The sequence below is a fragment of the Pseudomonas sp. S9 genome (genome assembly GCF_000222125.1).
Taxonomy (GTDB): domain Bacteria; phylum Pseudomonadota; class Gammaproteobacteria; order Pseudomonadales; family Pseudomonadaceae; genus Aquipseudomonas; species Aquipseudomonas segetis.
This window is the reverse complement of the sequence record NZ_AFFX01000006.1, coordinates 173,015-285,906: the sequence shown is the minus strand read 5'-3', so window position 1 is coordinate 285,906 and position 112,892 is coordinate 173,015. Positions and strand designations below refer to the sequence as shown.

Genomic DNA, 112,892 nt, shown 5'->3' with positions numbered 1-112,892 from the left:
AGCGACCCATACCCTGGCTGGGCACCACCACCTTGACCGCCGCAAAGGGATCGCGCAGCGGCTGGGCAAGCAGCGTGGTCGCTAGCTCACCAAGGGTTTCCAGGTCTGGCGCGTGATACAGAGTCAGCATGGGTCACATCACATCCGGGCAATCTGGCTAGATTAACAGTTCAGCAAGGTGACAACAGACTCAGGGCCGCAATCTTTGGCGGGATACAGATCCAGTGAGGCGGATGAAAAGCAGTAGCGGGCAGAAAATGCGACAACGCGAAGCTTGTCCACCTTGGCTCAAACCCAAACCCCGGGCTTGAGCCAATCGTCTGCCCCAATTGCAACAGCGTTACTGGCGGGCGCCGCGCACACCTTCAGCCAGTTGGCTGCACAAATCGAGCACGCCTTTGACGGCCGCATCGCTGCTGTCGGCTTTTTCGATCTGATCGATCAGTGCCGAGCCCACCACCACACCCTCGGCCAAACGGGCGATGGTTGCGGCGTGTTCAGGGGTGCGGATACCAAAACCGATGCTGACTGGCAGGTCGGTATGGCGACGCAGGCGTGCAACCGCTTGCTCGACATGCTCAAGCGTAGCGGAACCCGCACCGGTCACGCCCGCAACCGAGACGTAGTAAACAAAACCCGACCTGCCATTGAGCACTTTCGGCAGACGCTTGTCGTCCGTGGTCGGGGTGGTAAGGCGGATGAAGTCGAGCCCCGCCGCTTGCGCCGGATCGCAGAGGTCGACGTTATGCTCTGGCGGCAGATCGACCACGATCAAGCCATCAACCCCAGATTCCTTGGCCTCGGCGATAAAGCGCTCAACCCCATATTTGTGGATCGGGTTGAAGTAACCCATCAACACCAGCGGCGTGCCTTGGTCATCCTGGCGAAACTCACGCACCATCTTCAGGGTCTTGGCCAGGTCCTGCTTGGCGGCCAAGGCACGAATATTGGCCAACTGAATCGCCGGGCCATCAGCCATCGGGTCGGTAAAGGGCATGCCCAGTTCGATCACATCGGCGCCCGCCTTCGGCAAACCCTTGAGGATCGCCAGTGAAGCGTCATAGCCAGGGTCGCCGGCGGTAACGAAGGTCACCAGCGCGGCGCGGTTTTGTTGCTTGAGTTCGGCAAAGCGAGCTTGCAGGCGGCTCATCAGTTGTTCTCCTGCTGGTTTACGGCACCCGCCATGTGATGCATAACGGTTTGCATGTCTTTATCACCACGGCCGGACAGGTTGATGACCATCAGGTGATCGCTTGGCAGGCTTGGTGCCCGCTTGAATACTTCAGCCAGTGCATGGGCGCTTTCCAGTGCAGGGATGATGCCTTCAAGGCGACAGCATTTGTGGAAGGCATCGAGCGCTTCGTTGTCGGTAACCGAGGTGTATTGCACGCGGCCAATCTCGTGCAACCAGGCGTGCTCGGGGCCGATGCCCGGATAATCAAGGCCGGCGGAGATCGAATGCGCATCGATAATCTGGCCGTCGTCATCTTGCAGCAAGAAGGTGCGATTGCCGTGCAGCACGCCGGGAACACCGCCGTTCAGGCTGGCGGCGTGCTTGCCGGTCTCGATACCGTGACCGGCCGCTTCCACACCGATGATTTCAACAGACTGGTCATCAAGAAACGGGTGGAACAGGCCCATGGCATTCGAGCCACCGCCGATACAGGCAACCAGGCTGTCCGGCAGGCGACCTGCTTGGGCCTGCATTTGCTCGGGGGTCTTTTTGCCGATGACCGCCTGGAAGTCACGCACCATGGCTGGATAGGGGTGCGGCCCGGCAACGGTACCGATCAGGTAGAAAGTGCTGTCGACGTTGGTCACCCAGTCGCGCAGCGCCTCGTTCATCGCGTCCTTGAGCGTGCCAGTGCCGGCAACCACCGGAATCACCTTGGCGCCGAGCAGCTTCATGCGAAAGACGTTGGCCTGCTGGCGGTCAATGTCGGTGGTGCCCATGTAGATCACGCATTCAAGGCCGAAACGCGCCGCGACCGTGGCAGTGGCCACCCCGTGCATGCCCGCGCCAGTCTCGGCGATGATGCGCTTTTTACCCATGCGGCGTGCCAGCAGGATCTGGCCGATGCAATTGTTAATCTTGTGCGCGCCAGTATGGTTGAGCTCTTCACGCTTGAAATAAATCTTCGCCCCGCCGCAATGTTCGGTCAGGCGCTCGGCGAAATAAAGCGGGCTTGGGCGGCCAACATAATCACGCTGGAAGTAAGCCAGCTCCTTGGCAAATTCAGGGTCTTGTTTGGCTTTTTCATATTCATCAGCCAGATCGTGGATCAACGGCATCAAGGTTTCTGCGACGTACTGACCACCGAACGCGCCAAACAGGCCGTTGGTATCAGGACCATTGCGAAATGAAGTCATGGTTTTCTCCTCAATCTAATCTAAACGGCTGGGTCACAAGCTTGGACGGGCAAATCCCCTATCCACTCGGACAATGGACACAGGATAAGGCTGGGTGCCTCAGGAAAAAAGCGATAAGATTGCGGCAACCTGTCAGGAAAACTCACACATGAACCAAGAGCTTCCGCCCTTAAATGCATTGCGTGCATTCGAAGCGGCTGCCCGCCTCACCAGCGTTAGTGCTGCAGCGGATGAGCTTAACGTAACCCATGGAGCCGTGAGCCGACAGATCAAGGTGCTCGAGGCTCACCTGGGCCTGACGCTGTTCAGTAAAGACGGTCGCGGGCTTAAACTCACAGATTCAGGCCTGCGTTTACCTGATAGCAGCTCAGAGGTGTTCGAACGGTTGCGGCAAACCTGTGCAGAGCTCAAGCAAGGTCAGGCTGAGTCGCCCTTTGTCCTGGCCTGCCCCGGCAGCTTACTGGCCCGCTGGTTTATCCCCCGGCTCGACCGACTCAACCGCGAACTGCCCGATTTGCGCTTGCAGCTGTCCGCCAGCGAAGGCGAGCTGGACCCGCGCGGAGCCGGTGTCGACGCCACCTTATGGTTTGCGGAGCCGCCCTGGCCTGCGGATATGCGTGTATTCGAGCTGGCAGTTGAGCGTATCGGCCCAGTGCTCAGCCCGCGCTACAACCACTTCGATGCGTTGGCACAAGGCTCTGCCGAAGGCCTGCTAAACGAACCATTGCTGCACACCACCTCGCGCCCGCAAGCCTGGCCAAGCTGGGCACAGAGTAATGCCATCGCTCCGGCCAAGTTGCGCCTGGGCCAGGGCTTCGAGCATTTGTACTACCTGCTGGAAGCCGCTGCCGCCGGGCTTGGTGTGGCCATCGCCCCGCAACAACTGGTTGCCGATGACTTGGCGGGCGGGCGCCTGCTGGCACCCTGGGGCTTTGTCGAAACCTCGGCGCGACTGGCACTATGGGTGCCGAAACGCCAGCTGGACAAGCGTGCAGAGCGCTTGGCGCAATGGCTGGAGCACGAATTATCGCGCTGAATGCTCGATCCTTGCCTAGGCTTAAAGTGAACGTTGCACGGATGGTGGCATCAGTATTGATAAGTGCCTGATCTAAATCAGCGCTACAGGCCACTATCCAAAAGTGATTTCACTGAGGAGCAGAAGATGTCAGACCACATCTACAAGAAAGTCGAAGTCGTTGGCTCGTCCAAAACCAGCATCGACGATGCAATCAATAACGCCATTGCCGAATGCGCCAAGTCGATTCGCAATCTCGATTGGTTTGAAGTGACAGAGACCCGCGGACACATCGAAAATGGCAAGGTTTGTCACTATCAAGTCACCCTCAAAGTGGGCTTTCGCCTAAGCAGCAGTTAAACCAGCCTAAAGGTGCGGGCGGGCCTCGTCTGCCCGGCCCTTAGGGCTAAATGCCTCTAGCACGGTACTTAGCAACGCGCTTGATTGCGCCTGATTAGTCAACGGTCCTCGGATTTGCGTCTAGAATTCAGGCAAACTGATTACTGACGGCGCAATCATGGCCACACTCGCTGCCCGCTTTACACTTCTTGTCCTTATTGCTGCCCCCACAGCCCATGCCGAACTGATGCTCGACCGGGATGATGTGGAGGATCGGGTTAATGGCGTGCTGTCCTTGATGTCCTACTCAATGACCCTTGATTTGGCTTCGAGCTCGCTGCAAATCAAGGATGGCAGCAGTGGCAACCCAAGCATCAAGATGACCCAGCTTGGCGGCGGCGCGACCATGAGCAAGTCATTCCCACTGTATCTCGAAGGTGCTGCAGCCTACAGCCGCTACGACCCGCGCTTCGTGGCCACGGACGGTGCCGAGCAACGCTCCATCCCGGTCAAGTGGAACTCTGTCTCGGCAACCGGCGGTGTCGGCTGGGATTTTCCCATCAGCGATGAAGTGGTGGTAAGCCCAATCCCCAGCGTTGGCCTGGGCTACATGACCAGCGACCTCAATGCGGCGCGGATATTCATCAACCGCAAGACCAATAAGCAAATCAAGTTTCTCGATGACGGTCAGATGAGTGCCTTGGGCCTGGGCGGCGCCATGATGCTCGACTGGGAACGTGTCCGCCCCGATTACGAAGCCGACATCGAACTGCGCTACACCTATATGAACTTGCAGCAGATCGGCGGGGATGAAGCCATTAACGGCGAGGTTACCGCCGAAACAGCCAACCTTTGGTCACGCTGGCGAGCCCCCACGGGCTGGGTGGTGATGCAGCGGCCGCTGCGTTATGTCCTGGAGTTCTCCCACTCTGAATACCTGGGCGACCAACGTGGCGCCCTGGGTTTTGACCGCTTGTCCACATTTGGCCTGGGCGTCGAGTTCGACTCCAGCGCTTACGACATATTCATCAGCCGCACCCGCCTGGTATTACGACAAATGGTCGGAGACAACGTATCGGGCTTGTCACTAGGCCTGGCGGTGAGTTTTTTGCCCCTGACCGTAGGCGCAAATTCAGCCAATTCGACTTCAGGGCTTGGAATCGACTGATTAATCCCCACTATTAAACTCAAGTATTGGCGCATTCATTAAGGCTTAAGACTGCGTCGCACATTTGAGCATTTAATAGGCCAAGCAGATGAGCGCTTTAGCAAAGACCAAGATTTCTATCCTCGACCTAGCCCCAATCCGCGATGACGGCGACGCCAAGCAGGCCCTGGGCAACTCCCTGGCGTTGGCACAGCATGCCGAACAATTAGGCTTTAACCGCTTCTGGGTGGCAGAACACCACAACATGGATGGCATCGCCAGCTCAGCCACCTCGGTTCTACTCGGCTATCTGGCGGCCAATACCCAAAGCATTCGCCTGGGCTCTGGCGGGGTGATGCTGCCCAACCATGCTCCGCTGGTCATTGCCGAACAGTTCGGCACACTGGCAACGCTCTATCCTGGGCGGATTGACCTGGGATTGGGCCGTGCGCCCGGCGCCGACCAATACACCGCACATGCCCTGCGTCGCGACCGCAGCGGTAGCGCCGATGACTTCCCGAGGGATGTAGAAGAACTACAGCGCTACCTGGGCCCACGCACACCCAATCAACGGGTTGTGGCCATGCCCGGCAGCGATACCAACGTGCCAATCTGGTTGCTCGGCTCAAGCCTGTTCAGCGCGCAGTTAGCGGGTCAGAAAGGCCTGCCCTATGCATTCGCCTCGCACTTTGCCCCGCGCATGATGCATGAGGCAATTCGGATCTACCGCGATCACTTCACGCCCTCCGATGTACTCGACAAACCTTATGTCATGCTCGGCGTCCCCCGGGTGGGGGCGGACACCGACGAACAAGCCGAATACCTGGCAACCTCGGCCTATCAGCGGATACTTTCGCTGATTCGCGGCCAGAGCCTGGTCCAGCGCCCTCCTGTCGCCAGCATGGACGGCCTGTGGCTGCCCCATGAACGCAATGCCGTGGGCGAGTTCTTTGGCTTGGCCATGATCGGCGGTCCGGAAAAAATCCGCGCTAAGCTTGAGGTATTGCTCGAACAAACCGGCGCAGATGAGTTGATATTCACCAGCGACCTGTACGATTTCAATGACCGCAAGCGCTCCTTCGAGATTCTCGCGGGCCTGCGCTGATTGGTTCTTGATCGACTGTAAAACCTGGCTGCCAACGAACTTGTTGGCAGCACCGGACTCTCAACTAAGTACCCTACAAAGCAGGAGATCTTTGATGAAGAAGACCGCATCAGCCCATTGGCAGGGCAGTATCAAACAGGGAAAAGGCACCATCTCGACCGAGAGCGCCGTGCTATCAAAATCACCTTACGGCTTCAATACCCGCTTTAAAAACGAGCCGGGAACCAACCCCGAAGAATTGATTGGCGCCGCGCATGCGGGCTGCTTCTCAATGGCGCTGTCGCTGCAACTGGGCGAAGCTGGGATGACCGCCGAGAGCATCGACACAAAGGCGGAAGTTACCCTGGATAAAGACGGCGATGGCTTCTCGATCACTGCCGTACACCTGACCTTGCACGCAAAAGTTCCTGGCGCCGATCGTGCCGCCTTCGAAAAAGCGGTACAGAACGCCAAGACCGGCTGCCCGGTTTCAAAAGTGCTGAATGCGACCATCACCCTTGAAGCCACGCTCGAAACCTGATTCACCCGCTGGCAAAGGCTAGCGCCTAGAATGTACCGCAGCGCATGACGTCTGCTTTGGCAACGACATTGCGCTGCTCATCATAGAGCCAGCCTTGCGCTTCACGCATCAAGGGGCGAGCCTGTATCTGATAGCGCTTGCCCGCTTCAAAATTGTCATAGCGGTAGCGCAACTCGCAGGTCATCTGCACCGGCTCAGACATTCCGCCCAGGCTGCCACCGCCAGGCACCTCAAACTGGAACCTTGCTTCAAGGTCATGGGCGCCGGGTGGCACCTGGAAGTAACGCCCGTCATCAAGGCGCTTTCCATCGAGCTTGTTGGCCATCAGCAGATAGCCGGCGCTGGCGTAGAGGTCAACCCAGGCCTGATCGGGTGACGGTTGAGGCAGCTCGGATGCGCAGGCGGTAAGTGCCAGCGCACAGGCAGTGAGTGCTATTCGGTGCATGACAACCTCGTCAATGCCTAGAGAAGAGAATTCAGCATAGCGCTGTTTCACTCATATTTGCCCACAACTGCCTTCGCGTGCCGTGGCCAGGAGCCGGTCATTTGTATCAAAGAGTTTGGCCCAGGGCCGAAAGCCCACGGAGCCAGCCTCCAGTCGATAGGTTTGTCCAGCGGCGAAGTCATTGTATTTGACCAGCATCTCGCAGGTGCGCGCCAAAGGCGCTTCATCGCCGCCCATGTTGGTCGCGTCCACCTCGAAGCGTATATGTGCATGCAACTCATGGATGCCGGGGCTGACTTGAAAGAAACGGTCGTCTTCCAACGCTTTGCTGTCGACCTCGCTGGCCAGCAGTTCGGTATCGTCGTCGGTTCGCAGGTCCACCCAGGCCATGTTTGGGTCATGGCTCGGCATAAGCAACGAACAACCACTGATAAGTGCCAAACTGGTGACAGCCAAAAATGCGCGCATGCAAGGGCGCCGACTTTAATTAGCAAACGCTGGCTAGCGCCGCTTTGTTTGAACAAAAAAGCCACTACCAAGGGGCTGGCGGATAAGCGGGCGGATGCAGTAGTGTCCTGCCATGCCGCCTACTTATCGCTCTCTACTCGACCGCATCCAGCTGAGCTGGGTTCCATTGCTGCTCATCGCCCTGCTGAGCGGTTGTTCAAGCCTTGATTACTACAGCCAACTACTCGATGGGCAGGTTGATCTATTACAGCGCCGCCAGACTATTTCGCAGCTGCTCAGCAACCCTCAGACCGATGCACAATTGCGCAGACGCCTGGCGCTGTCGCAACAGGCGCGCAGCTTTGCCAGCCAGCACCTGGCCCTGCCCGATAACCAGAGCTACCGGGTCTACGCGGATGTGCAGCGGCCATTTGTGCTCTGGAATGTGTTTGCCACCCCTGAGTTCTCGCTAAAACCCGAACTGCACTGCTTCCCCATCGCCGGTTGCGTGGCCTATCGCGGCTATTACCAGCTGGGACGTGCGCGCGGCGCGGCAGCCCTGCTCAAGCAGCAAGGGCTGGATGTCTACATGGGTGGTGTCGAGGCCTATTCGACCCTGGGCTGGTTTGATGACCCACTGCTCAACACCATGTTGCGCTGGAGTGACGAGCGCTTGGTCTCGGTGATTTTCCATGAGCTGGCCCATCAACAGTTTTATGTTGCGGGCGATACCGAGTTCAACGAATCCTTCGCCACCTTTGTCGAGCAACAGGGGCTGCGCCAGTGGCGAACCGAACGAGGCCAGCCCGCTGCAGAGCCGTCAGCCGACCAGCAACGCGAGCAGTTCACCCAGCTTGTGCTAAAAACGCGTGCGCGCCTGGAAACGCTGTACGCCAGTGGTCAATCCGCCGAGCAGATGCGCCAGGGCAAGCAAGCTGAATTTGATCGCTTGCGCGCCGAGTACCACGACCTGCGCCAGCGCAGCTGGGGCGGGGTCGGTCGTTATGATGGCTGGATCAACTCACCGATCAATAACGCCAAGCTGCTGCCCTTTGGCCTTTATGATCAATGGGTGCCTGCATTCGCCAAGCTGTTTGCCGAGGCCAACGGCGACTGGCCAGTGTTCTACCAAAAGGTCGCGAAACTGGGTGGATTACCGGCAGATCAACGCAAGGCAGCGCTTGAACAAAGGCTAATGGCAAATTAGCAGCATGACTGGCGAACTAGTTGCCATTGCTTGCGTCTAAATTAAACCCAATTGCTCACCAAGGGCGGAGCCTCATGTTTAGCACAATCAAACTCCACACATTCGTGGCATTTATTGCTCTCGGCGCTGGGTTACTGGGCAGTGCGGGCGCGCAGGCGGCGGTCAAACCTTGCGGAGAGCTCAAGCAAGAGATCGAGGTCAAGATCCAGGCATCAGGCGTGCAGAGCTACACCCTGGAAATCGTCCCCAACGCTGAGGTTGAAGACGAAAACATGGTGGTAGGCAGTTGCGATGGCGGCACCAAGAAGATCATCTACCAGCGTAACGACAGCTAAACCCGCACTCGCTTTGACTCAGCCCGCAAAGGCCTGATGCAGTTCACCTAGCGTCTGGAAGTGATAGCGCGGTTGCTCGCCCCTGAGTTCAGCGAAGCTACCAAACCCATAACCAACTGCGGCGGCGTCCAAGCCATTTTCGCGGGCGCCTATCAGGTCGTGCTTGCGGTCACCAATCATCAGGCAATCGCCTGGCGCCAAGCCTTCGCGCTCCAGCAGATGGGCAATCAGCTCGACCTTGTTGGTCCGCGTACCGTCCAACTCACTGCCGTAGATCACCTTGAACTGCTCGAAAAAACCGAAGTGCTGGGCGATCCTGGCAGCAAATACCTGTGGCTTGCTGGTCGCCACATACAGGCTGCGCTGCTGGCTATTGAGTAGGTCCAGCAACTGTGGAATGCCCGAGAACATCCGGTTCTCATACAAGCCGACATCGGCAAATCGCTCGCGATAAAAATTCACCGCCTGCCAGGCCGTCTCCTGATCCAGCGCATAGGTGCTCATAAAGCACTGCAACAGTGGCGGGCCAATAAAATGCTCGAGCGCTTGCAGCTCAGGTTCATCGATACCGAGCTTGCCCAGCGCATATTGCACCGAGCGAGTGATGCCTTCACGCGGGTCGGTGAGCGTGCCGTCGAGGTCGAACAAAATATTCTGATAATGCATCGCAATCGCCCGTCTGGCGCCATGAAAAGAGTGCGCCACCATACAAAAAACAGGCCGCCAAACAAAGCATAGGCACTCCGCTATTTTACCCCCACGCCCATCTGGACCGACCGCCGACCCCAAACTGGTCGTTGTGCATGGCGCCACGGCCAACTAGGGTCGAAGCACAACAATGGCGCCCGGCTTGATTGCGTGGCGCCGCCAACAACAGGCAAGGAGAGGCCAAGTATGTCTAAAGATCAACCTGGCATTCACGAGCTCTATGCAAAAGATCCGGTCGAAGCCGAAAAACTGCTCTGGGACCGCGAGGCCGAGCCAAGCCGTCGTGGCTTTTTTAAACGCAGCAGCCTGCTGGCAATGGCTTCTGCCCTGGGCGCCAGCATTCCATACGCCCGGTTCATGCCGCTGGGACTTATTCCTGCCGGGCTTGCCCATGCCGATGAGCCCTTCAGCATTGAAGGCAAGGACGGCCTCAAGGTACTCAACGACAGGCCCTTGAACGCTGAAACCCCTGCTCATTTGCTCGACGATGAAGTCACGCCTGCGCGCCATATGTTTGTGCGCAACAACGGCATTCCCCCAGCACTCGAAACCCTGGATGCGGCCAACTGGAAACTGGAAATCGCAGGCGAGTCGTGTGTCACGCCTATGACCTTCACCGTTGCCGAACTGAAATCGCGCTTCAAACACCATACCTATCAACTGGTGGTCGAATGCGGCGGCAATGGCCGCAGTGAATTCGTCCCGGCGGCAAGTGGCAACCAATGGTCGGTGGGCGCCGTCGCCTGCCCAACCTTCACCGGGGTGCGCCTGCGCGATGTGCTCGAAGCCTGCGGAATCAAGAAAGATGCCGTTTACATCGGCTATTACGGCGCAGATGCGCACCCAAGTGGCGATCCAAGCAAGCATGCGATCTCACGTGGCGTCCCCATGGCCAAGGCGCTGGAAGACCAGACGCTGATTGCCTGGGCCATGAATGACCAGCCAATTCCTTACCTCAATGGCCGGCCACTGCGCCTGGTTTGCGGCGGTTGGCCAGCCTCGACCTCTGGCAAATGGCTGAGCAAGATCGTGGTGCGCAACAAGGTCCATGACGGCAAAAAGATGGCGGCCCCGTCCTACAGCGTGCCCAAGTACCCGGTCGCGCCGGGTAGCGAGGTTCCCGTCGAAGACATGCAGATTATTGAATCAATGCCGGTAAAGTCACTGATCACCTTCCCCAAATCCGGTGTCAGCCTGCCACTTGCGCAAAGCGTGCAGGTGCGTGGTCATGCCTGGGCGGGCGATCTTGAGGTCAGCGAAGTGTATGTTTCAACCGACTTCGGCATCACCTGGCAACCGGCCAAGCTCAAGGCGCCGGTTAATCGCCTGGCATGGCAGCACTGGAGTGCAGAGCTGAATTTTAGCGAGAAGGGCTATTACGAGGTCTGGGCGCGCGCGGTCGATAATCAGGGTCGCTCACAGCCCATGTTGGTGCCGGGCTGGAATCCCAAGGGCTACCTGAACAACGCCTGCCATCGCATTGCTATTCAGATAGTCTAGGAGGACCCATGGCCCATTCAACTGCCCTGAGTCTGTTGCTGCTTGGCCTTTTCTCCATCTCGGTCCAGGCCGCTGAAACCGCTGCGCAGACCGACCCCGCCAGCGGCTTCATCATCGCGCCCGGCTGGGAAACCGTACGCAATAACTGCATGGCCTGTCACTCGGCCAAACTGGTTACGAAAACCGGCGGCAGCCGCGAACATTGGCTTTCATTGATCCGCTGGATGCAGGACAAGCAAGGTTTATGGCCCTTTGATGCAAAAACCGAAGACACCATACTCACCTACCTGAGCAGCAACTACGGCGCCAAAGTTGAAACCCGGCGCCCGGCCTTACTGGCCGAACAATTACCGGAAAACCCGCTCCGCAAACCCAAGCAGTCACCGCCCAAAGCAGATTGACGGCTTAGGGAGCCACTGAAAAAGGTCGCGAACAAAGATAGGACAAGGCATAACGACCAACGGGAGTAACAGCCGAAGGCTGGCCCGTAGGCCGAGCACCAGCGAGTAGAGCCTCGTTAGTGTCCGTAGCCCTCCATCAGATGCTGATCCTTGAGATTCACGTAGTTTTTCGAGCTGTAGCAGAAGTAACTGCGTTCCTTGTCACTCAAGGGACGCACCTGCCTGGCCGGGCTGCCGACATAGAGAAAGCCGCTTTCCAGGCGCTTGCCAGGCGGCACCAGGCTGCCAGCGCCCAGCACCACTTCATCCTCGATCACGGCGCCGTCCATGACAATGCTGCCCATGCCGACCAACACCCGGCTACCAATGCTGCAACCATGCAGGGTGACCTTGTGCGCGATGGTCACATCATCGCCAATATTCAGTGGATAACCGGCAGGGTTGAAGGGGCCGGCGTGAGTGATATGCAAAACGCAGCCATCCTGGATACTGGTGCGCTGGCCGATACGGATGCTGTGCATGTCGGCGCGAATCACGGTCAGCGGCCAAACCGAGCTGTCGTCGCCAATCTCGACGTCACCCAGCACCACTGCAGAGCTGTCGACAAATGCGCGCTCGCCCAATTGCGGAGTAAATTGCTGGTAAGTTCGAATCGACACGATAGATTCCTTTTGGCTGCTAATAATCACGATTCTAAATAGGATACCGAGGAAACGCTGAAAAAATACTGCGCTCGGCATTACTGCGTTGAAAACTGCTCACAGCCTTCAGGCTGAACGGACTTTAGTTGGACAGCCCTTGCTGCAGCCCCGAAAGGGTGGCAACGCGAATCAAATGCTCATTTAGAATACTAAACTGTGTTTTTTCACATTTTCTACTCGCTGGTGCTCGGCCTACGGGCCAGCCTTCGGCTGTTACTTCCTTGGGTCGCTACTTTTTTCAGATGCTCCCTAAGCCTATGGGTTGTTAATTGGCCTGTGTGACCCAATAACTGAACCAAGAGTTTTTTATTTTTGCCTTCAAATGACAGGTGCCTGCCCGTGACCGATAGCAATCCGCTGCTCCAGAACTTCGACTTGCCGCCCTACTCCAGCATTCGCCCCGAGCATGTTGAGCCAGCGGTAGACACCATTCTTGCTGAGAACCGTGCGGCTATCACCGAATTGCTCGAGCAACATGCTGAGGCACCAAGCTGGGCCGCACTGGTACTGGCGCTTGACGAGCTCAACGGACGCCTGGAACGGGCCTGGGGCCCGGTGAGCCATCTCAACGCCGTGCGCAACAACGCTGAATTGCGTCAGGCGTACGAAGCCTGCTTGCCGAAACTGTCCGAGTATTTCACCGAAATCGGCCAGAATCGGCGCTTATTCGAAGCCTACAAGGCACTGTCGAGCAGCCCTGAGTCAAAGGGCTACGATGTTGCGCAGCAAACGATCTTGCAGCACACCCTGCGAGATTTCCGCTTGTCCGGTATCGACCTGCCAGAAGCCGAACAGCAGCGCTATGGCGCGATTCAAATGCGCCTCTCAGAGCTGGCCAGCCACTTTTCCAACCAACTGCTGGACGCCACCCAGGCGTGGAGCAAGCACGTCACTGACGAAGCGCAGTTGCAGGGCATTACCGATTCAGCCAAGCAGCAAATGGCCGAAGCAGCCAAGGCCAAGGGACTTGAAGGCTGGTTGATCACCCTGGAGTTCCCCAGCTACTACGCGGTGATCACCTATGCCGACAACCGCGCGCTGCGTGAAGAAATCTATGCCGCCTACTGCACCCGCGCCTCGGATCAAGGCCCGAATGCCGGGCAAAATGACAACACCCCGGTGATGCAGGAAATCCTCGACCTGCGCCAGGAACTGGCCACGCTGCTTGGTTTCGCCAACTATTCGGAGCTGAGTCTGTCGAGCAAGATGGCGGAGGATAACGCGCAAGTGCTGAGCTTCCTGCGTGACCTGGCCGTGCGCAGCAAGCCCTTTGCCGAACAAGACCTCAAGGAACTGCAAGCCTTTGCCCGCGAGCAAGGCTGTGCTGACTTGCAAAGCTGGGACGCCGCCTACTACAGCGAGAAGCTTCGCGAGCAGCGCTACAGTATTTCGCAGGAAATCCTGCGCCCGTATTTTCCGATCGACAAAGTATTGACCGGCCTGTTCGCCATTGTCGAAAAACTCTATGGGATTCAAATCAGGGAGCTCAGCGACTTCGACACCTGGCACCCGGATGTGCGCCTGTTTGAAATCAGCGAAAACGGCGAGCATGTCGGCCGTTTCTTCTTCAACCTCTATGCCCGGGCCAACAAGCGTGGCGGCGCATGGATGGACGGTGCCCGTGACAAGCGTCGCAACGCAGCAGGCGAACTGATCAGCCCGGTGGCCAACCTGGTGTGTAACTTCACCCGGGCGGTTGGCGACAAACCTGCCTTGCTGACCCATGATGAAGTCACCACCCTGTTCCACGAATTTGGCCATGGCTTGCATCACCTGCTGACCCAGGTCGAGCACGCTGGGGCCTCGGGCATCAATGGCGTGGCCTGGGATGCGGTGGAGCTGCCGAGCCAATTCATGGAAAACTGGTGCTGGGAACCCGAAGGCCTCGCGTTGATTTCAGGCCACTACCAAAGCGGCGAAGCGCTGCCGCAAGACCTGCTGGACAAGATGCTTGCCGCGAAGAACTTCCAGTCGGGACTGATGATGGTTCGCCAGTTGGAGTTCTCCCTGTTCGACTTCGAACTGCACGCCACCCATGGTGACGGGCGCAGCGTGCTGGACGTGCTCGAAAGCATCCGCGCCGAAGTCTCGGTGATGCGTCCTCCGCAGTACAACCGCTTCCCGAACGGCTTCGCGCACATCTTTGCCGGCGGCTATGCCGCGGGTTACTACAGCTACAAGTGGGCGGAAGTACTGTCTGCCGATGCCTTCTCCAAGTTTGAAGAAGAAGGGGTGTTCAACAGCGAAACCGGCCGCGCCTTTCGCCAAGCCATTCTGGCACGCGGTGGATCGCAGGAGCCGATGGTACTCTTTGTTGATTTCCGTGGCCGCGAGCCGAGCATCGATGCGCTGCTGCGCCACCTGGGCTTGAGTCAGGAGGCCGCATGATAGACAGCAACACCCCAAAGAAGCGCTTTATCGCCGGCGCCGTATGCCCAGCGTGCAGCGCGACCGACACTGTAAAGATGTGGGACGAAGACGGCGTTCCACACCGTGAATGCGTGGCCTGCGGCTTTAGCGACTTGCTAAACGCCCAAGGCCAGTCGGTGCCTCGAGAGCTAGGCACGCGGGTTAACAAAGTCGAGGTCAAACCGGCTGAGACAAAAGTGCAAACCGTGCAGTTTTTTCCCAATCCCAAACTGAAAAAAACCGAGAAATAGCCCATGTGGCACCTGGTATGCGGTGACAACGCCGTGGCAGGCGTGACTCACTGCATAGGTGCCGAGACAGCCAGACAGTCGCTGCGAGTGATGCGCGATGATCTGGCTGTCGGCCCTTTGGCTGATATCGACACTCCGCCCTGCCAGATGCGCAGCGACTTCTGGCAGCAGCTGTTGCCCGCCTCGGTGCAGCTGCAACCTGATTTCGGCTCCGGCCTGAGCTCCGACGCGCTATGGCTAAAAGCCCGGGCCCACCAGCATTTTTTCCGATCCACTCACACCGCCCCAGACCTCCACCGCCTGCGGCTGGCGCGCCCGGTCTTTTAGCCATCGCGCGTCGGCGCCGACGCGCGATGGCTAAAAGACCGGGCGCGCCAGCCGCAGGCGGTGACGTTCTGGGACGGTGACATTGCATCGGAAAAACTGCTGCTGGCCCTGGTGGCAGCCGCACTCGAACACTCCAGGGTGAAATTATGGCGAGTGGCTTGTGGCACCGGCGACAGCCGTGTAGCCAGTCGCAAAGCCGTGGCCATGCATGCACCCGATACACTCGCGGCCCTGCATCACCCCAAGCTGCTCACCGCCCCACAGCGCCATCAGCTAGCCGCGCAATGGCACGCTGCCGTGGCTGAAAATGCAGATATCCGCCGCTGGCATGACGGCGCATTCCACGGTAAAAGCCATAAGCATATTCACCAGCGCCTGCTGCACTTTTGCACAGACCAATGGCAACCACTTGGCCACGTCATGGCCAGTGTCATGGCGGAGTGCGACGGCTTTTTCGCCACCGACTTTTTCCTCTGGTGGTGCGCCCGTGAGCTGGCCGCCAGCGCGCAACTGGTGTTTTCAGCCCCAGTGGACACCCACTATGCCGAACAAAGGGTGAAACGCGGCTAACGGAAAAACTCTCCCGGAGTGGCACCAAAGTGCAGCCTGAATGCGGCAATAAACGCGGAAACCGAATCATAGCCGCAGGCCAGGGCGACATCGGTGACGCGCTCCCCCTGCCCCAGCGGCGCCAATGCGCCAAGCAGGCGCAAGCGTTGGCGCCAGGCGCGAAAAGTCAGCCCGGTATCCTGCAAAAACAAGCGACTCAAGGTGCGTTCCGAAAGGTTAAGTTGCGCGCTCCACTGTGCCAGCGTGGCATGCTGTTCCGGATTTTCCTGCAGGCTCATGCACAGCGCTTGCAGACGCACATCGTGGGGCATTGGCAGCACCAGGTCGACCTCTGCCGCAACCCGTAACTGATCGAGCAGCACGCTGGCCAAGCGCCCGTCGGAACCTGCTTCGTCGTATTCGACCGGCACATCACTGAAACTATTGATCAACTCGCGCAGCAATGGGCTGACTGCAAGCACGCGGCAGCTTTGCGGAGCCCAGGCTACTGCCGAACACTCGATATACAGGCTGCGCATTTCCGTATGCGACGAACTGGAAACCTGATGCTCCAACCCCGCTGGCAGCCAGACAGCACGCTGTGGTGGCGCGACATAGCGGGCGTTGTCCGTTTGCACCTCGAGCACCCCGGCAATGGCGTAGGACAGCTGCACCCAGGGATGACTGTGACGATAGGTCAAGGCCCGGTTCGGCAGCGACTCGACCCGGCCATAAAGCGGGCGCGGCAAGGCCGGAAGCTCGGGCAGTGAGCGATGGATGATCGTCCCTTGTCTGTTTGGCGACATTCGCTGGCTCTTTGGCGTTAGTCGGAAAGCTGCGAACAGGGTAGTGTTTGCCTCAACCTGTCTGCAAGTACGAGATTCGAACATGTCACTCAAGCGCTTCATGCCCGATAATTTCACCTGCGCCTTGATCGCTTTTTTCGCAATCGCCAGCCTGTTGCCCGCAAGCGGTCAGACGGCGGTTGCCTTCGGCTGGATTACCAACCTGGCCATTGCCCTGTTGTTTTTCCTGCATGGCGCCAAGCTGTCTCGCCAGGCGATCCTGGCCGGAGCCAGCCATTGGCGCCTGCATCTGCTGGTGTTCGCCTGCACCTTTATCATGTTCCCGTTGCTGGGCCTGGCGCTGAAACCCGTGCTCTCGCCCCTGGTCGGCAACGAGTTGTACCTGGGCATGCTTTATCTCTGTGCACTACCGGCAACGGTGCAATCGGCCATTGCCTTTACTTCGCTGGCACGCGGCAATATTCCCGCCGCCATTTGCAGCGCCGCGGCATCAAGCCTGTTTGGCATCTTTCTCACCCCGTTGCTGGTCGCATTGCTGATGAACGTTCATGGTGATGGCGGCTCGACAGTTGATGCCATCGGCAAGATCACCTTGCAGTTGTTGGTGCCATTCGTGGCCGGCCAGGTAGCCAGACGCTGGATAGGTGACTGGGTGGGGCGCAATAAAAGCTGGCTCAAGTTTGTCGATCAAGGCTCTATTCTGCTGGTGGTCTATACCGCATTCGGGGCGGCGGTCACCGAGGGCTTGTGGCATCAGGTGCCGCTGGTCGAGCTCGCCTGGCTGGTATTTGCCTGCTGCGTACTGCTCACATTTTCGCTGCTCGGCACGCACTTGCTGGGCAAATGGTTTGGCTTCAACCAGGAAGACCGCATCACCATTGTGTTCTGCGGCTCGAAGAAAAGCCTGGCCACCGGCGTGCCAATGGCCCAAGTGTTGTTTGCCGGCAGCACCATTGGCTTGTTGATCCTGCCACTGATGATTTTCCACCAGATCCAGCTCATGGTCTGTGCCGTGCTCGCGCAACGCTATGCGCGGCGCCCGGAGGAAGTCGAAAGCCTGGACACAGAGCCACCTTTGGTGCGCTAGCCATATGCCCTGGCCCGAGGAACCGCTGACCAGCGCCGCATAAAGAGGCTTGGCTTGACTGCACTTTTAACTGTATAAATATACAGCTATCAGTGTAGTCAGCCCACTCTTGTGCATGGAACCTTGCGATGTCAGCCTCTCTACCTCCGCGCGGTCGTGGTACGGCCAGCAACCCGTTCAACCGTTTTGCACCAACGCAAGTCATCGCGACTGACGACGGCTGGTTCCAGGAAGTGCCGCCCAGCGCTGCAACCGAAGTGCGCCTGGAAACCGCCAAGAGCATCATCACCCGCAACCAGTCGCCGGACCTGCCTTTTGATCGTTCAATCAATCCCTATCGCGGCTGTGAGCACGGCTGTATTTATTGCTACGCCAGGCCCAGCCACGCCTATTGGGATATGTCGCCAGGCATCGATTTTGAAACCAAGCTCATCGCCAAGACCAATGCCGTGGCATTGCTTGAACAACAGCTGAGCAAGCCTGGGTATCGCTGTGCGCCAATCAACCTTGGCGCCAATACCGACCCCTACCAGCCGATCGAGCGCCAGCATATGCTCACGCGCAAAACCCTCGAAGTGCTGCTGCGCTATCGCCACCCGGTGACCATAGTCACCAAGGGCTCGATGATCCTGCGCGACCTGGACATTCTCACTGAGTTGGCCAAGCAACGCCTGGTCGCCGTAATGATCAGCCTGACCACGCTGGATAACCAGTTGAAGTGCATCATGGAACCCCGTGCGGCGTCCCCTGCGGCGCGCTTGCGGGCCATAGGCGTGTTGCGTGAGCAGGGTATCAAGGTCGGGGTGTTGTGCTCGCCGATGATCCCGATGATCAATGACATGGAGTTGGAAAGCCTGCTCGAGAAAGCCAAGCAAGCGGGCGCGCAAAGCGCATCCTATATGTTCGTGCGCTTGCCGCGCGAAGTCGCACCGCTGTTTGAAGAATGGCTGCACGCACATTACCCGCAGCGCGCTGAGCACGTATTGAGCCTGATCCGGCAAAGCCGCGACGGAGAGCTGTACGACAGCCGCTTTGGCCACCGCTTCCGTGGCGAAGGTGCTTTTGCCGAGCTGATCGCCAAGCGCTTTGCCTTGGCCATAAAGCGCTTTGGCTTGAACCAGCGAGGCGATTTCAAGCTGGACTGTTCTCAGTTTTGCCCTCCCGGCGGGCAATTGGCACTGCTGTAAAACTGCGCGGGGTAAACGCGGTCACACAGACTGTGCTACAAAAAGACCGACAACCCGCCAGGCCAGCGTTGGATAACCCAAGCAACCATGACTCGCATTGCCCGTGTTACAGACCCTTCCTATGAGCTGATGGACGACCATGGCGGTCATTCGCTGATCTACCGACAGCATGGTTTTCCAAGCCCGTTGGTGCGCTGGCACTTCCATAAGGAGTTCGAACTGCACCTGATTACCGCCAGCTCCGGCAAAGTGTTCATTGGCGACTACATCGGTAACTTTGGCCCCAATAGTTTGTTCCTGACCGGCCCGAACCTGCCGCACAACTGGATCAGCCAGCTCGACGAAACCGAGCAGGAGGTGCGGGATCGCGACATGCTGGTCAACTTCACCCATGAGGTGCTTGGCAGCGGAACCAGCGTGTTTTCCGAGCTGAAAACCCTGATGCCATTATTGGCGCGGGCTGAATATGGCATTGAGTTCCATCATCCGAAGGTGATTGCTCAAGCCAGGCAACTGATGGGCTGCATTGCCCAATCACAAGGCATCAAGCGGCTCGGGCCCTTTTTTATTTTGCTTGAGCTGCTGGCCGAGACCGAGGATTACCAGTTGTTATCCGGGGTTACTGCCTCGCAACTGGCGGATGAGAGCCATGTCGACAGGATCAGCCTTGCCGTGGATTACATCTTTGGCCATTACGCACAGGAAATAAGCCTGGACGATGTGGCGACCTCCCTCGGCATGACCCCAACCTACTTCTCGCGCTTTTTCAAACAGGCCACAGGCCGTGGCTTCGTTGAGTTCGTTAATCGTCTGCGGGTAAGTAAGTCGTGCGAACTGCTCAGCCGCAGTGACAAGCCCATCACCGACGTGTGCTTCGAATCGGGCTTTAGCAACATCTCCAACTTTAACCGCCGCTTCCAGCAGCTCAAGGGCATGACACCTTCGCGTTACAGAAAGCTGGTTGTGCATCGTCTTTCTGAACAAAACCTGTACTGATTTATACCCCGCAAAAACAGCAAACCCAACGCAACCTCCTTTAGGCACTGGCTTTCATTGACTTTTCTTTATTAAGCCAATGCACGGCAAGTGCAAAAAAGTATCAGTAACTGTGCAGACAAGGATTTGTTATACCGCCTTCGCAGCGGTGTAATCGGGACGAGCACGACAAAAATAATAGCGATCTTCTGTGGCCAGGACGGTGGCAGAAGCGGAGTCGATAAATGAATAAATTATCTCTGGCATTAGCTGCTACTGCTTGCCTTGCATTGCCTGGTTTAACCCAGGCAGCTGAAACGCTGACGATTGCCACGGTCAATAACAGCGACATGATCCGCATGCAGCGCCTGTCAAAAACCTTTGAGGCAGAACACCCCGACATCAAGCTCAAGTGGGTAGTGCTCGAAGAGAATGTTTTGCGCCAACGCCTGACCACTGATATCGCCACCCAGGGCGGCCAGTTTGATGTGTTGACCATCGGCATGTATGAAGCATCGCTGTGGGGGGCCAAAGGCTGGCTCGAACCCATGACCGACCTCAGCGCCGAGTATGACGTCGAGGATATATTTCCATCGGTTCGCGACGGCCTGTCAGTCAAGGGGCAGCTGTATGCCTTGCCGTTCTACGCTGAAAGCTCAATCACCTATTACCGCACAGACCTGTTCAAGGATGCAGGTTTGAAAATGCCCGAACACCCGACGTGGACGCAAATGGCAAATTTTGCCGCCAAGCTGCACGCCCCGGACAAAGACCAATACGGCATCTGCCTGCGCGGAAAAGCGGGTTGGGGTGAAAACATGGCGCTGATCAGCACGGTGGCCAACGCCTTTGGCGCGCGCTGGTTTGATGAGAACTGGAAACCTGAATTCACCGGCAGTGAATGGACAAGCGCACTGAATTTCTACGTCGACACCCTGGGCAAATACGGCCCTCCGGGCGCATCGAGCAATGGCTTCAACGAGAACCTTGCACTGTTCAACAGCGGCAAGTGCGCGATGTGGGTAGACGCCAGCGTGGCCGGTTCATTTTTTACCGACAAGAGCCAGAGCAAAGTGGCCGACCATGTGGGCTTTACCTTTGCGCCGATTCAAGCAACCAGCAAAGGTTCGTCCTGGTTGTATTCCTGGGCGTTGGCCATCCCGACCAGTTCCAAGGAAAAAGACGCCGCTAAAACCTTCAGCATGTGGGCAACGTCAAAAGCCTACTCCGAACTGGTTGCCAAGACCGACGGTATTGCCAATGTGCCGCCTGGCACGCGCGCATCAACCTACACAGATGCGTACATGGCAGCAGCGCCTTTTGCCAAGGGCACCCTTGAATCCTTGAAGTCGATTGACCCCAAAAAGCCAACACTCAAGCCGGTGCCCTATGTCGGCGTGCAGTTGGTGACCATTCCCGAGTTCCAGGCCATTGGCACACAGGTTGGCAAGCAGTTTGCCGCCGCCTTGACCGGAGGCATGAGCGTGCAGCAGGCACTGCAAGGCGCCCAGACCGCCACTGAACGGCAGATGAAACGCGCCGGCTACCTGAAGTAATTCCTCCTCGGCAGTACCCGCCCCGGCGCTCGCATGGCGCCGGGCCGGGCGTTGTTCACCCTGCTCACTTCTGGAGTTGCCATGACTACTTCGGCCCTCGATACCTCTCCACCAGCAACCCAAACCAAGCCCCGCAAGCGCGGCTTGAAAATTGGCTGGTTCCTGGTCAGCCCATCGGTGCTGCTGTTGCTGCTCTGGATGGTAGTGCCACTGGCCATGACCCTCTACTTTTCGACCATCCGCTACAACCTGCTGTACCCGGGCGAAGAGAGCTTTGTCGGGCTGGAAAACTTTGAATACTTTTTGACCGACCCAGGCTTTGTGCCGGGCGCCTTGAACACCCTGACGCTGGTCGGCAGCGTATTGCTGATCAGCGTAGTGTTCGGCGTATTGATTTCAGCACTGCTTGAGGCCTGCGAGTTCTGGGGACGCGGCATAGTCCGGGTGATGCTGATTTCACCCTTTTTCATCATGCCGACGGTGAGCGCGCTGCTGTGGAAAAACCTGATTTTCCATCCCGTCTCGGGAATCCTTGCGGCGGTGTGGAAGTTCTTCGGCGCCCAGCCCGTGGACTGGCTGGCCCAACACCCCTTGTTCTCGATCATCATGATTGTCTCGTGGCAATGGTTGCCCTTCGCGATCCTGCTGCTGATGACCGCCATGCAGTCGCTGGACCAGGAACAGAAGGAAGCAGCACGCCTGGAAGGCGCGGGTACAATTGCGATTTTCTGGCACCTGACACTGCCCCATCTGGCGCGTCCGATTGCGGTGGTGGTGATGATTGAAACCATCTTCCTGCTGTCGATCTTCGCCGAAATCTTCACCACGACCAGCGGTGGCCCAGGCTTTGAGTCGACCAACCTGGCGTACCTGATCTACAACCAGGCGTTGCTGCAATTCGATGTCGGCATGGCATCGGCGGGCGGCTTGATCGCGGTTGTGATCGCCAACATTGCGGCGCTAGTGCTGATCAGATTGATCGGCAAAAGCCTCACCGACAAACAGTGAGGACCAGACCATGCTGACCCTAAAACAAAAGCGTAGCCTGCAAAGCCTGCTGGTGGGCTGCGCCGCCTGGCTGATTGCCGGGCTGATCTTCTTCCCGATCTTCTGGATGGTGCAGACCAGCTTCAAGACCGAGTTGGCCGCGTTTGCCACGCCGCCGCAATTCATCTTCACCCCGACCCTGGAAAACTACCTGCACATCAATGATCGCAGCGACTATTTCAGCTATGCCTGGAACTCGGTGCTGATCTCGTTTGCCGCCACCGCCTTGTGCATGCTGGTTGCGGTGCCCGCGGCATACTCGATGGCCTTCTTCGAGACCAAGCGCACCAAGGGCACCCTGCTGTGGATGCTGTCGACCAAGATGCTCCCGCCGGTGGGTGTCCTGATGCCGATCTACTTGATCTGCAAAAGCCTGGGCATGCTGGACTCACGCCTGGCGCTGATTGTGATCTATACCCTGATCAACCTGCCGATCGTGATCTGGATGGTTTACACCTACTTCAAGGATATCCCGGTCGACATCCTTGAAGCCGCGCGCCTGGATGGCGCAACCACGCTGCAGGAAATCAGCCGTGTATTGCTGCCAATCGCCCGTGGCGGACTGGCTTCGACCATGTTGCTGTCACTGATCCTGTGCTGGAACGAGGCGTTCTGGTCACTCAACCTGACCTCTTCCGCAGCCGCGCCACTGACCGCCTTGGTCGCCTCTTACTCAAGCCCCGAGGGTTTGTTCTGGGCCAAGCTTTCAGCCGTTTCGACCCTGGCCTGTGCGCCAATCCTGATACTTGGCTGGATTAGCCAGAAACAACTGGTGCGTGGCCTGTCCTTCGGCGCCGTCAAATAACAAAAGGATTCTGTAATGGCTGATCTAAAAGTACGCAATCTGAAAAAAGCGTTTGAAGGGTTTTCGATCATCAAGGGCATTGACCTGGATATCCATGACCGTGAATTCGTGGTGTTTGTCGGGCCGTCGGGCTGCGGTAAGTCGACCCTGCTGCGCCTTATCGCCGGCCTGGAAGATGTCAGCAGCGGCAACATTGAGTTGGACGGCAAGGACATTACCGAAGTCGCCCCGGCCAAGCGCGACCTGGCCATGGTGTTCCAGACCTATGCCCTATACCCGCACATGACAGTACGTAAAAACCTGTCATTCGGCCTCGACCTGTCGGGTGCGCCCAAGCAGGAAGTTAAAGACAAAGTTGAAAACGCTGCGCGCATCCTCGAACTCGACCCCTTGCTGGAACGCAAGCCCAAGCAACTGTCAGGCGGACAGCGCCAACGCGTGGCCATTGGCCGGGCAATTGTGCGCAACCCGAAGATATTCCTATTCGATGAGCCGCTGTCCAACCTCGATGCGGCCCTGCGCGTGCAGATGCGCCTGGAACTGGCGCGCCTGCACCAGGACCTGCAAGCAACGATGATCTACGTCACCCACGATCAAGTCGAGGCCATGACCCTGGCAACCAAGGTGGTGGTGCTGAACAGCGGTCGCGTCGAGCAGGTCGGCTCACCGCTTGAGCTTTATCACATCCCGCCAACCTGTTCGTTGCTGGCTTCCTTGGCAGGCCAACCATGGGTTTTCTCACCGGAAGCCTGGGCAACACCACAGCCAATGCGTGTGAGGTCAAGCTTGACGCTCGAGCCAATATCAGCCTGCCACTGGCAACAGCGCTGGCCCCTGGCAGCAAAGTGACCCTGGGCATACGCCCCGAACACATAAATATCGTACCGGCTGGTGAAGGCCTGCTCAGCGTCACCGCCGATGTCAGCGAACGCCTTGGCAGCGACACCTACTGCCACGTCCGCAGCCAGTCGGGAGAAATGCTCACCGTGCGAGTACGGGGTGACTTCGCGCCTAAATTCGGCGAAACCCTGGATTTGAGCTTCGACACCGCGCATTGCCACCTGTTTGACGACAGCGGCAAGGCCATCGACAAACGCATTCAATCTGCAGCTTAAGCGGCTTTCTAAGGACCCCCGATGAAACTCAATCGCCAGAATTTATCAAGGCTTGCCGCTGATATTGGCCGTCCTAGCGAAGTTTGCCAGGTTGCCTCCGAAGGCATCGTCCATATCGGTGTCGGCGGCTTTCATCGGGCGCATCAGGCAGTCTACACCGATGCCCTGATCAACCAGGGCGAAGCTGCCCAGTGGGGTATTTGTGGCGTCGGCTTGCGCGCCGAAGACCGTGCAATGCGTGACGCCTTGGCCGCACAAGATCATCTCTACACCCTGGTCCAGCTGGCGGATGAACCTGGCGCCGAGATCCGCGTGATTGGTTCGATCCGCAACATGCTCTTGGCCGAGGACTCACCCCAGGCCTTGATCGACAAGCTCAGTGATCCACTGGTGAGGATTGTCTCGCTTACGATCACCGAAGGCGGCTATTGCATGGATGACAGCACGGGCGAATTCATGTCCGAACTGGCGGACATCCAGCATGACCTTGCCCACCCGCAATCACCGCGCAGCATTTTTGGCTTTCTCTGCGCGGCGCTGGCCAGGCGCCGTGCCGACAATACTCCTGCTTTCACCCTGATGTCGTGCGATAACCTGCCCCATAACGGCTCGGTTTCGCGCAAGGCGCTGCTCAGTTTTGCTCACCTGCTCGATCACGATCTGGCCAACTGGATTGATACCCACGTCAGCTTCCCCAACGCCATGGTCGACCGCATTACTCCCATGACCAAGACCAGCCACCGCCATCAACTCGCCGCTGAACACGGCATCGAAGATGGCTGGCCAGTGGTCTGCGAGCCTTTTGTGCAATGGGTGCTGGAAGATAAGTTCTGCAACGGTCGGCCAGCCTGGGAAAAAGTCGGCGTACAGTTCACCGACGATGTCACGCCTTATGAAGACACGAAGATCAAGCTGCTCAACGGCAGCCACCTGGCGCTGACCTACCTGGGCTTTCTCAAGGGCTATCGCTTCGTCCACCAGACCATGGACGACAGCTTGATACGCGACTACATTCGCCGCTTTATGGATGTCGATGTAACGCCACAGTTGGCGCCGGTGCCGGGCATCGACCTGAGTATCTACATAGACACCTTGATTGAGCGTTTTTCCAACCAGGCAATTGCCGACCAGCTTGAGCGCGTGTGCTCGGATGGCTCGTCAAAATTCTCGAAATTTATCGTGCCGACCCTTAACCAGCTGATCGCCGAAGACAAGCCACTGGACTCTGGCGCGCTGGTCGTGGCGGCGTGGGCGCTGTACCTGAAAGAGGTTGATGAACAGGGCGAACGCTACCGCATTATCGATCCGCGAGCCGACTATTGCCGCAGCCTGGTTAGCGATGATGCGTGCTTGACCGAACGCGTTCTAGGCGCCGAGAGCATTTTCGGTAAAAAGCTCGCTGCCTCGCCGGCATTTGTCCAGGCCTTTGAGCGCAACCTGCATCGCCTGCGCACACTGGGTGTGAGCGGCACCTTGCAAGCGCTGCTTGCAGATGCTCGGTAGACGAGGCGTTATGCCAAGCATGCTTGGGCACGCCAGCCATAGGCATCGTAAAACTTGCCGAAAGCACCCTGTCGCTCCGGCCGAGCAAGCCCAAGCGACTGCATAGACAAGAGGGACCGCCATGTATTTAGGTATCGATTGCGGCACCCAAGGTACCAAGGCACTGATCCTCAATCCTGACACGGGCGAGGTTTTGGGCCAGGGCAGTGCTGTACACCAGCTAATCAGTGGCGCCAACGGACGCCGCGAACAAGAGGTTGATCAGTGGCTGGCAGCGCTTGAGCAGGCCACCCATGGCGCATTGCAGCAAGCCGGTATCTCTGGCCAAGCCATCCGGGGCATGGCGGTTTCAGGCCAGCAGCATGGCTTGGTCTTGCTTGATGAGCAGGGCACAGTACTGCGACCTGCCAAGCTCTGGTGCGACACCGAGTCAACCGCCGAAAACCAGGAGCTGCTCGACATCCTGGGCGGCGAAGCCGGCTCCATCGAACGCCTGGGCGTAGCGATTGCGCCCGGTTACACCCTGTCCAAATTGCTTTGGACACAACGCAATCACCCCGAGCTCTTTGCCCGTATTGCACACATCCTGCTGCCCCACGACTATCTCAATTACTGGCTGACCGGGCGTTGCTGCAGCGAATATGGCGATGCCTCGGGCACCGGCTACTTCAACATCCGCACGCGAACATGGGACACCGAACTGCTGGAGCATATGGATCCGACAGGGCGCCTGGTCAAGGCATTGCCTGGGCTGATCGACTCCAACCAGCCGGTCGGCAGCTTGCGGGCAGAGGCAGCCAAGCGCCTGGGGTTGAGTCCCGGTATCGTGGTTGCCAGCGGTGGCGGTGACAACATGATGGGCGCAATCGGTACCGGCAATATCCGCCCAGGTGCAATCACCATGAGCCTCGGCACCTCGGGGACTTTATATGCCTATGACGACCAACCGGTAATCAGCCCACATCCCCAGGTGGCGGCTTTCTGTTCGTCATCGGGAGGCTGGCTGCCGTTGATCTGCACCATGAATCTCACCAGCGCCAGCGGCCTGATTCAAAACCTGCTGGAACTCAACCTGGATGAGTTTTCCGACCTGGTCGAGGCCGCTCCAATTGGTGCCCAGGGCATACGGATGATGCCGTACTTCAACGGTGAGCGTGTGCCTGCCCTGCCCCATGCAACAGCCAGCCTGAGCGGCATGACCAGCGAAAACCTGAACCGTGCCAACCTATGCCGGGCAGTGGTCGAGGGCACATTGTTCAGCTTGCGCTATGGCCTTGACCTGCTGCGTGACAGCGGTATTCAGAGCCAGGATATCCGCTTGATTGGCGGCGCCGCAAAAAGCCCCATGTGGCGCCAGGCCGTTGCCGACATCATGGCTACGCCGCTGGTGTGCCCTGAACACACCGAGGCGGCAGCACTTGGCGCGGCGATCCAGGCTGCCTGGTGCGTAGGAGGCGACGCGGTGTCCCTGGAACACCTTTGCAATGCCTGCGTACACCTTGACCAGCGCACCAGCACTCACCCGAATCCACTGCGCAGTGCCCAGTATGAAAAAGTCTATCAAGATTACCTCGCGCGGCTTGGCAGCCTCTGAAACCGAACTGGCCGTCAAACCAGGGGTTCCCTAGCGATCAAGGCGATTCGATAATTGTTTACCTGATCCATTTCAACCTGGTCGCTTGGTCACCAAATCCGCTGGCCAAGCACTTTATCTGCGTGTGGCACTGAGCTGCGCAACTGCGGGAGTCTTTTATGTATCTGGTGTGTGGCGAAGCCTTGTTCGATTTCTTTAGTGTTGAACCCAGCCCACGCAATGGCGAGGTCGCATTCAAGGCAGTCGCCGGTGGCTCACCCTTCAATGTGGCGATTGGCTTGCGCCGTCTTGGCGCCGAAGCAGCCTTGTTCACAGGTATCTCGACGGACTACCTTGGCCTGCGTTTGCGCAGGGTGCTGGCCGACGAGGGCGTGGTTGATCAGTATCTGGTGGGCTCGGACGCGCCCACTACACTGGCCATGGTGGGGCTTGATCAACAGGGTTCGCCACAGTATTCCTTTCGCGGTGAAGGCTGCGCCGACCGGCAGTTGTACAGCGAAAACCTGCCACAGCTCGACCCGCAGGTACGTGGCATTCACATCGGTTCCTATTCATTGGTGGTGTTGCCAGTGGCAGATACCCTGCTCGAGTTGATCAAGGACCAACCCGCGCAGCGCCTGATCAGCTACGACCCCAATGTTCGGCTTAATCCACAACCCGATAAGGCGCTGTGGCGACTCAGTGTTGAAACCTTCGTCAACTACGCACACATGATCAAGGTCAGCGATGAAGACCTCGACTTGCTGTACCCAGGCCAAGAGCCTCAAGCACTGGTCAACAGCTGGCTCAGCGAACGCTGCCAGTTGGTCTTTCTAACCCGCGGGCAACAAGGTGCAAGCGTATTCAGCTATCAACACGGTCACTGGAGCGTGCCGGCAGCTTCAGTACCCATCCGCGACACGGTGGGCGCCGGCGATACGTTTCAGGCCGCACTGCTCGCCTACCTGCAGCGTAACCAGCTGGACTCGCCCAGGGCCTTGGCCAATATCAGGCGCGAACAGATAGACGCCATGCTCAAGCTGGCCGTGCGCGCAGCTGCAATTACCTGCTCGCGTACAGGCCCGGACCTGCCCCTGCTGGCCGAAGTCGAGGGCCTCTAAATACTTGCCCAGGCCATTTGCGGAGCGCTAGCGAGGTTACAAAAAAGCATTTTTCTTGATGCAGTAGACCGCTAGACTCAGCTGTCAGAACATTCACCTGAAAGTTGTGACTTGAAGTCTTTTTTGGCTGTCCAGTAGTGGCCTGATAAACCGGCGGATGATGACCTGAGCCGGCGGGCTTCGATATTCCTGTGGTTTCCGAGGTTGGTAGCATGGATAAAAAACAAGTAGACGCCGCGCATACTGAAAGTGCTGATGAGGCGTTGCAGTATATTGTTGAAGGCTTCCGGCGCTTTCGTAAGGAAGTCTTTCCTCAACAAGAGGAACTGTTCAAGAAGCTTGCGCATGAGCAAACCCCACGCGCCATGTTCATCACCTGCGCCGACTCGCGCATCGTTCCAGAGCTAATTACCCAGACCAACCCGGGCGACCTGTTCGTCACACGCAACGTCGGCAACGTCGTACCGCCTTATGGGCAGATGATGGGCGGCGTTTCAACGGCGATCGAGTTTGCGGGGATGGCGCTCAATTTGCACCACATCATTGTTTGCGGCCATTCCGACTGCGGCGCAATGAAGGCAGTGCTCAACCCCGAATCCCTGGAGCGCATGCCAACGGTCAAGGCCTGGTTGCGTCATGCCGAAGTGGCGAAAACGGTAGTCACAGAAAATTGCGGCTGCGTTGACCACCACACCACGCTGGGCTTGTTGACCAAGGAAAACGTGTTGGCGCAACTCGATCACTTGCGCACTCACCCTTCAGTGGCAGCCAAAATCGCCAGTGGCCAAATCTTTGTCCATGGCTGGGTCTACGATATCGAGACCAGTGAGATCGTCGCCTATGACGCCGAGCTGGGCGAGTTCCGCTCGATTGATGAAGGCCCAATGCCCCTGGCAACACCGCGCGCCCGCTACCGTCACGACTGATCGACAAACCGTTGTTCTGTTGGCGAAAGAACGGCGATAACCCTTTAAACCAGGGTTATCGCCGACGTTCTATTGGGTAGTGCGCTGCCCATCGAGCACCAGTTCAACCCCTAGCTGCTCAGAGAAACACGGCCAGCGCTTCCAGGCGGCTTCGGTTGTCGGCGCACCCAAGCGCTCGCGATAAGCCACGACAGAGTCCTGCTTGAAGCTGTCTTTGTCGAGCATGCCCATGACCGTGCGATGCACAGCTTCATCCAGTTGATTGGCAAAGGGTTCGCCGATCAGTTGGTGGGCGACGAGGTTGGCAACCGTGGTATCCAGTGGAATCAGCGGCTGGCCAAGGTGCGCGATATACAGGTCGTTCACTTCCTCAACCAGGCGATGGGCCAAGTAGGCCTCGTCGAGCAAACCATCAAGTCCTTCATGTCCAGACATTAGTTCGGGCGGTTGTAGGAAAAACTGTTCGGCGACCTTGAGCACCGGCTTTATCCGGCCCTCTATACCAGCCTCGCGCGCAACCTGTGTCGCAGCATCGATGACTTGCGGCACCTCTTCGATATAAGCCGTCACAAAGCCGATAAGAACCGCCAGAGGATTGGCTTCAGGTAAGCGGATCGATGGGTGGATATCTTTGAGTTTCGCCTTCAACTGCGTGGCCAGTTGGCCGGTGTTCGCCTCATGTTCCAGCGCTTTGTTGATAAGTTCGCGTAAAGCAGGGGTGTTCATGGCAGCTCCTTCTAGCGAGGGCCTTAGTACTTATATTGGCAGCGAGCAGGCCAATAACTATCTGGCTCGGCAATCAACTGCTGATGGGTAGTCACTCCATAGACTAGAACGGATCCAAACGATTACAGATGCTTCGACATTCGCCGATTCCCAGGGCAAACAGACCCATGCAACCCTAGTTGCTGTCTGCTTTAGTCTAAGACGCGATTGTCATAAACCCAAAAATTTCTATACCAGCCCGCTATAACGATTGCCTGGTAGCTTTTGCAAAGCCGCGCCGTCCGTGGGGTTTGGGACCTGCCTTGCGAAGTCTCAACCATTTCAGCTTTCACATTGCGGGCTGCTAGTCGCCGACTATACTCCAGAGCGATAGGCACTGCTTGATGGAACCGGACGGGCTTCGGCACGGAGAGGGCTTGACAGTTGTTGCTACAGACCCAGGCCGTTGACACGCGCCTGGGCTTGGCAGTTGATCCCTTTGCCGCGGGCTTCGCCGGCGGGATAACAAGAATCATAAGGGGAACCCGCGATGTCGCGACATCCACGTGTTTGGATGGGGCTACTGCTGTGTTTGGCGTTCAGCACCGCTGAGGCGAGCTGGACGGTGAACATGACGCCAGGAGCCACCGAGGTAAGCCGCACTGTCTTCGATCTGCACATGACCATCTTCTGGATCTGCGTGGTCATCGGCGTCATCGTGTTTGGCGCGATGTTCTGGTCGATGTTTATTCACCGCCGCTCCACCGGCCAAGTACCCGCCAACTTCCATGAGAGCACCACGGTCGAGATTCTCTGGACAGTAGTGCCCTTGCTGATCCTGGTATTGATGGCGATCCCCGCCACAAAGACCCTGATCGACATCTACGACACCTCCGAATCAGATGTCGACATTCAGATCACCGGCTACCAGTGGAAATGGCACTACAAGTATCTTGGACAGGATGTTGAGTTCTTCAGCAACCTGGCGACACCTTCCGAGCAAATCCACAACCAGGCCGACAAGGGCGAGCATTACCTGCTTGAAGTCGACCAGCCACTGGTGGTGCCCGTGGGCGCAAAAATTCGCTTTCTGACCACCCCCGCCGACGTTATCCACGCCTGGTGGGTGCCCGCGCTGGCGGTGAAAAAGGATGCGATCCCCGGCTTTATCAATGAATCCTGGACACGCATTGAGCAGCCAGGAATCTACCGCGGCCAGTGCGCCGAACTGTGCGGCAAGGACCATGGCTTCATGCCGATTGTGGTCGAGGCCAAGTCGAAGACTGACTACGAAGACTGGCTGGCTAAAAAGAAAGCCGAGACAGCCAAGCTCAAAGAGCTGACCGAGAAAGACTGGACCCTGGAAGAGCTGGTAGCGCGCGGCGACAAGATCTACCACACCACATGCGCCTCCTGTCACCAGCCTGAAGGCCAAGGCTTGCCGCCTATGTTCCCGGCACTGGATGGCTCGAAAATCGCCACTGGGCCAAAAGAGAATCACCTCAGCACGGTTTTCCATGGCGTACCTGGTACGGCAATGGCCGCCTTCGGCAAACAACTGTCTGAAGTCGATATCGCTGCCGTCGTTACCTATGAGCGTAATGCTTGGGGCAACAAGGTGGGCGATATGGTCACCCCAAAAGAAGTGCTAGAGCTCAAGCAAGCCGAGGAGCAATGACATGAGTGCAGTGATCGACCACGGTCATGCAGGGCATGACCATCACCACGGCCCCGCTAAAGGCCTGATGCGTTGGGTACTGACCACCAACCACAAAGATATTGGCACCATGTACCTATGGTTCAGCTTCGCCATGTTCCTGCTTGGCGGTAGCTTTGCCATGGTCATTCGTGCGGAGTTGTTCCAGCCTGGCCTGCAAATCGTGCAGCCCGAATTCTTCAACCAAATGACCACCATGCACGGCCTGATCATGGTATTCGGCGCAGTAATGCCGGCGTTTGTCGGGCTGGCCAACTGGATGGTTCCGCTGATGATCGGCGCCCCAGACATGGCCCTGCCGCGCATGAACAACTTCAGCTTCTGGTTGCTGCCCGCAGCCTTTGCCTTGTTGGTCAGCACCTTGTTTATGCCGGGCGGCGGGCCAAACTTTGGCTGGACCTTCTATGCGCCATTGTCGACGACCTACGCGCCCGAAAGCGTAACCTTCTTCATCTTCGCCATTCACTTGATGGGGGTCAGCTCGATCGTGGGCGCGATCAACTTGATCGCGACCATCCTCAACCTGCGTGCACCGGGCATGACCCTGATGAAAATGCCGCTGTTCGTCTGGACGTGGCTGATCACCGCCTTCCTGCTGATCGCGGTGATGCCGGTATTGGCGGGTGTGGTGACCATGATGCTGATGGACATTCACTTCGGCACCAGCTTCTTCAGCGCAGCTGGCGGCGGTGACCCGGTGTTGTTCCAGCATGTGTTCTGGTTCTTTGGCCACCCCGAAGTGTACATCATGATCCTGCCGGCATTTGGCGCCGTCAGCTCGATCATCCCGGCCTTCGCGCGCAAGCCGCTGTTCGGCTATACCTCGATGGTTTACGTGACAGCCTCGATTGCCTTCCTGTCGTTTATCGTCTGGGGGCACCACATGTTCACCGTCGGTATTCCGCTGACCGGCGAACTGTTCTTCATGTATGCCACGATGCTGATCGCCGTGCCCACCGGGGTCAAGGTGTTCAACTGGGCGAGTACCATGTGGCAAGGCTCGATGACCTTCGAGACGCCGATGCTGTTCGCCGTGGCTTTCGTCATCCTGTTCACCATCGGCGGCTTTTCCGGGCTGATGCTGGCGATTGCACCGGCCGACTTCCAGTATCACGACACCTACTTCGTGGTGGCGCACTTCCACTATGTACTGGTGCCCGGCGCGATCTTCGGCATCTTTGCCTCGGCGTACTTCTGGCTGCCCAAGTGGACCGGACACATGTATGACGAAACCCTCGGCAAGCTGCATTTCTGGATGAGTTTCATCGGCATGAACATGGCGTTCTTCCCCATGCACTTCGTCGGCCTGGCCGGCATGCCACGGCGGATTCCGGACTACAACCTGATGTTCGCCAACTTCAACATGATCTCCTCCATTGGCGCATTCATGTTCGGCGCCACCCAGTTGTTGTTCCTGTTCATTGTGATCAAGTGCATTCGCGGCGGTAAGCCTGCACCAGCCAAGCCTTGGGATGGTGCGGATGGGCTGGAGTGGACCATTCCTTCGCCTGCGCCTTACCACACCTTCAGCACGCCACCTGAAGTCAAATAAGGAGCTCCCATGAACAGCCCAATGCCCAACCGCCGTCTTGTGCTTCGCCTGTTAGGCGTGGTGGTGGGCATGTTCGCCTTTGGTTTTGCCCTGGTCCCGATCTATGACGTGATGTGCCAGGCATTCGGCATCAATGGCAAAACCAGCGGCGCTGCCTATGAAGGCGCCCAAGTTGAAAACAGCGCGCGCGAAGTGCGGGTTCAGTTCCTGGCCACCAACAATATCGACATGCCTTGGGAATTCAAGCCCATGGCCGATGATCTCGTCGTGCATCCCGGCGGCACCAACCAGATGCTGTTCGTGGCCAGTAACCCAACGGATAAACCCATGACGGCTCAAGCCATTCCAAGCATTGCACCGTCCAATGCGGCCGCGTATTTCCACAAGACCGAATGCTTTTGTTTCAGCCAGCAAATACTCCAACCCGGCGAACGAATCGAAATGCCGGTGCGATTTATCGTTGATAAAGACCTACCCGCCGACGTGCATCACTTGACGCTGGCGTACACCTTGTTTGATGTCACTGACCGCGTACCACCCGTCGCGCAGGTCAGCCCCAAGCAATGAGCGTAGTTTCGCCTTAAATAAGGAGAACAAAGATGGCGTCTCACGAAACCTATTACGTCCCCTCGCAAAGCAAGTGGCCGATCATTGCTACGCTTGGCATGCTGATCAGCGTCTTCGGTGTTGGCACCTGGTTCAATGACATGTCTGCCGAACGCCCTGACTCCCACGGTCCACTGATTTTCTTTATTGGCGGCTTGTTCCTCGCCTACATGCTGTTTGGCTGGTTCGGCAGCGTGATCAAGGAAAGCCGTGGTGGCCTGTACAGCCCGCAGATGGATCGCTCGTTCCGCTGGGGCATGAGTTGGTTCATCTTTTCCGAGGTGATGTTCTTTGCCGCATTCTTCGGCGCGCTGTTCTATGTTCGCAACCTTGCCGGTCCCTGGCTTGGCGGTGAAGGTGCAAAAGGCGTTGCCAATATGCTGTGGCCGAACTTCCAGTTCAGCTGGCCGCTGCTGCACACCCCCGATCCAAAACTGTTCCCGCCACCAAGCGGTGTGATTGATCCTTGGCACCTGCCATTGATCAACACCATCTTGCTGGTCAGCTCCAGCTTCACCGTGACCTTCGCTCACCATGCCCTGAAAAAGGACAAGCGCGGCGCGCTAAAAGCCTGGCTGGCACTGACAGTGGTACTCGGTGTGGCCTTCCTGTTCTTGCAAGCCTACGAATACTACGAAGCCTACAACCACCTGGGCCTGACTTTGGGCTCGGGAATCTATGGCGCCACATTTTTTATGCTCACGGGCTTCCATGGCGCCCACGTCACCATGGGCGCGCTGATTCTATTCGTGATGCTGATGCGAATTATGAAGGGCCACTTCAACCCGGAGAAACACTTCGGGTTTGAAGCTGCCAGTTGGTACTGGCACTTCGTGGATGTGGTCTGGCTCGGCCTGTTTATCTTCGTCTACGTGCTCTGAACAAGTGCTGGGCACTTGGCGGTACAAGGCCCATGAATGCGGGAATCACCAGGTGACATGCCTGACCAACTGGCCGCTGTAAAAACCACAGGCGATAAGCGCTACGGTTGCAGCGGTAAAACTAACCCGGACAGTCAGCGAATTGACCACTCGCGAACCATGGCCTTCATCCTTGACCAAGAAGAACAGGCCGCTGAACAAGCTGAACAAGGTCGCAAGCAAGAGAAGGATTATCGCGGCTTTGAGCATGCGTGACTCCTTTAAGGCTCCGGGGGGAGATAAATGCGCTCAACCAGCAGTATAGCCAGCTCCGCCAGATTACTCGGGCAGACGTCATGAGCGGCTTTCGTCCGGGCGCTATTCCCAGCATAGCAGTGCTGGTCTTGCTGCCCGTGCTGGTTGCCCTGGGCTTCTGGCAGCTTGACCGCGCCGAACAAAAACGGCAAATGCTCGCCGCCCATCAACTGCAGGAAGTCGCAGCTCCCATCAGCCTTAACCAACTTGAAGGCCTGACTGACACCGCCTACGTGCGGGTTAAATTGCAGGGCTCATTCGACAGCAACCACAGCCTGTTGCTGGACAACCGCATTCGCGACGGCCATGCAGGCGTTGAAGTGCTGCAACCCTTTTACGACCAGGCCAGTGGCTTGTGGGTGCTCCTCAATCGCGGCTGGCTGCCATGGCCGGACCGCCGCGTAACCCCAGCATTCAGCACGCCGGACTCACAGCTACAACTCAATGCATCGGTGTATCAGCCCCTGGGCGATGGCCTGCAACTACAGGATGTCGCCGCCAGCAGCGCCTGGCCAAAACTGATCACCAAGGTCGACGCAAAAGCCCTGTGGCAACAACTCGGGCGTGCCGGATTGGCTGCCGAGCTGCGAATCGAACCCGGCCCAGCTGCGTTTGAAACCCAGTGGCCAGTGGTCTCGATGAGTCCAGACAAACATCTCGGCTACGCCGTGCAGTGGTTTTCCATGGCCCTGACGTTGCTCGGATTATTCATTTACCTAGGTGTGCATAACGCACGGGAGCCGCACAATGAACCCAAGCATCACCATGCCTGATACCGCACCGAACAACAGGTTCACCGGGCGCCTGCAATTGCTCCTGATACTGGCCATAGTGATTGGCCCCATGGTGCTGGCAACGGCCATGTATTACGGCAACTTCTGGGTACCGGAGAGCCGCAATTACCACGGCGAGCTACTGGGTAACGGGGAAAATCTCCAGAGCCTCGGCATCAGCGACGCCGCAGACAAACGCTGGCAGTTACTGGTAACTGCACCAAACGCCTGCGCGGATGATTGCAAGAAGCTGGTGTTCCTCGCCCGCCAAATCAATATCGGCCTTAACCGCGATGCCACGCGAGCAACCCATACGCTCGCCACCAGCCAGCCGGTTAGCAGCGATTACGACAATCAACTCAAACGCGAATACCCACAACTCACCCAGCATTCGCTGGACCTCTCCGCCTATCAGAAAACCTTGCGCCAGACCGACGCCAAAACCGGAGCAGCACAGCTGTGGATTGTCGACCCACACGGCAATCTGGTGCTGCGTTATGACAACAGCAACAACGGTAAAGAAACACTGAAAGACCTGCAGCACTTGCTCAAACTGTCGCGCATTGGCTGAAAGCAGATTTGCACTTAGGAGTGTGCTTGATGACTAAACCGGGCTATCGCTTTGCATTGTTCGCCACCTTGCTTGCAGCCGTTGTGGTGATGCTTGGCGCCTACACGCGCCTTAGTCATTCAGGGCTGGGCTGCCCGGACTGGCCCGGTTGCTACGGGTTTATCGGCGTACCCATGAGCGAACACGCGCAAGGGCTGGCAGAGTCACGATTCCCGGCAGCACCGGTCGAAGTCGCCAAGGGCTGGGCAGAAATGATCCATCGCTACTTTGCCGGCACCCTCGGCCTGGTGATTCTGGGCTTGGCGCTACACGCCTTGAGACAACAGGGGCAACAGGCGCAACCGCTGAAGCTGCCGTTACTGCTGCTTGGCCTGGTGATAGTGCAAGCGGCCTTTGGCATGTGGACTGTCACTCTCAAGCTGTGGCCACAAGTGGTCACCCTGCATTTGCTAGGCGGCTTCGCCACCTTGAGCCTGTTGTTCCTGTTGACCTTGCGACTATCGGGAAAGGCGCCGCTGATCCCTTCGATCCCACCCCAGTTGAGGTGGCTTGCAGGCGCATCACTGGCCTTGGTTATCGGCCAAATCACACTCGGCGGCTGGGTCAGCAGTAACTACGCTGCAGTTGCTTGCGTCGACCTCCCCCGCTGCCACGGTGAATGGTGGCCAGCGATGGATTTCGCCAATGGCTTTCATCTCAGCCAGCACATTGGCCCTAACTATCTTGGTGGTCAGCTCGACAGTGATGCGCGCACCGCGATTCACATGACTCACCGGATCGGCGCCCTGCTCGTCACCTGCATGCTTATGCTTTTGGCCTGGCGTCTGCGCGCTGCGGGCCTGCGGCGCCTGGCTGGCGGGGTTTTAGTCGCCCTGGCCATGCAGGTTGGCCTGGGCATCAGCAATGTCATTTTCCACCTGCCGCTGCTGGTCGCTGTAGCGCACAACGCTGGCGGCGCGGTACTGCTGATGAGCATGATCCTGGTTAATTACCGCGTGCGCGCACCGGCAACCGCGGGCAGGCGAATCGCAATCGAAGAAGGTTTTACTGCGCAAATCAGACGGCGTACAGCCGTCTAACGCATCGGAATAAGTAGAAGGAGTCACCCCATGGCAACTCTATTACGCGAACAGGCCGGACACCTTAGCTGGAGAGATTTCCTCGAGTTGACCAAACCCCGTGTCGTGGTGCTGATGCTGATCACCTCGCTGGTCGGTATGTTTCTCGCGACGCGGGCGGGCGTGACCTGGCAGGTATTGATTTTCGGCAACCTGGGCATTGGTTTGTGCGCAGGCGCTGCCGCCGCAGTGAACCATGTGGTCGACCGGCGAATCGACTCGATCATGGCGCGCACCCACAAGCGCCCAGTCACCTCCGGACGCTTGTCGCCGTTACTGGCGCTGAGCTTTGCATTAGTACTGGCCGTTAGCGGAATGCTGCTGTTGCTGGCATTTACCAACGAGCTGGCCGCCTGGCTGACCCTGGCCTCGCTGCTCGGTTATGCAGTGCTCTATACCGGTTTTCTCAAGCGTGCGACGCCGCAAAATATCGTTATTGGGGGTTTGGCTGGCGCGCCACCACCGCTGCTTGGCTGGGTTGCAGTCACCGGGCATATCAGTGCCGAGCCGTTACTGCTGGTGCTGATTATCTTCGCCTGGACACCACCGCACTTCTGGGCCCTGGCCATTCACCGCAAAGAGGAATACGCCAAGGCCGATATCCCGATGCTGCCGGTCACACACGGTGAACACTACACAAAGATTCACATCATTCTTTACACCTGCATGATGTTCGCCGTTACCCTGCTGCCTTACGCAATCCACATGAGCGGTCTGCTGTATCTGGTCTGCGCGGTCATTCTGGGCGCACGCTTTCTCCAGTGGTCGGTGGTGTTGTACCGTGACAGCAAACCGCACGCAGCGATCAACACCTTCAAGTACAGTATCTGGTACCTGTTCCTGTTGTTTATCGCCTTGTTGGTGGATCACTACTTGTTCTTCAACCTATAGATTTTGGTGCCATGACCCGTACTCAGACTACCGTTTTTGTTCTTGTCGCTGTCATCGCCCTGGTACTGGGGCTCACTGTAAACAAAGTGCTTAACAGCAAAGCCCAGGCTGACCCAACCAAGCTGCTCGATGCGGGTATCGTCTTACTGCCTCAAGGTCGTGACGTGCCGACCCTCGACTTGGTTGACCAGAATGGCAAGCCATTCAAGACCTCGCAGCTCAAGGACAAATGGAGCCTGCTGTTTTTCGGCTACACCTTTTGCCCGGACATTTGCCCGGCCACACTGGCCGAACTGCGCGAACTGAAAAAAATGCTGCCCAAAGAGGCTGTGGATAATTTGCGCGTCGTGCTGGTCAGCGTTGACCCACATCGCGATACGCCGGAACAACTGAAGAAATACCTTGGTTACTTTGACCCCAGCTTCACCGGCTTGACCGGCGAAGAAAAGACCATCGAAAAACTCGCCAACGGCGTCAGCATTCCATTTATTCCAGCCGACACCAGCAAGCCCAACTACACCGTTGATCACAGCGGCAACCTGGTGATTGTAGGCCCGGATGGCAGGCAGCGCGGCTTCATTCGCGCCCCGCTGAATAACCAGAAACTTGCGGCGCAACTGCCTGAGTTGCTAATGCAAAAAGACTAAAAGTCGCCAGGGGCAAACAACGTGCAGTTTGCCCCTGCGCGATCAGTTGCTCATCATTTGGCAAACATCTGCGACAGGTCCTTGAAGGCCTTGAACTCAAGCGCATTACCGCAAGGGTCAAACAGGAACATGGTCGCCTGTTCACCCCCCCGCCCCTTGAAACGCACATAAGGCTCGATCACGAACTCGGTCTGCCGCTCGCGCAGGCGTAGTGCCAGTTGCTCCCAATCCTGCCAGCCCAATACCACGCCAAAATGCGGCACCGGCACGTCATGGCCATCGACTGGATTGCTTTGCGCGTGGCTTTGCGAGTCTGTCTTCGGGCTTTCGTGGATGACCAACTGATGGCCAAAGAAGTCGAAATCAACCCAGTGATCACTGCTGCGACCTTCTGGGCAACCAAAGACTTCACCGTAGAAGTGCCGGGCAGCCTTTAAGTCATAAACCGGAATAGCCAGGTGGAACGGAGCGAGAGCCATGCAGATGTCCTGTTGAGGTAAGCCAGTCGCCTCAGTTTAGCTACAGTAAAAGTGATTAAAAGCGAATATTATTGCGCTCAACCTCAAATTAAATTGATCAATCGAGACGTCCATGCTTCGCGAGCTGAAAACCTTTTTGCTGGTTGCAAAGTACGGCACCTTCGCCGCGGCAGGTCAGCACGCGGGGCTGACTCAATCGGCGGTAAGCGCGCAAATGCGTGTGCTTGAGCAAGGGCTGGGCCTGCGTTTGTTTGACCGCAGCGGTCGCGCGGCCGTGCTTAATGCCGCAGGCCGGCATGCGCTGCCGCTGACGGAACAAATGCTCGGGCTTTATGCACAAATGGCTCTGCCAACAGCCTTGGCTGAATGGCGCGGCGAGTTGAAAGTCGGGGCGATTGCCAGCGTGCAGACCGGCTTGCTGCCTGATGCCTTGCCAAGCTTTCGAGCCCAGGCGGCGCAGGTCGAGGTCAAGATCATCCCTGGGGTTTCCTTGAACCTGCTTGGCCAGATCGATGCAGGCGAAATCGACCTGGCATTGCTGATCAAACCGCCATTCGACCTACCCAAGGAACTGCTCGAAGTCAGCCTGGTGCGCGAGCCATTCGTACTGATAACCCCTCTGTCAGTCGAGGTCGATGAGCCGCTGAAAATACTCGCCGAACAGCCTTTCGTTCGCTATGAGCGACGCTCGTTTGGCGGCAGGCTGGTGAGCGGGTTCTTACGCGAGCAGCAGATTGATACTCGCGACACCCTGGAGCTGGACGAGCTGGAAGCCATAGTCCGGATGGTTGAGAACGGCATGGGCGTATCACTGATCCCCCGTGCGGGCCTGTGGCTGCAACGGCCCACGCAATTGCGCGTCATAGAACTGGGCCCGCTGACCTTTCACCGCGAACTGGTAGCCCTGCTGCGTCGCGCCCAGCGCCAGCCAGCACTCGATTGCCTGCTTGAGTGCCTGACCCCGGCATACACGCCTGCCCACAACTGAACGTAGAGTACGCTACCAACAAAAAAGCCGCTCTCAGAGAGCGGCTTTCAAGGCATGGGGTTGCAGCGATCAAATTAGAACGCTGGAACGATTGCGCCTTTGTATTTTTCAACGATGAAGGCTTTGACTTCTGGGCTGTTCAGGGCCTTGGCCAGTTTCTGCATGGCCGGGCTGTCCTTGTTGTCTTCGCGGGCAACCAGGTTGTTTACGTATGGCGAGTTGCTGTCTTCGATCACCAGCGCGTCCTTGGTTGGGTTGAGCTTGGCTTCCAGGGCGTAGTTGGTGTTGATCAGCGCGAGGTCGACCTGAGTCAGAACACGGGCCAGGGTGGCGGCTTCGAGAGCACGGAACTTGATGTTCTTCGGGTTCTCAACCACATCCTTGGGCGTCGCCAGGATGTTGCTTGAGTCCTTGAGCTTGATCAGGCCGGCTTTTTCCAGCAGCAACAGCGCGCGACCGCCATTGGTTGCATCGTTCGGGATAACCACTGTGGCGCCTTGCGGCAATTCGTCGAGGCTCTTGTACTTGGTCGAATAAGCACCAAAGGGTTCAACATGAACGCCGACAACGCTTACCAGCTTGGTGCCACGGCTTTTGTTGAACTCATCGAGGTAAGGCTGGTGCTGGAAGAAGTTGGCATCCAGGCGCTTTTCAGCAACCTGTACGTTTGGCTGGACGTAGTCAGTGAATACCTTGATATCCAGGTCAACACCTTCTTTGGCCAAGGCTGGCTTAACGAACTCGAGGATTTCGGCATGCGGTACGGCAGTGGCCGCTACGCTCAGGGTTTCAGCCTGGGCGGCAAAGGCCGCGAAGGTTGCGAAAGCAGCAACGAGCAACTTTTTCATCATATATCTCCTTGTGGGATGTTAAGCGGCGGCTGATAACCGCACTGTTCTGTTGGTTCTTGGCAAACAGGTCGCGTTTGCTGCAATTATTTACGTGAAAAATGCACCACCAGCTTGTCGCCAACGCTTTGCAGAATCTGCACAAGCACCAGCAATAGCACCACGGTGACCATCATCACATCAGGCTGGTAACGCTGGTAGCCGTAGCGCACCGCGAGGTCGCCAAGCCCACCGCCGCCGATCAGGCCGGACATTGCGGTATAGGAAACCAAGGTAATTGCGGTCACGGTTATCGCCGCAAAGATACCCGGCAATGCTTCGGGCAGCAGCGCGTTGACCACAATCTGCCGGGTGGTTGCGCCCATCGCCTGGGTCGCCTCGATAATGCCTTTATCCACTTCGCGCAAAGCCGTTTCGACCAACCGGGCGAAAAATGGCGTTGCACCGACAACCAAGGGCGGAATAGCCCCGGCCACACCCAGTGAAGTGCCGGTGATAAGCACCGTTGCCGGGATCATCACAATCAGCAAGATCACAAAGGGCACCGAGCGCAGCACGTTGACCAGCAGTGACAGCAGGCCGTAGAAGGCTTTTTGCTCGAACATCTGCCGTGGGCTGGTCAGAAACAGCAATACGCCAAGCGGCAGACCCAGTAATACGGTAAACAGCAGCGAGCCGCCGAGCATGCTCAGGGTATCAAGGCTGGCCTGCCAGATTTCGACCCAGTCTACGTTGGGGAATAGGCTTTCCATTAGCGCAGCACCTCCAGGTGAACGTCGGCCGCGGCAAAGCAGGCAATCGCCGCCTCCAGATCGCCGCCGGTCAGGGCCAGGGTCAACTGGCCGTATGGGGTATCTTTGATGCGATCGATACGACCGGCAAGAATGCTGTAATCAACCCCGGTCTGGCGGGCAACAGTGCCAAGCAAGGGAGCGTATGTGGACTCCCCCTGGAAGGTCAGGCGCAGGATACGGCCTGCAACATGGGCAAAGTCATCGTGCTGTTCTTGTTCATCGACATGCTCGGACTCCTGCACAAAGCGCTTGGTTGTGCTGTGCTGCGGATGCAGGAACACGTCCGCCACCGGCCCCTGCTCGACAATAACCCCGGCATCCATCACCGCAACCCGATCGCAAACCCGGGGGATGACATCCATTTCATGGGTAACCAGCACGATGGTCAGGTTCAGTTCGCGGTTGATCTCGGCCAGCAATTGCAGGACCGACGCAGTCGTTTGCGGGTCTAGCGCGCTGGTGGCTTCATCGCAGAGCAGGATTTTTGGCTCGGTGGCCAATGCGCGGGCAATGCCGACACGCTGTTTTTGACCGCCCGACAATTGCGCAGGGTATTTCTTGGCATGGTCGCTCAAGCCAACACGGGCGAGCAATTGCGCGACTCGCTTGTCGAGATCGGCGCCTGACAACTTGCCAGCCAACTTCAGTGGCAAGGCCACGTTGTCGGCCACGGTTTTTGATGACAGCAGGTTAAAGTGCTGGAAAATCATTCCGACCTGCTGGCGAAAACCGCGCAAACCATTGGCGTCCAGCGCGGTCACCTCTTCACCATCGATATCGATGCGCCCACCGGAAGGTTCTTCCAGGCGGTTGATCAAGCGCAGCAGGGTACTTTTACCGGCACCGGAGTGGCCGATAATGCCGAACACTTCGCCACGGGCGATGTTCAAGTCGGTCGGCTGTAGCGCCGTTATCGCTTGGCCATTGACGTGGTACGCCTTATGGACCTGTTGGAAATTGATCACGCGGGAAACCTTTTGGGTCTTCAAACTGCGGGGTAAGCGCAAAAAGGTTGCGTAGTTTACCCGCTGCTCTATAGGTCTCAAAAATCTTTGTAGACCTATGGTTATAACTAAATCGAAATAACGATCGTGGTTTTTAGTGCTGTTCAGCCAGCACCCAATTAGCCCTGGGCAAGCCAGAAACCCACGCGGGTAATTTGTCTTGCCCGCAGCAGGTAGTTGCCGGACTGGTTAAAACCTCGGTCGCGGGCTAAGCACCAGACGTGGCACCGAATCAGCCTTGATGGTGTGGCTCAGGCTCGCCTTGTAATTGGGTTCAATGCGCTTGATGCGTGCATTGAGCAATGCCGCAACCCATGGGTAATCCTTGCTTTCACGGACCTGGATATGCACGGCGCAATTAAAGTGCACGACATCCGACGCCGCTTTATCGAGTAGACGGCGCAAGCTGTCGTTGTCGTGGTTATCCAGCATCGGCAGCAAGACCTGGCTGTTTTCCTCGGATGGATTGATCACCTGTGCCTTGGGCTTGCCCGGCGTCCTGATCCCCACTTGAGGCTCGGCCAATCGGGCAATACCGAGTACCGCCGCCTGGGTTTCAGCCGCCCCCCGCGTGGTTTCCAGCCGCTTGGCGCAGCAGTTGCGCTTGCTAAAGGCGAGCAGCCTCTGCCTTGGCGCCGGCAGCGCGCTGTTCCTGAGCGGCGCTGAGTTCGGTTTCGCGAGCTTTGGCAATAGCCCCGTCCAGGCCTGTGGTCAAAGCAGGTGCTTGCGGCATCATGCTGCGGGCGCGGCCAAGGGCAGTGGTTGCAGTGTCCAGGTCGCCATCTTGAAGGGCTTGCTGGCCTTGGTGCAGGTAGGCCTCGGCCAGTTGTCGCTGGTAGGCCTCAAGGCGCGTGTCACCTGCGGCACTGACTTTCAAGGCATCGAGTTGCTGCTCGGCAGTCGCCAGGTTACCGGCGCGCAGGCTTTGGTCAAGCTGATTGAAGCCGCTGACCAGTGGATCAGTCGGCGGGTCAGCCTCCTGTGGCACTTGCTGCTGACAGGCCGCCAATACCAGTAAAGTCGCAACGATAAACAGGCGACGCAATGCTAAAGACATCATGCTGTTAGTCTCGAATTGAACAAAAAACACGCAAGTCTACACCAGCAAGGCGACAGACCACGAATCTGCCGCATAGGCCTTAAGCATGGCGCTTGGGCAACACAAAACTAAGCAAGAACAAACAGGCGGCAGAAACAACAATCGAAGGCCCGGCGGGCGTATCCTAAAACCAGGAAGGGCTGAGCCCGCTGCACACCGCCACCATCCCCAGCAGGCTCGCGCCGAAAGCCATTTGCTCGGGCGTTCGGGCATGGCGTTGGGCCGCGGCGGCTGGAATGATCAGCAGTGAAGTGATCAGCAACACACCGACGATTTTCATCGCCACCGCAATGACCACGGCAATCAAGAGCATCAAGCTCAGGCGAATCGCTGCGACCGGCAGCCCCTCTACCTTGGCCAGCTCCTCGTGCACGGTGATTGCCAGCAAGGGCCGCCAAAGAATCGCCAATAGCACCAGCACCAGTGCGCTGCCGCCAAGGATCCAGGCCAGGTCAGTGGGACCGACAGCCAGCAGGTCGCCAAACAGATAGCCCATCAAATCAATACGCACATCATGCATAAAGCTCAGTACGACCAAGCCAAGGGACAAGGTGCTGTGCGCGAGAATCCCGAGCAAGGTATCGGAGGCCAGGGGCTGGCGGGTTTGCAATGTCACCAACAGCGCCGCAATCAATACACAGCCGACAGTCACCGCAAGCATTGGACTGACATCGAGCATCAGGCCCAGCGCCACGCCAAGCAGCGCCGCATGTGACAGCGTGTCGCCAAAATAAGCCATGCGCCGCCAGACCACGAACGAACCGAGCGGGCCGGCAACCAGCGCCAATGCCAGGCCGGCAACCAGCGCGTTAATCAGAAAATCAGCCATTATTTATCCGCGCTCCCCGGCGCGTGCCCGCAATTCGGGCCATGTACATGAGGTTGCTCGCTGATGACGCCGCCGTGCAGGTCGTGGGCGTGGTCGTGATGGGGGTAATAAACCGCCAGGCTTTTCGCATCCTGGCCAAAAAGCTCGACAAACGGGGGGTCGCCGCTGACCTGCTCCGGGGGTCCGGAACAACAGACGTGGCGATTCAGACAAACCACTTTGTCAGTGGTACTCATCACCAGGTGCAAGTCGTGGGAAACCATCAGCACGCCACACTGGTGCCGGTCACGCAGGCGGGTAATCAGCCGATACAACTCAGCCTGCCCGGCGACATCAACACCCTGCACCGGCTCGTCAAGCACCAGCAGTTCTGGCTCACGCAACAGCGCCCGCGCCAGCAATACACGTTGCATCTCCCCGCCGGAGACCGTTTGCAAAGGGCTGTCGATGACATGCTCGGCGCCAACTTCAGCCAGGGCTGACAACGCCTTGCGTCGATCCACTCCCGGCACCAGGCGCAAAAAACGCAGCACCGTGAGCGGCAGGGTGGCGTCGACATGCAGCTTTTGCGGCATATAGCCGATGCGCAGCTTTTGCTTGCGCCAGACATCGCCGGTATCGATTTTCAGCAAGCCGAGCACTGCCCGAACCAGGGTTGTCTTGCCGGCACCATTGGGACCGATCAGGGTAACGATTTCACCCGGCCTGACGCTAAGTTGCACCTTCTCAAGCACGGCCTGACCAGAGAAGTGAACGCCAACCTCTTCAAGCCGTATCAGCGCATCACTCATTTGGGCTCCCGGCAAGCCGCGCACAAGCCCACCACTTCGACGGTCTGGCTTTCGACAGCAAAGCCAATGCTCTTGGCGCTATTGAGAATGGCTTTGTTAATTTTCTCGTGCTCAAGCTCAACCGCGACGTGGCAATCTCGGCAGATCAGGAACTGGCCCTGGTGCGCATGCTCTGGCTGATTACAGCCGACAAAGGCATTGAGCGAGGCAATGCGGTGCACCAGGCCGTTTTCCAGCAGGAAATCCAGGGCGCGGTAGACCGTCGGCGGCGCGGCACGACGACCGTCTTCATCGCTCAGGACACCGAGGATGTCGTATGCCCCCAATGGCTTATGGCTCTGCCACACCAGTTCCAGCACCCGTTTGCGCAGCGCGGTCAGGCGCGTGCCTTGGCGCAGGCAGATATCTTCGGCTTCAGCCAGGGCATGGCTGACGCAGTGCGAATGATCGTGAGGGCGGGATGCAAGCGGTGTCTGAGTCATGGGCGGCGACGTTTTGGTTAAGAGACGTTATTATATAACCTCTTTTGTCCTTATCGAGTATTTATCGTGTCACGTGTCTTCTCCGTTGCTTGTTTATTACTGAGCACCTTGCTGTGCAGCACCATTGCCCGGGCCGAGGTGCAGGTACTGACGAGCATCAAACCCCTGCAGCTCATTGCCGCCGCCGTGCAAGATGGCGTTGGTGAGCCTGACGTACTGCTGCCGCCTGGTGCCTCGCCGCACCATTACGCACTGCGGCCTTCGGACATTCGTCGGGTGCGTGACGCCCAGTTGATGTATTGGGTTGGCCCTGAACTGGAAAACTTTCTGCCACGGGTAATGGCCCAGCGCACACAGCCCAGTGTTGCGGTGCAGACCCTGGCAGGCCTGCAACTGCAGCACTTCGACGAAGCGCAGGAGCACGATCAGCACGACCATGGTGCCGATGATCACGATCACGACCACCAGCCAGGCAGTCTCGACGTGCATCTATGGCTGAACCCAGTCAACGCCCAGGTCATTGCCGCACGCATGGCTGCGGACCTGAGCAGTGCCGACCCAGGCAACGCCGCACGCTATCAAGCCAACCTGGCAGCTTTCGACAAGCGCCTGGAAGCCCTCGATGCACGCTTGAAGACCCGCTTGGTGGCTGCCGAAGGCAAACCCTATTTCGCCTTCCACGAAGCCTATAACTACTTCGAACACGCCTACGGCCTTGAACACGCTGGCGTATTCAGCGTCTTGGGAGAAGTGCAGCCAGGCGCCAAGCATGTCGATGCGATGCGCGAGCGCCTACAGGAAGCGGGACCAGCCTGCGTTTTCAGCGAGCCGCCCTTTGTACCGCGCCTGGCGAAAACCCTTACCGCAGGCCTGCCGGTCAACCTGGCGGTGCTCGACCCAATGGGCGCTGAACTGAGCGCCAACGCAACAGGCTACGAGACGCTGATGGATAACCTGGCCAATGATCTGACCCAATGCCTGGGGAACCTGCCTGCGGCCCAATAGCCTGGAAAATCCCAGCTTGCCTTCACGCCAGGCAAGCTGGGGATCAAAGCGCAAAGGGCAGATGCAGATCAACTTGCTGGCGATGGCTCAGGCGCTGGCGAAACTCATCCGGATCATGAATCAGCACTTCCTGGCCGGCGAAAGACTCCGCCGCGATCAGGCGTGACAGCCAGAACCGCACGCATGCCACCCGCAGCAGGGTCGGCCAAAGCTCAGCCTCGGCGGCTGTGAACGGACGCAGCGCAGCATAGGCGCCAAGCAAGGCGCGCGCCCGATGCAGATCAAGCTCGCCACCGGGCTCCGAGCACCAGTCATTAAGGGTAATCGCCAAGTCATAGAGCATCGGCCCCGAGCAGGCGTTGTAGAAATCGATCACCCCAGCCAGGTGCGGACCATCGAACAACACATTGTCACGAAACAGGTCAGCGTGCAGGTTGGCCTGGGGCAATGCCTGGATTTGCGCCTTGTGCTGACTAATTTCAGCCAACACTGCATTAAGCAACTCGGCAGACTCTGCCGGCAGTTGCTGGGCAAGATGCGGGCCCTGCTGCAACATCCAGTCCAGGCCACGATCACTTTTGCGGGTGATCGGTTGCTCACGGGTTGCCACATGAATGCGCGCCAGCAGTTGCCCAACCTCCTGGCAGTGATGGGCATTGGCCTCGCTCACATGCTTGCCGCTCAAGCGCGGCTGCAGCAAGGCAGGCTTGTCGGCCAAGCTGCGCAAGGCCTGATCATCAGTGGTGCGCAACGCATAAGGCACCGGAAAGCCGGCCTCATGGAGCACATCAAGCAGCTCGATAAAGAACGGCAGATCAGCGCTTGGGCCACGCTCAATCAGGGTCAGGACGAATTCGCCCTGCTCAAGACTGATAAAAAAATTGGTGTTCTCACTGCCCGCGGCAATACCTTGGAAGTCGCGCAGGCGACCCAATCCATAGGGAGCGAGAAAGACTTCTAACTCTGGACGTTCCAGAGGGGTAAACACGGACATGTCAAAACTGCCTTAGCGCCTGAAATTTTATCTGTATTGCTCGATTACCAGCTGAAGATTTCCCATGCAGGAATCAACATGTCAGGGTCGTCGGAACGAATGAAATTGCCGTCGCTGCCATCTGAACGCACCAAAAAGTAAGGCTTGCCATTCTTTGGAATGACTTTGATCGCATATAGAAAACCGTTAACCCGGTACTCCTGCACCGTGCGATCGCCTTCTTGACGAATGGTTACGTCCGGTTCCGCAGTGACCGGATCCTCGGCATGCGCCATGGTTGCGCCAACGCCAAGCAGACCGGCCAATAACAGGCAGTTAAGTGTGCGCATGGTAACCTTGTCCTTTTATAGTCAACGATGCAGTCATTCTAGTGGTTAGTCGGTCCATAGGGTTAATGGATGTTCGCCTGTTTTAAGCGCCAACAGAAAAAAGTAGCGCGCAACGCAACCCGGAGCCCGCGCAGCGGCTCCTCAGAGCGCCCTTAGAAAACTGCGAGCAGTTCGGCTACCCTGTTTACGCCCAAACATCATTAAGACTGCCCTCGTCAAAAGGTTAAACCTGCTCATGAGTCAAACCCCTCTGGTTCTGGTCGACGGTTCTTCATACCTGTACCGCGCCTTCCATGCATTGCCGCCACTGACCACCTCGAAAGGGCTGCCCACGGGTGCGGTAAAGGGCGTGCTGAACATGCTCAAGAGCTTGCGCAAACAATATCCGGACAGCCCCTTTGCCGTTGTTTTCGATGCCAAAGGCGGCACATTCCGCGATGAAATCTTTGCTGACTACAAGGCAAACCGCCCCTCCATGCCGGACGAGCTGCGCCTGCAGATCGAACCCCTGCATGCCAGCGTGCGTGCGCAGGGCCTGCCGTTGCTCTGCGTGGAAGGTGTCGAGGCCGACGACGTAATAGGCACACTGGCGCGCAAAGCCGCCGGAGAAGGCCGCGACGTAGTGATCTCCACCGGCGACAAGGACATGGCACAGCTGGTCTGCAAGCACGTTACCCTGGTCAACACCATGACCGGAAGCGTCTATGACATCGAAGGCGTTAAGGAGAAATTCGGGGTCGGCCCTGAGCTGATCATCGACTACCTCGCACTGATGGGCGACAAGGTCGACAACATTCCGGGCGTACCGGGTGTCGGCGAGAAGACTGCCCTGGGCCTGCTGGTCGGTATCGGCGGTGGCCTCGATGAGATCTATGCCAACCTCGACAAAGTCCCTGACCTGCCAATCCGCGGAGCGAAAGGCCTGCCAGCCAAGCTCGAAGAACACCGCGACATGGCGTACCTGTCTTATACCCTGGCCACGATCAAACTCGACGTGGAATTGAACGTCGAGATTGAAGCGCTGCATCCGGGAACCCCCGACGTAGAGCAGTTGCTTGAATTATATGAAGAGCTGGAATTCAAGACCTGGCGCGATGAACTGCAACGCAAGCACAAGACCGTGGCCGCCAAGGTTGCGGCCACGCCATCAACTGACCTGTTTGCCCTGCCAGCAGACGCAACAGATGCAGCAGCCAATACCAGCAGCGAAGAGCCCGCCGCTGAACGCTATCAAACCGTACTTGAGCAAGCCGACTTTGACGCCTGGCTCAAGAAGCTCAATAAAGCCGAGCTGATCGCCTTTGATACCGAAACCACCAGCATTGATGCCCAGCAGGCGCAACTGGTCGGTGTTTCATTTGCCGTCAACGCCGGCGAGGCCGCCTACGTGCCCCTGGCCCACTCCTATATGGGCGTGCCGACGCAACTTGATCGCGACGCCGTACTCAAGGCACTGAAGCCGATCCTCGAAGATCCGAGCAAAGCCAAGGTTGCGCAAAACGCCAAGTACGACATAAACGTACTGGCCAATGCATCGACACCCATCCATGTGCAGGGTGTGAAGTTCGACACCATGCTGGAGTCCTACGTGTACGACTCCACGGCAACGCGCCACGATATGGACAGCCTTGCGCTCAAGTACCTCGGCCACAGCACTATTCGCTTCGAGGATATTGCCGGCAAAGGCGCCAAGCAGCTGACCTTCGACCAGATATCCCTTGAGCAAGCCGGCCCCTACGCCGCCGAAGATGCCGACGTTACCCTGCGCCTGCATCAGACACTCTGGGAAAAACTCGCCACCACGCCAAGCCTGCTGAGCGTACTCAACGAAATCGAAATCCCGCTGGTGCCTGTGCTCGCCCGCATTGAACGCCAGGGCGCCCTGGTCGATGCCAAGCTGCTCGGCGAGCAGAGTCGCGAACTGGGTGAAAAACTGGTGGCCCTTGAGCGCCAGGCATTCGACATCGCCGGCGAAGAATTCAACCTGGCCTCGCCCAAGCAACTCGGGGTGATTCTTTACGAAAAGCTCGGCCTGCCGATCATCAGCAAGACCGCCAAGGGCCAGGCATCCACCGCCGAAGCGGTGCTGGCCGAACTGGCTGAGCAGGATTTCGAACTGCCCAAGGTGTTGATGCAATACCGCAGCCTGAGCAAGCTCAAGAGCACCTATACCGATCGCCTGCCTGAACAAATCAACCCGCGCACGGGACGCATCCACACCAGCTATCATCAAGCCGTTGCCGCCACAGGTCGCCTGTCCTCCAGTGACCCGAACCTGCAGAATATTCCAATCCGCACCGCAGAAGGCCGGCGGATTCGCCAGGCGTTTGTCGCCCCGAAAGGCTACAAGCTGCTGGCGGCGGATTATTCACAAATCGAGCTGCGCATCATGGCCCACCTGGCGCAAGATGCCGGCCTGCTTGATGCCTTCCGTCACGACCTGGATGTACACAAGGCCACGGCTGCAGAGGTATTCGGCGTCGAACTTGATGAGGTCAGCAGCGACCAGCGTCGTAGCGCCAAGGCCATCAACTTCGGCCTGATCTACGGCATGAGCGCATTCGGCCTGGCCAAGCAGATTGGGGTAGACCGCAAGCAGTCGCAAGCCTATATCGACCGCTACTTCGCGCGTTACCCGGGGGTTCTGGCGTACATGGAAAGCACCCGGGAAAAGGCCGCGGAGCAAGGCTTCGTCGAAACCATCTTTGGGCGCCGCCTGTACTTGCCGGAGATCAACGCGAAAAACCCGGCCCTGCGCAAAGGCGCCGAACGCACGGCAATCAACGCGCCAATGCAGGGCACTGCAGCCGATATCATCAAGCGCGCAATGATTGCAGTTGATAAATGGCTGGCCGAATCGAAGCTCGACGCCAAGGTTATCCTGCAAGTTCACGATGAATTGGTGCTTGAGGTACGTGAAGACCAGGTCGATACGGTTCGCGAGCAGATAAAACTGCAAATGAGCAGCGCAGCCAAGCTGGATGTGCCGCTACTGGTCGAGGTCGGCGTGGGCAACAACTGGGACGAAGCCCACTGATCACGGGCCCTCGAGCACGAATAGCGAACGCTGTCCGTGCTCCAGATAACAAAGTTATTAAAAAACTTTGCTTATGACTAAAAGATTTTTCAAAACTGCTGAACTTTCTTTTCCAGCAACCAGTCAGAGTTTATGAATGGCCCGCAAAGCCATTCATGCTCCTTTGTTGTGTTAAGTGTTGGCAGACATCTGAACCCCGCCCTAGCGGTTCAGACCCTTAAACTCCGAACTTCTCCCTCCCCATATGAAGCTCGGAGTTTTTTTTGCCTGAAGAAAAGTTCAGCCAGCCCCGCAGGCCGCGTAGTCACTGAGGTTCAGCACATCTAAGCAGCGCAGTCTACCGCCGGGCCTAGTCTTCGATTTCGTCCTGCGCGACTTCTGCATCGGGCTCATTGAGCATCAGCCATTCAGCCAATACCGCTTGTGCATCCTCAACGCCCATACGCTTGGGCGCGGAAAACAGCTGGATGCTGATCTGCTTGCCCCAATGCCTGTGAATTTCCTGCTGAACTTTCAACAGCGTGTTCTTGGCTGCGCCAAAGGTCAGCTTGTCGGCTTTGGTCAGCAGGATATGCAGTGGCATACCGCTGGCTTTCGACCAATCGAGCAATAACTGGTCGAACTCGGTGAGCGGGTGACGGATATCCATCATCAAAATCAGCCCGCGCAGGCTTTCACGGCTGCCCAGATAGGCTTCCAGGTGCTTTTGCCAGTGCAGCTTGAGCGGAATTGGCACCTTGGCGTAGCCATAACCGGGCAAGTCGACCAGGCGCCGTTCGTCGTCCAGACGGAAGAAGTTAAGCAACTGCGTACGTCCCGGCGTTTTCGAGGTGCGGGCCAGGCTCGCATGGGTGATGGTGTTCAGCGCGCTCGACTTACCCGCGTTGGAACGCCCGGCAAATGCCACTTCATGACCGTGATCAGACGGACATTGATCAACCTTGGCGGCGCTGATCTGAAAAGTGGCTTTTTGGCAAAGGCCAATGATTGGGTTCTTTAATTGCATGTAATTGCCTGGGTATCCGGTAAGAGCGTGGGCGAGAACGGCGCATATTTTGCGCTACGAATGGGTGTGGCCCTTGCGACATTTGCGCGCATCCTGCCTGTGATAGCCACATCGGGCAAGTCGCGTCGTTTCCGTTTCAGTCCTGCCAGTATATAATGCCGCAGATTTTGTGTGCGCTTTGCCCTCTACTTGGGGTATGTGTACACCGGGACGAATAAGATTATCTGCGCATAGAATGCAGAACGCCCCTCCCTGATGAGGTTGATCTCGTGAAAAAAATATTGCTAGCTGCAGGTGTACTGACACTGTCATTAAACACCCTGGCTGCCCAAGACCCAGAAGCTGTATACGCCAAGGCGTGTTCTGCTTGTCATAACGGTCAACTGCCTATGGCGCCTAAAAAAGGCGACAAGGCTGCGTGGGAGCCGCGTTTGGCCAAAGGTACCGATGCTCTGGTTGCGAGCGTTACCAATGGTCTGAATGCCATGCCGCCACGCGGTTTGTGCATGGATTGCACGGCCGAGGATTACAAAGCAGTCATCAAGTTGATGACTGAATAAGCTCGGTCTATTACTCTTTCTCTATTAGCCGTTATTGGATTAGCTGATGAACAAAGTACTCGTGAGTCTGCTGTTGACCCTTGGTATCACTGGTTTGGCGCATGCCGCCGGCGACGCTACTGCTGGTCAGAGCAAAGCCGCTGTATGTGGCGCCTGTCATGGCCCTGACGGCAATAGCCCAGCCCCAAACTTTCCTAAACTGGCAGGTCAAGGCGAGCGCTACTTGCTCAAACAGATCCACGACATCAAGAACGGTGACCGTACCGTTGTCGAGATGACCGGTATTCTGGACAACCTTTCCGAGCAGGATATTGCCGATATCGCTGCATACTTCTCCAGCCAGAAGATGAGCGTCGGCGCAGCTGACCCGGAACTGGTCAAGCGCGGCGAAGCACTGTTCCGCGGTGGCAAGCTGGAAGAAGGCATGCCAGCTTGCACCGGCTGTCACTCACCTAATGGCGCGGGTATCGCTGCTGCAGGCTTCCCACACCTGGGCGGGCAGCACGCAACCTACGTTGCCAAGCAACTGACTGACTTCCGTGAAGGCAACCGCACCAACGATGGCGACGCGATGATCATGCGCTCTATCGCTGCCAAGTTGAGCAACAAGGATATCGCTGCTATTTCGAGCTATGTCCAAGGCCTGCACTGAGTTGTGCACGCCATGACATGAAGTGTTAAAAAAGGGTGGCAATGGCCACCCTTTTTTATTTGTCACGCCGTTACAATGGCTGGAACCTCGCAAAAGACTTCCGGTCGAACCGTCAAACCTGTGATCTAACGCCAGACATCGCTTATTTGTTCAAGGAGTTCTGCATGCGTAACCTGATTCTTAGCGCCGCCCTGGTCACTGCCAGCTTGTTTGGTGTTGCGGCGCACGCCGAACCAATCGAAGCAGGCAAACAGTATGTTGAGTTGTCGAATCCTGTACCGGTATCCAAGCCCGGCAAAATCGAAGTGGTTGAGCTTTTCTGGTATGGCTGCCCGCATTGCTATCAGTTTGAGTCGACCATCAACCCCTGGATCAAGCAACTGCCTGATGACGTCAATTTCGTTCGCGTTCCGGCAATGTTCGGCGGTGTCTTGAATGTCCATTGTCAATTGTTCATCACCCTTGAGAGCATGGGCGTAGAGCACCAGGTTCATTCCTCGGTATTCGATGCGATCCACAATCAGGGCAAGAAGCTGGCCACTCCAGAAGAGATGGCTGACTACCTGGCTGGCCTGGGCGTTGACCGTGAAGAGTTCCTCAAGACCTACAACTCCTTTGGCGTGAAGAGCCAGATGGAGAAAGACAAGAAACTGGCTATGGCCTATCAAATCAGTGGCGTCCCAACCATGATCGTCAACGGCAAATACCGTTTTGACATCAGCAGCTCCGGCGGCCCACAGCAGGCACTGGAAGTTGCCGATCACCTCATTGCCAAGGAGCGGGCTGCGCAGTAAGCGCGCCTGCCCGAGGCGTTAGCCGTGCTACGCCGCTGGCAAAAGACACGACAGGTTAATCTGTGCGACCCACAAATCAACCTGTCGTGCGAGCCGGTAGCTGACTGGCCTGAAAATAACTGCCTGCGCCTGCTCAGCTTCAATATCCAGGTAGGCATCAGCACCGAGCGCTATCGCCACTACCTGACCCGTGGCTGGCAACATATCCTGCCCCATGCAGGACGCTCGCTGAACCTGCAACGCATCGGCGCTCTACTGGCCGATTACGATGTGGTCGCCCTGCAGGAAGCCGATGGCGGCAGCTTGCGTTCCGACAACATCAATCAGGTTGAACACCTTGCCCACCTCGGCGCATTTCCTTTCTGGTATCAGCAGCTCAACCGCAACCTGGGCCGTTTTGCCCAGCACAGCAATGGCCTGTTGAGCCGTATTCGCCCGACCTTGATCGAAGACCACCCACTGCCCGGCCCTCCCGGTCGCGGAGCAATATTGCTGCGCATTGGCGAAGGCGAGGATGCGATTGCAGTGGTCATGATGCACCTGTCGTTGGGCGCACGTACGCGCTCACGGCAACTGGCCTATATCCGCGAGCTGCTCGGCAGTTATCGTCATCACATACTGATGGGTGACATGAACACCCACGCCAACGGCCTGCTGCTCAACTCGCCATTGCGCGACCTTGGCTTGCTGGCGCCGCAAGTCGAAGCAACCTTTCCCAGCTGGCGCCCACAGCGTTGTCTCGATCATATCCTGCTCAGCCCGACACTTGAGCTGAGACGCGTCGAAGTCCTGGCCCAGCCTATCTCTGATCATCTACCCGTTGCAGTAGAGATTGGCCTGCCCAACATGCCAAACGCCGCAAAGCCGCCTATGTTAAATACATCATCCGCGCGGAAGCCTTGAATGAGCACTGATGCTGACCATTGGAAAGACAAGTATCTGTCCAGCCTCGAACAACAAGACAAGCTTGAACAACGCTGGGACATGCGTCTTGATCTGCTGCGTCGCGGCCTGGTGCGCAGCAGCCTGGCGGCAGAAGGCGCGGACAAGGCCGTCGACCAGTGCATGCAGGACTTGCGGGCCGTGCTGCGCAAAAATGATATCGACGCAGGCCTGTCCAATCTGATTCCGCATCTGGAACGCACCGTTCTCGACTCTGAAAAACAGCGTAAAAAGCGCGCAGAACGTATTACCGAAGCCCTGACGGCATTGGTTGATCAACTGTTTCGCCTTGAGCCACCCCGTGAAATAGCCAAGCCACTAAAGGCCTTTGCCAAAAAACTGGAGCGCTCATACGAACACTCCAGCGAGCTGCCAGCACTGCTCACTGAACTGAGTACGCTGCAACGACAAACATTGGCAGCGCTTGAAAACCAGGACAACAAGCGCCCCGGCTTGCTGCAGCGCCTGTTTGGCGCAAACCAACCCGCAGCAGCCCAGGCTCCAGCCACTGAACCGCTGCCAGCACAGGCAATAAGCGTTGCGGCGAACCTGCCCTATCCGGCAGAAACCGAGGCTGAACCTGAGCGGGAAACCGAGCCGCAAGCCATCGTTGAAAAGCAGGATGAATACTCGCTTGAGCCCGCGACCAGCGAACAGCCGCCTGAAGCCGAGCCGCAAGCAGATCAGCAGCCTCCAAGCGATCCAATCCTTGTAGAGGCTCAAAAACAGTCGGTAATACAGACAGTTGTGGCCGCCCAGGCCAACAGCAACGAAGCCGATGATGACACTCAAGAGTCCGACGCTGGCGAAGTTGCAGACACTGAAACGACCGAGGCGCACCACGACCTGGCTTCGCCAGTGGCTACGACTGAGCCTACCGAGGAAGTGGTCCAGGCCGATCCCCAGCTGGAACCAGAGCCGGTCTACAGCGCAATTGCCGATCACGTAGAAGCGACCCTGCTCGAGCTGCTTGCCGAACTGCCCCTACCCGAACACCATCAGTCGCAAGCCGAAGCACTAAGCAAACGCATCCGCGCGGGCTTGAACATGTATGAACTGGTCCCGGTGCTGGATGATCTCGCGGTACTGATGCGCGTAATCGCGGATGTCGGGCAGCGCGAGTTTGAGGGCTACCTAAAGCAGCTCAACGAGCGCCTTGCCCACTTCCAAGGCTCCCTCCAGGATACCCATGAAGGCTACGTCGAGGCGGTCAACTCCGAGCGGGCACTGGATACCGAGCTTCGCGAGCAGGTTGATGGCCTCAACGTCAGCGTTCAGGAGGCCACTGACCTGAACAACCTCAAGGACCTGGTTGAAAACCGCCTGAGCGGCTTGCTCGGCACCATGGAGCAATACCAATCGCAGCGCGACGAGCGCGAGCGGCAAGTCACCGGCCACCTGCAATCGCTGGTTGAGCGCGTGGCGAGCATGGAGCAGGAAGCAACGGGTTTTCGCCAGCACATTGAGGAACAGCGGCAAAAAGCCCTGATCGATCCACTCACCGGGCTCCCCAATCGCGCGGCTTGGAGCGAGCGCCTTGAAATCGAGCTGGCCCGTTGGCAGCGCTATAACGGCCACCTGCTGCTGGCGATTATCGATATCGACCATTTCAAGCGGATCAACGATGCCTATGGCCACCTGGCTGGCGACAAGGTGCTGAAGATCATTGCCAGCGAACTGCAAAAGCGGATGCGCAAAACAGATTTTATCGCCCGCTTCGGGGGTGAGGAATTTGTTGTGCTGCTGCCATCGACACCAATGGAAGGCGGCCAGCAGTTGATAGAAACCTTGCGCAGTGCCATCGAGAAGTGTCCGTTTCCCTTCAAGGGCGAGCCTGTCACCATCACCTTATCGGCGGGCCTCAGTGCATTTGCCGAAGGTGATCGTAGCGATGAAGTGTTCGAGCGCGCCGACCAGGCGCTCTACCGCGCCAAGAATCTGGGGCGCAACCGTGTAGAGCACAGCTAGCCCTGCGCCATTGCTACACTCAGAATAACCAGCGGACCCAGGAGGCCATTTGCACGCCATGGGTCCGATGCAACCCACCGCGAACAGCATGTTGCATCGAAGGCCGCTAGACTGGCATCAGGATGATGGAGTGATGCATGGATATCTTGAGCATCGCAGTATTGATATTTCTGGTGACTGACCCGTTCGGTAACATCGCGATCTACATTGCTGCATTAAAGAACGTCAGCCCTGAAAGACGCTTGTGGGTGGCCGGACGCGAGTTGCTCTTCGCCCTGGTGCTGTTGCTGCTGTTCCTAACATTTGGCGACAAAATCCTCAGGAGCCTGGGCCTGTCGCGAGAGGCCACGGCAATTGCCGGGGCTATAATTCTGTTTGTCGTCGCCATGCGACTGATATTCCCCAGCGCACAAGGCTTGCTGGGGGGCGAGCCCATGCTGGTTCCACTGGCAACGCCTGCAGTTGCCCACTGGCCGTGTTGATGACCCTGCGCAATACCCATGCCGGTCCACTTTGGGAACTGTATCTGGCGCTTATCATCGCGTGGACGGCTAGCGCATTCATCTTGCTGCAGGCATCCTTGCTGCAGCGTTTTCTCGGTCCCAGCGGGTTAACTGCAATTGAACGGCTGATGGGCATGTTACTGATCATGCTCAGCGTCGATATGCTGTTGGATAACTTGCAAAGCGTGTTACATATCAAACCATGAAATTATTCTGTATTACCCTGATGCTGGTCTTGCTGGCCGGGTGTGCCAGCGGCCCAAGCATCGACAAGAGCTATACCGCAACCGGCCAAGGCAGCCGTGTGCAATATGTGGTGCTGCACTACACCTCGACCAATTTGCCGCGCTCCCTGGAGCTGTTTACAACCACGGATGTCAGCAGCCATTACCTGATCGACTCAAACCCGGCGACCATCTACCAGCTCGTTGATGAAAACCGTCGTGCCTGGCATGCCGGGGTCAGTTCATGGAAGGGGCGCACTTGGCTCAACAGCACGACCATTGGCATTGAGATGGTCAACAAAGGCTACACCGACACGCCTTCCGGGCAGGTGTGGCAGCCCTATACCGAGGCGCAGATCCAGGCGCTTATCAGCCTGCTCAAAGATATTGCCAAACGTCCCGCCCTGCCGCTGGGCAGCATTATCGGCCACAGCGATGTAGCGCCCCAGCGCAAGGTTGACCCGGGGCCATACTTCCCATGGAAGCGCCTGGCCGATGAAGGGCTGGTGCCCTGGCCGGATGCCAACGAAGTCGCCCGCAAGCAGGCACAGCTCGCTGCCAACCTGCCCAATATCGCCTGGTTCCAGCACCAGTTGGCGCGCCAGGGCTACGAAATCATCGAAAATGGTCAACTCGATAAGCAGACCCTCAAAGTGCTTGCCGCATTTCAAATGAAATACCGGCCCAGCAATTATTCCGGCGAAGCCGATGCGCAAACCGCCGCAATGCTGCTGGTACTCAACAGCAAGCTCTGATGCTGGCCAGGGTAGGGCAACCAGGCCTTGCCCAGGCAAATCATGACCCTGGAGCTAAGGAGTTACGACCGTTGTACCAATCAGCCGCGAGTCCGCCAGCGCCGCAGTGCGATGCACGGTCGCGGCCTGGTAGGTCGGATCGTTGATCATGCTTAGAAAAGCTTGCTTTGACGGATAGCGCACCAACAGCATCTGATCCCAATGCTCATCAGCAGGTGCAATCAGCGCAACGTGGGCAGCGGCCAGTAACTCCACGTTTCCCCCCACGCCCTGCACTTTACCCAGCGCCGTCTTGCTGTAGATCGCATAGGCTTGCTGGCCACTGCAGGGGGCATGGCTGCTGCCCTCAGGATAGGCGGCCTGTGCGTTGAAACGCAGCAGGTTGAGCATCAGGATTGGCGTATTGTCGGGCATGCGCTCGGCAAACTCGGCAAGCTGTTCACGACTTGGATTCAGGCTGGGCATATCGGTCTTCCCAAAAGTGGCAGACTTAACAGTGCCTGAGCCCTGGCTAGGGTCAAGATTCATTGACCAGGCTTATGGCGCACAATGATCAACCCAGGCGCGACTGCCCGCACTCAGGCAAGCATGGCCTGCAGGGTGCTGCGCAACTGGTCGAGCTGGAAGGGTTTTCTGATCGTGGCGACTGCTCCCATGACCACGGCATCCTGCATTTCTTGATGCTGCTGAGCGTCATAGCCGCTTGCCAGCAGTACCGCAATATCAGGACGCAGTGTCTGCGCTTGCTGGGCCAATTCAAGCCCGCTGATATCCGGTAAACCGATATCTGTCATTAGCAGGCTTAGCGCCTGCTCGCTGCGCAAGATGCTCAGGGCCGTATCGCCATCTTCCGCACCGAATACTTGATAGCCGAAGGCTTCGAGCACTTCGAGGGTCAAGGTTCTGACCACCGCATCATCTTCGACCACCAAAATGGTGTGCAGGTTGACGCCGAGGACGCCAGTCTCATCTTGCATGTGCAGGCCTTTCGTTAGTGCCAGGTGGCAAGTATTTAGGTACGCCAGAATCTACGGAGGCTTATGCGGCTTCGGCGGATCAGCGGAAAATCCCCGGCGGCACGCTGGCCCAGCTTTGTATTATTTGAATCTGTAGCGCGATCAATTAGAAATTGCATTGCTGCAACCACAGTATGTTCTCACTAGTCACTGTTCTTAAGTATGATTATCTGTGCATATTCATGCAAAATCTTGATTTTTCAGCCTAGGGCCGACCATGACCAAACCAGCATCCAACAGTGAGCAGAGCTTTCGTCAGCTCGTGCGCCGCAATATCGCGCTGCCGTTAGGTATAGGTTTAGTCACCGCCTTATTTTTTATCGGTTTGATTTTTTTCCTGATCAACGCGCAAAAAGGCGTCGAAAATACCGATCAGGTGATTAGCAGCGCCAGCCAGTCAATCAAGCTGACAATTGACCTGGAAACCTCCCTGCGCGGCTACCTGATCACCGGTGAAGAAAGCTTCTTGCAGCCTTACGAAGAAGCCCGCCCGCTGATCAAGACGGAGCTGGAAAACCTCAAGGCAATGGTCAAGGACAACCCGGATCAGAACGCCCGTCTGAGGCGCATTCAAGCCCTGCATCAAGAATGGGACAACTACGCCAAAGGCATGATCAACCTGCGCCGGGAAAACGCCGACATCAGTGACGCAGTCGCATCGGGGCGGGGCAAGCGGATTACCGACAGCACCCGCGACGAGTACGACAACTTCATCCAGATCGAGCAGCAACGCCGCCAGGCACGCAACCAGAAAGCCAATGATTCAGTGGTCTTGTATGTACTGCTCTATGTGCTCGGTAGCCTGACACTGAGTTGCTTGCTGGCCTATTTTGGCCGTCGAGACCTGCTTGGGCTGGCGGCGCAACATACACAAATCCTTGAGCAACAGCGCCAAAGCACTGAGCTGATCGAACAAAAAGCCTGGCTGAGCAATGGCCAAAGCCTGTTGGCAGAGCAAGTCCTTGGCCTGGCGAACTTGCAGGCTCTTGGCCGCAATGTACTGAACTGCCTGGCTTCATATCTGGACGTTGCGGTTGGCGCCTTCTATGTTCGCTCTGAACAAGGCGATATCAGCCGGATCGCCAGCTACGGTTTCAGCCGAGAGCTGGAAAATGCCACGCAAGACTTCAACAGCAACGAATCATTGGTTGGCCAGACCGCCAGCGAAAACAAATTCCTGCAACTCGATAACCTGCCCAATGGCTACCTGAAAGTCAGCTCCGGGCTGGGCAGTACCTCGCCGGTGAGCATTGCACTGCTGCCGATCAGCAACGGCTACTCGGTCAATGGCGTGCTTGAGCTGGGCTTTCTGAAGCCAATTGATCCACGCGTGAGCGAGTTCCTCCAGCTGATCGCCGAGCCAGTTGGCACCTCGATCGACTCGGTACGCAATCGCCAGCGCCTGCAAGAAATGCTCTCGGAAACCCAGCAGTTGAACGAAGAACTGCAAGTGCAGCAAGAAGAGCTGCGCACGGCCAACGAGGAACTGGAGGAGCAGTCACGGGTGCTCAAGGAATCGCAGGCGCACCTTGAAACCCAACAGGCGGAACTTGAGCAAACCAACGAGCAGTTGGCGGAGCAGACCCAGACACTGGCCGATCAGCGCGATGCCCTCGACGAACGCAATACCGCACTGGGCCGGGTCCAGGTGCTGCTGGAGGAGCGTGCCCAGGAGCTGCAACGCGCCAGCCTGTATAAGTCCGAATTCCTCGCCAATATGTCCCATGAGCTACGCACGCCACTCAATAGCTCGCTGATCCTGGCCAAGCTGCTGGCGGACAATCCGCAAGGTAACCTCAGCGACGAGCAGATCAAGTTTGCCGAGTCCATCTACTCGGCCGGCAACGACCTGCTCAACCTGATCAATGACATTCTCGACATTTCCAAGGTCGAAGCCGGCAAACTTGAAGTCCACCTGCATGAGCTGAAGATCGAGCGCGTCATTGAAAGCATGCGCAATGTCTTTGAGCCACTGGCCAACGAAAAGAATCTCGAGTTCGACATCCAGTTACTGGCGGGCGTGCCGGACGAAATGGTCAGTGACCAGCAGCGCATCGAGCAAATCCTCAAGAACCTGTTGTCCAATGCCATCAAGTTCACGGAGAAAGGCCGCGTGGTTCTGACCGTGAGCCGCCAGCCTGGCGCCGGCATTGCGTTTGCAGTACAGGACACCGGCATTGGTATTCGCCAGGAGCAGCAAGAAAGCATTTTCGAAGCATTCCGCCAGGCCGATGGCGCAATCAACCGACGCTACGGTGGCACCGGCCTGGGCCTGTCCATTTCCCGTGACCTGGCGGCCTTGCTTGGCGGTTCGATCAGCATTACCAGCGAGCCGGGTGCAGGCAGCACCTTTACCCTGCTGCTGCCGGAGACCTATGACGAGGCTGCAGCCGCGAACTCCGGCCCCAATCTCGAGGCTGCGGTACAACAGCCCATCACGGTCGCGCAGGCTTCTGTACCTGTGCCCGCTGTGACCGCGCCGATCAAGCTACCGAGCTTCGCCGATGACCGCGACCAACTGCCAGCGGCTGGACGCTGCGTGCTGGTGATTGAGGATGAACCCAAGTTCGCGCAGATTCTCTATGACCTGGCCCACGAGCTTGAATACAACTGCCTGGTCGCCCATGGCGCTGACGAAGGGGTTGAACTGGCCTCGACCATGTTGCCGCGAGGCATCTTGCTCGATATGCGCCTGCCCGACGCATCGGGCCTTACCGTTTTGCAGCGACTGAAGAACAACCCGCTGACCCGCCATATCCCTGTGCATGTAATCTCGGTTGAAGACCGCATGGAAGCCGCCCTGCAACTGGGTGCCATTGGCTATGCGGTAAAGCCGACCACCCGCGAACACCTCAAGGATGTATTCGCCAAGCTCGAGGCCAAGCTTTCCCAGCAGGTCAAGCGGGTGCTGCTGGTCGAGGACGATGCCCTGCAACGTGAGAGCATCGCCCATTTGATTGGTGACGAGGATATCGAGATCACTGCAGTCGAGTTTGGCGAACAGGCGCTTGAATTGCTACGCACCACGATTTTCGACTGCATGATCATCGACCTGAAGTTGCCAGACATGCAGGGCAACCAGTTGCTCAAGCGCATGTCTAACGAAAAGATCTGCGCCTTTCCCCCGGTGATCGTCTACACCGGTCGCAACCTGACCCGCGATGAAGAAGCGGACCTGATGAAGTATTCCAAGTCGATCATCATCAAAGGCGCACGTTCACCGGAGCGCCTGCTCGATGAAGTGACACTGTTCCTGCACAAGGTCGAGTCGCAGTTATCCACAGAGCGCCAGAGCATGCTCAAGACGGCACGCAGCCGGGACAAGGTTTTCGAAGGCCGGCGCATCCTGCTGGTCGATGATGACGTGCGCAATATCTTCGCCCTGACCAGCGCCCTCGAGCAGAAAGGAGCGGTGGTCGAGGTCGGCTGCAATGGGCGCGAGGCGATTGAAAAGCTTAACCAGTTTGACGATATCGACCTGGTGCTGATGGACATCATGATGCCGGAAATGGATGGCTATGAAGCCACCGAAATTATTCGCCAGGACCCGCGCTGGCGTAAGCTGCCTATTATTGCGGTAACCGCCAAAGCCATGAAGGACGACCAGGATCGCTGCCTGCGAGCCGGCGCCAACGACTACCTGGCCAAGCCCATTGATCTTGACCGTTTGTTCTCTCTGATCCGGGTATGGATGCCCAAACTGGAACGAATTTAATGGCGCCTGAGCGAACCCGTGATATTGAGTTGCGCCTGCTGGTCGAGGCCATCTACCTCAAGTACAACTATGATTTTCGCGACTATTCCGGGGCTTCGCTCAAGCGCCGTGTGCGCCACGCGCTGATCCAGCTCAAATGCCAGAGCATATCGGCGTTGCAGGAAAAAGTGCTGCATGAGCCGGGCGTGTTCATGCAGCTGTTGCAGTACCTGACCATCCCGGTCAGTGAGATGTTTCGTGACCCAAGCTACTTCCTGGCCCTGCGCCAGAATGTGATGCCGATTCTGCGCACCTATCCGTCGCTGAAAATCTGGATTGCAGGCTGCAGTACCGGCGAGGAAGTGTACTCCATGGCGATTTTGCTCAAGGAAGAAGGCTTGCTTGAGCGCTCGATCATCTATGCAACCGATATAAACCCGGTGTCCCTTGAACGTGCCGAGCGTGGCATTTTCAGTTTGGACAACATGCACAGCTACACCGAGAACTACCAGCAGGCCGGTGGCCTCAAATCACTCTCGGACTACTACACCGCAGCTTACGATGGGGCGCTGTTCGACAAGACTCTGCGCGCCAATATCACCTTCGCCGACCATAGCCTGGCCACTGACACTGTGTTTGCCGAAACCCATCTGGTCTCCTGTCGCAACGTGCTGATCTACTTCAACAAGCCGCTGCAGGACCGGGCACTGGGCTTGTTCCATGAGTCCCTGTGCCACCGTGGTTTTCTCGGCCTGGGCAGCAAGGAAAGCATCGACTTCTCAGCCTATGCACGCAGCTTTGAAGCGCTGAGCCGGGCCGAACGGGTTTTTCGTAAATTATGAGCCCGCGTAATTGGCAACAGGCGCTTGCCGCGCATCCGGCACCTATCGAGGCGCTGGTGGTCGGCGCATCTGCCGGTGGCGTCAGTGCCTTGCTGACGATTTTTTCCGGCTTGCCGGCTAACTTCAGGCTGCCCATTGTTGTGGTCTTGCACCTGCAGGACAACCGCCGAAGTGAGTTGGCTGAGGTCATGGGCCGACGCCTGGGCGTGACCGCCAAGGAAGCAGAAAGTCGCGAGCAGCTACAAGCGGGAACACTGTATTTCGCCGCGCCGGGCTATCACCTGTCGATTGAGACCGATCACAGCCTGTCGTTCAGTCGCGAGGAGCCGGTGTATTTTTCCCGGCCCGCCATTGATTGCCTGTTTGAGTCCGCGGCTGACGCCTATGGCGCCAACCGGGCGGGTATTTTATTGACTGGAGCCAATCAGGACGGCGCTGCAGGCTTGGCGACAATCAAGCAAATGGGCGGCTTTACGGTCGTCCAGGACCCACAGGATGCACATGTACCCACCATGCCCTTGGCGGCCCTGGCGTTGCATCAGCCAGACGTAGTTGCAGGGCTGGAAGATATTCGGGCGTTGCTCATAGAACTGGAAGCGGCTTAAGCATGCTGAGCAAGATCATAACCAAACTACTGATTGTCGATGACATCCCCGAAAACCTGTTGGCGCTCGACGCGCTGATTCGTGGCGAAGGTCGACAGATATTCCATGCCAGCAGCGGGGAACAGGCGCTGGGCCTGTTGCTGCAACACGAGTTCGCACTGGCGATCATCGATGTACAGATGCCTGACATGAACGGCTTTGAACTGGCCGAATTGATGCGCGGTACGGAAAAAACCAAGAACATCCCGATCGTCTTTGTCAGCGCCGCTGGCCGTGAACTGAACTATGCCTTCAAAGGCTACGAGACCGGCGCTGTGGACTTCCTGCAGAAACCATTGGATGTCCAGGCTGTAACCAGCAAGGTTGCGGTGTTTGCCGACCTGGATCGCCAGCGCCAGGCCATCAATATTCAGGTCAAGGCGCTAGAAAAAAGCCGCCGCGAGCAAGAAACCCTGCTCAATGAGCTACGCAGCACCCAAGAAGAGTTGAAGCTGGCCGTGCGCATGCGCGATGACTTTATGTCCATCGTTTCCCATGAACTGCACACCCCGCTTAACGGCCTGATTCTCGACACCCAATTGCGCAAAATGCACCTTGAGAACGGCAATATGCAGGCCTTCACCCCTGAGCGCCTGGAAGCAATGAACAGCCGTGATGAACGCCAGATCACCAGCCTTATCCGCCTGATCGAAGATATTCTCGACGTTTCACGAATCCGCACCGGCAAATTGTCAATTCGACCTGGCGAGGTCGATCTTGGGGTTTTAGCCGAACAGGTACTGGAGCGCTACAGTGCCCAGCTGGCTGAGTCCGGCTGCACGCTCAGCACTGAAATCGCCACCGGAGTCGTTGGCTGCTGGGATGCATTTCGCGTTGAGCAGGTGATGATCAACCTGCTGACCAACGCCATGCGCTATGGCGCCAAACAGCCGATCAGCGTGCGTGTCCTGGCAGATAACCAGCTTGCCTACCTGCAGGTCCAGGACCACGGGGTTGGTATTTCCGAGCAGGACCAGCAGCGAATCTTCGAGCAATTTGAACGTGTGAACGCCAACCAGTCGGCCCAGGGGCTGGGGCTGGGCTTGTTTATCACCGAGCAGATAGTCACTGCCCATCAAGGCCGGATCAAGGTTGAAAGCGCGCAGGGTCAGGGCTCGACCTTTACCGTGGCCTTGCCACTTGAAACCAGCGCTTCGCCCAGTGATAGCTCGGCATAAGGCCGGTCGTGCATTTTGCAATGCTGGCGATAGGCAATCGTGCAGACTGCAATTGAATCTTGCCGAATTAAATATCTAACCTATTGATTTATAAGGTATTTATCTAACAAAAAATTTGGCACGCAGCCTGCAAAGTACCCTGCATCATTAAAATATTGCTAAGGGTGCGACTTCGATGAAAACTGTACTGAACCTGCTAAGTGCCGCGGCAGTTGTAATCAGCGGCGCAGTTGCATCAACCGCACCCGGCATCGATACCGGCGCGAACACCCACGCACAAGTCAAGGCACGCTCAGTGCCGACCTTTAAACACCAGCCATTGGCCAACTCAGCGGCACGCACTGCGGCATTTTTGCCCGCAGCCGATGGGCACCAACGGCTGAACCCATCGCAGGTCGAACTGATGCCCAATGCCAATCAGCGCTGGGTGTTCTGAGCCGAGTCTTATAAAAACCATAGAGCGCCGGCATGGGCTGTGAAAGCACATGCAAGGCAGGCGCAATGTTTATGAGTGCGTACCGAGCAAGGTGCATCGCAGGAGTGAAGTTATGTCAAAGACTGCATTGGGATTACTGATTCTGACTGTTTTGAGCGGCGCTGTGTTACTGACGGATGTGTTTCACGGCGACCAAAGCAGCGCCGTACTGAAGTGCACGTTTGCGCTGTCGTTCTGTGCTTCAACCGTGGCGCTGGCACTTGGCCGGCGAATCAAGTTCGGCCCGGTGCTGCGCTGAGCAGAAATTGGCCATGGGGCTTGAACCCAGGGCGACTCAATTTTCCTGGATGCCGAATACCCCGACAGGTATTCGGCATTTTTTTGTGGATCACTCATCCAGGGCATGAATCGGCAAATTGATGCAGAACAGCGCGCCCTCACCCGGTTTCGATTCAAGGCTGATGTGGCCGCCATGAAGTTGCACGATCTCTTTACATAGCGCCAACCCCAAGCCAACGCCCCCCTTGCGCTTGCCGACCTGCACAAAAGGCTCGAATATCCGTGACTGCTGGCTGAACAGCACGCCATCGCCGTCATCCTGGACACAGATAATCAAAGTCTGCTGCTCAATCTGCACATTCAACAGGATCTCGCCGCCAGATGCGGTATGGCGCAATGCGTTGACCATCAGGTTGTCGAGCACTCGGTCCATCTGTGCCCGGTCCAGCGGTACTTCAGGAAGGCCGTCTTCGGCTTCGCAGCGCAGGTTGATGCCTTTTTCAGCGGCTTCGCCAGCAAAGCGCTGCTCGGTTTGGTTAACCAGGTCGGAAAGGTTGCAAGGTGCAAGTTCGAGCTTTTGCACACCGCTTTGATAGCGAGAGAAATTCAACAAGTCGGCGATCAAGTCAACCAACCGCTGCATCTGCTCGTCGACGGTTCGCGTCAGGTCTGCTTCGCGCGATTGCGGGTCGAATTTCAGGCGCTCCTGAAGCAAGGCAAACGCCATGTGCATGCCGGTTACCGGTGTGCGCAGCTCATGGGAGGCACGCAATACGAAATCACTGCGCACGCGTTCGAATACCCGTTGCTTGGTGACATCGCGCAGCACCATCACGGCGCCGAGAATACCGCCTTGCTCCTGGCTTACGGGGGTCAGGCTATAGCTCAGCAAGCGCTCTTCGCCATGGGCGATTATCTGTAAGTCATCCAGCGCGGAGCGCAGCGTTTTACCTTGCAGAACACGCTGAATCTGTTCGTCGAGCCCCTGTTTTCCCAGGGCTTGATCGAGACTCTCGCCAATATGTTCTTCGGTCCAGTCAAGCTGGCGACCCGCAACCGGATTGAAGTGCTCAAGCAAACCGCTGCGATCAAACATCAGCAAGCCATCATCGATACTGTCGAGTACGGCCTGCAAGCGCTGCTGCTCGGCCATCAAGGCGGCAACATTACTGTTCTTAAACTGACGCAAGGAATCGGCCATCAGGCAAAAGCGGCGGCTCAACGCAGCCAGCTCGGCAACCGGAGACTGGGGCAGGGAAATCTGCAGATCACCCTGGCCAATCTGGTCCGCGGCGCTGGCCAGTGACTCAATGGGCCGGGCAACCCGCCTGGCAATGCTTTGCCCGGTAATAAAGCCGATCACCAGCAATGCCAGCCCAATCAACCCAAGCAAGGCGGTGACTACAGTGGCGCGCTCCCTTGAGTCTTGCTGTGCGCTTTGTACCTCGGCAACGTAGCGCAGCTGCACCGCGTTGATGTGGTCGCGAAGGCTTTGCAGGGCGCGGGTAAACTTATCGTTGTGCAGCAGGTTGCGACGCACATTGGCCGGCGAATCGAGCATCTCGCCAAACAACGCATAGGCACGGGCAATTTCAGTGATCGCCTGGCGATCTTGTTCATCCATGCTGTTACGCCTGGCCTTGGCCAGCCAACTGCGAAAACGAATATCCGATTCCTTGATCGCCAGGGGGTCAAGCTCGTCTTCCAGCAGCAAGATCACCTGCGTGCCCATCTCCTGGCGAAAGCCGATGGTCGCATCAATAATGTCGAGGTTGCGATTCATCGCCTGGTTTTGGACCCGGGTGATCTGCCAGACGCTGACCATCCCAAGAATCAAGCCGATCAACGCCACTGTCAGCAGCGCACCACCGCTGACGAACAACCGCGTGCGCAGTTTCATAAATCGTACTGTTTGCGTTTGCGATACAAGGTTGAAGCATCAATACCCAGAGACTTCGCGGCCTGATCAAGGGTTTCGCTGCTGGCCATCACCGCCGCGATATGACTTTTTTCCAGCTCCTCGAGGCTCATGGCGCCACCGACACGCGGCACCTGGCTATTGCTGCTTTCGGTCAAACCAAGGTGAATCACCTGGACCCGCTCCTCCTGGCAAATAATGCTCGCGCGCTCAATCACGTTGCGCAACTCGCGAATGTTGCCGGGCCAAGGATAGTTGGCCAGCACCGCTAGTGCCTCATCACTGAAACCACGGGCGGGGCGAGCGTACTCGTTGACGAAGCGAGCCAGAAAGCGGTCGGCCAGGGTCAGCACATCTTCGGTACGCTCGCGCAGGGCGGGCAGTTTCAAGGTGATGACGTTGAGGCGGTAGAGCAAGTCTTCACGGAAGCGGCCTTCACGGACCATTTCGTCAAGATCAAGGTTGGTGGCCGCGACAATCCGCACATCAGCCTGGCGCGTCACCGGGTCACCTACACGCTCGTATTCCTTGTCCTGGATAAAGCGCAAGAGTTTAGGTTGCAGGCTCAGTGGGAAGTCGCCGATCTCGTCGAGAAACAAGGTACCGCCATCAGCCTGGCTGACCCGGCCCAGGGTGCTCTCGCTGGCGCCGGTAAACGCCCCTTTGGTGTGGCCAAAGAGTTCGCTCTCCATCAGTTCCGCGGTCAGTGACGGGCAGTTGATCGTCACCGAGTTCTTTTTAGCCCGCCGGCTCCAGCTGTGAATAGCCCGCGCCAACTCACCTTTACCGGTGCCCGACTCGCCCAGAATCAGGATGTTGGCATCGGTTACAGCGACCTGGCGCGCGGTTTCCAACACAGCCATCATCGAAGGGCTGCTGGAGTCGATATCGTTTTTACGCTGGCGCACCTGGCCCTCAAGAGTTTCAAGGCGTGCCGCCATTTGCCGGGCTTCCAGCTGTTTAGCCGCAGCGACACGCAACTGCTCGGGGCTGCAAGGCTTGACCAGGTAATCCGCAGCGCCGGCCTGCATCGAGTCCACGGCGGTATCAATCGCCGAGTGCGCGGTGACTATCACCACTCGCATCCATGGCGCCTGTATACGCATCATGGCCAGCACATCCAGGCCATTGTCGTCACCCAGGCGCAGGTCGAGAAAACACACATCGAACACTTGCCTTTGCAACAAGGCCTCGGCCTGTGCAGCGCTGTTGGCTGTGGCCACGTTATAGCCTTCATCCTCGAGGCAATAACGGAAGGTACGCAGGATTGCAGACTCATCATCAACTAGCAAAATACGACCGCTTTTCGGTTCTACTGCGTCCATTTAAGGCTCCGATCCAATGTGTGCATAAGTTAGTCAACGGGAAATCATGCAAGTTGCACGACCAGTATGACTGTATCTTGCAGGCTGCATGCTGGCATCCTGTCTTCTTATAATCTAACTAACTGTTTTATAAAGAAAAAATATTTATCAAAAACCTGGCATAAGGCTTGCGATAACACTTCCATGAACCGCTTGACGCGGATTGCTTGAACCGCATGGAGGTACAGATGCACAGGTTGAAAACTTTAGTACTGGCAACGGCTTCGGTTGGCATATTTGCCCTGACCCCATTGGCTGCCAGTGCCGCAGAAACAGATGTGAGCCAGCAGTTGAGCGAAGCACGTCAGGAAGGCTCGATCTGGACCGCAATGGCGCTCAACCGTCACCTCAACCCATTCAAAATCGACAACGATGTTGAAAACGGCACGGCAACCCTGACCGGCACCGTTGAAAGCAGCGTGGAGCGTGATCTGGCCGAGCAGGTTGCACTGAGTATCGAAGGCATCAACAAGGTTGATAACCAGCTCAAGATCGACAGCGAGGTAAAGGCTGGTGGCAAGGACTCACAAGCCTTGGCCAGTCGCCTGGACGATGCAGGCATCACCGCCACGGTGAAATCCAAGTTGCTCTGGAACACCAACACCGAAGGCCTTGATATCAGCGTCAAGACCGAAGAAGGCGCTGTCACGCTCACCGGTAATGCACAGACCCCTGCTGCCAAAGAATTGGCTGGACGCCTGGCAGCCAACACCGAAGGGGTACGCGAGGTGTTCAACCACTTGAGCATCAGCCAGGCCGACAGCACGGCAACTCAAGCGCAAAACGCCGCTAACGATGCCAGCGCCGCCATCAGCGATGCTTGGATTACCAGCAAGGTCAAGTCGAGCTTTGTCTACACCCGCAACCTTGATGCGTTTGCGATCCAGGTCGAGACCAATGATGGCTTCGTCAAATTGAGTGGCACCGTATTAAGCAGCGCAGCCAAGAGCCTTGCGGTTGAAACCGCTCGCGACATTCGTGGCGTACGCGGCGTTGATGCCGACGCCCTGCGCATCGAAAGCTGATCCAGGCTTCAGCCCCGTTTGATTTTTAGGCGCTGGCCACCCCGGGCCAGCCGCTAAATGGAAGGAGATACACCATGAGCAGTAAAACAGCACAACTGAACGAACTGATCGAAGTTACCCGTGACGGCAAGCGCTTTTACGACCACGCGATCACCGAAGTGAAAGATGTCCGTTTGCAGACCATGTTCCGTGATCTTTCAACCGTAAAAACGCAAATCATCGAGGCGCTGGCAGTCAAAGTCGCCGCCAACGATAAGACGCCCGCATCTGGCGGCACCATGATCGGCAAGATGCGTGAGGTGTACGCCGATGCGCGCGCCACGCTGTCGAGCGATGAAGAGGCAACCTACGTCTCCCAGCTCGAAGAAGCCGAAGACCGCATCCTGCATGCCTTCGAGGATGCCCTGGAAGATGCGGAGCCAGATGTAAAAGCTTTGCTGGCTGTAGAGATGCCAAAAGTACGTGCATGCCATGACCGCATGCGCAATCTCAAGCAGTCCATGCAGTAAGTGTAAGTGTGTGATGGGGGAGCAAGGACGCTCCGCTTTTAAGTCAGGCAGACCGTGCAAAATGCCTGAGACAAAAGGCAAACCATGCAGGATGCACGTTTCAAGCTATACCTTTTATTTTTAAGTCATTGTTTTTGTTGGATTTTATTTTTCATTAAGACTGGCACACGCCGTGCAATGTCTTAAGCCAGGAACAACTGATGCACCGCTACACCCATTAAAACCAAGGAGAAACGCCATGTTAAGCTGGGCTATTACATTTCTGATCATCGCCATTGTCGCTGCAGTGTTGGGCTTCGGTGGTATCGCAGGCACCGCAACAGGTATCGCCAAGATCCTATTCCTGGTGTTCCTGGTGTTGTTCGTAGTGTCCTTCATCATGGGCCGTCGTCCACGGGGCTGACCTTCAGGGTCAGGCACCGAGGATAAACACATGCATAAAGGAGCCACTATGAACCTTCTCAAGACGCTCACTGCCGCCTTGATGTTTGGCGGCAGTGCAGCGGCCTTGGCCGCTGATACTGACACCGAGTTTCACCTCAACGAGTTGCTCAAGACTGATCCGCAATATCAGGAAACCTGGCAGGACCTGGTTGAAGACCAGGAGCGTTTGCCCGAGTGGATCATGAACCTCGACGGTGTAGCGCCGCCGATGAAAGCGCTTGAAGAAGATGGTGACAAGTTCCTGGTTGGCGAAATATGTGAAGCACAAAACTGCTTCAACCAACGCCTCTATGTCGCCTTCAGCTGGGACAAGGACAGCGCCTATGCGCTCTACGTGCAGCTTCCAGAGGCACTGCCCCAAGGCAAAGCGCCGAGCAAATACGCCACCCAGCAATGGCTTGGCGAACCAGACGAAGGGATCAAGGAGATGCTGCAAGAGCAACTCAAGAAAGATCCAAACTGGTACTGAATCCGCACACCTGTTGCAGGCCAAGGCGCTGGTCACAGCGCCAGCAGGCCTGCGGTAAATCCCAGCCTCACATCCCCGCACCTGTGCACATGCTGACCCGGTCGTCCCAAAGGCGCGCTATCATTCGCGCACTGAACAAGGGAGACCAAGCATGCTCAATGGCCTGTGGCTAAGTTTTTTTATCGTGGCTGCTGTCGCTGGTTTGTCGCGCTGGCTGATTGGTGACGACCCGGCGGTATTCGCGGCGATGGTCGAAAGCCTGTTTGCAATGGCCAAGCTGTCGGTCGAAGTGATGATCGTACTGTTCGGCACCCTGACCCTGTGGCTGGGCATGTTGCGCATCGCTGAAAAAGCCGGGCTGGTTGACGCCCTGGCACGCATGCTCGGGCCACTGTTTGCTCGGCTGATGCCAGAAGTGCCCCGCGGCCACCCTGCCCTGGGCCTTATCACCATGAACTTCGCCGCCAACGGCCTGGGCCTGGATAATGCCGCGACACCAATCGGCCTCAAGGCCATGCGTGCGTTGCAAGAGCTCAACCCAAGCAAGACCGTGGCCAGCAACGCGCAGATCCTGTTCCTGGTACTCAATGCATCCTCGTTGACCTTGCTGCCGGTCACTATCTTTGTCTATCGCGCCCAGCAAGGCGCCCCCGATCCCACCTTGGTTTTCCTGCCCATTCTGCTGGCCACCAGCGCCTCAAGCCTGGTCGGCCTGCTTTCGGTTGCAGTGATGCAACGCTTGCGGGTCTGGGACCCGGTGGTGCTGGCTTATCTATTGCCAGCAGCCCTGTTGCTCGGTGCATTCATGGCGATGCTTGGCGGCATGACGGCGACCGCACTGGCGGCATTATCATCACTGGTCGGTAACCTCACCCTGTTTGGCGTGGTCCTGCTGTTTTTGCTGCTGGGCGCCTACAAGAAAGTGGCGGTGTACGAAGAGTTTGTCGAAGGCGCCAAGGAAGGCTTCGATGTCGCCAAGAGCCTGCTGCCGTATCTGGTGGCGATGCTCTGTGCAGTCGGCGTGTTGCGCGCCTCCGGGGCCTTGGACATGGGCCTTGATGGCATCCGCTGGCTATTGACTTATGCAGGGTGGGACACGCGTTTTGTCGAGGCACTACCCACGGCGATGGTCAAACCCTTTTCCGGCAGCGCAGCGCGGGCAATGCTGATTGAAACCATGCAAAGCCAGGGTGTCGACAGCTTCCCTGCCCTGGTTGCCGCGACCATTCAGGGCAGCACCGAGACGACCTTCTACGTGGTGGCTGTATACTTCGGCGCAGTGGGTATCCAACGGGTGCGCCATGCCATTGGCTGTGCCTTGCTGGCCGAGTTCGCCGGTGTCGTCGCCGCTATAAGCGTGTGCTATTGGTTCTTTGGTTGATCATCTGGAGTCGAAAATGAAGATGCAGCAGGCGATACCCATTTTGCGCAGCTTTGACGAAGTCAAAGCCAAGGCTTTTTACCTCGACTTTCTGGGCTTCAAGCTCGATTTCGAGCACCGTTTCAGCGAGGATCTACCGCTGTATATGCAGGTGTCGAAAGATGGTTGCCTGCTGCATATTTCCGAGCATCATGGCGACTGCTGCCCGGGCGCGGCACTTCGTATCGAGACGTCGGAGCTGGATGCCTACCAGCAACAACTGCTGGCGAAAAACTATGCCAATGCCCGCCCCGGCATCGAGACCATGCCTTGGGGCTCGCGGGACATGACCATTCACGACCCGTTCGGCAACAGGTTGGTATTTACCGAATCTGAACCTGCATAACTCAAGGCGTGACCTCAAAGCGCAGCACGCCAATCATCTGTCCGGCCTCGGTCAGTACCTGGATCTGCCATTTGCCAGTAGGGTCTTTCGGGAAATTCTGCTTGTGTGTCCAGGCCCGATAGCCTTTTTCTCGACCACCATGAATATCCAGCGCAATGCGTTCGACTTCACCACCATTGTGTCGCCAGGCGTGATAAATCCGCTCATTGAGGCCTCGCGGCGCATTGATTGCGGTGTAGGCGAACAAACCCTGGCTTTGCAACTGGGCAACGCTCAGCTGGGACAAACTCTTGCCTGGGGCGCGCTGCTGGTTATCAAACTGAGTCGTGACCGCCACTTCATTAAGCCACAAGGTGGCTGGTGGCACCCAAACCCGGGCCAACCAACCAGCCCCAGCCAACAGCAGCGTTGCACCTATAAGCAAAAAGCCGCGCCACCAGCGCTGGAAAGTGATGATGCCCATCATGCTCGGCAAAGACAGCACGGCCGCAATCGCCAGCGACAGCTCGTAGCTTTCCTCGGTGGTCAGTTTGAACACAATGGGCAGCGCCGTCAGCAGCAATGCGAATAGGGTCATGGTGTGATAAATCAGGTACAGCCAGCGCCGCCCAGCCAGCCACTTGTAATACAGCGGGTCAATGATAGACACCAGTGCCGCAAGGGTCAGCAAGCCGCTAAATAACATCTGGCCGCTGTTCCAGGTCGTTGTGATCCAGAAGAATGGCAGCACGAAGAACAGGCTTTCCTGGTGAATCATCTGGGTCGCATAGCGCAGCAATGGCTGCGGGACAACAAAACCAAACCATTTGGCAATCTGCTCGCGCAAAAGGTTTTCCAGCACCAACCACAACCAGCTGATCAGCATGACCAGCGCCAGAACTTGAGCCAGCTCAGCCTGACGCTTGACTAAAAAGAAGCTGGCCACCCCTGAACAGAAGCCAAAAAGCGCGATGATGCCGGGATGGCGCTGGGCCAAGGCGATGAGTGGGGTGAGGCGATTGGTCCAGGCTAGCATTGGAGGATCACATAGGCAGAAATCGTGAGGCCATTGGCCGCCTCAAAGATGCCTGACTCCATTCAGACGTTGATTGGCCGCGCAGGATACTGAGCTGCATGCCACTTGCATAGCGCTCGCAATCCCTGTTGCTGCGTTAATCAGTTTGGCTGATCAATTGCAATGTGCCAGCCTAACTTGAGCCCTTGTTCAAACGTCCGACGAAGAACGCCAATAGAAAAAAGCCGGCCATTGCAGCGAGGCCGAAATAAAGACCATTTGCTGTGAGCAAGGGCTTCTCGATCCGAATATATCCCGGCTGCTCAAGCAGTTGCTGCAAGGCCGTATTGGCTTGCTTGAAGCTGACCTTTGCCAGGCGCTTGGCTGGATCAGCGAAACGACCATTGTCGTAGTCGGCGAGCGACCCCCAATAATAGTCAGCGATTGCACTGTTGCCCTGTACGCCCCATTGCTGCTTGGCCACCGCAGCGGCCTGCAAGCGCAAGAAGGTTTTTTCATCCAGGCCGTCTCGCTTTAAGCCATCGACCAATTCGTGCAGCGCACTTAGCGCTGCATCAAGGTCGCCACGCTCGAGCGTGCCATTGAGGCTGAAAAAACTGGTGCTGCCGAAAACATTGCGCTCAGAACTAGGGCCATAACTGAGGTTGCGCTCTATACGCAGCGTTTCATAGAGTTTCCAGTCGATATAATCGCTGAGCAATTCCCAGACTTCGTAGTCATTGTCGCCAACCCAGGGTTCCGGAAAGATCCAGTGCAAGCTGGCGTTCTCGCCGACCAAGCGGGTTATCAGCTCGCGGCGCGGCTGTGCCTCGCGGCTGACTTGTGGTAGCTCGATGGCTTGCGGTAGATCGTGCGCCGGGATGGCGCCGTATTGGCGGTCTAGATAGGCAGGTAAGCGCGGGTCAAGCCCGCCAACCACAATCAGGGTCATATTGTTGGGCGCATACCAGTCACTTTGCAGCTGCTCGACTTGCGCCAGGCTGAGATGGTTGACGTTATTCTTCTCGACGCAAGCCAGGCCAAGCTCGACAGCCAGTTGTTGGTTGGCTTCGCGACTGAGGTTTTGCTGGTCGATCAGGCGCTGCAAATCCGAGTAATGACCACCATTCTCGTGCTCGATGACCTTTTTCGCAGCCTCAAGCTTCTTCTCGGTGAACTGGCTTTGGGTCAGGGTTGCCAGAAGCAGGTCAAGTACCGCGCGCTGGTTTTTAGCGGGCGCCTCTATGACGAATGTAGTGTCGGTGTCACGGGTGTAGGCATTCCACTCGCCACCCAGCGCCTGCATGCGCGCTTCAAGATCAATTTCGTCGTGCTGGTCGATACCGCTGAACAGCATGTGCTCCAACAAGTGCGGCAGCTCCTTGTCGGCACAGGAGAAATTGTCAAAGCCAACACTGACAATCAAGCGAATGGAGACATGCTGATGCTCAGCGGTAGGCTTGAGCAGCAACTGCAGACCATTTTCCAGTGCATAGCCCTCGGCCTGGAGATAGTCCTCGGCGCTGGCACTGTTGCTGGTCAACAGCCAGAAGCCCGCGACCAAACTGAATAAAAACCTTCTCGCCATGAAGCCCCCCTTACAAGCTCAACATCAGCATACCTGCTTAATGCTCACGTCGCGATTGGCCACTTGTGCTGGCTCAATTGGTCACTGCCAGCACTGCAGGCTATGACTAGTCTGTAGCGCTCAGAGACACTTTCTGCCGCCATTTATGGCTGTAGCGGTGAAGCATAATTGTGGATCCTTGGAGACTGTAATGCGCGTTCTAATCACCGGCTCTGCTGGTTTTATTGGTCAGCAGCTGTTGAGCCAGCTCTCGGTTCAACATCCGGACTGGACGCTCATCGCAGCAGATATTCGCCCACAAAGCCGCAATGGGTTGGGAATGAATGTCGAGCTCGTGCAGTTGGACATCAGTAAGTCGCGAGAGGTCAAAGTTTGTATCAGCGCCTGGAAACCCCAGGCGATCGTGCACCTTGCATCGGTGGTGACGCCGCCCCGCGGAATGAGCGATGAACAATTGAGAGCCATTGATGTAGGCGGTACACGGACCATTATTGATGCGGCGGTCAGCGAATCAGTCGAGCAACTGATTGTCACCAGTTCGGGCGCGGCCTATGGCTATTCGCAGGAAAACGCCGAATGGATAGACGAAGACCAGCCCCTTCGCGGCCATGACCTATTCGCCTATGCCAAACACAAGCGCGAAGTCGAAATGATGCTGGCGCAGGCGCGCCTGAAGAATCCACAACTCAAGCAGCTTGTGCTCAGGGCGGGAACAATACTCGGCAAGCAGGTGAACAATCAGATCACCGACCTGTTCACCAAGGGATCTATTCTTGGCGTACGGGGGAGCAACAGCCGGTTTGTATTCATCTGGGACCAGGATGTGATCAACATCATCTGCCAGGGTCTGGAAAAACAGGTTGAAGGGATTTTCAACCTGGCCGGTGACGGGGCCTTGACCCTCCGCGATATCGCCGGCCTGCTGGGCAAGCCCTATCGCGCATTACCCGCCTTACTGATCAAAAGCGCGCTGCACATTCTCAAGCCACTGGGGCTCAGCCAGTACGGCCCCGAGCAACTGGACTTTCTGCGTTACCGCCCGGTGCTGGCAAACACCCGCCTGAAACAAATCTTTGGCTACACCCCACGCTACACCAGCCGTGAAGCATTTCTGGCCTTTATCAAGGCTCAGGGAGTCGGCACAAATAGCCCCTGAAGCCCTTGCTCTGTCGCGTGCAAGGGTCGAGATGCCACGGCGCCTAGCTTGATGTTTCGCCCGGGCGACTGACCCGCGCCCTGTATCCCCCGGGGGACAAGCCGGTCCATTGGCGGAACGCCCGGAAAAACACGCTGGGCTCGGAGTAGCCCAGCAGCAACGCGATCTCGGCAGCCGGCAGCTTGCCGCTGCTCAGGTGCCTTTCGGCAAGCTGCCTGCGGGTGTCGTTGAGCAGTTGCTGGTAGCTACAGCCTTCATCGGCCAACCGCCGTTGCAACGTGCGCTCGCTGAGGTTCAAGGCGCGGGCCAGTTCACCGCGGTGCGGTTCGCCATGGGCCAACTGCTCACCCAGCAGCGCCACTACGCGAGTACTGATACCTGTGCCTGGCAAGCGTGCCAGCAGTGCTTCGGCATGCTGGCGCAGCAGAGCCTGTAGCGGCTGATTGGCCTGAATCAGGCAGGCATTGCGCAATTGATGGGGCAAGACAATCGCATACTCGGCGCAATCAAACTGCAAGTCGCAGGCGAAGATCTTGCGGTAAGGGTCGAGGTCGTCAGGCTGCCCGTGGGCAAACTGCGCGCTGATCAGGTAAAAATCATCCAGTAGCGGATCGAACATCTGCACCCAGCACGCCATCAGCGCCATCACGCGTGTCCGCGTAGCGGGCTGGCCAGGGTGCAGGGGGCGATATTGTATCTGCAGGCCCTCGGCCAACTCCTGTACATGAATCTCACCACCTTCACCGACCAGGCGTTGGTAGCGCATGCCGGCCTTCAGCGCATCATCGAGCGTTTGGCTGCTTTGCAACAGATAACCAAGCACGCTGAATGGCCCAGGCGCCAGGTTGACCCCAATTGCCAGCCCGGGCTCGGTCAGGTGCAAGCGACTGCCAAGCAGCTGCCAAAGATGCTCCTGAACCGTAAAAGGCACACGGGCATCCGGGTCCAGCAGTTGCGTCTCCGTCAGGCCACAGTCAAGCAGCAGGGCCTCACGACTTAGCCCAAGGCGAGTGGCGGCATGCAGCACCGCCAAGGTAATACTGGCGCTGACGGAGGCATGTGGATGGCTAAGCGAGGATTTTTGCATGCCGGGGATTTTGCCCAATGCAGCCGCCTTACGATAGTGCAAATCACAATGACATCAACCAGGCTGGCAGTCAGCCATTTTGTTGGACGTTCGCTCCAAAATGGCGCAAAAACGAAATGTGCCGTGCACGACGCTCTAGAACGGTTAAACTTTCATCCTTCCGCTATGCTCAAAAGGCATCAGAGGGATCACAATAACCAAGAAAGGAGAACTCCCCATGAAAGGCAAATCCTTAGCATGGGTTCTGTCGGCTGCACTCGCAGGCATTACTCTGAGTGGCGCAGCGCAGGCCGAAGAAAAATTCATCACCATCGGCACGGGTGGCCAGACGGGTGTCTATTACGTGGCGGGTCAGTCGATTTGCCGCTTTGTAAACCGGGGCAATGCCGACCATGGCATCAAGTGCAACGCACCGGCTAGCGGCGGTGGCGTAGCTAACGTCAATGGCCTGCGCAGCGGCGAGTTCAGCTTCGGTATCATGCAGTCCGACCACCAGTTCAAAGCACTCAAGGGCCTGCCGCCATTTGAGGCTGAAGGCGCAATGGATGACATCCGCGCAGTGTTCTCCCTGCAAAGCGAGGTTTTCACCATCCTCGCGCGTCGTGACGCCAACATCAAAACCGTTGATGACCTCAAGGGCAAACGCGTCAATATCGGTAACCCTGGTTCCGGTCAGCGCGACACCCTCGAAGAAATCATGCGCGTCAAAGGCTGGGACAAGTCGGCATTCTCGCTGGCAGCCGAGCTCAAACCAGCTGAGCAGGCTTCTGCCCTGGGCGACAACAACATCGATGCAATGACCTACTTCGTGGGCCATCCAAACGGTGCGATCCAAGAAGCAACCACCACCACCGACGCGGTACTGGTTCCAGTTTCTGGCCCGGACATCGACAAGCTGCTGGCTGAAAAAACCTACTACACCAAGGCTGAAATCCCAGGCGGGATGTACAAAGGCAGCGATGCCCCAACCCAGTCAATCGGTGGTAAAGCCGTTCTTTCGACCACCGCTAAAGCGGATCCGGAAGTGGTCTACCAGTTGGTCAAGTCGGTATTCGACAACATTGATCGTTTCAAGCGTCTGCACCCTGCATTTGCCGACCTGAAAGAGCAAGACATGATCAAAGTCGGCCTGACAGCCCCTCTGCACGAAGGCGCTATCCGCTACTACAAAGAACGCGGCTGGATGTAATCGGTCGCTTGTGTGCTCATTCGTGAAGAGCACACAACTGGACTAGCCTTACGTGAAGCAAGCCCGCTAGCCGATGGCTGCGGGCTTTGCTGTTTAATGAATTCTTGAATGCAGGTTCCACTCCATGGATGAAAAACAACTATCCACTGAAGAACTGATTGCCCAGGACGTTGGTGCGCGCTTGCCAATCGGAGCGATGGCGACAGTAATCACAGGCTTGGCTCTGCTGTGGTCGCTGTTTCAGCTCTGGATTGCATCGCCGCTGCCGTTCATTTTCGGTTTTGGGGTGCTTAACGATACTGAAACCCGGGCCATTCACCTGGCGTTTGCCTTGCTCCTGGCGTTTCTGGCGTATCCGGCTTTTAAAAAGTCTCCGCGTGACTATGTCCCGGCAATCGATATTGCCCTGGGGCTGGTAGCAGCGGCCAGTGCGGCCTATCTATTTATTTTCTATCAGCAATTGGCGCAACGCCCCGGCAGCCTGACCACCGCCGACCTGGTAACGGCATGCGTCGGTATTCCGTTGCTGCTCGAAGCCACGCGTCGTGCCCTTGGCCCGCCACTGGCAATTATCGCCCTGCTGTTCCTTATCTACAGTCTGGCCGGGCCTTATATGCCGGGCTTGCTGGCGCATCGCGGCGTGAGTTTCACCGCAATGGCCAACCACCAGTGGATCACCACCGAAGGCGTATTTGGTATCGCCCTGGGGGTATCCACCAGCTTTGTATTCCTGTTTGTATTGTTTGGCGCCCTGCTCGAGCGTGCCGGTGCTGGTCACTATTTCATCCAGCTGGCATTCAGCATGCTTGGCCACCTGCGCGGCGGCCCAGCGAAAGCGGCGGTTGTGGCATCGGGCCTGACCGGCATGATTTCCGGCTCCTCGATCGCCAACGTAGTCACCACCGGTACCTTTACCATTCCGATGATGAAGCGCACCGGTTTTTCCGCGGAGAAAGCTGGTGCGGTTGAAGTGGCGTCATCGGTTAATGGCCAGATCATGCCGCCGGTCATGGGCGCGGCCGCATTCCTGATGGTTGAATACATCGGCATGTCCTATGTCGAGATCATCAAGCACGCATTCCTGCCTGCAGCGATTTCCTACATTGCCCTGCTCTACATCGTCCACCTCGAATCCTTGAAGCTTGGCCTGCAGCCGATTGGCGGCCACGTGCCCAAGCCCTGGCTACGCCGCATTACCGGCTTTGCTTTCGGGGTTGCCTTGATTTCCGGTATTTCGCTGGCGGTCTATTACGGCCTTGGCTGGCTCAAGCCTGCGCTGGGTGAGTATGCCCTGCCCGGTATTGGGGTGCTGCTGGCGGTCGTCTACCTGGGACTGCTGAAGGTTGCCGCAAGCGTTGCACCGCTGCCACCGGAAGACCCTGATGCGCCGTTGGAGTCACTGCCGAAAACCCGTGCAGTGCTGCTCAGCGGCTTGCACTTCCTGCTGCCGGTCGTTGTGCTGGTGTGGTGCCTGATGATCGAGCGCCTGTCACCCGGCTTGTCGGCATTCTGGGGCAGCGTAATGCTGACCATCATCCTGCTGACGCAACGTCCGCTGCTGAGCTGGTTGCGCACCGATGGCACGCATGAGCATGGCACCTTCAAGGATGGCGTTATCGACCTGCGCGAAGGCCTGATTGCAGGTGCACGCAATATGATTGGTATCGGCATTGCCACTGCCGCCGCAGGCATCATCGTCGGCGCGGTCTCGCAAACCGGGGTTGGCCTGGTCCTGGCCGACCTGGTTGAGCTGCTGTCGATGGGCAACCTGTTGCTGATGCTGGTGTTGACTGCCGTTTTCAGCCTGATCCTCGGAATGGGTTTGCCGACCACCACCAACTACATCGTGGTTTCAAGCCTGCTCGCCCCAGTGGTGGTAACCCTCGGCCAGCAAAACGGCTTGATCGTGCCGCTGGTGGCTGTGCACTTGTTTGTCTTCTACTTCGGCATCATGGCTGACGGAACCCCCCCTGTCGGCCTGGCTTCTTTCGCTGCGCCCGCCGTGTCAAAGGGCGACCCGATAAAGACCGGTATCACGGCGTTCTACTACAGCCTCAGAACCGCAGCGCTGCCATTCCTGTTCATCTTCAACACTGACCTGCTGCTGATAAACGTGGATTTCTGGCACGGCGTGCTGATCTTCATTGTCGCAACCGGCGCAATGTTGATATTTGCGGCTGGCACCCAGGGCTACTTCCTGGTCAAGAGTCGCTGGTACGAAAGCATTCTGTTGCTGCTCGTGGCATTCACCCTGTTCCGTCCCGGCTTCTGGATGGACATCGTGCATGACCCCTATCGCAACATTGCTCCGGCCGAGTTCTCCCAAGCATTGGGCAATGTGGAAGCCGGCAGCAAGCTGCGCATGCGTATCCGCGGTGAAGATGCAGTGGGTGATCCCCGTGAATTCTCCATCCTGCTGCCAGTGCCGGAGGGCGCAACCGGCGATGAGCGCCTGACCAAGCTGGGCCTGCAGACCTACATGGATGGCGACAAGGTGCTGATCGACAATGTCACCTTCGGCAGCCCTGCGGCAGACGCCGGCCTGGAGTTCGACCAGCAAATCCTGATGGTACGTGCTCCGACCGCAAACTGGCAGAAGGAGCTGATGTGGATTCCAGGGCTGTTGCTGTTTGCCTTGGTGGTCTGGCTGCAGCGGCGCCGACGCGAGCCAGAGCCGCAACCCGCTCTGGTGTAACAGCCCGCGCGCCCACTAAAAAGGCCAGCCCGACTGATCGGACTGGCCTTTTTATTTATCTCCGAAAACCCTGGGCTTTAGTACAACGCCCAGTGCCCAGATGAACAATCAATAACTTTTAAATGGGTTGGCAATAACGGGAATAAACATGAATCTCAAGTTCCAGTCCGCATCGTATTCGTCACCCTTGACCACGCTGTATTGCATTTCCACGGCAAAACGCACCGGCAGTTTATTAATTTTAATGACATTGGAGTAACCCAGGCCAATTGGGAAATTAACTTTCTCGCCGCTGTCCGCTTTCCAGTTAACTCTGACGTTTGGCGTCATGCCAACCAACTCGGTGCCGCTGAGGCGGTAATTCAAAAAGTACTGGATGTCCGACTGGCTGGTATCTTCACGGTCATCATCACCGGCGTAGGACCACCAATGCTGGGCCAGCACTCCCACGTTCCAGCCTCCCGGGTTTGGCGCAAGCGAGGCAAGCAGCACCGCCGGTCCCGCCTGGTATTTACCCTGTCCCAGAACATCCTCTTCAGCGGTTGGGAACAACTGGGTGACACCTGCGCCCCAGACCAACCCGTCGTCGCGCGCTGGCCCTGTCAAAGTCAGCCAGACCAACCCGTCGTCGCGCGCTGGCCCTGTAAAAGTCAGAAAGCCTGTATCGCCAAAGCCGGTTGTACGACCGTTATAGGGATAGTTATGGCTTAGCAGCTTATCCGTTGGAATGTCCCCGGCACGCCCCTGTAGAGCGTCTCCGAAGCTATCATCGAGAGGTGATGACTGGTATTGCACCACCGGACGTACAATCAGGTTCCATTCGTCGTCACCCACGTCAAATGGGAATGACATGACCGGCTGGAATTTTGTCGAGTTAGCCCAGCGCCCATTGCTGGGTAATGCGTCGTTGTCGCCGTCCATATGGGTGTAGTCATTCTGAAACCACAACATCCAGGCGGCGCCCAATGGATTGGCTGTCGCCTTGGCCAGCTTTTCCAACTCCGCAGCGTCCGGCCCGGCAGTGTCGCTGCCCTGGGGTTTGGTTGAGTCGCTATCTTCAGGCCCGCTACCCGGTAACTGGACCGCAGAGGTCTTCTCGTCTGCGGGTAGCGATTGCGCCAGAACGGCGCTTGGAAGCACACTTGCTATGCCACAGACAAAGGTTAAACAGGTCGGTAGATTCATTGTAAACACTCCCTTTTTAAACGAATCTCCTGTCAGGCAGAACTACAAGAAGCACTAACAGGCTTCTGATTAGTTGAAGACAATCAACTAAGCACGCAAGAGTCTAATATGACCCTGCCCATGCAGTGAACATAGTAAATAGACTATTGACCTGCGTCATATAATATTTAACCGAATTCACCCATCTCAAATACAAGCATTCTGCAAATACTCGACATATCTAATTTAAACCGGCATTGGTTATTGCACTCACTCCGGATAACGAACCTCTGGAAAAGGGAGTGAACGAAGATAGGACAAGGCGTAACAGCAGCCAAACCAAGCACTGTGGTTTTTCAGGGGATTCTGTCTGATTGGATGGCCTGGGGAAGGCCATCCGGGCGGGAAAGGCGCCCTCCAGGAGCGCCCTCGACTCGACGTGAGTATCAGCGCTGCGCTTGCATCTGGCGCTGAGCCTGCTTTTGCTGGCGATAGGCAATAGCCGCTGGCGGAACCGGGGTTATGGCGCCGGTTTCCATCCACTTTTTCAAGCGATTCGCATCGGCCATATGGGTGTACTTGCCGAATGCATCAAGTACCACAAAGGCCACCGGGCGCTTATTCATCACCGTGCGCATCACCAGGCAATGGCCAGCCTCGTTGGTGTAGCCCGTTTTAGTCAACTGGACACTCCAGTTTGCCTTGCGCACCAAACCGTTGGTATTGCGAAAACCCAGGCTGGTGTTGGGTTTTCGGAAAGCCACGGTTTTATCGTCGGAGGTACTGAGCTCGCCGAGCAACGGATAATTGCGCGTGGCCTTGAGCAGTAATACCAGGTCGGTCGCGGTCGAAACGTTATGCGGCGACAGGCCGGTCGGCTCAACATAATGGGTATTTCTCATGCCCAGCGACCGTGCCTTGGCATTCATTGCGGCAATAAATGCAGTCTGGCCACCCGGATAATGATGGGCGAGGCTCGCCGCAGCACGGTTTTCAGATGACATCAGCGCCAGCAGCAACATGTTGCGACGGCTGATCTCGCTGCCAACCCGTACCCGGGAGAATACCCCGCGCATTTCCTGGGTGTCGGCAATATTGATGTCGAGCATCTCGTCCATCGGTAACTTGGCGTCCAGGGTAACCACGGCGGTCATCAGCTTGGTCACCGAGGCGATGGGCAGCACCATATTGGGGTTACTCGAATAAAGCACCTTGTTGGTATTCAGATCGACCAACAACGCACTACCCGCCGCAAGTTCTTGACGAGCAGTAGCTTTAGTCGCGGCCTGCACATTTGATGTAGCTACTACGCTGCTGCAAACCAGCAACAAACTGACTATCGAATGACGAATTTTCAAGAGAAGCTCACCGAGCAAAATGGAAAGAGCCTGAACCCTGCGTTCAAGCACATGGAAAACCTCTGAATCACCTCGCAGGTGATGTTGCCTAACGCTGGAAAGCGGCTTCGTTAAGTTGACCTTACTTTAGTACGGCCTCAAGGGACCGGCAACATCGATCAAAGGCGCATGAACAACCGGTAAATCGAACACAACCGCGCTGACGGCGGCCTATGGCTGTTGCGTGTTACACCTTGCACCTACGCTGTCTGCGGCATGCTTCAGAGGGGCCTCAAGTATACGGAAATCATCCTGGGTTCTTGGAGCCCCCTGCCCCGATGATGTTCATACCTTTCGTCTGCAAAGCACACAAAATAACGGGTTCAAGTCCCTGCCAGCTCACCTTGCAGCCAATCGACGAACTGCTGGGTGATACGTTGTCGGCGCTTGCGCTCGGGCAGCACCAGGTAATAACCCAACCCTGAGCGCGCCTGGCCCTCACAGGCGCGGCACAATAACCCCTGCTCCAGCAACTCATCGACCAGATAGCGCCAGCCGATTGCCACACCCTGGCCGGCTATCGCAGCCTGGATCAACAAGGTGTAATTGTCGAAACGCAAACTGCCCGGGCTCGGCGCCTCGGCAATACCTAGCGCGTTGAACAAGCCTTGCCAGTCATACCAGCTGGCACGACTTTCTGGGCGTAAATGCAACAATGGCAGTTGTGCCAACAGCGCCGGCGCCACAGGCTGCGCATGGTCCTTGAGTAACTGCGCGCTGCATACCGGGTAGCCCTCTTCAGCGAACAGCAGCTGCGACTGGCCGTTCTTGACCCGACCATCACCCAAGGCAATCGCCACATCAATTTCAGCCGATAGGGCTCCAAGATCCCGCTCGCCAGTCAGCAGGCTGACATCCACCTCGGGGTACAGCTGGTTGAAGCGCTTGAGCCGAGGCATCAACCAATACGCCGCGAAGGCAAAATCAGTCGCCACCTGGAGCACCTCGTGTTGTTGCTGCGCGGTGACCGCTCGCAACCCTGCATCGAGCGTGCCCAGGCCGTCCTGGACATAGCTCAGCAGCTGCTCGCCCGCCTCGGTCAAAACGATGCCCCGATAAACCCGGTCAAAAAGCCGGGTATGAAGACGTTGCTCAAGACGCTTGATCTGCTGGCTGATCGCTGGCTGGCTTGTGCCCAGTTCAAAGGCGGCGGCGGTGAAACTCAGTTGGCGAGCGGCGGACTCAAAGACTCGCAGCACATCAAGGGACAGGTCATTGAAGTGTCCATACATAAGCTGAAGTTATCCAAGCTATGTGTTTGATATGGGTTTACCCCAGTTTTCGTTGACTTGATTATAGATACCGCACTGTCGCATAAATTTTTTATATGGAATACAGGCCTGCCATGAAACGACCCAACATCCTCTTCATCATGGCCGACCAGATGGCCGCACCTATCTTGCCGCTGCACAATGGCAAGTCGCAGATCAAGATGCCAAACCTGATGCGCCTGGCCGAATCAGCCGTGGTTTTCGATTCCGCCTATTGCAACAGCCCGCTGTGCGCGCCATCGCGCTTCACCTTGGTCAGCGGCCAGTTACCGAGCAAAATCGGCGCCTACGATAACGCCGCAGACTTGCCCGCGGATGTACCAACCTACGCGCACTACTTGCGTTTGCTCGGCTATCACACGGCCTTGTCGGGCAAGATGCACTTCTGTGGCCCGGACCAGCTGCATGGCTATGAACAGCGCCTGACCAGCGACATTTACCCAGCGGACTACGGCTGGGCAGTCAACTGGGATGCGCCCGAAGAGCGCTTGAGTTGGTACCACAACATGTCTTCGGTACTGCAAGCCGGGCCATGCGTGCGCAGCAACCAGCTGGACTTCGATGAAGAAGTGGTGTTCAAGGCCCAGCAGTACCTTTACGACCATGTACGTACGGGCGCTGACCAACCGTTCTGCCTGACCGTATCCATGACCCATCCCCACGACCCCTACACCATCACCCGGGAGTTTTGGGATATGTATGAAGGTGTCGATATCGACTTGCCCGAACACTTCATCGAGCAAGACCAGCAAGACCCACACGCCAAGCGAGTGATGAAAGTCATCGACCTGTGGGATAAGCCGATGCCCGAAGACAAGATCAAGGATGCCCGCCGCGCCTATTACGGCGCATGCAGCTATATCGACAACAACATTGGCAAGCTGCTGAAAACCCTGAAGGACTGTGGCCTGGACGATGACACCATCATCGTTTTCTCAGGTGATCATGGCGATATGCTTGGCGAGCGCGGCCTCTGGTACAAGATGCAGTGGTATGAAATGTCTGCCCGCGTACCCATGCTGGTACATGCGCCCAAGCGTTTTGCGGCGAGGCGCATCAGCCAATCGGTATCGACCATGGATTTGCTGCCGACCTTCGTTGAACTTGCAGGCGGCAAGGTTGATCCAGACCTGGCGCTTGATGGGCGTTCCCTGCTCCCGCATCTGGAAACCGGCTCAGGTCACGACCAGGTATTGGGCGAATACATGGCTGAAGGCAGCAACAGCCCACTGATGATGGTTCGCCGCGGCGACTACAAGCTGATCTTCTCGGAGGTCGTCCCACTGATGCTGTTCGATGTGCGCAATGATCCCCAAGAACGCGAGAATCTCGCCAACTCGGCCGATCACCAAACCGTACTCGCCAGCTTGCTCCAGCAAGCCTGGGACCAATGGGATATTCCCGCGATCCACAAGGCGACACTGGCCAGCCAACGCCGTCGCCGCTTCGTAGCCCAGGCCCTTGGCCAGGGCGCACTCAAGAGTTGGGATCCCCAGCCAATGGTCGATGCCAGCCAGCAGTACATGCGCAACCACATCGACCTCGACGACCTTGAGCGGCGTGCACGCTATCCTCAGGTGGACGCTTGATAACCCGAGGATTTTTATCAATCAAATTGAACTGCCATCACTGACTGCCGTCAGCTAAATGCCGAGGCAGGAAAACTACAAATAAGGAGAAGGCATGAACACACTCACACCCCTCGTTGCAGGTAGCCTGTTACTGGCTGCCAGCATAGGTGCCCAGGCCGAAGACGCAAGCTGCGGTACGGTCAAGCTAGGTGATCCAGGCTGGAGTGACATTGCCGTTACCAATGGCGTCACCAGTTTCATCCTCGACAGCCTGGGCTACCAAAGCCAAACCCAGACGCTGGCGGTGCCAATCATTTTCGCCGGCTTGCAAAAAGGACAGGTCGATGTGTTCATGGGCAACTGGATGCCGGCCCAGCAAAGCAACTACGACAAGTTTGTCGCCAGCGGCAAGGTCGACAATCTCAAGCAAAACCTGACCGGCACTGAATACACCCTCGCAGTGCCGACCTATGCCTACGAGGCTGGGGTCAAGACCTTTGCCGACCTGAACAAGTTTGCCGACAAGTTCGACCATAAGCTCTACGGCATCGCCTCCGGCTCACCGGGAAATGAGTCGATCCGCAAGATGATTGAAACAAACGACTTCAACCTCAAGGACTGGAAGCTGGTTGAGTCCAGCAAACAAGCCATGCTGGTTCAGGTCGGCCGGGCAATAAAGCGCGACCAGTTCGTGGTATTCCTCGGCTGGACACCACATCCGATGAATGTGCAGTACGACATGAAGTACCTCAAGGGCGGCGAAGCCTACTTTGGTGAAACCGGCAGTGTGAACACCCTCGCCCGCAAAGGGGATGCACAACAGTGCCCGAATGTGGGCAAACTGCTGAGCAACCTCAGCTTCACCCAGGAGATGGAAAACTCGGTGATGGATAAGGTGCTGAGCAAGCAGGCGAGCAACAGCGAAGCCGTCAAGGCCTGGATGAGCGCCAATCCAGAGGTGGTCAAAGGCTGGCTTGAAGGGGTCAAGACCCTCGACGGCGGCGACGGTCTTGAAGCGGTTCAAGCCAAGCTATAAACCCATCGCGGGCTGGCGGGCTTGGTCAGAGACCACCAGCTGGCGGCGAATGAATTCAGATACCAACAGTAGATTTATCCACACAACCTGGAACTAATTGAAATAGCCGAGGCGGAATACGCCATACTGATGCCTATTGTTAAGTTGTTTAGGGCTCTGCATCCCATGCATCGCAACTCAAACGTTACCCTTCGCTAATGCGTCGACCTAGCCTACAAAGCCTGTTGCCATTCCTGCGCTGGCTAACGAACACCAGCCGCAAGACCCTGGGCAACGACGCACTGGTCGGCTTGACCGGAGCAATCCTGGCATTGCCACAATCGATCGCCTACGCGCTGATCGCCGGGCTGCCACCCGAGTACGGCCTGTACGCGGCGATCGTGCCGGTGATCATTGCCTCGCTCTGGGGCTCTTCCTGGCACCTGATCTGCGGGCCAACAGCAGCCATTTCCATTGTTTTGTTCACCAGCGTCAGCCCGTTGGCCAAGCCCGGCAGCGATGACTTTGTTGCACTTATCCTGCTTCTCAGTTTTATCGCCGGGCTGTTCCAGTGGCTGCTGGGGCTGATGCGCTTTGGAGCCCTGGTCAACTTCGTCTCACACTCGGTGGTGCTGGGTTTTACCCTTGGCGCGGCCGTAGTGATTGCCTTGGGACAACTGCCAAACTTGCTCGGCATCGATATCCCCAGTCAGAAAACCGCACTGAGCACAGTGGTCAATATCAGCCAGCACCTGGGCGAGAGCGACTGGCGCTCCATAGGGCTGGCGGCATTTACTCTGGCCGTCAGCTTGCTGTGCAAGCAGCTCTGGACACGTTCTCCAGCCTTGTTGATCAGCCTGGTGGCGGGCAGCCTGGCGGTAGCTGCCCTGCCGCAGCTGCTCGGTCATGTCACACTGGTCAGCCCATTCGAGGGCAAGCTACCGCCACTGGTATGGCTCGATTTCGATCTAGAAAACGTACTGCAATTGCTGCCGGCCGCCATTGCGTGCGGCATGCTCGGACTTGTCACCAGTCTGTCGATCGCCCGTTCGCTGGCGACCAAGTCGCAACAGTTCCTTGATGCCAACCAGGAGGTTCGCGCCCAGGGCTTATCCAACATCATCGGTCCATGGTTTTCCGGCTCGCTGTCGGCCGGCTCGTTCACCCGCTCTGCACTCAACCTTCAAGCGGGCGCACGCTCGCCACTGGCTGGGGTTTTCTCGGCCATTCTGGTGGCACTGTTTGCCTTGTTCGGCGCCCAGTTGATCGAGCACATCCCACTGCCGTGCATGGCGGCGGGCATCCTGCTGATCTGCTGGGGGTTACTGGACATTGCCGGGGTCAAGGCACTGTACCGGGTGAGCCGTTCGGAATTCCTGGTGATGCTGCTAACCCTGACCGCGACACTGGTAATGGAGTTGCAAACGGCAATCTACGCCGGTGTTCTGGCTTCGCTGTTCTTCTACCTCAAACGCACCTCGCAACCGCGAGTGAAGTTTTGGCAGGACGGCGATGAAGAGTTGTTGCGGGTCGAAGGCTGGATATTTTTTGGTGCCTGCCACTACTTGCAGCAGATCATACAACGCAGCCGTGGCGAACGGGTGATTATCGACGCGCACCACGTCAACTTCATTGATTACGCCGGGATTGAGATGCTTCATCAAGAAGCACGGCGCCTGCGCGGGCAAAAGCGCAGCTTGATCCTGCGCCGGGCGCGGCCACAGGTGATCGAGGAAATCCAGAAGCTACAGGGCGCGGAGCAATGCCCTGTTATTTTCGAGGATTGACCAGGCCTCTATGCGGCCAGCAAGCGCCGTAGCTCAGCCAGCACCGCTGCCGTTGCCGGACGCACGCCACGCCAGATGAAGAACGCCTCGGCGGCCTGCTCAACCAGCATGCCCAGGCCATCAATGGTGCGCGCAGCGCCTTGCTCGGCCGCCCAACGATTAAACGCCGTGGGTTCATTGCTGTACATCATGTCGTAGCACAGGGTGTGCCCAGGCTTGATCAAGCTGCTGGCAATCGGCGGGACATCGCCAGCCAGGCTTGCCGAAGTACCGTTGACAATCAGGTCTACCGGCGCATCAATCCAGTCAAAGCCGGAGGCTGCGATAGGGCCCAGATCTGCGAATTGCCGGGCCAGTTGCTCGGCCTTTTCAACCGTACGGTTGGCAATCACCACGCTGCCTGGCTGCTCGGCCATAAAGGGCTCGATGATGCCTCTGACAGCGCCGCCCGCCCCCAATATCAAAATGCGCTTGCCGCGTAGAAAGAACCCGGCATTGATCTGGAGATCGCGCACCAGCCCGGCACCATCGGTGTTGTCACCGACCAGCGTGCCGTCCAGGAGCTTTTTCAAGGTATTGACCGCACCTGCCCGCTGCGCTCGTGCAGACAAGCTGTCCGCCAGGGCAAAGGCCTGCTCCTTGAAGGGCACGGTAACATTGGCACCCTTGCCTTCGGTGAAGAAGTCCCGAGCGAAGTCACTGAAGCCATCAAGCGGCGTCAGCAGGGCTTCATAGCTCAGCTGTTGATTGGTTTGCTCAGCAAATAAGCGGTGGATCAAGGGCGACTTGCTGTGGCCGATTGGATTACCGAATACGCCGTAACGGTCCATGTTGGGGTCCCCGCTGTTAACTTCTGGCAATGACGCAGCAGGCCTTACCACCAGCTGCGGTTTCTCTCCAATTCGTTCCGGCACTGCTTCAGTTGCCAGCCATAGTTCTTCGCTTGCTGCTCGACCTTGCGAGCAACCTGCATCAGCCAGGGTTTACTGCGATAGGTCCCCCGGCTGTAGCCGCCGCGCCCTTCGTGATAAGCCAGGTACTGATTGTATGCATCCCACTTGGACACGCCCAGGGTGCGCTGCGTGCCGTTGGTATACCAGCCGACAAACATGATTGAATCTTAAAAATAATCTCGCGAGCCGCCGTTGCCGGTCTGGTCTTTGTACTCGCCCCAAACCGGGTCCTGGGCCTGTGCATAACCATATGCCGAGCTGACCCGGCCCCAGGGAATGACCCACAGCAAATAAGCCCGAGGCGGCAAGGCGTCTTCGACGAAGCTGCTTTCTTGCTTGATGATCGCCATCGCCACGTTCATCGGCGTGCCGTAGGCGTTTTGCATGTCCAGTGAATCTTCGTACCAGTCCGGGTACTCACGGTAGATATTGCACAGGTTGCTCTGGTCTTTTGGGGGTGCCGTCGAGCACCCGGTCAGCAACGCTAGCGCTGCCAACAACCCGGCAATAGGTCCCCGAGCGATAATATTCAAACCTTGACCAGCCAGTCTCGGTCCGTCAGGTAGTACTCGGTCAACCGCGCCTCTTCAGTGCCCGGCTCGGCTTTCCAGTCATAGCCCCAGCGCACATGGGGCGGCAGTGACATCAGGATCGACTCGGTGCGCCCGCCCGACTGCAAGCCGAACAGGGTGCCTCGGTCATAAACCAGGTTGAACTCCACATAGCGTCCGCGACGGAAAGCCTGGAATTCGCGCTGTTGCTCGGTGTACGCCATGGCCTTGCGGCGCTGGACGATGGGCAGGTAAGCCTCGAGATAGGCATCGCCAATGGCGCGCAAAAAAGCAAAGCTGGTGTCGAAGTCCCATTCGTTCAAGTCATCGAAGAACAGGCCGCCAATCCCGCGCGGCTCATTGCGGTGCTTGATGTGGAAGTAGCGATCGCCACACTCTTTGTAGCGTGGATAGACGTCGGCGCCGAATGGATCGCACGCTTTTTGCGCAACACGATGCCAATGCACACAGTCTTCTTCATTGGCGTAATAAGGGGTCAGGTCAAAGCCGCCGCCAAACCACCAGACGGCTTCTTCACCCTCTTTCTCGGCGATGAAAAACCGTACGTTCGCGTGTGAAGTCGGCACATGAGGGTTGGTTGGATGAATCACCAGCGACACGCCCATGGCCTCGAAACCGCGACCGGCCAGCTCAGGCCGATGCGCACTGGCAGAAGGTGGTAGACCAGTGCCGAATACGTGAGAAAAATTGACCCCGCCTTTCTCGATCAGCCCGCCGTTCTCGATGACCCGCGTGCGACCACCGCCACCAGCAGGTCGCTGCCAGGCGTCTTCGATGAATTGACTGCTACCATCTTCGGCCTGCAAGGCTGCGCAAATACGGTCTTGCAGGTCCAGCAAATAGGCTTTTACAGCCTCAGTACGATCACTCACGCTACCACCTTGGAAAGCAGGTTAAGCCGCACGGCTTGAGTTATGCGACGAAATCGGCGCACAGCATACCATTTGCACCCCGGTGATCGCAGTCGACTCGAGTCAATTCGACGATAGATGCCCGGCAATGGGTGCCAAAACAGGCTGGTGCGTGCATCATTAGGCAACTAACTTATCCTGAGATGGAGCCTGCAATGTCCAAGCGAATCCAATTTAGCAGCCACGGCGGCCCTGAAGTACTTGAGTTCGTTGACCACCAGCCCGCAGCGCCTGGAGCCGGTGAAGTTCGTGTGCAGAACCAAGCCATTGGCCTTAACTTTATCGACACTTACTTTCGCAGCGGCCTGTATCAGCCACCTGCATTGCCGTCGAGCTTGGGCACTGAAGGCGCTGGCGTTGTTGAAGCCGTGGGGGCTGGCGTCAATCAATTCCAGGTAGGCGACCGCGTCGCGTACGCCACCGGCCCAGTGGGTGCGTACAGCCAGTTGCATGTATTGCCCGCCAGCAAACTGGTGAAGCTGCCAGACAGCATCAGCTTCGAACAAGCCGCAGCCGTCATGCTCAAGGGCCTCACCGTGCAATACCTGCTGCGCCAGACCTTTGAATTGAAAGGCGGTGAAACCGTGCTCTTTCATGCCGCTGCGGGCGGTGTTGGCTCATTCGCCTGCCAGTGGGCCAAAGCCCTCGACGTCAAGCTTATCGGTACGGTTAGCACCGCTGAAAAAGCCGAGCGCGCCATGCAGCAGGGTGCCTGGGCAACCATCAACTACAGCCATGAAAATGTTGCCGAACGCGTGCTTGAACTGACTGATGGTAAAAAATGCCCGGTGGTGTACGACGGGGTCGGCAAGGACACCTGGGCAACGTCGCTGGACTGCGTAGCGCCGCGTGGCCTGCTGGTCAGCTTTGGCAACGCCTCTGGGGCGGTCAGCGGCGTGAACCTGGGGATTCTGGCGCAAAAAGGCGCCCTGTACGTCACCCGACCAACCCTGGCCAGCTACGCCGACACCCCTGAGCGCCTGCAGGCCATGGCCGACGAACTGTTCGGCATGATCAGCAGCGGCAAGCTGGATGTCGAGATCAACCAGCGCTACCCGCTGGCTGAAGCGGCCCAGGCGCAAATTGCCCTGAGCGCTCGCCAGACCACTGGCTCGACGATTCTGTTGCCATAAGCCGGGGGCCACTCACTTACCGAGGTGAGTGGCGTCCAGTCATGAAGGCCGCACCACGTCGCCACTGATCAGGTCGCGAATCAGGCTTGGGTTCTTGCGGCCACCCAAGGCACCGTTCAAGACCTTGTCGAGCTGGCCCGGAAAGTACTGCTCGATCCGCAAGCGACTGCGCGCCGCAGGACGACCCGCGGGGTTGGGGGAAGTCGATACCAACGGGCCGGTGAGGGGGCATAGCTCACGCACCAGCGGATGATCGCTGACCCGCAGGGCAACGCTGTTGTGCTGGCCTGTGATCCACTGCGGCAAACGGTCCTGATGCGGAACCAGCCAGGTTGTACGCCCCGGCCACATGCTGGCCAGGCGGTCTTGCCCGATGTCCGGCAGGTCTTCAATCAGAAAATCAAACTGGCGAATAGTGTCCGCAACCAGAATCAGGCCTTTGTTCATCGGCCGGTTTTTCAGCGCCAGCAAGCGCTCGACCGCCAACTCATCCCAGGGGTCGCAACCCAGTCCCCAGACTGCTTCGGTCGGATAGGCAATCACGCCCCCTTGCATCACCACCCGCGCGGCTTGCCGTACTTGCCAGCTATTGACCATCATTCGTGCTCCGTTGAACCCTGCTGCGCAGTGTATCTAAGCCGAATAACAATTGACCAAGCAAGCCCTCAATTTTCCAAGGTTTTTTCAGAAACGGCTAAGAGCGCGGGCAGGCATACCAGCGTCCGGCTTCGCAGCTAACCCGACCATCCAGCTCAAGCTCGGTCAATGCCGCCAACACTTCACTCAAGGGCAAACCGCTGCTAAGCGCCAACGCCTCGCTGCTTTGCGGCGCAGCCAACAACAGCTCGAACAAGGGATGACTGGCTGGGGTAGGGGGCTCAACAGTTGCCGGGCCATGTTGCCAGCCGCGCAACGCTTCGAGAATATGCTCGATGCTCTCGACCAGTGTCGCACCCTCGCGAATCAACTGATGACAGCCCCGTGCGCCTGGATGATGAATCGAACCAGGAATCGCATAGACTTCACGGCCTTGCTCAGCGGCCAGCCGCGCGGTAATAAGCGAGCCACTCGAAGGACTGGCCTCGACCACCAGCACGCCCAGCGACAAGCCACTGATGATCCGGTTTCGCCTGGGGAAGTTGCTCGCATGCGGCGGGCTGCTCAAGGGCAGTTCGGAAACCAGGGCGCCCCCCTTGGCGATGATATCTGCCGCCAGTGGACGATGCCGGGCGGGGTACATGTGCTGTAAACCTGTCCCGAGCACCGCAACCGTCTTGCCCTGGGCGTCCAGGGCCCCTTGATGCGCCGCGCCATCAATGCCGAGGGCCAGGCCGCTGGTGATCACAAATCCACCCGCCGCCAGATGCTTGGCAAAGTTGTGCGCAGTATCCAGGCCCGGCTTTGAAGCACGCCGACTGCCGACCATGGCCAGCTGCGGTCGCTCAAGCAAAGTGGCATCACCACGGATAAACAACAACGGCGGTGCATCGCCAAGTTCAGCCAGCAGCGCCGGATAGTCGTGCGAATCCCACATCAACACTTGATTCTCAGGCGCTTCCAGCCAACGCAGGGTCCCATTGGCTTGCTCGCGCACTTCGTGGCTGCGCCGGGCGTCGCTACAGGCAGTGGGCAACCCGAGCGAGCGCCAGGCAGAAGCGACGGATAACCAACAACGGCGGTGCATCGCCAAGTTCAGCCAGCAGCGCCGGATAGTCGTGCGAATCCCACATCAACACTTGATTCTCAGGCGCTTCCAGCCAACGCAGGGTCCCATTGGCTTGCTCGCGCACTTCGTGGCTGCGCCGGGCGTCGCTACAGGCAGTGGGCAACCCGAGCGAGCGCCAGGCAGAAGCGGGCGCACTGAGCGCAGAGGAGGCCGAATCGAAGGCGTCGATGAGCTTTTTAAATCGCCTTGGCCCGAGTTCAGGCAGGCAATGCAAACGGATCCGAGCTTCTATCTCGGCAGGGGAAGGTGCAGCGGTTTTGCTGGAATATTGCGACATGCGGATCATCCTTGATCGGTCGCGCCATAGGCCCGTTGCAGTGCAGCCTATGGCTAAAAGCCCAGCATTTGCTGGGCTTTTAGAGGTTACGGGTTACGCACTTTGTCGAGCACCGCCAGGTTGCGGCTGGCATGCAGGAACCAGCCATAGCTGAGCCTGTTATAGGTGCGGAACACCATCATCAGGCCTGCGCGCTCGTCCGGGATCTTCACCGACTCTCCGGTAATGCGGTCGCGTACGGTTTCACCCGTCTTGTATACCGCCAGCACGTTGCCGCCAACCAGTCCGTCGTGCGCGCCCTTGTTGATGGTCACCACATCAACCTGGCCAATCTGGTTGACACCGCGCGGCACGTCGATTATCAGGCCCTTGACTTCACCTGCAGGCTCGCTGGGCATGAATTTCGAGTTGATCGCACGCTCTTCTTTGACGAACAGACGGTCGCCGTTGCGCACTTCCTGGGTGCTGCGACGCAGCTCCATGGTACCGATATCACCTTCCTCGGCAACAATCTCACCGCCACCGATGTCGTCGGCATTGATACCCAGGAACTCTTTGGTTTCGGGGTCGAAGTAGCTCTTGCCCTGACGGAAAATCCCGTAGTTCGGGGTCGTGGTGCTGAACTTGCCACGGGCGTAGATGCGATCGCCCGCACCGCTGACAACCCGCTCGGCGTCACCGGCGACGATATAGGGGGCACGCTCGAAATCCTTTGGATCATCGACAATGCGGTTGTACAGCAAGAAACTGTTGATCGCCTCGAGCGGAATAGTCGGGATGGCCTCTGCCATCGGCGTGCTGCGCACTTTTGGCGACAGCTTGATGGTGCCACGCGACGCGCCGCGATTCAGCACCAGGCGTGGCTGGCCATCGACATACACCAGGCTCAGCGTATCGCCAGGGTAGATCAGGTGCGGGTTTTCAACCTGTGGGTTGGCGTGCCAGATCTCTGGCCACTTCCAGGGTTCACGCAGGAATCTACCGGAGATATCCCATAGAGTATCGCCCTTGACCACTGTGTAACGATCCGGATGACCGTCCTTAAGTTGCACATCTGCCTGGGCCAAACCGCCAGCTGCAAGTAGCAGCAAAGCGAGTAGTGATTTCCTCATGCGGTGAATCCCTTTATTATGTGTCTTCTGTGAAGCGCCCTAGCGCCACAACGTAACCCCAATAGAAATGCGGCGTGAAGCTGCTTTTCCAAGCTGCGCATCATCTTAGCAGCGGATTTTGACTTTATTCCACAAGTGCATCACACAACGCATATGGCGATTTTAAACATCCTCGAATTTCCCGATCCACGTTTACGCACCATTGCTAAGCCAGTGGATGTGGTCGATGACGATTTGCGTCAACTGATCGACGACATGTTCGAAACCATGTACGAAGCGCCGGGCATCGGGCTTGCTGCCACGCAGGTCAATGTCCATAAGCGTTTGGTGGTTATGGACCTGTCTGAAGATCGCTCTGAACCCCGGGTTTTCATCAATCCGGAGTTCGAGTCGCTGACCGAAGAAATGGACCAGTATCAGGAAGGTTGCCTGTCTGTTCCCGGTTTTTACGAAAACATCGATCGCCCACAGAAAGTTAAGGTCAAAGCACTTGATCGCGACGGCAAACCCTACGAGCTAATCGCCGAAGGCCTGCTCGCCGTATGCATCCAGCACGAGTGCGATCACCTCAATGGCAAGCTGTTTGTCGATTACCTGTCTACGCTCAAGCGTGACCGGATTAAAAAGAAGCTTGAAAAGCAACACCGTCAGCAAGCTTGATCGATGGCTTACAAAGGCTTGCTGCGGCAAGCCTTTTTATTTGCAGCAGGCGAGGGCGGCAAGCCCTGTACCTGAGTTTAGCGAGACCCCATGACCGACTCTTTACGCATCATTTTTGCCGGCACCCCGGAATTCGCCGCCGAGCACCTAAAGGCCCTGCTTGGCACCAAGCACCAGGTTATCGCGGTCTACACCCAGCCGGATCGACCTTCCGGCCGCGGACAAAAGCTGATGCCGAGCCCGGTAAAGCAACTCGCCCTGCAACATGAAATACCGGTTTATCAACCGCAAACCCTGCGCGACAGCGACGCCCAAGCCCAACTGGCAGCACTCAACGCCGATCTGATGGTGGTGGTGGCCTACGGCCTGATCCTGCCGCAAGCAGTACTCGACACCCCCCGCCTGGGCTGCATCAACAGCCATGCCTCCTTGCTGCCGCGCTGGCGCGGCGCGGCTCCGATCCAACGGGCGATCGAGGCGGGCGATGCCGAGTCCGGCGTCACCGTGATGCAAATGGAAGCAGGGCTCGATACCGGCCCCATGCTGCTCAAGGTCAGCACCCCGATTAGCGCCGAAGACACCGGCGGCAGCCTGCATGACCGCCTGGCGCGCCTGGGCGCCGACGCGGTCATTGAAGCCGTTGATGGTCTGGCTGCGGGTTCGCTGGTTGGAGAGATTCAAGATGACAGCCTGGCCACCTACGCCCACAAGCTCAATAAGGAGCAGGCACGTATCGACTGGACGCGCCCGGCTGATGAGCTGCAACGCCTGATTCGCGCATTCAACCCGACGCCGATCTGCCACAGCACGCTCAATGAAGCGCCAATAAAGGTGCTCGGCGCCGAATGTTGCGCAGGACAAGGCGCGCCTGGGATGATTCTCGACGCAAGCAAGCATGGCCTGAGCGTCGCTTGTGGCAGCGGTGCGCTGCTACTTACTCGCCTGCAACTGCCGGGTGGCAAGGCACTCAACTTCGCCGACCTCTACAACAGCCGTCGTGAATACTTCACCGTCGGCGCGGTACTGGTTTGATGAACCCACGCCTCGCCGCCGCCAAGGCCTTAAGCGCAGTACTGTCTGGCAAGGCTTCATTGGCCAGCAGCCTGCCGCCGCAACTGGATAAAGTCGAGCCCCGGGATCGTGGCCTCACCCAGGATCTGGCCTTCGGCACCGCTCGCTGGCAGCCAAGGTTGTCGGCACTGGCCGAAAAGCTTCTGCAAAAGCCCTTCAAGGCGGCGGACAGAGACGTCGAAGCCTTGCTCCTGGTCGGCCTGTATCAACTGCTCTACACCCGGATTCCGCCGCACGCCGCATTGGGCGAGACAGTCGGCTGCGCTGAAAAATTGAAGAAACCCTGGGCCAAGGGCCTGCTCAACGCCGTATTGCGCCGCGCCCAGCGCGAGGCCGAACCACTGCTGGCCGAGATGGAGCGCGACCCCATGGTGCGCACTGCCCATCCGCGCTGGCTGCAAAAATCCCTCAAGGCTTTCTGGCCCGAGCATTGGGAAGCCATCTGCGCCGCCAATAACGCCCATCCACCGTTGATTTTGCGAGTTAATCGTCGCCACGGCAGTCGAGATGCCTACTTGCAAGAGCTGCAAGCCGCCGGCATCGAGTGCATGGCATGCGCCTTCAGCCCCGATGGCATCCGCCTGGCCCAAGCCTGCGACGTGACCACGCTGCCCGGCTTCGCCGAAGGCCGGGTGAGCGTGCAGGATGAAGCCGCGCAACTGGCCGCAGACCTGCTTGAACTAGCCCCGGGCCAGCGCGTACTCGACGCCTGCTGCGCACCAGGCGGCAAAACCTGCCACATCCTCGAAGTCGAACCTGGGCTGGCAGGCGTGGTGGCCATCGACCTGGAACCCAAGCGGCTGGTGCGGGTGCGCGAGAACCTGGCGCGTCTGAAGCTGGATGCCGAATTGATTGCCGCTGATGGCCGGGCTGTGGATAACTGGTGGGATGGCCACTCCTTCCAGCGGACCCTGCTCGATGCACCCTGTTCGGCGACCGGCGTGATTCGCCGCCACCCCGATATCAAGATTGCCCGCCAGGCCGAGGATATTCCGGCCTTGGCGCAATTACAGGGCGAGTTGCTCGATGCCTTGTGGCCAACGCTGGCCGTTGGCGGCATCATGCTATATGCCACATGCTCGACCTTGCCGACAGAAAATAGCCAAGTGATAGAAGCGTTTCTGGCCCGCACCCCAGGCGCACGTGAACTCGACATTGCCGGGCCTTTTGGCCTGCACCAGCCCCATGGCCGCCAATTGCTTGCACAAGAAGATGGTCATGACGGTTTTTACTATGCCAAGCTGATCAAGATCGCCGCGACACCCCGCGGCTGAGGAAGGAATCGGATGAAAATCATCATTCTTGGTGCCGGGCAAGTTGGCGGCACGCTGGCCGAACACCTGGCCAGCGAAGCCAATGACATCACCGTGGTCGACACCGACGGCGACCGCTTGCGTGATCTAGGCGATCGCCTGGATATCCGCACCGTACAGGGTCGCGGCTCGTTCCCAACCGTCTTGCGCCAGGCTGGCGCCGACGATGCCGACATGCTGGTTGCCGTGACCAACAGCGACGAGATCAACATGATCGCCTGCCAGGTCGCCTACACCCTGTTCCATACGCCGACCAAGATCGCTCGCGTGCGCGAGGCGGCCTACCTGACCCGCAGCGGCCTGTTCGACAACGAAGCCATTCCGGTCGACGTGCTCATCAGCCCCGAGCAGGTCGTGACCAACTACATCAAGCGCCTGATCGAGTATCCGGGCGCGCTGCAGGTTATCGACTTCGCCGAAGGCAAGGCCCAGCTGGTTGCGGTCAAAGCCTATTACGGCGGCCCCCCGGGGGGGCAGGCGGCCCCCCCAAATGCGCGAACATATGCCCAATGTCGATACCCCCGTTGCCGCCATCTTCCGCCGTAACCGGCCGATCATGCCCAAGGGCGATACGGTCATCGAGGCTGACGACGAAGTATTCTTCATCGCCGCCAAGGCGCATATCCGTGCGGTAATGAGCGAGATGCGCCGCCTGGAAGACAGCTACAAGAAGATTGTCATTGCCGGTGGTGGCCATATTGGCGAGCGCCTGGCGGAAGCCATCGAAAGTCGCTACCAGGTGAAGATCATCGAGATGAACCCGGCGCGCTGCCGCTACCTCTCGGAAACCCTGGACAGCACCATAGTGTTGCAGGGCAGCGCCTCGGACCGTGATTTGCTGGTCGAAGAAAACATCAACGATGCAGACATCTTCCTCGCCCTGACCAACGACGACGAAGCCAACATCATGTCGTCCTTGCTGGCCAAGCGCATGGGCGCGCGCAAGGTGATGACCATCATCAACAACCCGGCCTACGTCGACTTGGTCCAGGGCGGGGATATCGATATCGCCATCAGCCCGCAGTTGGCAACCATCGGCACCTTGCTCACCCACGTGCGCCGGGGCGATATCGAAAGCGTGCACTCGCTGCGCCGGGGCGCGGCCGAGGCGATCGAGATGATTGCCCACGGCGATGCCAAGTCGAGCAAGGTGGTCGGGCGCGAGATCGGCAAAATCAGCCTGCCGCCGGGCACCACGATTGGCGCGGTGATTCGCGATGAGGAAGTGCTGATCGCCCATGACAACACCATGATCCAGAGTGGCGACCATGTAATTCTGTTTCTGGTCGACAAGAAATACATCCGTGATGCCGAGAGCCTGTTCCAGGTCGGCTTGACCTTCTTTTAGAGAGCAGGCCGATGCTTGAGTCACTGGAAAAAATGCTGGCCAAGGGTGTGGATAACTCATTGCTGCGCTTTGGCCTGGGCAAGGCTTATCTTGATGCTGGTAACCCGGCGCTCGCGGCCGAGCACTTGCAACGCTGCGTCGAGCTCGATCCCAAGTATTCAGCCGCCTGGAAACTGCTTGGCAAGGCGCTGCTCGACGATGCTCAGCCAGGCGCGGCACGCAAGGCGTGGGAGCAGGGCATAGCCGCAGCCCAGGCCCATGGCGACAAACAAGCGGAGAAGGAAATGACCGTTTTTCTACGCAAGCTGGATAAGCTCAACAGTCAAGCCTGAACCCCAACAGTTGGCGTTATCGGCCAATGCGCAATAAAAAAGGCCCGGCGAGCCCTAGCTCGAACCGGGACTTTTTATTTGCCGGGTTTAAGCCGCAGGAACTGCCCGCCCTTGGAGCAGGCGCGCAATTGCACCGAGCAATACACCGTATAGCGGTACAAACAAGACCAGGCTCACGGTCAGCTTGATGGCGTAGTCGACGCTGGCGATCTCGACCCAATGCTCGGCCATGAACGGATCGCTGCTTTCAATGCTCGGCCATGAACGGATCGCTGCTTTGCCAGAAGGCGATGGAGAAGAACACAAAGGTGTCAAGCAGATTGCCCAGGATGGTCGAGGCTGTCGGTGCAACCCACCACTGACGCAGACGGCGCATGCGGTCGAACACCTGGATATCCAGTAACTGACCCAGCACATAGGCGCAAAAACTCGCCAGCGCGATGCGGCCAACGAATAGGTTGAACTCCTGCAGCGCCGCAAAGCCTGAAAACACACCGTCCTGATACAGCACCGAGACCACATAGGAAGCCAGCAACGCTGGCAACATCACCCGCGCAATGACCTTCCGCGCCGGAGCCTTGCCCAGCAAACGCACGGTCAGGTCAGTGGCCAGGAAGATAAACGGAAAGCTAAACGCGCCCCAGGTGGTGTGCCAGCCGAAAAGGGTAATAGGCAACTGCACCAGGTAGTTGCTGGCGATGATAATCAGGATATGAAACGCGATCAGCGCCACCAAAGCGGGTCGGCGGATCGTTGTCAGAGTGCTTTGCATGTGAGCCTTTTTAAGTTTTATGGGGTGAGGGAACCCATTTCGATAATGCCGCGCCTATGCGACGCGCGGCATTTTAGCGAATACCTGACTCACAAGATAGGTTTTAAGCACTTTACTGACAATTGGTCATTCAGTGACGAAACGCAAACCCACACCCTCGGCGTCGACACGGGTTACCACCATCTGCAAGATTGGCGCTTCGATTGGCATGCCCTGCACCTGGCCTGTAACCACATCACCCAGTTTCAGCGAGCGCAGCGCTTCATGCTTCACATAGACGCCACCGTCGGACAGGTCTCGGGTCTGGGCGATAACATCAGCAAAGTCCGGGTGGCTGATCTTGATCATGCACTTCATCGTTGTTCGCGGGTGCTGGCGGTTGTTCGACATGGCTACGGCGATCCTCTGATTAACGACTCGATAGCCTGAAGACAGCCTCAGGCGTAACTACATCAGTACCACTTGGCTTCGCCCTCTGGGCGCTTCTTGAAACGTTTCATGGTCCACATGTACTGGCTTGGGGAGGCGAGGACATAACGACCAATGACTTCGCTCATGGCGGCTACACCCACGGCAATATCCTCGCTGTACATGGCTTCCGGTGCGGCTTCGAGAATGACCTTATAGCCGCTGCCGTCTTCCAGGCGCAACGCATGCAGGAAAACACCAACCGCCTTGCCGCCAGTGAGCATGCTGGGCACAAATTTGCTGGTCAGCGCCACAGTGCCTAGAAAGGGTACGAATACACCGCTGGAAAGACTGGGCTCGGGGTCTGCAGGAATTCCTACCGAACCGCCCTTGCGCACCTCTTTGATCACACTGAGGATGCCTTCTTTGGTCGAGGCGGCGACCCGGTTACCCATTTGCACGCGCTGCTTCTGCAGCAGGTCGTCCACTGCCTTGAGCTTGGGCGGACGGTAGAAAATGATCGGCTTGCACTGCGAGCAATAGAAGTGGTTGAGCACTTCCCAGTTACCCAGGTGGCTGGTGATGCCCACCACGCCCTTGCCCGAAGCGAGGGCCTGTTCTAGGACCTCAAGGCCTTCGACTTCACGGATCAAACCGAGCGACTTCTGCGCTGGCCAGATCCATGCGCAGGCACTTTCGGTCAGGGTTTGACTGATGCCCCGCAGGGTTTGGGCCAGTAACTTCTGATGCCCAGCCTCATCAAGCTCCGGGAAACACTTCCTCAGGTTGGTGCTGGCAACCTCACGCGAGCCATTGGGCAGCTTGTACATCAACCAGCCGATAGCGGCACCGGTTGCCTGCACTGCGCGCCACGGCAGCAGCGCAAACAGGCGCAGAAAGCCTACAACCAGTGCACCTTTGAACTTCTCCACAGGCCACTCCCCCAGGATCAAAAAGCCTATTGTACCGCTCTGCGCCCGCGCACGCTTACTTGCCGCTCACGCTTTGGCAAGCTGCGCGTAACGAAAGCAGTCCGTGGTGTGATCCATCACCATGCCGCTGGCCTGCATAAAGGCGTAGCAGATGGTTGGCCCAACAAAGTTGAAACCGGCTTTTTTCAGGGCTTTGCTCATGGCCTCGGCTTGTGGCGTGATGGCCGGAACCTGGGCGCGCTCGCTGAAATGGTTGATCACAGGCTGACCATCGACAAAGGACCACAAGTATTTGACCGGGTCATCAAGCTTGAGCCAGGCGAGGGCATTTTGCCGAACCGCCTTGAGCTTGAGACGGTTGCGCACAATGCCCGGGTCCTGCATCAGCGCTTCGATTTCATCATCGCTCAGCCTGGCCAGGCGCCTTACATCAAAGCCGTGCAGCACCTGGCGATAGCGTTCGCGCTTCTTGAGCACTGTGATCCCCGACAAACCCGCCTGAAAACCCTCAAGCAACAGCAACTCGAAGAGTTTATCGGGGTCAGTTAGGGGCACACCCCATTCTTCATCGTGGTAAGCCATCTACAGCGGATCTTCAGAACACCAGAAACAACGAGTCATAAGGCAATCCCTAGCAGGTCTAGGCCACGCGGTTTGCGGTATACTCCCGCTCTTTCTGTCGCAGCCAAAACAGGTGAATTTTTCGTGAGCCAGACTACGCCTGCCGTGCGCACCTTCCAAGATTTGATTCTCGCCCTGCAAAAATACTGGGCTGAGCAAGGCTGTGTTGTGCTGCAGCCCTATGATATGGAAGTCGGTGCTGGCACTTTCCACACCGCTACATTCTTGCGCTCCATCGGTCCAGAGACCTGGAACGCGGCCTATGTGCAGCCCAGCCGTCGTCCAGCTGATGGCCGCTACGGCGAGAACCCCAACCGCCTGCAACATTACTACCAGTTCCAGGTCGTGCTGAAGCCAAACCCGGAAAACTTCCAGGAGTTGTACCTGGGGTCGCTGCAAGCCATAGGTATCGACCCACTGGTGCACGATATTCGCTTCGTTGAGGACAACTGGGAATCGCCGACGCTTGGCGCCTGGGGCCTGGGTTGGGAAATCTGGCTCAACGGCATGGAAGTCACCCAGTTCACCTACTTCCAGCAAGTCGGTGGCATCGAGTGCTACCCGGTGACGGGCGAGATCACCTACGGCCTTGAGCGCCTGGCCATGTACATCCAGGGCGTTGACTCGGTGTATGACCTGGTGTGGGCCGACGGCCCGTTCGGCAAGGTCACCTATGGCGATGTGTTCCACCAGAACGAAGTCGAGCAATCGACCTACAACTTCGAGCACGCCAACGTCGACAAGCTGTTTGAGCTGTTTGACTTCTATGAGTCTGAAGCCAATCGCCTGATCGAACTAGAGTTGCCGCTGCCAACCTATGAAATGGTGCTCAAGGCTTCGCACACCTTCAACTTGCTGGATGCGCGCCGGGCGATCTCGGTTACTGCGCGCCAGCAATACATCCTGCGTGTGCGTACCCTGGCTCGCAACGTTGCGCAAAGCTACCTGCAAGCTCGGGCCAAGCTCGGCTTCCCGCTCGCCACCCCTGAACTGCGTGATGAAGTATTGGCTAAGCTGGAGGCTGCAGAATGAGTGCACAAGACTTTCTGGTAGAACTGGGCACTGAAAAACTGCCGCCAAAAGCCCTGAAAACCCTGGGTGAGTCGTTCTTGTCCGGGATTGAAAAAGGCCTCAAGGCCGCTGGACTCAACTACGCCAAGGCCCGTTACTACGCCGCGCCACGTCGCCTGGCGGTGCTGGTCGAGCAGCTCGACACCGAGCAGCCCGATCGTGTGATGAACCTCGACGGCCCACCGGTCAAAGCGGCGTTCGACGCTGATGGCAACCCGACCCAGGCGGCTCTGGGTTTCGCCAACAAGTGCTGCGTGGACCTGTCCGAAATCGACGCCAGTGGCCCAAAGCTGCGTTTCAGCCAGACCATCGTCGGCAAAAAGGCCGCACAACTATTACCAGAGATGGTGGAACCCGCGCTCAACGACCTGCCGATTCCCAAGCGCATGCGCTGGGGCGCGCGTCGTACCAAATTCGTGCGGAAAAGCCAGTGGCTGGTGATGCTTTTTGGCGACACGGTGCTTGATTGCAAGATACTCGCCCAGACCGCTGGTCGAGTCTCCCGTGGCCATCTCTTCCACCACAACACTGAAGTGACCATCACTGCACCGGCCAACTATGCCGAAGACCTGCGCAAGGCCTATGTCATTGCTGACTTTGCCGAGCGTCGCGAACAAATCAGCAAGCGCATTGAGCAACTGGCGACTGAGCAACAGGGTACGGCAATAGTACCTCCTGCATTGCTTGATGAGGTCAGTGCGCTGGTTGAGTGGCCAGTACCGCTGGTGTGCTCCTTTGAAGAGCGCTTCCTCGAGGTGCCGCAAGAAGCGCTGATCACGACCATGCAGGACAACCAGAAGTACTTCTGCCTGCTCGACGCCGAAGGCAAGTTGCTGCCGCGCTTTATCACCGTGGCCAACGTTGAGAGCAAAGATCCGGCGCAAATCATCTCGGGCAACGAGAAGGTTGTTCGTCCGCGCCTGACCGATGCCGAATTCTTCTTCAAGCAGGACAAGAAGCAAAAACTCGAAACCTTCAACCAGCGTTTGGCCAACGTGGTGTTCCAGGCACAGCTGGGCTCGGTCTACGACAAAGCCCAGCGCGTGTCGGCCCTGGCGGCTTATATCGCCGAGAAGATTGGCGGCGATGCCACCCGCGCTGGCCGTGCGGGCTTGCTCTCGAAATGCGACCTGGCCAGTGAAATGGTGGGCGAATTCCCGGAAATGCAGGGCATCGCTGGCTATTACTACGCCATGCATGACGGAGAGCCCGAAGACGTTGCCCTGGCGCTGAACGAACAGTACATGCCCCGCGGCGCTGGCGCTGAACTGCCAAGCACCCTGACAGGCGCTGCTGTTGCCCTGGCTGACAAGCTCGACACCCTGGTCGGTATCTTCGGTATCGGCATGCTGCCAACCGGCAGCAAGGATCCCTATGCGCTGCGCCGTGCGGCATTGGGCGTGCTGCGCATCCTGATCGAGAAAGGGCTTGAGCTGGACGTGACCGATGCGGTTGAGTTTTCCATCAAGCAATTCGGCAGCAAAATCAAGGCAGCCGGTCTCACCGCGCAAGTGCAGGAGTTTATCTTCGACCGCCTGCGTGCGCGCTACGAGGACCAAGGCGTCGACGTAGCGGTTTACCAGGCTGTTCGCGCAGTAAACCCGGTCTCGCCGCTCGACTTCGACCAGCGCGTACAAGCAGTGCAGGCGTTCCGCAAACTGCCTGAAGCCGAAGCGCTGGCGGCGGCCAACAAGCGGGTTTCGAACCTGCTCGGCAAGGCTGATGGCAAGATCGCCACCAGCATCGCCGCGCATTACTTTGATACCCCAAGCGAGTTCGCCCTCAACGCCGCGATCCAACAGGCAGAGCAAGCGGTACAACCCCTGGCGCAAGCACGGATGTACAACGAAGCGCTAGCCAAGCTGGCCTCGCTGCGCACACCGGTCGACAGCTTCTTCGAGACCGTACTGGTCAACGCTGAAGACCCGAATGTGCGCGCCAACCGCTATGCCTTGCTAGCGAAGCTGCGTGGCTTGTTCCTCGGTGTTGCGGACATCTCGGTCCTGAGCTGACGCAGGTTAACCGTGCGGCGCTGCTGCCTGGCAGCCCGCGCGGTTAAGCTTTACTGACTTTTGAGATGCGCAATGAAGCTACTGATTCTCGACCGCGACGGGGTGATTAATCACGACTCCGACGCCTACATCAAATCCGTTGAAGAATGGATTCCCATCCCCAGTTCGATCACGGCGATTGCCAACTTGTCCAAGGCCGGCTGGACCATCGCCATCCCCACCAATCAATCCGGCATCGGTCGGGGCTACTACGGCCTGGCCGAACTCGAAGCCATGCACCAGCGCATGCGCCAGCTGGTGGCCGAGCAGGGCGGTGAAATCGGCTTGATCATGTATTGTCCACATGGCCCGGATGAAGGCTGCGCTTCCCGCAAGCCAAAACCAGGCATGCTCCACAGCATCGCCGCGCATTATGGGGTAAACCTGAAGGGTGTATGGTTTGTGGGGGACAGCAGTGGTGACCTGCAGGCGGCCACAACCGTCGACTGTCAGCCCGTTTTTGTAAAAACCGGCAAAGGCGAGCGCACACTGGCCAAAGGATTGCCAGCCAATACCTTGATATTCGATGATCTGGCAGCAGTTGCTGGATACTTACTTAATCAATAAAGCGCGGCTTGCCCGCGACGGTACATGCACTTATGTCGAAACTGCGGGCTATCAACATTTTCTTCTTCTACATCCTGCTGGCGACCAGCTCGTTTCTCTGGTGCACCCTGAGTTTTTTTATCGTGCCGTTTTTGTCGTTTCGCGCACGCTACCGCTTCGTCAACCAGAACTGGTGCCGCTTTGCCGTATGGCTGACCAGCACCATGGTTGGCATCAAGTATGAAGTCAAAGGCCTGGAGAACATCCCGGATACGCCTTGTGTGATTCTTTCCAAGCACCAAAGCACCTGGGAAACCTTCTTTCTTTCAGCCCTGTTTGAACCCCTGAGCCAAGTGCTCAAGCGCGAGCTGTTGTATGTACCCTTTTTCGGCTGGGCAATGGCCATGCTCAAGCCCATCGCCATTGATCGCAGCAATCCCAAGGCGGCGCTCAAGCAGCTTGCAAAACAGGGGCACGAGCGCCTGGAACTCGGCTGCTGGGTGCTGGTATTTCCCGAAGGCACACGCATGCCTACCGGGCAAATAGGCAAGTTCTCACGCGGCGGCGCATCCCTTGCGGTCAATGCCAACTTGCCGGTACTGCCGATCGCCCACGATGCCGGCAAATACTGGCCAAAAGAGGGCTGGGGCAAGAAGCCGGGCACCATCCAGGTAATCATTGGTGCGCCAATGCATGCTGAAGGCACGGGCCCGCGCGCCATCGCCGAACTCAACGACCGTGCCTTTGCATGGGTCAGCCAGGCGCAACGTGATATTGGTTGCCTGAAGGATGAACCCTCGGCCAGCCCGCTAGAGCAAGCCCGGTAAGCCCTGCCCGGCAAGGATGCATGCTTCTCTGGAAAAGGTAACAAACGGCGATAGAACAAGGCGCAACGAGCAACGGGAGCAACAGTCTCAAACATGGAATGCCGTAGCGGACGCAGTGGTTTTCCAGAAGCGCCTTTAATGATTTACCCAAGACCAGGAAGGACTTGTGCCCATGATATCGATCTATCAGCTTAAACCCCGCTTTCAAGCGCTATTGCGTCCGCTGGTTACGCGGCTGTACCAGCGCGGTGTCACGGCCAATCAAGTCACGCTTGCCGCTGGGGTTGTTTCCCTGCTGCTGGGGGCATTGCTGGCACTCTGTGTTGAACACAGCTGGCTGTTTATCTTGCTGGCGCTGTGGATGATCATGCGCATGGCGCTCAATGCCATCGACGGCATGCTCGCCCGCGAGTTCAATCAAAAATCACGGCTCCGGGCCTATCTCAACGAGCTCTGCGACCTGATTGCGGACAGCGCCCTGTTCTTGCCTTTTGCCTTGCTGGCCGGGGTCAATAGCGCGCTGGTAATAGCGGTGGTGTTGCTTGCGGTGATCAGCGAGTTCGCGGGCGTAATGGGCCCAATGGTCGGCGCCTCACGCCGCTACGACGGTCCTATGGGCAAGAGTGACAGAGCCTTTGCATTTGGCGTTATGGCTACAGGTGTCGCCTCCGGACTGCTCTCCGCTGTGTGGATCAATCTGTTGTTGATACTGATCACTGGACTGCTGGTCTACACCACCTACAATCGAGTACGTCGAGGGCTTGCTGAAGTTGCCCCAATCACTGGCGATGAAGCCAGCACAACGGCAGGGAAGTAGCGATGCATGAACTCAAGGAAGGTCGTTTCAAAACCCATGACGGGGTTGAGTTGTTCTACCGCCACTGGGCCGCTAACCGGACAGACAGCAGCCAGCCAAGGCAGGCGATCGGTTTGTTCCATCGCGGCCACGAGCACGGTGGGCGCATGGCTCACCTGGTGGACGAACTAGGCCTGGAGGAGTTTGACTTCTTTGCCTGGGATGCGCGCGGCCACGGTCTTTCGCCGGGTGCTCGTGGCGATAGCCCAAGCTTCGGCTGCAGTGTGCGCGACGTACAAAGCTTCATCGAGCACATCACAGCCACCCATGCCATCGCCAAGCAGGACATCAGCGTTATAGCGCAAAGTGTCGGAGCCGTCGTCGTCGCGACCTGGGCCCACGACTATGCCCCAAACATTCGCTCGCTTGTGCTGGCGTCTCCAGCGTTCAAGGTCAAACTCTATGTACCTTTTGCCCGGCCCGGCCTGAAGCTGATCAAAGCGCTGCGGGGCAACTTCTTCGTCAATAGCTACGTCAAGGCCAAGTACCTCAGCCACGACCCGCAGCGTATTGAATCGTTCGACAGCGACCCACTGATTACCCGCGCCATTTCAGTAAACATGCTGCTTGGCCTGTATGAAGCCGCCGAGCGGGTAGTGGCTGATGGCCAGGCGATCCAGATTCCAACCCAGGTGCTGATCTCCGGCGTTGTTTTTGTGGTGCATCGAAAGCCGCAACAGCAGTTTTATGAGCGCCTTGGCAGCGTGCAAAAAGAAAAGCACATCCTGCCCGGATTCTTTCACGACACCCTGGGGGAAAAAGACCGTGAACAGGCGCTAGGACGCATCCGCCGCTTTATCCGGCAAACCTTCAGCCAGCCAATGAGTCGCCCGTCATTGCTGGCGGCAGACCTTATCGGTGCAAGTTGCGCCGAGTCGGAAACCCTGGCGGCGCCACTGCCACAGAACTCACTGGCCGGCCGTTACTGGCGTGCGACCCGTGCCAGCATGAAGCTGGGCAGCCGCATGTCGAACGGGGTCAAACTGGGCTTTGAAACCGGCTTCGACTCAGGCAGCACGCTTGATTACGTGTATCGAAATACCCCGGCCGGCACCTCGGCTATCGGCCGAATGATCGACAAGCATTACCTCAACTCCATAGGCTGGCGCGGCATTCGGCAACGCAAAGTGCATGTCGAAGAGCTGCTGAACCTGGCGATCAAAAAACTTCGCGAGCAATCGAGCGAAGTGCGTATTGTCGATATTGCCGCCGGGCATGGCCGCTATATCCTCGAAGCCATAGAGCACGCGACGGACAAGCCTGAATCGATCCTGTTGCGCGACTACAGCGACATTAACGTGCGAGACGGTTCTGCGCTGATCAAGCAAAAGGGTCTTGAGCACATCGCCCAGTTCGTAAAGGGTGATGCCTTTGATCGTGATGATTTGGCCAGCTTGAGCCCAAGGCCAACGCTTGCCGTGGTCTCTGGCCTGTATGAACTGTTCGGCAGCAACAGCATGATCGCCGATTCCCTGGCTGGCCTGGCCGCGGCGGTGGAGCAGGGCGGTTATTTGATCTATACCGGCCAACCCTGGCATCCACAGCTGGAGCTTATCGCCCGCGCGCTGACCAGCCATCGCAATGGGC

108 protein-coding genes and 8 pseudogenes (2 of these 116 running past the window's edge) are annotated in these 112,892 nt (G+C 57.6%); 73 read left to right on the top strand and 43 right to left on the bottom strand.

The window, feature by feature from the left end; translation table 11 throughout:
• From recC to trpB, 3 genes are all read right to left on the bottom strand, one after another.
• Positions 1-130, bottom strand: partial view of an exodeoxyribonuclease V subunit gamma gene (gene recC / locus PSES9_RS0114720; protein WP_010488140.1) — the start only. It extends 3,143 nt beyond the left edge of the window; the window shows 130 of its 3,273 coding nt (coding positions 1-130); its start codon is at positions 128-130; the stop codon falls past the left edge of the window.
• A gap of 210 nt (positions 131-340) precedes the next feature.
• On the bottom strand, positions 341-1,150 hold the full coding sequence (gene trpA / locus PSES9_RS0114715; RefSeq protein ID WP_010488139.1) for a tryptophan synthase subunit alpha: 810 nt from the start codon (positions 1,148-1,150) through the stop codon (positions 341-343).
• Positions 1,150-2,370 (bottom strand): tryptophan synthase subunit beta, encoded by a 1,221-nt coding sequence (trpB, locus tag PSES9_RS0114710; RefSeq protein WP_010488138.1) that lies wholly within the window; start codon positions 2,368-2,370, stop codon positions 1,150-1,152. Before trpB ends, trpA begins: the two co-directional genes overlap by 1 nt.
• A 148-nt stretch (positions 2,371-2,518) precedes the next feature.
• On the opposite strand from trpB, the gene PSES9_RS0114705 reads away from it, so the two are divergent.
• The 5 genes from PSES9_RS0114705 to PSES9_RS0114685 all read left to right on the top strand — a co-directional run bounded on the left by PSES9_RS0114705 (position 2,519) and on the right by PSES9_RS0114685 (position 6,496).
• Entirely contained in the window at positions 2,519-3,406 is an 888-nt protein-coding gene (locus tag PSES9_RS0114705; protein ID WP_010488137.1) for a LysR family transcriptional regulator, read from the top strand.
• A gap of 126 nt (positions 3,407-3,532) precedes the next feature.
• A complete protein-coding gene (locus tag PSES9_RS0114700; RefSeq protein ID WP_010488136.1) occupies positions 3,533-3,745 on the top strand; it encodes a dodecin in 213 nt (70 codons plus the stop codon).
• 157 nt (positions 3,746-3,902) lie between these two features.
• A complete protein-coding gene (locus PSES9_RS0114695; RefSeq protein ID WP_010488134.1) occupies positions 3,903-4,892 on the top strand; it encodes an autotransporter domain-containing protein in 990 nt (329 codons plus the stop codon).
• Positions 4,893-4,980: 88 nt separating this feature from the next.
• A complete protein-coding gene (locus PSES9_RS0114690; protein WP_010488132.1) occupies positions 4,981-5,976 on the top strand; it encodes an LLM class flavin-dependent oxidoreductase in 996 nt (331 codons plus the stop codon).
• A gap of 94 nt (positions 5,977-6,070) precedes the next feature.
• A complete protein-coding gene (locus PSES9_RS0114685) occupies positions 6,071-6,496 on the top strand; it encodes an OsmC family protein (RefSeq protein ID WP_010488130.1) in 426 nt (141 codons plus the stop codon).
• Positions 6,497-6,521: 25 nt separating this feature from the next.
• Here the strand turns inward: PSES9_RS0114685 and PSES9_RS0114680 are convergent, their stop codons facing one another.
• Together PSES9_RS0114680 and PSES9_RS0114675 are read right to left on the bottom strand one after the other, a co-directional pair.
• The gene (locus tag PSES9_RS0114680) at positions 6,522-6,941 is read right to left on the bottom strand and encodes a PA0061/PA0062 family lipoprotein (protein ID WP_029529573.1); all 420 of its coding nucleotides are present in this window, start codon (positions 6,939-6,941) and stop codon (positions 6,522-6,524) included.
• A gap of 51 nt (positions 6,942-6,992) precedes the next feature.
• Positions 6,993-7,409, bottom strand: coding sequence for a PA0061/PA0062 family lipoprotein (locus PSES9_RS0114675; RefSeq protein WP_010488128.1), 417 nt, complete (start codon positions 7,407-7,409; stop codon positions 6,993-6,995).
• A 112-nt stretch (positions 7,410-7,521) separates the two neighbouring features.
• Here PSES9_RS0114675 and PSES9_RS0114670 point away from each other — a divergent pair, with 112 nt between their 5' ends.
• Together PSES9_RS0114670 and PSES9_RS0114665 are read left to right on the top strand one after the other, a co-directional pair.
• Positions 7,522-8,595, top strand: a complete 1,074-nt coding sequence (locus PSES9_RS0114670) for an aminopeptidase (protein WP_010488126.1) — start codon at positions 7,522-7,524, stop codon at positions 8,593-8,595.
• Positions 8,596-8,669: 74 nt separating this feature from the next.
• Positions 8,670-8,930: a DUF1161 domain-containing protein gene (locus PSES9_RS0114665; RefSeq protein ID WP_010488124.1), complete on the top strand. Its 261-nt coding sequence runs from the start codon at positions 8,670-8,672 to the stop codon at positions 8,928-8,930.
• An 18-nt stretch (positions 8,931-8,948) separates the two neighbouring features.
• On the opposite strand, the gene PSES9_RS0114660 is transcribed toward PSES9_RS0114665, so the two are convergent.
• Positions 8,949-9,596, bottom strand: a complete 648-nt coding sequence (locus tag PSES9_RS0114660; protein ID WP_010488122.1) for an HAD family hydrolase — start codon at positions 9,594-9,596, stop codon at positions 8,949-8,951.
• 228 nt (positions 9,597-9,824) lie between these two features.
• Between PSES9_RS0114660 and PSES9_RS0114655 the strand changes: the two genes are divergently transcribed.
• Both PSES9_RS0114655 and PSES9_RS0114650 read left to right on the top strand, forming a co-directional pair.
• Complete coding sequence (locus tag PSES9_RS0114655; protein ID WP_010488120.1) at positions 9,825-11,138, top strand: sulfite oxidase; 1,314 nt, start codon at positions 9,825-9,827, stop codon at positions 11,136-11,138.
• Positions 11,139-11,146: 8 nt separating this feature from the next.
• Positions 11,147-11,539 (top strand): hypothetical protein, encoded by a 393-nt coding sequence (locus PSES9_RS0114650; protein ID WP_010488118.1) that lies wholly within the window; start codon positions 11,147-11,149, stop codon positions 11,537-11,539.
• Between the two features lie 116 nt (positions 11,540-11,655).
• Here PSES9_RS0114650 and PSES9_RS0114645 read toward each other — a convergent pair whose 3' ends face one another.
• Positions 11,656-12,198: a gamma carbonic anhydrase family protein gene (locus tag PSES9_RS0114645; RefSeq protein WP_010488117.1), complete on the bottom strand. Its 543-nt coding sequence runs from the start codon at positions 12,196-12,198 to the stop codon at positions 11,656-11,658.
• 381 nt (positions 12,199-12,579) lie between these two features.
• Between PSES9_RS0114645 and prlC the strand changes: the two genes are divergently transcribed.
• From prlC to PSES9_RS24640, 4 genes are read left to right on the top strand one after another with little or no spacing between them, the layout of a single operon-like run.
• On the top strand, positions 12,580-14,628 hold the full coding sequence (gene prlC / locus PSES9_RS0114640; RefSeq protein ID WP_010488116.1) for an oligopeptidase A: 2,049 nt from the start codon (positions 12,580-12,582) through the stop codon (positions 14,626-14,628).
• Complete coding sequence (locus tag PSES9_RS0114635; RefSeq protein ID WP_010488113.1) at positions 14,625-14,900, top strand: YheV family putative zinc ribbon protein; 276 nt, start codon at positions 14,625-14,627, stop codon at positions 14,898-14,900. Before prlC ends, PSES9_RS0114635 begins: the two co-directional genes overlap by 4 nt.
• A gap of 3 nt (positions 14,901-14,903) precedes the next feature.
• Positions 14,904-15,227 (top strand): DUF1835 domain-containing protein, encoded by a 324-nt coding sequence (locus PSES9_RS24645; RefSeq protein ID WP_083840279.1) that lies wholly within the window; start codon positions 14,904-14,906, stop codon positions 15,225-15,227.
• 60 nt (positions 15,228-15,287) lie between these two features.
• Positions 15,288-15,797, top strand: coding sequence for a DUF3658 domain-containing protein (locus PSES9_RS24640; protein WP_083840278.1), 510 nt, complete (start codon positions 15,288-15,290; stop codon positions 15,795-15,797).
• Here PSES9_RS24640 and PSES9_RS0114625 read toward each other — a convergent pair.
• Positions 15,794-16,582: an AraC family transcriptional regulator gene (locus PSES9_RS0114625; protein WP_010488111.1), complete on the bottom strand. Its 789-nt coding sequence runs from the start codon at positions 16,580-16,582 to the stop codon at positions 15,794-15,796. The two genes, PSES9_RS24640 and PSES9_RS0114625, sit on opposite strands and share 4 nt — an antisense overlap.
• A gap of 82 nt (positions 16,583-16,664) precedes the next feature.
• Between PSES9_RS0114625 and PSES9_RS0114620 the strand changes: the two genes are divergently transcribed.
• The 11 genes and pseudogenes from PSES9_RS0114620 (at position 16,665) to PSES9_RS0114565 (ending at position 29,477) form a co-directional block, all read left to right on the top strand.
• The gene (locus PSES9_RS0114620; protein WP_010488109.1) at positions 16,665-17,669 is read left to right on the top strand and encodes a bile acid:sodium symporter family protein; all 1,005 of its coding nucleotides are present in this window, start codon (positions 16,665-16,667) and stop codon (positions 17,667-17,669) included.
• A 128-nt stretch (positions 17,670-17,797) separates the two neighbouring features.
• Positions 17,798-18,856 (top strand): PA0069 family radical SAM protein, encoded by a 1,059-nt coding sequence (locus PSES9_RS0114615; RefSeq protein WP_010488107.1) that lies wholly within the window; start codon positions 17,798-17,800, stop codon positions 18,854-18,856.
• 87 nt (positions 18,857-18,943) lie between these two features.
• Positions 18,944-19,852 carry an AraC family transcriptional regulator gene (locus PSES9_RS0114610; RefSeq protein ID WP_010488105.1) on the top strand — a complete coding sequence of 303 codons (909 nt, stop codon included), beginning with the start codon at positions 18,944-18,946 and terminating at the stop codon, positions 19,850-19,852.
• A 224-nt stretch (positions 19,853-20,076) separates the two neighbouring features.
• On the top strand, positions 20,077-21,387 hold the full coding sequence (locus tag PSES9_RS0114605; RefSeq protein ID WP_010488103.1) for an ABC transporter substrate-binding protein: 1,311 nt from the start codon (positions 20,077-20,079) through the stop codon (positions 21,385-21,387).
• A gap of 81 nt (positions 21,388-21,468) precedes the next feature.
• Positions 21,469-22,395 carry a carbohydrate ABC transporter permease gene (locus tag PSES9_RS0114600; protein WP_010488101.1) on the top strand — a complete coding sequence of 309 codons (927 nt, stop codon included), beginning with the start codon at positions 21,469-21,471 and terminating at the stop codon, positions 22,393-22,395.
• Positions 22,396-22,405: 10 nt separating this feature from the next.
• Positions 22,406-23,239 (top strand): carbohydrate ABC transporter permease, encoded by an 834-nt coding sequence (locus PSES9_RS0114595; RefSeq protein ID WP_010488099.1) that lies wholly within the window; start codon positions 22,406-22,408, stop codon positions 23,237-23,239.
• Between the two features lie 15 nt (positions 23,240-23,254).
• A pseudogene (locus tag PSES9_RS23690) lies at positions 23,255-24,354 on the top strand (ABC transporter ATP-binding protein).
• A gap of 21 nt (positions 24,355-24,375) precedes the next feature.
• Positions 24,376-25,857 (top strand): mannitol dehydrogenase family protein, encoded by a 1,482-nt coding sequence (locus tag PSES9_RS0114585; RefSeq protein ID WP_010488093.1) that lies wholly within the window; start codon positions 24,376-24,378, stop codon positions 25,855-25,857.
• A 121-nt stretch (positions 25,858-25,978) separates the two neighbouring features.
• On the top strand, positions 25,979-27,451 hold the full coding sequence (gene xylB, locus PSES9_RS0114575; RefSeq protein ID WP_010488092.1) for a xylulokinase: 1,473 nt from the start codon (positions 25,979-25,981) through the stop codon (positions 27,449-27,451).
• Between the two features lie 158 nt (positions 27,452-27,609).
• Positions 27,610-28,551 (top strand): carbohydrate kinase family protein, encoded by a 942-nt coding sequence (locus PSES9_RS0114570; RefSeq protein ID WP_010488090.1) that lies wholly within the window; start codon positions 27,610-27,612, stop codon positions 28,549-28,551.
• Positions 28,552-28,763: 212 nt separating this feature from the next.
• Positions 28,764-29,477, top strand: coding sequence for a carbonic anhydrase (locus tag PSES9_RS0114565; RefSeq protein ID WP_010488088.1), 714 nt, complete (start codon positions 28,764-28,766; stop codon positions 29,475-29,477).
• 69 nt (positions 29,478-29,546) lie between these two features.
• On the opposite strand, the gene PSES9_RS0114560 is transcribed toward PSES9_RS0114565, so the two are convergent.
• Complete coding sequence (locus PSES9_RS0114560; protein WP_010488087.1) at positions 29,547-30,203, bottom strand: hypothetical protein; 657 nt, start codon at positions 30,201-30,203, stop codon at positions 29,547-29,549.
• A gap of 529 nt (positions 30,204-30,732) precedes the next feature.
• On the opposite strand from PSES9_RS0114560, the gene coxB reads away from it, so the two are divergent.
• The 4 genes from coxB to PSES9_RS0114540 are packed head-to-tail and all read left to right on the top strand — an operon-like array spanning position 30,733 to position 34,938.
• Positions 30,733-31,860: a cytochrome c oxidase subunit II gene (gene coxB, locus PSES9_RS0114555; RefSeq protein ID WP_010488084.1), complete on the top strand. Its 1,128-nt coding sequence runs from the start codon at positions 30,733-30,735 to the stop codon at positions 31,858-31,860.
• A gap of 1 nt (position 31,861) precedes the next feature.
• Positions 31,862-33,451 (top strand): cytochrome c oxidase subunit I, encoded by a 1,590-nt coding sequence (gene ctaD, locus PSES9_RS0114550; RefSeq protein ID WP_010488083.1) that lies wholly within the window; start codon positions 31,862-31,864, stop codon positions 33,449-33,451.
• Positions 33,452-33,460: 9 nt separating this feature from the next.
• Complete coding sequence (locus PSES9_RS0114545; RefSeq protein ID WP_010488077.1) at positions 33,461-34,018, top strand: cytochrome c oxidase assembly protein; 558 nt, start codon at positions 33,461-33,463, stop codon at positions 34,016-34,018.
• Positions 34,019-34,050: 32 nt separating this feature from the next.
• Positions 34,051-34,938 (top strand): cytochrome c oxidase subunit 3, encoded by an 888-nt coding sequence (locus tag PSES9_RS0114540; protein ID WP_010488076.1) that lies wholly within the window; start codon positions 34,051-34,053, stop codon positions 34,936-34,938.
• 45 nt (positions 34,939-34,983) lie between these two features.
• Here the strand turns inward: PSES9_RS0114540 and PSES9_RS0114535 are convergent, their stop codons facing one another.
• Positions 34,984-35,187, bottom strand: a complete 204-nt coding sequence (locus tag PSES9_RS0114535) for a twin transmembrane helix small protein (protein ID WP_010488074.1) — start codon at positions 35,185-35,187, stop codon at positions 34,984-34,986.
• A gap of 86 nt (positions 35,188-35,273) precedes the next feature.
• Here PSES9_RS0114535 and PSES9_RS0114530 point away from each other — a divergent pair, with 86 nt between their 5' ends.
• Genes PSES9_RS0114530 through PSES9_RS0114510 form a run of 5 tightly spaced genes read left to right on the top strand, consistent with a single transcriptional unit; the run spans position 35,274 to position 39,232 of the window.
• Positions 35,274-36,005, top strand: coding sequence for an SURF1 family protein (locus PSES9_RS0114530; RefSeq protein ID WP_010488072.1), 732 nt, complete (start codon positions 35,274-35,276; stop codon positions 36,003-36,005).
• Positions 35,980-36,576 (top strand): hypothetical protein, encoded by a 597-nt coding sequence (locus PSES9_RS0114525; protein WP_010488070.1) that lies wholly within the window; start codon positions 35,980-35,982, stop codon positions 36,574-36,576. The genes PSES9_RS0114530 and PSES9_RS0114525 overlap by 26 nt, the downstream gene beginning before the upstream one ends.
• A gap of 29 nt (positions 36,577-36,605) precedes the next feature.
• Entirely contained in the window at positions 36,606-37,655 is a 1,050-nt protein-coding gene (locus PSES9_RS0114520; protein ID WP_010488068.1) for a COX15/CtaA family protein, read from the top strand.
• 30 nt (positions 37,656-37,685) lie between these two features.
• On the top strand, positions 37,686-38,585 hold the full coding sequence (cyoE, locus tag PSES9_RS0114515) for a heme o synthase (protein WP_010488066.1): 900 nt from the start codon (positions 37,686-37,688) through the stop codon (positions 38,583-38,585).
• Between the two features lie 11 nt (positions 38,586-38,596).
• Positions 38,597-39,232 carry an SCO family protein gene (locus tag PSES9_RS0114510; RefSeq protein ID WP_010488064.1) on the top strand — a complete coding sequence of 212 codons (636 nt, stop codon included), beginning with the start codon at positions 38,597-38,599 and terminating at the stop codon, positions 39,230-39,232.
• A gap of 53 nt (positions 39,233-39,285) precedes the next feature.
• On the opposite strand, the gene PSES9_RS0114505 is transcribed toward PSES9_RS0114510, so the two are convergent.
• Positions 39,286-39,711 (bottom strand): VOC family protein, encoded by a 426-nt coding sequence (locus PSES9_RS0114505; RefSeq protein ID WP_010488062.1) that lies wholly within the window; start codon positions 39,709-39,711, stop codon positions 39,286-39,288.
• Positions 39,712-39,823: 112 nt separating this feature from the next.
• On the opposite strand from PSES9_RS0114505, the gene PSES9_RS0114500 reads away from it, so the two are divergent.
• A complete protein-coding gene (locus tag PSES9_RS0114500) occupies positions 39,824-40,699 on the top strand; it encodes a LysR family transcriptional regulator (RefSeq protein ID WP_010488060.1) in 876 nt (291 codons plus the stop codon).
• Between the two features lie 74 nt (positions 40,700-40,773).
• Here PSES9_RS0114500 and PSES9_RS0114495 read toward each other — a convergent pair whose 3' ends face one another.
• The 8 genes and pseudogenes from PSES9_RS0114495 to PSES9_RS0114465 all read right to left on the bottom strand — a co-directional run bounded on the left by PSES9_RS0114495 (position 40,774) and on the right by PSES9_RS0114465 (position 46,546).
• Positions 40,774-41,547 (bottom strand): MetQ/NlpA family ABC transporter substrate-binding protein, encoded by a 774-nt coding sequence (locus PSES9_RS0114495; protein WP_010488058.1) that lies wholly within the window; start codon positions 41,545-41,547, stop codon positions 40,774-40,776.
• A gap of 86 nt (positions 41,548-41,633) precedes the next feature.
• Complete coding sequence (locus PSES9_RS0114490) at positions 41,634-42,299, bottom strand: methionine ABC transporter permease (RefSeq protein ID WP_010488056.1); 666 nt, start codon at positions 42,297-42,299, stop codon at positions 41,634-41,636.
• Complete coding sequence (locus PSES9_RS0114485; protein WP_010488054.1) at positions 42,299-43,306, bottom strand: methionine ABC transporter ATP-binding protein; 1,008 nt, start codon at positions 43,304-43,306, stop codon at positions 42,299-42,301. Before PSES9_RS0114485 ends, PSES9_RS0114490 begins: the two co-directional genes overlap by 1 nt.
• 228 nt (positions 43,307-43,534) lie before the next feature.
• A complete protein-coding gene (locus PSES9_RS25350) occupies positions 43,535-43,870 on the bottom strand; it encodes a hypothetical protein (RefSeq protein WP_036988246.1) in 336 nt (111 codons plus the stop codon).
• Between the two features lie 82 nt (positions 43,871-43,952).
• Positions 43,953-44,405 (bottom strand): hypothetical protein, encoded by a 453-nt coding sequence (locus PSES9_RS25345; RefSeq protein WP_238530395.1) that lies wholly within the window; start codon positions 44,403-44,405, stop codon positions 43,953-43,955.
• Between the two features lie 79 nt (positions 44,406-44,484).
• Positions 44,485-45,273 (bottom strand): annotated as a pseudogene (gene znuB, locus PSES9_RS23675) (zinc ABC transporter permease subunit ZnuB).
• Positions 45,273-46,064, bottom strand: a complete 792-nt coding sequence (znuC, locus tag PSES9_RS0114470) for a zinc ABC transporter ATP-binding protein ZnuC (protein ID WP_010488052.1) — start codon at positions 46,062-46,064, stop codon at positions 45,273-45,275. The pseudogene znuB and the gene znuC overlap by 1 nt, the downstream one beginning before the upstream one ends.
• Complete coding sequence (locus PSES9_RS0114465) at positions 46,061-46,546, bottom strand: Fur family transcriptional regulator (RefSeq protein ID WP_010488051.1); 486 nt, start codon at positions 46,544-46,546, stop codon at positions 46,061-46,063. Before PSES9_RS0114465 ends, znuC begins: the two co-directional genes overlap by 4 nt.
• Before the next feature lie 66 nt (positions 46,547-46,612).
• On the opposite strand from PSES9_RS0114465, the gene znuA reads away from it, so the two are divergent.
• Positions 46,613-47,551, top strand: a complete 939-nt coding sequence (gene znuA, locus PSES9_RS0114460) for a zinc ABC transporter substrate-binding protein ZnuA (protein WP_010488045.1) — start codon at positions 46,613-46,615, stop codon at positions 47,549-47,551.
• A 43-nt stretch (positions 47,552-47,594) separates the two neighbouring features.
• Here znuA and PSES9_RS0114455 read toward each other — a convergent pair whose 3' ends face one another.
• Together PSES9_RS0114455 and PSES9_RS0114450 are read right to left on the bottom strand one after the other, a co-directional pair.
• A complete protein-coding gene (locus PSES9_RS0114455) occupies positions 47,595-48,545 on the bottom strand; it encodes a homoserine kinase (protein ID WP_010488039.1) in 951 nt (316 codons plus the stop codon).
• 44 nt (positions 48,546-48,589) lie between these two features.
• Positions 48,590-48,874 carry a DUF2782 domain-containing protein gene (locus tag PSES9_RS0114450; protein WP_010488037.1) on the bottom strand — a complete coding sequence of 95 codons (285 nt, stop codon included), beginning with the start codon at positions 48,872-48,874 and terminating at the stop codon, positions 48,590-48,592.
• Positions 48,875-49,109: 235 nt separating this feature from the next.
• On the opposite strand from PSES9_RS0114450, the gene polA reads away from it, so the two are divergent.
• A complete protein-coding gene (gene polA, locus PSES9_RS0114445; protein WP_010488034.1) occupies positions 49,110-51,911 on the top strand; it encodes a DNA polymerase I in 2,802 nt (933 codons plus the stop codon).
• A gap of 349 nt (positions 51,912-52,260) precedes the next feature.
• Here polA and yihA read toward each other — a convergent pair whose 3' ends face one another.
• Positions 52,261-52,917 (bottom strand): ribosome biogenesis GTP-binding protein YihA/YsxC, encoded by a 657-nt coding sequence (yihA, locus tag PSES9_RS0114440; protein WP_010488032.1) that lies wholly within the window; start codon positions 52,915-52,917, stop codon positions 52,261-52,263.
• Between the two features lie 269 nt (positions 52,918-53,186).
• On the opposite strand from yihA, the gene PSES9_RS0114435 reads away from it, so the two are divergent.
• From PSES9_RS0114435 to PSES9_RS0114405, 7 genes and pseudogenes are all read left to right on the top strand, one after another.
• A complete protein-coding gene (locus PSES9_RS0114435) occupies positions 53,187-53,477 on the top strand; it encodes a c-type cytochrome (RefSeq protein WP_010488030.1) in 291 nt (96 codons plus the stop codon).
• Positions 53,478-53,523: 46 nt separating this feature from the next.
• Entirely contained in the window at positions 53,524-54,129 is a 606-nt protein-coding gene (locus PSES9_RS0114430; protein ID WP_010488028.1) for a c-type cytochrome, read from the top strand.
• Positions 54,130-54,293: 164 nt separating this feature from the next.
• Positions 54,294-54,923 carry a thiol:disulfide interchange protein DsbA/DsbL gene (locus PSES9_RS0114425; protein WP_010488026.1) on the top strand — a complete coding sequence of 210 codons (630 nt, stop codon included), beginning with the start codon at positions 54,294-54,296 and terminating at the stop codon, positions 54,921-54,923.
• A gap of 24 nt (positions 54,924-54,947) precedes the next feature.
• The gene (locus PSES9_RS0114420; protein WP_010488024.1) at positions 54,948-55,826 is read left to right on the top strand and encodes an endonuclease/exonuclease/phosphatase family protein; all 879 of its coding nucleotides are present in this window, start codon (positions 54,948-54,950) and stop codon (positions 55,824-55,826) included.
• Positions 55,827-57,833 carry a GGDEF domain-containing protein gene (locus PSES9_RS0114415; RefSeq protein ID WP_010488023.1) on the top strand — a complete coding sequence of 669 codons (2,007 nt, stop codon included), beginning with the start codon at positions 55,827-55,829 and terminating at the stop codon, positions 57,831-57,833.
• A 137-nt stretch (positions 57,834-57,970) separates the two neighbouring features.
• A pseudogene (locus PSES9_RS23670) lies at positions 57,971-58,542 on the top strand (MarC family protein).
• A complete protein-coding gene (locus PSES9_RS0114405; protein ID WP_010488022.1) occupies positions 58,539-59,315 on the top strand; it encodes an N-acetylmuramoyl-L-alanine amidase in 777 nt (258 codons plus the stop codon). The pseudogene PSES9_RS23670 and the gene PSES9_RS0114405 overlap by 4 nt, the downstream one beginning before the upstream one ends.
• A gap of 54 nt (positions 59,316-59,369) precedes the next feature.
• Here PSES9_RS0114405 and PSES9_RS0114400 read toward each other — a convergent pair whose 3' ends face one another.
• Together PSES9_RS0114400 and PSES9_RS0114395 are read right to left on the bottom strand one after the other, a co-directional pair.
• Positions 59,370-59,780, bottom strand: a complete 411-nt coding sequence (locus PSES9_RS0114400; RefSeq protein ID WP_010488019.1) for a DUF1330 domain-containing protein — start codon at positions 59,778-59,780, stop codon at positions 59,370-59,372.
• A gap of 113 nt (positions 59,781-59,893) precedes the next feature.
• Positions 59,894-60,292, bottom strand: a complete 399-nt coding sequence (locus PSES9_RS0114395; RefSeq protein ID WP_010488018.1) for a response regulator — start codon at positions 60,290-60,292, stop codon at positions 59,894-59,896.
• 256 nt (positions 60,293-60,548) lie between these two features.
• On the opposite strand from PSES9_RS0114395, the gene PSES9_RS0114390 reads away from it, so the two are divergent.
• The 6 genes from PSES9_RS0114390 (at position 60,549) to PSES9_RS0114365 (ending at position 67,423) form a co-directional block, all read left to right on the top strand.
• Entirely contained in the window at positions 60,549-64,046 is a 3,498-nt protein-coding gene (locus PSES9_RS0114390; protein ID WP_010488016.1) for a response regulator, read from the top strand.
• Positions 64,046-64,867 (top strand): CheR family methyltransferase, encoded by an 822-nt coding sequence (locus tag PSES9_RS0114385; RefSeq protein WP_010488009.1) that lies wholly within the window; start codon positions 64,046-64,048, stop codon positions 64,865-64,867. The genes PSES9_RS0114390 and PSES9_RS0114385 overlap by 1 nt, the downstream gene beginning before the upstream one ends.
• Positions 64,864-65,472, top strand: coding sequence for a chemotaxis protein CheB (locus tag PSES9_RS0114380; protein ID WP_010488001.1), 609 nt, complete (start codon positions 64,864-64,866; stop codon positions 65,470-65,472). Before PSES9_RS0114385 ends, PSES9_RS0114380 begins: the two co-directional genes overlap by 4 nt.
• Positions 65,473-65,474: 2 nt before the next feature.
• Positions 65,475-66,689 (top strand): hybrid sensor histidine kinase/response regulator, encoded by a 1,215-nt coding sequence (locus PSES9_RS0114375; protein ID WP_010487999.1) that lies wholly within the window; start codon positions 65,475-65,477, stop codon positions 66,687-66,689.
• Between the two features lie 175 nt (positions 66,690-66,864).
• Positions 66,865-67,125: a hypothetical protein gene (locus PSES9_RS0114370; RefSeq protein WP_010487997.1), complete on the top strand. Its 261-nt coding sequence runs from the start codon at positions 66,865-66,867 to the stop codon at positions 67,123-67,125.
• A 112-nt stretch (positions 67,126-67,237) separates the two neighbouring features.
• Entirely contained in the window at positions 67,238-67,423 is a 186-nt protein-coding gene (locus PSES9_RS0114365) for a PA3371 family protein (RefSeq protein ID WP_010487995.1), read from the top strand.
• 90 nt (positions 67,424-67,513) lie between these two features.
• Here PSES9_RS0114365 and PSES9_RS0114360 read toward each other — a convergent pair whose 3' ends face one another.
• Both PSES9_RS0114360 and algB read right to left on the bottom strand, forming a co-directional pair.
• Positions 67,514-69,304: a KinB sensor domain-containing domain gene (locus PSES9_RS0114360; RefSeq protein ID WP_010487993.1), complete on the bottom strand. Its 1,791-nt coding sequence runs from the start codon at positions 69,302-69,304 to the stop codon at positions 67,514-67,516.
• Entirely contained in the window at positions 69,301-70,647 is a 1,347-nt protein-coding gene (algB, locus tag PSES9_RS0114355; protein WP_010487992.1) for a sigma-54-dependent response regulator transcription factor AlgB, read from the bottom strand. Before algB ends, PSES9_RS0114360 begins: the two co-directional genes overlap by 4 nt.
• A 227-nt stretch (positions 70,648-70,874) precedes the next feature.
• Here algB and PSES9_RS0114350 point away from each other — a divergent pair, with 227 nt between their 5' ends.
• From PSES9_RS0114350 to PSES9_RS0114325, 6 genes are all read left to right on the top strand, one after another.
• Positions 70,875-71,711 carry a BON domain-containing protein gene (locus PSES9_RS0114350; RefSeq protein ID WP_010487991.1) on the top strand — a complete coding sequence of 279 codons (837 nt, stop codon included), beginning with the start codon at positions 70,875-70,877 and terminating at the stop codon, positions 71,709-71,711.
• A 74-nt stretch (positions 71,712-71,785) separates the two neighbouring features.
• A complete protein-coding gene (locus tag PSES9_RS0114345) occupies positions 71,786-72,220 on the top strand; it encodes a PA2169 family four-helix-bundle protein (protein WP_010487990.1) in 435 nt (144 codons plus the stop codon).
• 238 nt (positions 72,221-72,458) lie between these two features.
• A complete protein-coding gene (locus PSES9_RS24635) occupies positions 72,459-72,623 on the top strand; it encodes a DUF1328 domain-containing protein (protein ID WP_010487988.1) in 165 nt (54 codons plus the stop codon).
• A 48-nt stretch (positions 72,624-72,671) separates the two neighbouring features.
• The gene (locus PSES9_RS0114335; protein WP_010487986.1) at positions 72,672-73,133 is read left to right on the top strand and encodes an inhibitor of vertebrate lysozyme family protein; all 462 of its coding nucleotides are present in this window, start codon (positions 72,672-72,674) and stop codon (positions 73,131-73,133) included.
• Between the two features lie 151 nt (positions 73,134-73,284).
• Positions 73,285-74,514: a nucleoside recognition domain-containing protein gene (locus PSES9_RS0114330; protein ID WP_010487985.1), complete on the top strand. Its 1,230-nt coding sequence runs from the start codon at positions 73,285-73,287 to the stop codon at positions 74,512-74,514.
• 16 nt (positions 74,515-74,530) lie between these two features.
• A complete protein-coding gene (locus PSES9_RS0114325; protein WP_010487984.1) occupies positions 74,531-74,899 on the top strand; it encodes a glyoxalase superfamily protein in 369 nt (122 codons plus the stop codon).
• Between the two features lies 1 nt (position 74,900).
• Here the strand turns inward: PSES9_RS0114325 and PSES9_RS0114320 are convergent, their stop codons facing one another.
• Positions 74,901-75,914, bottom strand: a complete 1,014-nt coding sequence (locus PSES9_RS0114320; protein ID WP_010487983.1) for a DUF5924 family protein — start codon at positions 75,912-75,914, stop codon at positions 74,901-74,903.
• A 172-nt stretch (positions 75,915-76,086) separates the two neighbouring features.
• Entirely contained in the window at positions 76,087-77,481 is a 1,395-nt protein-coding gene (locus PSES9_RS0114315) for a M16 family metallopeptidase (RefSeq protein ID WP_010487977.1), read from the bottom strand.
• A 190-nt stretch (positions 77,482-77,671) separates the two neighbouring features.
• Here PSES9_RS0114315 and PSES9_RS0114310 point away from each other — a divergent pair, with 190 nt between their 5' ends.
• Entirely contained in the window at positions 77,672-78,637 is a 966-nt protein-coding gene (locus PSES9_RS0114310) for an NAD-dependent epimerase/dehydratase family protein (protein WP_010487976.1), read from the top strand.
• A gap of 43 nt (positions 78,638-78,680) precedes the next feature.
• Here PSES9_RS0114310 and PSES9_RS0114305 read toward each other — a convergent pair whose 3' ends face one another.
• On the bottom strand, positions 78,681-79,724 hold the full coding sequence (locus PSES9_RS0114305) for an AraC family transcriptional regulator (protein ID WP_029529568.1): 1,044 nt from the start codon (positions 79,722-79,724) through the stop codon (positions 78,681-78,683).
• 217 nt (positions 79,725-79,941) lie between these two features.
• Between PSES9_RS0114305 and PSES9_RS0114300 the strand changes: the two genes are divergently transcribed.
• Both PSES9_RS0114300 and PSES9_RS0114295 read left to right on the top strand, forming a co-directional pair.
• Positions 79,942-80,913 carry a TAXI family TRAP transporter solute-binding subunit gene (locus tag PSES9_RS0114300; RefSeq protein ID WP_010487973.1) on the top strand — a complete coding sequence of 324 codons (972 nt, stop codon included), beginning with the start codon at positions 79,942-79,944 and terminating at the stop codon, positions 80,911-80,913.
• Positions 80,914-81,037: 124 nt separating this feature from the next.
• On the top strand, positions 81,038-83,608 hold the full coding sequence (locus PSES9_RS0114295) for a TRAP transporter permease (protein WP_010487972.1): 2,571 nt from the start codon (positions 81,038-81,040) through the stop codon (positions 83,606-83,608).
• Between the two features lie 108 nt (positions 83,609-83,716).
• On the opposite strand, the gene PSES9_RS23665 is transcribed toward PSES9_RS0114295, so the two are convergent.
• The 3 genes from PSES9_RS23665 to PSES9_RS0114280 all read right to left on the bottom strand — a co-directional run bounded on the left by PSES9_RS23665 (position 83,717) and on the right by PSES9_RS0114280 (position 87,401).
• Positions 83,717-84,793 carry a hypothetical protein gene (locus PSES9_RS23665; protein ID WP_010487971.1) on the bottom strand — a complete coding sequence of 359 codons (1,077 nt, stop codon included), beginning with the start codon at positions 84,791-84,793 and terminating at the stop codon, positions 83,717-83,719.
• 425 nt (positions 84,794-85,218) lie between these two features.
• Complete coding sequence (pbpG, locus tag PSES9_RS0114285; RefSeq protein ID WP_029529567.1) at positions 85,219-86,130, bottom strand: D-alanyl-D-alanine endopeptidase; 912 nt, start codon at positions 86,128-86,130, stop codon at positions 85,219-85,221.
• Between the two features lie 362 nt (positions 86,131-86,492).
• A complete protein-coding gene (locus PSES9_RS0114280) occupies positions 86,493-87,401 on the bottom strand; it encodes a choline sulfate utilization transcriptional regulator (protein WP_010487960.1) in 909 nt (302 codons plus the stop codon).
• 113 nt (positions 87,402-87,514) lie between these two features.
• On the opposite strand from PSES9_RS0114280, the gene betC reads away from it, so the two are divergent.
• The 3 genes from betC to PSES9_RS0114265 all read left to right on the top strand — a co-directional run bounded on the left by betC (position 87,515) and on the right by PSES9_RS0114265 (position 91,813).
• Positions 87,515-89,029 (top strand): choline-sulfatase, encoded by a 1,515-nt coding sequence (betC, locus tag PSES9_RS0114275; protein ID WP_010487959.1) that lies wholly within the window; start codon positions 87,515-87,517, stop codon positions 89,027-89,029.
• A 94-nt stretch (positions 89,030-89,123) separates the two neighbouring features.
• A complete protein-coding gene (gene choX / locus PSES9_RS0114270) occupies positions 89,124-90,047 on the top strand; it encodes a choline ABC transporter substrate-binding protein (protein ID WP_010487957.1) in 924 nt (307 codons plus the stop codon).
• 197 nt (positions 90,048-90,244) lie between these two features.
• Complete coding sequence (locus tag PSES9_RS0114265) at positions 90,245-91,813, top strand: SulP family inorganic anion transporter (RefSeq protein ID WP_010487955.1); 1,569 nt, start codon at positions 90,245-90,247, stop codon at positions 91,811-91,813.
• An 8-nt stretch (positions 91,814-91,821) separates the two neighbouring features.
• On the opposite strand, the gene aroE is transcribed toward PSES9_RS0114265, so the two are convergent.
• The 3 genes and pseudogenes from aroE to hemF form a co-directional block, all read right to left on the bottom strand.
• The gene (aroE, locus tag PSES9_RS0114260; protein WP_010487953.1) at positions 91,822-92,643 is read right to left on the bottom strand and encodes a shikimate dehydrogenase; all 822 of its coding nucleotides are present in this window, start codon (positions 92,641-92,643) and stop codon (positions 91,822-91,824) included.
• A 44-nt stretch (positions 92,644-92,687) separates the two neighbouring features.
• Positions 92,688-93,275, bottom strand: a pseudogene (locus tag PSES9_RS23660) (transglycosylase SLT domain-containing protein).
• 20 nt (positions 93,276-93,295) lie between these two features.
• Positions 93,296-94,210, bottom strand: a complete 915-nt coding sequence (gene hemF / locus PSES9_RS0114250) for an oxygen-dependent coproporphyrinogen oxidase (RefSeq protein WP_010487951.1) — start codon at positions 94,208-94,210, stop codon at positions 93,296-93,298.
• Between the two features lie 194 nt (positions 94,211-94,404).
• On the opposite strand from hemF, the gene PSES9_RS0114245 reads away from it, so the two are divergent.
• Complete coding sequence (locus tag PSES9_RS0114245) at positions 94,405-95,382, top strand: NADPH:quinone reductase (RefSeq protein ID WP_010487948.1); 978 nt, start codon at positions 94,405-94,407, stop codon at positions 95,380-95,382.
• A gap of 39 nt (positions 95,383-95,421) precedes the next feature.
• On the opposite strand, the gene PSES9_RS0114240 is transcribed toward PSES9_RS0114245, so the two are convergent.
• The 4 genes and pseudogenes from PSES9_RS0114240 to PSES9_RS0114230 form a co-directional block, all read right to left on the bottom strand.
• Positions 95,422-95,979 (bottom strand): L-threonylcarbamoyladenylate synthase, encoded by a 558-nt coding sequence (locus tag PSES9_RS0114240; RefSeq protein ID WP_010487946.1) that lies wholly within the window; start codon positions 95,977-95,979, stop codon positions 95,422-95,424.
• 97 nt (positions 95,980-96,076) lie between these two features.
• Positions 96,077-97,039 (bottom strand): annotated as a pseudogene (gene dprA / locus PSES9_RS23655) (DNA-processing protein DprA); the annotation flags it as partial.
• Positions 97,040-97,060: 21 nt separating this feature from the next.
• Positions 97,061-97,385: pseudogene (locus PSES9_RS23650) on the bottom strand (DNA-processing protein DprA); the annotation flags it as partial.
• 86 nt (positions 97,386-97,471) lie between these two features.
• The gene (locus PSES9_RS0114230) at positions 97,472-98,497 is read right to left on the bottom strand and encodes a LysM peptidoglycan-binding domain-containing protein (RefSeq protein ID WP_029529566.1); all 1,026 of its coding nucleotides are present in this window, start codon (positions 98,495-98,497) and stop codon (positions 97,472-97,474) included.
• 153 nt (positions 98,498-98,650) lie between these two features.
• On the opposite strand from PSES9_RS0114230, the gene def reads away from it, so the two are divergent.
• The 5 genes and pseudogenes from def to PSES9_RS0114205 all read left to right on the top strand — a co-directional run bounded on the left by def (position 98,651) and on the right by PSES9_RS0114205 (position 103,221).
• Entirely contained in the window at positions 98,651-99,157 is a 507-nt protein-coding gene (gene def / locus PSES9_RS0114225) for a peptide deformylase (protein ID WP_010487937.1), read from the top strand.
• A 90-nt stretch (positions 99,158-99,247) separates the two neighbouring features.
• The gene (gene fmt / locus PSES9_RS0114220; protein WP_010487935.1) at positions 99,248-100,189 is read left to right on the top strand and encodes a methionyl-tRNA formyltransferase; all 942 of its coding nucleotides are present in this window, start codon (positions 99,248-99,250) and stop codon (positions 100,187-100,189) included.
• On the top strand, positions 100,189-101,502 hold the full coding sequence (gene rsmB / locus PSES9_RS0114215) for a 16S rRNA (cytosine(967)-C(5))-methyltransferase RsmB (protein ID WP_010487933.1): 1,314 nt from the start codon (positions 100,189-100,191) through the stop codon (positions 101,500-101,502). Before fmt ends, rsmB begins: the two co-directional genes overlap by 1 nt.
• Before the next feature lie 12 nt (positions 101,503-101,514).
• Positions 101,515-102,889 (top strand): annotated as a pseudogene (gene trkA, locus PSES9_RS23645) (Trk system potassium transporter TrkA).
• A gap of 11 nt (positions 102,890-102,900) precedes the next feature.
• Positions 102,901-103,221 (top strand): tetratricopeptide repeat protein, encoded by a 321-nt coding sequence (locus PSES9_RS0114205; RefSeq protein WP_010487931.1) that lies wholly within the window; start codon positions 102,901-102,903, stop codon positions 103,219-103,221.
• An 87-nt stretch (positions 103,222-103,308) separates the two neighbouring features.
• On the opposite strand, the pseudogene PSES9_RS23640 reads toward PSES9_RS0114205, so the two are convergent.
• From PSES9_RS23640 to PSES9_RS23635, 4 genes and pseudogenes are all read right to left on the bottom strand, one after another.
• Positions 103,309-103,993 (bottom strand): annotated as a pseudogene (locus tag PSES9_RS23640) (7-cyano-7-deazaguanine/7-aminomethyl-7-deazaguanine transporter).
• 126 nt (positions 103,994-104,119) lie between these two features.
• Positions 104,120-104,383 carry a PilZ domain-containing protein gene (locus tag PSES9_RS0114195; RefSeq protein ID WP_010487929.1) on the bottom strand — a complete coding sequence of 88 codons (264 nt, stop codon included), beginning with the start codon at positions 104,381-104,383 and terminating at the stop codon, positions 104,120-104,122.
• Between the two features lie 62 nt (positions 104,384-104,445).
• On the bottom strand, positions 104,446-105,333 hold the full coding sequence (locus PSES9_RS0114190) for a lysophospholipid acyltransferase (RefSeq protein WP_010487927.1): 888 nt from the start codon (positions 105,331-105,333) through the stop codon (positions 104,446-104,448).
• 66 nt (positions 105,334-105,399) lie between these two features.
• The gene (locus PSES9_RS23635) at positions 105,400-105,915 is read right to left on the bottom strand and encodes a DNA-3-methyladenine glycosylase I (protein ID WP_010487924.1); all 516 of its coding nucleotides are present in this window, start codon (positions 105,913-105,915) and stop codon (positions 105,400-105,402) included.
• Positions 105,916-106,038: 123 nt separating this feature from the next.
• On the opposite strand from PSES9_RS23635, the gene glyQ reads away from it, so the two are divergent.
• The 6 genes from glyQ to PSES9_RS0114155 all read left to right on the top strand — a co-directional run.
• Positions 106,039-106,986: a glycine--tRNA ligase subunit alpha gene (glyQ, locus tag PSES9_RS0114180; RefSeq protein ID WP_010487922.1), complete on the top strand. Its 948-nt coding sequence runs from the start codon at positions 106,039-106,041 to the stop codon at positions 106,984-106,986.
• A complete protein-coding gene (gene glyS / locus PSES9_RS0114175; RefSeq protein ID WP_010487920.1) occupies positions 106,983-109,037 on the top strand; it encodes a glycine--tRNA ligase subunit beta in 2,055 nt (684 codons plus the stop codon). Before glyQ ends, glyS begins: the two co-directional genes overlap by 4 nt.
• Positions 109,038-109,109: 72 nt before the next feature.
• Positions 109,110-109,643 carry a D-glycero-beta-D-manno-heptose 1,7-bisphosphate 7-phosphatase gene (gene gmhB / locus PSES9_RS0114170; RefSeq protein WP_010487918.1) on the top strand — a complete coding sequence of 178 codons (534 nt, stop codon included), beginning with the start codon at positions 109,110-109,112 and terminating at the stop codon, positions 109,641-109,643.
• 32 nt (positions 109,644-109,675) lie between these two features.
• Positions 109,676-110,449 carry a lysophospholipid acyltransferase family protein gene (locus tag PSES9_RS0114165; RefSeq protein ID WP_010487917.1) on the top strand — a complete coding sequence of 258 codons (774 nt, stop codon included), beginning with the start codon at positions 109,676-109,678 and terminating at the stop codon, positions 110,447-110,449.
• A gap of 172 nt (positions 110,450-110,621) precedes the next feature.
• Entirely contained in the window at positions 110,622-111,266 is a 645-nt protein-coding gene (locus PSES9_RS0114160) for a CDP-alcohol phosphatidyltransferase family protein (protein ID WP_010487916.1), read from the top strand.
• 2 nt (positions 111,267-111,268) lie between these two features.
• Positions 111,269-112,892, top strand: the 5' portion of a protein-coding gene (locus tag PSES9_RS0114155; protein ID WP_010487915.1) for a bifunctional alpha/beta hydrolase/class I SAM-dependent methyltransferase. The gene runs 134 nt beyond the window's last position; 1,624 of the gene's 1,758 nt are visible here — the first part of the coding sequence; it begins with the start codon at positions 111,269-111,271; its stop codon lies off the right edge, out of view.

What these genes read in the sequence shown, in the direction of transcription:
- PSES9_RS0114680 (WP_029529573.1), bottom strand. Translation starts at nt 6,941, where the DNA reads ATGCACCGAATAGCACTCACTGCCTGTGCGCTGGCACTTACCGCCTGC.
- PSES9_RS0114595 (WP_010488099.1), top strand. Translation starts at nt 22,406, where the DNA reads ATGCTGACCCTAAAACAAAAGCGTAGCCTGCAAAGCCTGCTGGTGGGC.
- PSES9_RS0114305 (WP_029529568.1), bottom strand. Translation starts at nt 79,724, where the DNA reads ATGCAAAAATCCTCGCTTAGCCATCCACATGCCTCCGTCAGCGCCAGT.
- PSES9_RS0114350 (WP_010487991.1), top strand. Translation starts at nt 70,875, where the DNA reads ATGCACAGGTTGAAAACTTTAGTACTGGCAACGGCTTCGGTTGGCATA.
- PSES9_RS0114675 (WP_010488128.1), bottom strand. Translation starts at nt 7,409, where the DNA reads ATGCGCGCATTTTTGGCTGTCACCAGTTTGGCACTTATCAGTGGTTGT.
- cyoE (WP_010488066.1), top strand. Translation starts at nt 37,686, where the DNA reads ATGGCAACTCTATTACGCGAACAGGCCGGACACCTTAGCTGGAGAGAT.
- PSES9_RS0114685 (WP_010488130.1), top strand. Translation starts at nt 6,071, where the DNA reads ATGAAGAAGACCGCATCAGCCCATTGGCAGGGCAGTATCAAACAGGGA.
- PSES9_RS0114230 (WP_029529566.1), bottom strand. Translation starts at nt 98,497, where the DNA reads ATGAGGAAATCACTACTCGCTTTGCTGCTACTTGCAGCTGGCGGTTTG.
- PSES9_RS0114650 (WP_010488118.1), top strand. Translation starts at nt 11,147, where the DNA reads ATGGCCCATTCAACTGCCCTGAGTCTGTTGCTGCTTGGCCTTTTCTCC.
- PSES9_RS0114415 (WP_010488023.1), top strand. Translation starts at nt 55,827, where the DNA reads ATGAGCACTGATGCTGACCATTGGAAAGACAAGTATCTGTCCAGCCTC.
- PSES9_RS0114165 (WP_010487917.1), top strand. Translation starts at nt 109,676, where the DNA reads ATGTCGAAACTGCGGGCTATCAACATTTTCTTCTTCTACATCCTGCTG.
- PSES9_RS0114205 (WP_010487931.1), top strand. Translation starts at nt 102,901, where the DNA reads ATGCTTGAGTCACTGGAAAAAATGCTGGCCAAGGGTGTGGATAACTCA.
- PSES9_RS0114690 (WP_010488132.1), top strand. Translation starts at nt 4,981, where the DNA reads ATGAGCGCTTTAGCAAAGACCAAGATTTCTATCCTCGACCTAGCCCCA.
- choX (WP_010487957.1), top strand. Translation starts at nt 89,124, where the DNA reads ATGAACACACTCACACCCCTCGTTGCAGGTAGCCTGTTACTGGCTGCC.
- PSES9_RS0114375 (WP_010487999.1), top strand. Translation starts at nt 65,475, where the DNA reads ATGCTGAGCAAGATCATAACCAAACTACTGATTGTCGATGACATCCCC.
- PSES9_RS0114615 (WP_010488107.1), top strand. Translation starts at nt 17,798, where the DNA reads ATGTCAGCCTCTCTACCTCCGCGCGGTCGTGGTACGGCCAGCAACCCG.
- PSES9_RS0114365 (WP_010487995.1), top strand. Translation starts at nt 67,238, where the DNA reads ATGTCAAAGACTGCATTGGGATTACTGATTCTGACTGTTTTGAGCGGC.
- PSES9_RS0114510 (WP_010488064.1), top strand. Translation starts at nt 38,597, where the DNA reads ATGACCCGTACTCAGACTACCGTTTTTGTTCTTGTCGCTGTCATCGCC.
- PSES9_RS0114400 (WP_010488019.1), bottom strand. Translation starts at nt 59,780, where the DNA reads ATGCCCAGCCTGAATCCAAGTCGTGAACAGCTTGCCGAGTTTGCCGAG.
- PSES9_RS0114280 (WP_010487960.1), bottom strand. Translation starts at nt 87,401, where the DNA reads ATGTATGGACACTTCAATGACCTGTCCCTTGATGTGCTGCGAGTCTTT.
- PSES9_RS0114360 (WP_010487993.1), bottom strand. Translation starts at nt 69,304, where the DNA reads ATGAAACTGCGCACGCGGTTGTTCGTCAGCGGTGGTGCGCTGCTGACA.
- aroE (WP_010487953.1), bottom strand. Translation starts at nt 92,643, where the DNA reads ATGGACCGTTACGGCGTATTCGGTAATCCAATCGGCCACAGCAAGTCG.
- PSES9_RS0114450 (WP_010488037.1), bottom strand. Translation starts at nt 48,874, where the DNA reads ATGCGCACACTTAACTGCCTGTTATTGGCCGGTCTGCTTGGCGTTGGC.
- PSES9_RS0114565 (WP_010488088.1), top strand. Translation starts at nt 28,764, where the DNA reads ATGGATAAAAAACAAGTAGACGCCGCGCATACTGAAAGTGCTGATGAG.
- trpA (WP_010488139.1), bottom strand. Translation starts at nt 1,150, where the DNA reads ATGAGCCGCCTGCAAGCTCGCTTTGCCGAACTCAAGCAACAAAACCGC.
- PSES9_RS0114425 (WP_010488026.1), top strand. Translation starts at nt 54,294, where the DNA reads ATGCGTAACCTGATTCTTAGCGCCGCCCTGGTCACTGCCAGCTTGTTT.
- PSES9_RS0114610 (WP_010488105.1), top strand. Translation starts at nt 18,944, where the DNA reads ATGACTCGCATTGCCCGTGTTACAGACCCTTCCTATGAGCTGATGGAC.
- PSES9_RS0114325 (WP_010487984.1), top strand. Translation starts at nt 74,531, where the DNA reads ATGAAGATGCAGCAGGCGATACCCATTTTGCGCAGCTTTGACGAAGTC.
- PSES9_RS0114625 (WP_010488111.1), bottom strand. Translation starts at nt 16,582, where the DNA reads ATGTCGCCAAACAGACAAGGGACGATCATCCATCGCTCACTGCCCGAG.
- PSES9_RS0114700 (WP_010488136.1), top strand. Translation starts at nt 3,533, where the DNA reads ATGTCAGACCACATCTACAAGAAAGTCGAAGTCGTTGGCTCGTCCAAA.
- PSES9_RS0114335 (WP_010487986.1), top strand. Translation starts at nt 72,672, where the DNA reads ATGAACCTTCTCAAGACGCTCACTGCCGCCTTGATGTTTGGCGGCAGT.
- PSES9_RS0114430 (WP_010488028.1), top strand. Translation starts at nt 53,524, where the DNA reads ATGAACAAAGTACTCGTGAGTCTGCTGTTGACCCTTGGTATCACTGGT.
- ctaD (WP_010488083.1), top strand. Translation starts at nt 31,862, where the DNA reads ATGAGTGCAGTGATCGACCACGGTCATGCAGGGCATGACCATCACCAC.
- glyS (WP_010487920.1), top strand. Translation starts at nt 106,983, where the DNA reads ATGAGTGCACAAGACTTTCTGGTAGAACTGGGCACTGAAAAACTGCCG.
- PSES9_RS0114560 (WP_010488087.1), bottom strand. Translation starts at nt 30,203, where the DNA reads ATGAACACCCCTGCTTTACGCGAACTTATCAACAAAGCGCTGGAACAT.
- PSES9_RS0114540 (WP_010488076.1), top strand. Translation starts at nt 34,051, where the DNA reads ATGGCGTCTCACGAAACCTATTACGTCCCCTCGCAAAGCAAGTGGCCG.
- znuC (WP_010488052.1), bottom strand. Translation starts at nt 46,064, where the DNA reads ATGAGTGATGCGCTGATACGGCTTGAAGAGGTTGGCGTTCACTTCTCT.
- PSES9_RS0114660 (WP_010488122.1), bottom strand. Translation starts at nt 9,596, where the DNA reads ATGCATTATCAGAATATTTTGTTCGACCTCGACGGCACGCTCACCGAC.
- PSES9_RS0114160 (WP_010487916.1), top strand. Translation starts at nt 110,622, where the DNA reads ATGATATCGATCTATCAGCTTAAACCCCGCTTTCAAGCGCTATTGCGT.
- PSES9_RS0114405 (WP_010488022.1), top strand. Translation starts at nt 58,539, where the DNA reads ATGAAATTATTCTGTATTACCCTGATGCTGGTCTTGCTGGCCGGGTGT.
- rsmB (WP_010487933.1), top strand. Translation starts at nt 100,189, where the DNA reads ATGAACCCACGCCTCGCCGCCGCCAAGGCCTTAAGCGCAGTACTGTCT.
- PSES9_RS0114310 (WP_010487976.1), top strand. Translation starts at nt 77,672, where the DNA reads ATGCGCGTTCTAATCACCGGCTCTGCTGGTTTTATTGGTCAGCAGCTG.
- polA (WP_010488034.1), top strand. Translation starts at nt 49,110, where the DNA reads ATGAGTCAAACCCCTCTGGTTCTGGTCGACGGTTCTTCATACCTGTAC.
- PSES9_RS25345 (WP_238530395.1), bottom strand. Translation starts at nt 44,405, where the DNA reads ATGATGTCTTTAGCATTGCGTCGCCTGTTTATCGTTGCGACTTTACTG.
- def (WP_010487937.1), top strand. Translation starts at nt 98,651, where the DNA reads ATGGCGATTTTAAACATCCTCGAATTTCCCGATCCACGTTTACGCACC.
- xylB (WP_010488092.1), top strand. Translation starts at nt 25,979, where the DNA reads ATGTATTTAGGTATCGATTGCGGCACCCAAGGTACCAAGGCACTGATC.
- PSES9_RS23665 (WP_010487971.1), bottom strand. Translation starts at nt 84,793, where the DNA reads ATGAATCTACCGACCTGTTTAACCTTTGTCTGTGGCATAGCAAGTGTG.
- PSES9_RS24635 (WP_010487988.1), top strand. Translation starts at nt 72,459, where the DNA reads ATGTTAAGCTGGGCTATTACATTTCTGATCATCGCCATTGTCGCTGCA.
- PSES9_RS0114245 (WP_010487948.1), top strand. Translation starts at nt 94,405, where the DNA reads ATGTCCAAGCGAATCCAATTTAGCAGCCACGGCGGCCCTGAAGTACTT.
- PSES9_RS24645 (WP_083840279.1), top strand. Translation starts at nt 14,904, where the DNA reads ATGTGGCACCTGGTATGCGGTGACAACGCCGTGGCAGGCGTGACTCAC.
- gmhB (WP_010487918.1), top strand. Translation starts at nt 109,110, where the DNA reads ATGAAGCTACTGATTCTCGACCGCGACGGGGTGATTAATCACGACTCC.
- PSES9_RS0114520 (WP_010488068.1), top strand. Translation starts at nt 36,606, where the DNA reads ATGACTAAACCGGGCTATCGCTTTGCATTGTTCGCCACCTTGCTTGCA.
- PSES9_RS0114195 (WP_010487929.1), bottom strand. Translation starts at nt 104,383, where the DNA reads ATGTCGAACAACCGCCAGCACCCGCGAACAACGATGAAGTGCATGATC.
- PSES9_RS0114265 (WP_010487955.1), top strand. Translation starts at nt 90,245, where the DNA reads ATGCGTCGACCTAGCCTACAAAGCCTGTTGCCATTCCTGCGCTGGCTA.
- PSES9_RS0114620 (WP_010488109.1), top strand. Translation starts at nt 16,665, where the DNA reads ATGTCACTCAAGCGCTTCATGCCCGATAATTTCACCTGCGCCTTGATC.
- PSES9_RS0114385 (WP_010488009.1), top strand. Translation starts at nt 64,046, where the DNA reads ATGGCGCCTGAGCGAACCCGTGATATTGAGTTGCGCCTGCTGGTCGAG.
- PSES9_RS0114545 (WP_010488077.1), top strand. Translation starts at nt 33,461, where the DNA reads ATGAACAGCCCAATGCCCAACCGCCGTCTTGTGCTTCGCCTGTTAGGC.
- PSES9_RS0114295 (WP_010487972.1), top strand. Translation starts at nt 81,038, where the DNA reads ATGGATGAAAAACAACTATCCACTGAAGAACTGATTGCCCAGGACGTT.
- PSES9_RS0114315 (WP_010487977.1), bottom strand. Translation starts at nt 77,481, where the DNA reads ATGGCGAGAAGGTTTTTATTCAGTTTGGTCGCGGGCTTCTGGCTGTTG.
- betC (WP_010487959.1), top strand. Translation starts at nt 87,515, where the DNA reads ATGAAACGACCCAACATCCTCTTCATCATGGCCGACCAGATGGCCGCA.
- PSES9_RS0114655 (WP_010488120.1), top strand. Translation starts at nt 9,825, where the DNA reads ATGTCTAAAGATCAACCTGGCATTCACGAGCTCTATGCAAAAGATCCG.
- PSES9_RS0114535 (WP_010488074.1), bottom strand. Translation starts at nt 35,187, where the DNA reads ATGCTCAAAGCCGCGATAATCCTTCTCTTGCTTGCGACCTTGTTCAGC.
- PSES9_RS0114320 (WP_010487983.1), bottom strand. Translation starts at nt 75,914, where the DNA reads ATGCTAGCCTGGACCAATCGCCTCACCCCACTCATCGCCTTGGCCCAG.
- PSES9_RS0114570 (WP_010488090.1), top strand. Translation starts at nt 27,610, where the DNA reads ATGTATCTGGTGTGTGGCGAAGCCTTGTTCGATTTCTTTAGTGTTGAA.
- PSES9_RS0114525 (WP_010488070.1), top strand. Translation starts at nt 35,980, where the DNA reads ATGAACCCAAGCATCACCATGCCTGATACCGCACCGAACAACAGGTTC.
- PSES9_RS0114495 (WP_010488058.1), bottom strand. Translation starts at nt 41,547, where the DNA reads ATGAAAAAGTTGCTCGTTGCTGCTTTCGCAACCTTCGCGGCCTTTGCC.
- PSES9_RS0114300 (WP_010487973.1), top strand. Translation starts at nt 79,942, where the DNA reads ATGAAAGGCAAATCCTTAGCATGGGTTCTGTCGGCTGCACTCGCAGGC.
- yihA (WP_010488032.1), bottom strand. Translation starts at nt 52,917, where the DNA reads ATGCAATTAAAGAACCCAATCATTGGCCTTTGCCAAAAAGCCACTTTT.
- PSES9_RS0114665 (WP_010488124.1), top strand. Translation starts at nt 8,670, where the DNA reads ATGTTTAGCACAATCAAACTCCACACATTCGTGGCATTTATTGCTCTC.
- PSES9_RS0114530 (WP_010488072.1), top strand. Translation starts at nt 35,274, where the DNA reads ATGAGCGGCTTTCGTCCGGGCGCTATTCCCAGCATAGCAGTGCTGGTC.
- PSES9_RS0114500 (WP_010488060.1), top strand. Translation starts at nt 39,824, where the DNA reads ATGCTTCGCGAGCTGAAAACCTTTTTGCTGGTTGCAAAGTACGGCACC.
- PSES9_RS0114240 (WP_010487946.1), bottom strand. Translation starts at nt 95,979, where the DNA reads ATGGTCAATAGCTGGCAAGTACGGCAAGCCGCGCGGGTGGTGATGCAA.
- PSES9_RS0114490 (WP_010488056.1), bottom strand. Translation starts at nt 42,299, where the DNA reads ATGGAAAGCCTATTCCCCAACGTAGACTGGGTCGAAATCTGGCAGGCC.
- PSES9_RS0114330 (WP_010487985.1), top strand. Translation starts at nt 73,285, where the DNA reads ATGCTCAATGGCCTGTGGCTAAGTTTTTTTATCGTGGCTGCTGTCGCT.
- PSES9_RS0114370 (WP_010487997.1), top strand. Translation starts at nt 66,865, where the DNA reads ATGAAAACTGTACTGAACCTGCTAAGTGCCGCGGCAGTTGTAATCAGC.
- fmt (WP_010487935.1), top strand. Translation starts at nt 99,248, where the DNA reads ATGACCGACTCTTTACGCATCATTTTTGCCGGCACCCCGGAATTCGCC.
- PSES9_RS0114670 (WP_010488126.1), top strand. Translation starts at nt 7,522, where the DNA reads ATGCCGCCTACTTATCGCTCTCTACTCGACCGCATCCAGCTGAGCTGG.
- PSES9_RS0114505 (WP_010488062.1), bottom strand. Translation starts at nt 39,711, where the DNA reads ATGGCTCTCGCTCCGTTCCACCTGGCTATTCCGGTTTATGACTTAAAG.
- PSES9_RS0114635 (WP_010488113.1), top strand. Translation starts at nt 14,625, where the DNA reads ATGATAGACAGCAACACCCCAAAGAAGCGCTTTATCGCCGGCGCCGTA.
- coxB (WP_010488084.1), top strand. Translation starts at nt 30,733, where the DNA reads ATGTCGCGACATCCACGTGTTTGGATGGGGCTACTGCTGTGTTTGGCG.
- PSES9_RS0114455 (WP_010488039.1), bottom strand. Translation starts at nt 48,545, where the DNA reads ATGTCCGTGTTTACCCCTCTGGAACGTCCAGAGTTAGAAGTCTTTCTC.
- algB (WP_010487992.1), bottom strand. Translation starts at nt 70,647, where the DNA reads ATGGACGCAGTAGAACCGAAAAGCGGTCGTATTTTGCTAGTTGATGAT.
- PSES9_RS0114600 (WP_010488101.1), top strand. Translation starts at nt 21,469, where the DNA reads ATGACTACTTCGGCCCTCGATACCTCTCCACCAGCAACCCAAACCAAG.
- PSES9_RS23635 (WP_010487924.1), bottom strand. Translation starts at nt 105,915, where the DNA reads ATGGCTTACCACGATGAAGAATGGGGTGTGCCCCTAACTGACCCCGAT.
- PSES9_RS0114695 (WP_010488134.1), top strand. Translation starts at nt 3,903, where the DNA reads ATGGCCACACTCGCTGCCCGCTTTACACTTCTTGTCCTTATTGCTGCC.
- PSES9_RS0114345 (WP_010487990.1), top strand. Translation starts at nt 71,786, where the DNA reads ATGAGCAGTAAAACAGCACAACTGAACGAACTGATCGAAGTTACCCGT.
- PSES9_RS0114395 (WP_010488018.1), bottom strand. Translation starts at nt 60,292, where the DNA reads ATGCAAGATGAGACTGGCGTCCTCGGCGTCAACCTGCACACCATTTTG.
- PSES9_RS0114390 (WP_010488016.1), top strand. Translation starts at nt 60,549, where the DNA reads ATGACCAAACCAGCATCCAACAGTGAGCAGAGCTTTCGTCAGCTCGTG.
- PSES9_RS0114585 (WP_010488093.1), top strand. Translation starts at nt 24,376, where the DNA reads ATGAAACTCAATCGCCAGAATTTATCAAGGCTTGCCGCTGATATTGGC.
- PSES9_RS0114605 (WP_010488103.1), top strand. Translation starts at nt 20,077, where the DNA reads ATGAATAAATTATCTCTGGCATTAGCTGCTACTGCTTGCCTTGCATTG.
- PSES9_RS0114705 (WP_010488137.1), top strand. Translation starts at nt 2,519, where the DNA reads ATGAACCAAGAGCTTCCGCCCTTAAATGCATTGCGTGCATTCGAAGCG.
- trpB (WP_010488138.1), bottom strand. Translation starts at nt 2,370, where the DNA reads ATGACTTCATTTCGCAATGGTCCTGATACCAACGGCCTGTTTGGCGCG.
- PSES9_RS0114380 (WP_010488001.1), top strand. Translation starts at nt 64,864, where the DNA reads ATGAGCCCGCGTAATTGGCAACAGGCGCTTGCCGCGCATCCGGCACCT.
- PSES9_RS0114465 (WP_010488051.1), bottom strand. Translation starts at nt 46,546, where the DNA reads ATGACTCAGACACCGCTTGCATCCCGCCCTCACGATCATTCGCACTGC.